Annotated in this window: 111 protein-coding genes (2 of these 111 cut by a window edge); 83 read left to right on the top strand and 28 right to left on the bottom strand. The window is 67.2% G+C overall.

Going from position 1 to position 114,082, the window contains the following annotated elements:
* Positions 1-186: the end of a solute symporter family protein gene (locus tag BLT71_RS08450; protein ID WP_091719223.1), read on the top strand. Its footprint begins 1,431 nt before the window's first position; the window shows 186 of its 1,617 coding nt (coding positions 1,432-1,617); its start codon lies beyond the left edge, outside the window; its stop codon occupies positions 184-186.
* Between the two features lie 79 nt (positions 187-265).
* Here the strand turns inward: BLT71_RS08450 and BLT71_RS08455 are convergent, their stop codons facing one another.
* On the bottom strand, positions 266-943 hold the full coding sequence (locus BLT71_RS08455) for a hypothetical protein (protein WP_091719225.1): 678 nt from the start codon (positions 941-943) through the stop codon (positions 266-268).
* Positions 944-1,082: 139 nt separating this feature from the next.
* On the bottom strand, positions 1,083-1,556 hold the full coding sequence (locus BLT71_RS08460) for an Lrp/AsnC family transcriptional regulator (RefSeq protein WP_045730983.1): 474 nt from the start codon (positions 1,554-1,556) through the stop codon (positions 1,083-1,085).
* Between the two features lie 191 nt (positions 1,557-1,747).
* Between BLT71_RS08460 and pdhA the strand changes: the two genes are divergently transcribed.
* Genes pdhA through BLT71_RS08475 form a run of 3 tightly spaced genes read left to right on the top strand, consistent with a single transcriptional unit; the run spans position 1,748 to position 5,360 of the window.
* Complete coding sequence (gene pdhA, locus BLT71_RS08465) at positions 1,748-2,935, top strand: pyruvate dehydrogenase (acetyl-transferring) E1 component subunit alpha (protein WP_091719227.1); 1,188 nt, start codon at positions 1,748-1,750, stop codon at positions 2,933-2,935.
* Positions 2,935-3,945, top strand: coding sequence for an alpha-ketoacid dehydrogenase subunit beta (locus BLT71_RS08470; RefSeq protein ID WP_091719230.1), 1,011 nt, complete (start codon positions 2,935-2,937; stop codon positions 3,943-3,945). The genes pdhA and BLT71_RS08470 overlap by 1 nt, the downstream gene beginning before the upstream one ends.
* The gene (locus tag BLT71_RS08475; protein ID WP_091719232.1) at positions 3,942-5,360 is read left to right on the top strand and encodes a dihydrolipoamide acetyltransferase family protein; all 1,419 of its coding nucleotides are present in this window, start codon (positions 3,942-3,944) and stop codon (positions 5,358-5,360) included. Before BLT71_RS08470 ends, BLT71_RS08475 begins: the two co-directional genes overlap by 4 nt.
* Before the next feature lie 21 nt (positions 5,361-5,381).
* Here the strand turns inward: BLT71_RS08475 and BLT71_RS08480 are convergent, their stop codons facing one another.
* Positions 5,382-6,044 (bottom strand): SACE_7040 family transcriptional regulator, encoded by a 663-nt coding sequence (locus tag BLT71_RS08480; RefSeq protein WP_091719234.1) that lies wholly within the window; start codon positions 6,042-6,044, stop codon positions 5,382-5,384.
* Between the two features lie 183 nt (positions 6,045-6,227).
* Between BLT71_RS08480 and BLT71_RS08485 the strand changes: the two genes are divergently transcribed.
* From BLT71_RS08485 to BLT71_RS08515, 7 genes are read left to right on the top strand one after another with little or no spacing between them, the layout of a single operon-like run.
* Positions 6,228-7,835, top strand: coding sequence for a carboxyl transferase domain-containing protein (locus BLT71_RS08485; RefSeq protein ID WP_091719236.1), 1,608 nt, complete (start codon positions 6,228-6,230; stop codon positions 7,833-7,835).
* Between the two features lie 8 nt (positions 7,836-7,843).
* On the top strand, positions 7,844-10,057 hold the full coding sequence (locus BLT71_RS08490) for an ATP-binding protein (RefSeq protein ID WP_091723912.1): 2,214 nt from the start codon (positions 7,844-7,846) through the stop codon (positions 10,055-10,057).
* A gap of 1 nt (position 10,058) precedes the next feature.
* The gene (locus tag BLT71_RS08495) at positions 10,059-11,234 is read left to right on the top strand and encodes an acyl-CoA dehydrogenase family protein (protein WP_091719238.1); all 1,176 of its coding nucleotides are present in this window, start codon (positions 10,059-10,061) and stop codon (positions 11,232-11,234) included.
* 49 nt (positions 11,235-11,283) lie between these two features.
* Entirely contained in the window at positions 11,284-12,051 is a 768-nt protein-coding gene (locus tag BLT71_RS08500) for a CoA transferase subunit A (RefSeq protein ID WP_056083438.1), read from the top strand.
* The gene (locus BLT71_RS08505; protein ID WP_091719240.1) at positions 12,048-12,866 is read left to right on the top strand and encodes a CoA transferase subunit B; all 819 of its coding nucleotides are present in this window, start codon (positions 12,048-12,050) and stop codon (positions 12,864-12,866) included. Before BLT71_RS08500 ends, BLT71_RS08505 begins: the two co-directional genes overlap by 4 nt.
* Entirely contained in the window at positions 12,863-13,369 is a 507-nt protein-coding gene (locus BLT71_RS08510; protein WP_091719241.1) for a MaoC family dehydratase, read from the top strand. The genes BLT71_RS08505 and BLT71_RS08510 overlap by 4 nt, the downstream gene beginning before the upstream one ends.
* Before the next feature lie 34 nt (positions 13,370-13,403).
* Positions 13,404-14,243 carry an HpcH/HpaI aldolase/citrate lyase family protein gene (locus tag BLT71_RS08515; protein ID WP_091719243.1) on the top strand — a complete coding sequence of 280 codons (840 nt, stop codon included), beginning with the start codon at positions 13,404-13,406 and terminating at the stop codon, positions 14,241-14,243.
* Positions 14,244-14,300: 57 nt separating this feature from the next.
* Here the strand turns inward: BLT71_RS08515 and BLT71_RS08520 are convergent, their stop codons facing one another.
* Entirely contained in the window at positions 14,301-15,764 is a 1,464-nt protein-coding gene (locus BLT71_RS08520) for a lipase maturation factor family protein (protein ID WP_091723914.1), read from the bottom strand.
* Positions 15,765-15,850: 86 nt separating this feature from the next.
* Between BLT71_RS08520 and dxr the strand changes: the two genes are divergently transcribed.
* The 8 genes from dxr to BLT71_RS08560 all read left to right on the top strand — a co-directional run bounded on the left by dxr (position 15,851) and on the right by BLT71_RS08560 (position 22,914).
* Positions 15,851-17,035, top strand: a complete 1,185-nt coding sequence (dxr, locus tag BLT71_RS08525) for a 1-deoxy-D-xylulose-5-phosphate reductoisomerase (protein ID WP_091719245.1) — start codon at positions 15,851-15,853, stop codon at positions 17,033-17,035.
* An 18-nt stretch (positions 17,036-17,053) separates the two neighbouring features.
* Positions 17,054-18,385, top strand: coding sequence for a M50 family metallopeptidase (locus BLT71_RS08530; RefSeq protein WP_091719247.1), 1,332 nt, complete (start codon positions 17,054-17,056; stop codon positions 18,383-18,385).
* A gap of 128 nt (positions 18,386-18,513) precedes the next feature.
* On the top strand, positions 18,514-19,254 hold the full coding sequence (locus tag BLT71_RS08535; RefSeq protein ID WP_091719249.1) for a MarR family transcriptional regulator: 741 nt from the start codon (positions 18,514-18,516) through the stop codon (positions 19,252-19,254).
* Entirely contained in the window at positions 19,251-19,748 is a 498-nt protein-coding gene (locus BLT71_RS08540) for a hypothetical protein (RefSeq protein ID WP_091719251.1), read from the top strand. Before BLT71_RS08535 ends, BLT71_RS08540 begins: the two co-directional genes overlap by 4 nt.
* Positions 19,749-19,773: 25 nt before the next feature.
* The gene (locus BLT71_RS08545; RefSeq protein ID WP_015936628.1) at positions 19,774-20,067 is read left to right on the top strand and encodes a YciI family protein; all 294 of its coding nucleotides are present in this window, start codon (positions 19,774-19,776) and stop codon (positions 20,065-20,067) included.
* A gap of 30 nt (positions 20,068-20,097) precedes the next feature.
* Positions 20,098-21,264 carry a flavodoxin-dependent (E)-4-hydroxy-3-methylbut-2-enyl-diphosphate synthase gene (ispG, locus tag BLT71_RS08550; protein ID WP_015936629.1) on the top strand — a complete coding sequence of 389 codons (1,167 nt, stop codon included), beginning with the start codon at positions 20,098-20,100 and terminating at the stop codon, positions 21,262-21,264.
* Complete coding sequence (locus BLT71_RS08555) at positions 21,227-22,117, top strand: GNAT family N-acetyltransferase (protein WP_091719253.1); 891 nt, start codon at positions 21,227-21,229, stop codon at positions 22,115-22,117. Before ispG ends, BLT71_RS08555 begins: the two co-directional genes overlap by 38 nt.
* A gap of 38 nt (positions 22,118-22,155) precedes the next feature.
* Entirely contained in the window at positions 22,156-22,914 is a 759-nt protein-coding gene (locus BLT71_RS08560) for a hypothetical protein (protein WP_091719255.1), read from the top strand.
* A gap of 27 nt (positions 22,915-22,941) precedes the next feature.
* Here the strand turns inward: BLT71_RS08560 and BLT71_RS08565 are convergent, their stop codons facing one another.
* The 3 genes from BLT71_RS08565 to BLT71_RS08575 all read right to left on the bottom strand — a co-directional run bounded on the left by BLT71_RS08565 (position 22,942) and on the right by BLT71_RS08575 (position 25,236).
* Positions 22,942-23,583: a TetR/AcrR family transcriptional regulator gene (locus tag BLT71_RS08565; RefSeq protein WP_231994479.1), complete on the bottom strand. Its 642-nt coding sequence runs from the start codon at positions 23,581-23,583 to the stop codon at positions 22,942-22,944.
* Between the two features lie 61 nt (positions 23,584-23,644).
* Positions 23,645-24,388 carry an ABC transporter permease gene (locus BLT71_RS08570; RefSeq protein ID WP_091723915.1) on the bottom strand — a complete coding sequence of 248 codons (744 nt, stop codon included), beginning with the start codon at positions 24,386-24,388 and terminating at the stop codon, positions 23,645-23,647.
* An 11-nt stretch (positions 24,389-24,399) separates the two neighbouring features.
* On the bottom strand, positions 24,400-25,236 hold the full coding sequence (locus BLT71_RS08575; RefSeq protein WP_091719259.1) for an ABC transporter ATP-binding protein: 837 nt from the start codon (positions 25,234-25,236) through the stop codon (positions 24,400-24,402).
* 382 nt (positions 25,237-25,618) lie between these two features.
* Here BLT71_RS08575 and BLT71_RS08580 point away from each other — a divergent pair, with 382 nt between their 5' ends.
* The 3 genes from BLT71_RS08580 to BLT71_RS08590 all read left to right on the top strand — a co-directional run bounded on the left by BLT71_RS08580 (position 25,619) and on the right by BLT71_RS08590 (position 29,703).
* Positions 25,619-27,430, top strand: coding sequence for a proline--tRNA ligase (locus BLT71_RS08580; protein WP_091719261.1), 1,812 nt, complete (start codon positions 25,619-25,621; stop codon positions 27,428-27,430).
* 8 nt (positions 27,431-27,438) lie between these two features.
* On the top strand, positions 27,439-28,233 hold the full coding sequence (locus BLT71_RS08585) for a sulfite exporter TauE/SafE family protein (RefSeq protein ID WP_091719263.1): 795 nt from the start codon (positions 27,439-27,441) through the stop codon (positions 28,231-28,233).
* Between the two features lie 78 nt (positions 28,234-28,311).
* On the top strand, positions 28,312-29,703 hold the full coding sequence (locus BLT71_RS08590) for a pyridoxal phosphate-dependent decarboxylase family protein (protein WP_091719265.1): 1,392 nt from the start codon (positions 28,312-28,314) through the stop codon (positions 29,701-29,703).
* A gap of 35 nt (positions 29,704-29,738) precedes the next feature.
* Here BLT71_RS08590 and BLT71_RS08595 read toward each other — a convergent pair whose 3' ends face one another.
* A complete protein-coding gene (locus BLT71_RS08595; protein WP_091719267.1) occupies positions 29,739-30,791 on the bottom strand; it encodes an aminoglycoside phosphotransferase family protein in 1,053 nt (350 codons plus the stop codon).
* A gap of 29 nt (positions 30,792-30,820) precedes the next feature.
* Positions 30,821-32,029: a DUF4439 domain-containing protein gene (locus tag BLT71_RS08600; RefSeq protein ID WP_231994480.1), complete on the bottom strand. Its 1,209-nt coding sequence runs from the start codon at positions 32,027-32,029 to the stop codon at positions 30,821-30,823.
* A gap of 107 nt (positions 32,030-32,136) precedes the next feature.
* Here BLT71_RS08600 and BLT71_RS08605 point away from each other — a divergent pair, with 107 nt between their 5' ends.
* The 5 genes from BLT71_RS08605 to rbfA all read left to right on the top strand — a co-directional run bounded on the left by BLT71_RS08605 (position 32,137) and on the right by rbfA (position 38,065).
* Positions 32,137-32,754, top strand: coding sequence for a ribosome maturation factor RimP (locus tag BLT71_RS08605; protein WP_091719271.1), 618 nt, complete (start codon positions 32,137-32,139; stop codon positions 32,752-32,754).
* Positions 32,754-33,734: a transcription termination factor NusA gene (gene nusA, locus BLT71_RS08610; protein ID WP_091719273.1), complete on the top strand. Its 981-nt coding sequence runs from the start codon at positions 32,754-32,756 to the stop codon at positions 33,732-33,734. The genes BLT71_RS08605 and nusA overlap by 1 nt, the downstream gene beginning before the upstream one ends.
* 174 nt (positions 33,735-33,908) lie before the next feature.
* A complete protein-coding gene (locus tag BLT71_RS08615; protein ID WP_091719275.1) occupies positions 33,909-34,271 on the top strand; it encodes a YlxR family protein in 363 nt (120 codons plus the stop codon).
* Positions 34,272-34,423: 152 nt separating this feature from the next.
* Positions 34,424-37,297 carry a translation initiation factor IF-2 gene (infB, locus tag BLT71_RS08620; RefSeq protein WP_091719277.1) on the top strand — a complete coding sequence of 958 codons (2,874 nt, stop codon included), beginning with the start codon at positions 34,424-34,426 and terminating at the stop codon, positions 37,295-37,297.
* Between the two features lie 240 nt (positions 37,298-37,537).
* The gene (rbfA, locus tag BLT71_RS08625; RefSeq protein WP_091719279.1) at positions 37,538-38,065 is read left to right on the top strand and encodes a 30S ribosome-binding factor RbfA; all 528 of its coding nucleotides are present in this window, start codon (positions 37,538-37,540) and stop codon (positions 38,063-38,065) included.
* A gap of 81 nt (positions 38,066-38,146) precedes the next feature.
* On the opposite strand, the gene BLT71_RS08630 is transcribed toward rbfA, so the two are convergent.
* A complete protein-coding gene (locus BLT71_RS08630) occupies positions 38,147-39,307 on the bottom strand; it encodes a ScyD/ScyE family protein (RefSeq protein WP_091719281.1) in 1,161 nt (386 codons plus the stop codon).
* Between the two features lie 181 nt (positions 39,308-39,488).
* Between BLT71_RS08630 and BLT71_RS08635 the strand changes: the two genes are divergently transcribed.
* Together BLT71_RS08635 and trxA are read left to right on the top strand one after the other, a co-directional pair.
* Positions 39,489-39,974 (top strand): nucleoside deaminase, encoded by a 486-nt coding sequence (locus tag BLT71_RS08635; protein WP_091719283.1) that lies wholly within the window; start codon positions 39,489-39,491, stop codon positions 39,972-39,974.
* Positions 39,975-39,990: 16 nt separating this feature from the next.
* Positions 39,991-40,413 (top strand): thioredoxin, encoded by a 423-nt coding sequence (gene trxA, locus BLT71_RS08640; protein ID WP_390896706.1) that lies wholly within the window; start codon positions 39,991-39,993, stop codon positions 40,411-40,413.
* Here trxA and BLT71_RS08645 read toward each other — a convergent pair.
* On the bottom strand, positions 40,410-41,585 hold the full coding sequence (locus BLT71_RS08645; RefSeq protein WP_172829938.1) for a pyridoxal phosphate-dependent aminotransferase: 1,176 nt from the start codon (positions 41,583-41,585) through the stop codon (positions 40,410-40,412). The genes trxA and BLT71_RS08645 overlap by 4 nt on opposite strands.
* Before the next feature lie 78 nt (positions 41,586-41,663).
* Here BLT71_RS08645 and truB point away from each other — a divergent pair, with 78 nt between their 5' ends.
* From truB to BLT71_RS08695, 10 genes are all read left to right on the top strand, one after another.
* The gene (truB, locus tag BLT71_RS08650) at positions 41,664-42,599 is read left to right on the top strand and encodes a tRNA pseudouridine(55) synthase TruB (protein WP_082497465.1); all 936 of its coding nucleotides are present in this window, start codon (positions 41,664-41,666) and stop codon (positions 42,597-42,599) included.
* Positions 42,600-42,953 carry a hypothetical protein gene (locus BLT71_RS08655; protein WP_091719289.1) on the top strand — a complete coding sequence of 118 codons (354 nt, stop codon included), beginning with the start codon at positions 42,600-42,602 and terminating at the stop codon, positions 42,951-42,953.
* A gap of 19 nt (positions 42,954-42,972) precedes the next feature.
* Positions 42,973-43,461, top strand: coding sequence for a hypothetical protein (locus tag BLT71_RS08660; protein WP_231994481.1), 489 nt, complete (start codon positions 42,973-42,975; stop codon positions 43,459-43,461).
* A gap of 77 nt (positions 43,462-43,538) precedes the next feature.
* Complete coding sequence (locus BLT71_RS08665; RefSeq protein WP_091719293.1) at positions 43,539-44,522, top strand: bifunctional riboflavin kinase/FAD synthetase; 984 nt, start codon at positions 43,539-43,541, stop codon at positions 44,520-44,522.
* Positions 44,523-44,553: 31 nt separating this feature from the next.
* On the top strand, positions 44,554-45,408 hold the full coding sequence (gene kynA, locus BLT71_RS08670) for a tryptophan 2,3-dioxygenase (protein WP_091719295.1): 855 nt from the start codon (positions 44,554-44,556) through the stop codon (positions 45,406-45,408).
* Positions 45,405-46,673 carry a kynureninase gene (locus BLT71_RS08675; RefSeq protein ID WP_091719297.1) on the top strand — a complete coding sequence of 423 codons (1,269 nt, stop codon included), beginning with the start codon at positions 45,405-45,407 and terminating at the stop codon, positions 46,671-46,673. The genes kynA and BLT71_RS08675 overlap by 4 nt, the downstream gene beginning before the upstream one ends.
* Before the next feature lie 216 nt (positions 46,674-46,889).
* The gene (rpsO, locus tag BLT71_RS08680) at positions 46,890-47,159 is read left to right on the top strand and encodes a 30S ribosomal protein S15 (RefSeq protein WP_056083357.1); all 270 of its coding nucleotides are present in this window, start codon (positions 46,890-46,892) and stop codon (positions 47,157-47,159) included.
* 247 nt (positions 47,160-47,406) lie between these two features.
* Positions 47,407-49,665: a polyribonucleotide nucleotidyltransferase gene (locus BLT71_RS08685; RefSeq protein ID WP_091719299.1), complete on the top strand. Its 2,259-nt coding sequence runs from the start codon at positions 47,407-47,409 to the stop codon at positions 49,663-49,665.
* A 113-nt stretch (positions 49,666-49,778) separates the two neighbouring features.
* A complete protein-coding gene (locus BLT71_RS08690; RefSeq protein ID WP_091719301.1) occupies positions 49,779-51,122 on the top strand; it encodes a M16 family metallopeptidase in 1,344 nt (447 codons plus the stop codon).
* A 99-nt stretch (positions 51,123-51,221) separates the two neighbouring features.
* The gene (locus tag BLT71_RS08695) at positions 51,222-51,815 is read left to right on the top strand and encodes a DUF1579 family protein (RefSeq protein WP_091719303.1); all 594 of its coding nucleotides are present in this window, start codon (positions 51,222-51,224) and stop codon (positions 51,813-51,815) included.
* Here the strand turns inward: BLT71_RS08695 and BLT71_RS08700 are convergent.
* The 4 genes from BLT71_RS08700 to moaA all read right to left on the bottom strand — a co-directional run bounded on the left by BLT71_RS08700 (position 51,787) and on the right by moaA (position 55,122).
* Entirely contained in the window at positions 51,787-53,184 is a 1,398-nt protein-coding gene (locus BLT71_RS08700) for an HNH endonuclease signature motif containing protein (RefSeq protein ID WP_231994482.1), read from the bottom strand. The two genes, BLT71_RS08695 and BLT71_RS08700, sit on opposite strands and share 29 nt — an antisense overlap.
* Positions 53,185-53,240: 56 nt before the next feature.
* Positions 53,241-53,537 (bottom strand): hypothetical protein, encoded by a 297-nt coding sequence (locus BLT71_RS20760; protein WP_231994484.1) that lies wholly within the window; start codon positions 53,535-53,537, stop codon positions 53,241-53,243.
* Positions 53,538-53,707: 170 nt separating this feature from the next.
* The gene (locus BLT71_RS08705) at positions 53,708-53,974 is read right to left on the bottom strand and encodes a MoaD/ThiS family protein (protein WP_091719305.1); all 267 of its coding nucleotides are present in this window, start codon (positions 53,972-53,974) and stop codon (positions 53,708-53,710) included.
* A 5-nt stretch (positions 53,975-53,979) separates the two neighbouring features.
* The gene (gene moaA, locus BLT71_RS08710; RefSeq protein WP_172829939.1) at positions 53,980-55,122 is read right to left on the bottom strand and encodes a GTP 3',8-cyclase MoaA; all 1,143 of its coding nucleotides are present in this window, start codon (positions 55,120-55,122) and stop codon (positions 53,980-53,982) included.
* A 118-nt stretch (positions 55,123-55,240) separates the two neighbouring features.
* On the opposite strand from moaA, the gene BLT71_RS08715 reads away from it, so the two are divergent.
* The 7 genes from BLT71_RS08715 (at position 55,241) to BLT71_RS08745 (ending at position 61,020) form a co-directional block, all read left to right on the top strand.
* On the top strand, positions 55,241-56,857 hold the full coding sequence (locus tag BLT71_RS08715; protein ID WP_091719309.1) for a molybdopterin-dependent oxidoreductase: 1,617 nt from the start codon (positions 55,241-55,243) through the stop codon (positions 56,855-56,857).
* A gap of 23 nt (positions 56,858-56,880) precedes the next feature.
* A complete protein-coding gene (locus BLT71_RS08720) occupies positions 56,881-58,128 on the top strand; it encodes a molybdopterin molybdotransferase MoeA (RefSeq protein ID WP_091719311.1) in 1,248 nt (415 codons plus the stop codon).
* On the top strand, positions 58,116-58,610 hold the full coding sequence (moaC, locus tag BLT71_RS08725; RefSeq protein WP_015936659.1) for a cyclic pyranopterin monophosphate synthase MoaC: 495 nt from the start codon (positions 58,116-58,118) through the stop codon (positions 58,608-58,610). Before BLT71_RS08720 ends, moaC begins: the two co-directional genes overlap by 13 nt.
* Complete coding sequence (locus tag BLT71_RS08730) at positions 58,607-59,191, top strand: MogA/MoaB family molybdenum cofactor biosynthesis protein (RefSeq protein WP_091719313.1); 585 nt, start codon at positions 58,607-58,609, stop codon at positions 59,189-59,191. Before moaC ends, BLT71_RS08730 begins: the two co-directional genes overlap by 4 nt.
* Positions 59,181-59,651, top strand: a complete 471-nt coding sequence (locus BLT71_RS08735) for a molybdenum cofactor biosynthesis protein MoaE (protein ID WP_091719315.1) — start codon at positions 59,181-59,183, stop codon at positions 59,649-59,651. The genes BLT71_RS08730 and BLT71_RS08735 overlap by 11 nt, the downstream gene beginning before the upstream one ends.
* 115 nt (positions 59,652-59,766) lie before the next feature.
* A complete protein-coding gene (gene dapB / locus BLT71_RS08740) occupies positions 59,767-60,537 on the top strand; it encodes a 4-hydroxy-tetrahydrodipicolinate reductase (protein ID WP_091719317.1) in 771 nt (256 codons plus the stop codon).
* A gap of 3 nt (positions 60,538-60,540) precedes the next feature.
* Positions 60,541-61,020, top strand: coding sequence for a hypothetical protein (locus tag BLT71_RS08745; protein ID WP_091719319.1), 480 nt, complete (start codon positions 60,541-60,543; stop codon positions 61,018-61,020).
* 3 nt (positions 61,021-61,023) lie between these two features.
* Here the strand turns inward: BLT71_RS08745 and BLT71_RS08750 are convergent, their stop codons facing one another.
* Positions 61,024-62,259: a heparan-alpha-glucosaminide N-acetyltransferase domain-containing protein gene (locus tag BLT71_RS08750; RefSeq protein ID WP_091719321.1), complete on the bottom strand. Its 1,236-nt coding sequence runs from the start codon at positions 62,257-62,259 to the stop codon at positions 61,024-61,026.
* A 122-nt stretch (positions 62,260-62,381) separates the two neighbouring features.
* Between BLT71_RS08750 and BLT71_RS08755 the strand changes: the two genes are divergently transcribed.
* The 7 genes from BLT71_RS08755 (at position 62,382) to BLT71_RS08785 (ending at position 70,308) form a co-directional block, all read left to right on the top strand.
* Entirely contained in the window at positions 62,382-62,759 is a 378-nt protein-coding gene (locus tag BLT71_RS08755) for a hypothetical protein (protein ID WP_231994486.1), read from the top strand.
* A 78-nt stretch (positions 62,760-62,837) separates the two neighbouring features.
* Positions 62,838-63,746, top strand: a complete 909-nt coding sequence (gene dapA / locus BLT71_RS08760; protein WP_091719322.1) for a 4-hydroxy-tetrahydrodipicolinate synthase — start codon at positions 62,838-62,840, stop codon at positions 63,744-63,746.
* A gap of 41 nt (positions 63,747-63,787) precedes the next feature.
* On the top strand, positions 63,788-65,479 hold the full coding sequence (locus tag BLT71_RS08765) for a ribonuclease J (RefSeq protein WP_091719324.1): 1,692 nt from the start codon (positions 63,788-63,790) through the stop codon (positions 65,477-65,479).
* A 154-nt stretch (positions 65,480-65,633) separates the two neighbouring features.
* Positions 65,634-68,525, top strand: a complete 2,892-nt coding sequence (locus BLT71_RS08770) for an FtsK/SpoIIIE family DNA translocase (RefSeq protein WP_091719325.1) — start codon at positions 65,634-65,636, stop codon at positions 68,523-68,525.
* 23 nt (positions 68,526-68,548) lie between these two features.
* Positions 68,549-69,193, top strand: coding sequence for a CDP-diacylglycerol--glycerol-3-phosphate 3-phosphatidyltransferase (gene pgsA / locus BLT71_RS08775; protein WP_091719327.1), 645 nt, complete (start codon positions 68,549-68,551; stop codon positions 69,191-69,193).
* Complete coding sequence (locus BLT71_RS08780) at positions 69,190-69,750, top strand: CinA family protein (RefSeq protein ID WP_091719329.1); 561 nt, start codon at positions 69,190-69,192, stop codon at positions 69,748-69,750. The genes pgsA and BLT71_RS08780 overlap by 4 nt, the downstream gene beginning before the upstream one ends.
* A gap of 105 nt (positions 69,751-69,855) precedes the next feature.
* Positions 69,856-70,308, top strand: a complete 453-nt coding sequence (locus tag BLT71_RS08785) for a helix-turn-helix domain-containing protein (protein ID WP_043793869.1) — start codon at positions 69,856-69,858, stop codon at positions 70,306-70,308.
* A gap of 89 nt (positions 70,309-70,397) precedes the next feature.
* On the opposite strand, the gene BLT71_RS08790 is transcribed toward BLT71_RS08785, so the two are convergent.
* Entirely contained in the window at positions 70,398-70,922 is a 525-nt protein-coding gene (locus BLT71_RS08790; protein WP_091719331.1) for a MarR family winged helix-turn-helix transcriptional regulator, read from the bottom strand.
* 40 nt (positions 70,923-70,962) lie between these two features.
* Here BLT71_RS08790 and BLT71_RS08795 point away from each other — a divergent pair, with 40 nt between their 5' ends.
* The 6 genes from BLT71_RS08795 (at position 70,963) to dapF (ending at position 76,654) form a co-directional block, all read left to right on the top strand.
* Positions 70,963-71,187, top strand: coding sequence for a DUF3046 domain-containing protein (locus BLT71_RS08795; RefSeq protein ID WP_091719332.1), 225 nt, complete (start codon positions 70,963-70,965; stop codon positions 71,185-71,187).
* A 197-nt stretch (positions 71,188-71,384) separates the two neighbouring features.
* Entirely contained in the window at positions 71,385-72,443 is a 1,059-nt protein-coding gene (recA, locus tag BLT71_RS08800) for a recombinase RecA (RefSeq protein ID WP_056083303.1), read from the top strand.
* A 162-nt stretch (positions 72,444-72,605) separates the two neighbouring features.
* On the top strand, positions 72,606-73,076 hold the full coding sequence (locus BLT71_RS08805; RefSeq protein WP_091723918.1) for a regulatory protein RecX: 471 nt from the start codon (positions 72,606-72,608) through the stop codon (positions 73,074-73,076).
* A gap of 105 nt (positions 73,077-73,181) precedes the next feature.
* Positions 73,182-74,735 (top strand): tRNA (N6-isopentenyl adenosine(37)-C2)-methylthiotransferase MiaB, encoded by a 1,554-nt coding sequence (gene miaB / locus BLT71_RS08810; protein WP_407681239.1) that lies wholly within the window; start codon positions 73,182-73,184, stop codon positions 74,733-74,735.
* 3 nt (positions 74,736-74,738) lie between these two features.
* Positions 74,739-75,638, top strand: coding sequence for a tRNA (adenosine(37)-N6)-dimethylallyltransferase MiaA (gene miaA / locus BLT71_RS08815; protein ID WP_091719334.1), 900 nt, complete (start codon positions 74,739-74,741; stop codon positions 75,636-75,638).
* Between the two features lie 71 nt (positions 75,639-75,709).
* Positions 75,710-76,654, top strand: a complete 945-nt coding sequence (gene dapF, locus BLT71_RS08820; protein WP_091719336.1) for a diaminopimelate epimerase — start codon at positions 75,710-75,712, stop codon at positions 76,652-76,654.
* Here dapF and BLT71_RS08825 read toward each other — a convergent pair.
* Entirely contained in the window at positions 76,626-77,249 is a 624-nt protein-coding gene (locus BLT71_RS08825) for a class I SAM-dependent methyltransferase (protein ID WP_091719338.1), read from the bottom strand. The genes dapF and BLT71_RS08825 overlap by 29 nt on opposite strands.
* A gap of 451 nt (positions 77,250-77,700) precedes the next feature.
* Between BLT71_RS08825 and hflX the strand changes: the two genes are divergently transcribed.
* Positions 77,701-79,272, top strand: a complete 1,572-nt coding sequence (gene hflX / locus BLT71_RS08830) for a GTPase HflX (RefSeq protein WP_091719340.1) — start codon at positions 77,701-77,703, stop codon at positions 79,270-79,272.
* Complete coding sequence (locus BLT71_RS08835) at positions 79,265-81,322, top strand: ATP-dependent DNA helicase (RefSeq protein ID WP_091719342.1); 2,058 nt, start codon at positions 79,265-79,267, stop codon at positions 81,320-81,322. The genes hflX and BLT71_RS08835 overlap by 8 nt, the downstream gene beginning before the upstream one ends.
* A gap of 98 nt (positions 81,323-81,420) precedes the next feature.
* Here the strand turns inward: BLT71_RS08835 and lexA are convergent, their stop codons facing one another.
* Positions 81,421-82,170 (bottom strand): transcriptional repressor LexA, encoded by a 750-nt coding sequence (lexA, locus tag BLT71_RS08840; RefSeq protein ID WP_091719344.1) that lies wholly within the window; start codon positions 82,168-82,170, stop codon positions 81,421-81,423.
* A gap of 328 nt (positions 82,171-82,498) precedes the next feature.
* On the opposite strand from lexA, the gene BLT71_RS08845 reads away from it, so the two are divergent.
* The 8 genes from BLT71_RS08845 to BLT71_RS08875 all read left to right on the top strand — a co-directional run bounded on the left by BLT71_RS08845 (position 82,499) and on the right by BLT71_RS08875 (position 88,820).
* Entirely contained in the window at positions 82,499-82,888 is a 390-nt protein-coding gene (locus BLT71_RS08845; protein ID WP_231994487.1) for a LysM peptidoglycan-binding domain-containing protein, read from the top strand.
* 135 nt (positions 82,889-83,023) lie between these two features.
* Entirely contained in the window at positions 83,024-84,142 is a 1,119-nt protein-coding gene (locus BLT71_RS08850; RefSeq protein WP_091719346.1) for a histidinol-phosphate transaminase, read from the top strand.
* Positions 84,143-84,203: 61 nt separating this feature from the next.
* On the top strand, positions 84,204-84,830 hold the full coding sequence (gene hisB / locus BLT71_RS08855) for an imidazoleglycerol-phosphate dehydratase HisB (protein WP_091723922.1): 627 nt from the start codon (positions 84,204-84,206) through the stop codon (positions 84,828-84,830).
* Positions 84,827-85,576, top strand: a complete 750-nt coding sequence (gene hisH, locus BLT71_RS08860; RefSeq protein WP_091719348.1) for an imidazole glycerol phosphate synthase subunit HisH — start codon at positions 84,827-84,829, stop codon at positions 85,574-85,576. The genes hisB and hisH overlap by 4 nt, the downstream gene beginning before the upstream one ends.
* A complete protein-coding gene (locus BLT71_RS20570; RefSeq protein ID WP_172829940.1) occupies positions 85,577-85,735 on the top strand; it encodes a hypothetical protein in 159 nt (52 codons plus the stop codon).
* Positions 85,736-85,824: 89 nt separating this feature from the next.
* Complete coding sequence (priA, locus tag BLT71_RS08865; RefSeq protein WP_091719349.1) at positions 85,825-86,571, top strand: bifunctional 1-(5-phosphoribosyl)-5-((5-phosphoribosylamino)methylideneamino)imidazole-4-carboxamide isomerase/phosphoribosylanthranilate isomerase PriA; 747 nt, start codon at positions 85,825-85,827, stop codon at positions 86,569-86,571.
* A 19-nt stretch (positions 86,572-86,590) separates the two neighbouring features.
* Complete coding sequence (locus BLT71_RS08870) at positions 86,591-87,472, top strand: SseB family protein (RefSeq protein ID WP_091719351.1); 882 nt, start codon at positions 86,591-86,593, stop codon at positions 87,470-87,472.
* 55 nt (positions 87,473-87,527) lie between these two features.
* Positions 87,528-88,820, top strand: a complete 1,293-nt coding sequence (locus BLT71_RS08875) for an MFS transporter (protein ID WP_091719353.1) — start codon at positions 87,528-87,530, stop codon at positions 88,818-88,820.
* Positions 88,821-88,979: 159 nt separating this feature from the next.
* Here the strand turns inward: BLT71_RS08875 and BLT71_RS08880 are convergent, their stop codons facing one another.
* A complete protein-coding gene (locus BLT71_RS08880; RefSeq protein ID WP_091719355.1) occupies positions 88,980-89,378 on the bottom strand; it encodes a DUF1844 domain-containing protein in 399 nt (132 codons plus the stop codon).
* Positions 89,379-89,661: 283 nt separating this feature from the next.
* On the opposite strand from BLT71_RS08880, the gene infC reads away from it, so the two are divergent.
* From infC to BLT71_RS08900, 4 genes are all read left to right on the top strand, one after another.
* Entirely contained in the window at positions 89,662-90,810 is a 1,149-nt protein-coding gene (infC, locus tag BLT71_RS08885) for a translation initiation factor IF-3 (RefSeq protein WP_231994488.1), read from the top strand.
* A gap of 117 nt (positions 90,811-90,927) precedes the next feature.
* Positions 90,928-91,122 carry a 50S ribosomal protein L35 gene (rpmI, locus tag BLT71_RS08890; protein ID WP_009358635.1) on the top strand — a complete coding sequence of 65 codons (195 nt, stop codon included), beginning with the start codon at positions 90,928-90,930 and terminating at the stop codon, positions 91,120-91,122.
* Positions 91,123-91,241: 119 nt separating this feature from the next.
* Positions 91,242-91,700: a 50S ribosomal protein L20 gene (rplT, locus tag BLT71_RS08895; RefSeq protein ID WP_091719357.1), complete on the top strand. Its 459-nt coding sequence runs from the start codon at positions 91,242-91,244 to the stop codon at positions 91,698-91,700.
* A gap of 61 nt (positions 91,701-91,761) precedes the next feature.
* Positions 91,762-92,655 (top strand): TrmH family RNA methyltransferase, encoded by an 894-nt coding sequence (locus BLT71_RS08900; RefSeq protein WP_091719359.1) that lies wholly within the window; start codon positions 91,762-91,764, stop codon positions 92,653-92,655.
* Between the two features lie 102 nt (positions 92,656-92,757).
* Here the strand turns inward: BLT71_RS08900 and BLT71_RS08905 are convergent, their stop codons facing one another.
* Positions 92,758-93,033 (bottom strand): GlsB/YeaQ/YmgE family stress response membrane protein, encoded by a 276-nt coding sequence (locus BLT71_RS08905; RefSeq protein WP_015936694.1) that lies wholly within the window; start codon positions 93,031-93,033, stop codon positions 92,758-92,760.
* 193 nt (positions 93,034-93,226) lie between these two features.
* Here BLT71_RS08905 and BLT71_RS08910 point away from each other — a divergent pair, with 193 nt between their 5' ends.
* On the top strand, positions 93,227-94,156 hold the full coding sequence (locus tag BLT71_RS08910) for a cation diffusion facilitator family transporter (protein ID WP_091719361.1): 930 nt from the start codon (positions 93,227-93,229) through the stop codon (positions 94,154-94,156).
* A 43-nt stretch (positions 94,157-94,199) separates the two neighbouring features.
* Here BLT71_RS08910 and BLT71_RS08915 read toward each other — a convergent pair whose 3' ends face one another.
* Complete coding sequence (locus BLT71_RS08915; RefSeq protein ID WP_091719363.1) at positions 94,200-95,408, bottom strand: MFS transporter; 1,209 nt, start codon at positions 95,406-95,408, stop codon at positions 94,200-94,202.
* Positions 95,409-95,574: 166 nt separating this feature from the next.
* Here BLT71_RS08915 and BLT71_RS08920 point away from each other — a divergent pair, with 166 nt between their 5' ends.
* On the top strand, positions 95,575-96,018 hold the full coding sequence (locus BLT71_RS08920) for a (deoxy)nucleoside triphosphate pyrophosphohydrolase (protein WP_091719365.1): 444 nt from the start codon (positions 95,575-95,577) through the stop codon (positions 96,016-96,018).
* A gap of 1 nt (position 96,019) precedes the next feature.
* Here BLT71_RS08920 and BLT71_RS08925 read toward each other — a convergent pair whose 3' ends face one another.
* From BLT71_RS08925 to BLT71_RS08935, 3 genes are read right to left on the bottom strand one after another with little or no spacing between them, the layout of a single operon-like run.
* Positions 96,020-97,126 (bottom strand): Rv2578c family radical SAM protein, encoded by a 1,107-nt coding sequence (locus BLT71_RS08925; protein ID WP_091719367.1) that lies wholly within the window; start codon positions 97,124-97,126, stop codon positions 96,020-96,022.
* A 49-nt stretch (positions 97,127-97,175) separates the two neighbouring features.
* Positions 97,176-97,841, bottom strand: coding sequence for an SIMPL domain-containing protein (locus BLT71_RS08930; RefSeq protein ID WP_091719369.1), 666 nt, complete (start codon positions 97,839-97,841; stop codon positions 97,176-97,178).
* Positions 97,838-98,353: a hypothetical protein gene (locus BLT71_RS08935; protein WP_407681240.1), complete on the bottom strand. Its 516-nt coding sequence runs from the start codon at positions 98,351-98,353 to the stop codon at positions 97,838-97,840. Before BLT71_RS08935 ends, BLT71_RS08930 begins: the two co-directional genes overlap by 4 nt.
* Before the next feature lie 212 nt (positions 98,354-98,565).
* Between BLT71_RS08935 and pheS the strand changes: the two genes are divergently transcribed.
* Genes pheS through BLT71_RS08950 form a run of 3 tightly spaced genes read left to right on the top strand, consistent with a single transcriptional unit; the run spans position 98,566 to position 103,008 of the window.
* Positions 98,566-99,627 (top strand): phenylalanine--tRNA ligase subunit alpha, encoded by a 1,062-nt coding sequence (gene pheS / locus BLT71_RS08940; protein WP_056083242.1) that lies wholly within the window; start codon positions 98,566-98,568, stop codon positions 99,625-99,627.
* 2 nt (positions 99,628-99,629) lie between these two features.
* Positions 99,630-102,173 (top strand): phenylalanine--tRNA ligase subunit beta, encoded by a 2,544-nt coding sequence (pheT, locus tag BLT71_RS08945; RefSeq protein WP_091719371.1) that lies wholly within the window; start codon positions 99,630-99,632, stop codon positions 102,171-102,173.
* A gap of 37 nt (positions 102,174-102,210) precedes the next feature.
* Complete coding sequence (locus BLT71_RS08950) at positions 102,211-103,008, top strand: 4'-phosphopantetheinyl transferase family protein (protein ID WP_091719373.1); 798 nt, start codon at positions 102,211-102,213, stop codon at positions 103,006-103,008.
* Here BLT71_RS08950 and BLT71_RS08955 read toward each other — a convergent pair.
* The 3 genes from BLT71_RS08955 to BLT71_RS08965 form a co-directional block, all read right to left on the bottom strand.
* Positions 102,914-104,272, bottom strand: a complete 1,359-nt coding sequence (locus BLT71_RS08955; RefSeq protein WP_172829941.1) for a M1 family metallopeptidase — start codon at positions 104,270-104,272, stop codon at positions 102,914-102,916. The two genes, BLT71_RS08950 and BLT71_RS08955, sit on opposite strands and share 95 nt — an antisense overlap.
* 15 nt (positions 104,273-104,287) lie before the next feature.
* Entirely contained in the window at positions 104,288-108,238 is a 3,951-nt protein-coding gene (locus BLT71_RS08960) for a Pls/PosA family non-ribosomal peptide synthetase (protein WP_172830050.1), read from the bottom strand.
* 211 nt (positions 108,239-108,449) lie between these two features.
* Entirely contained in the window at positions 108,450-109,415 is a 966-nt protein-coding gene (locus BLT71_RS08965; protein WP_091719375.1) for a quinone oxidoreductase family protein, read from the bottom strand.
* Between the two features lie 149 nt (positions 109,416-109,564).
* Here BLT71_RS08965 and argC point away from each other — a divergent pair, with 149 nt between their 5' ends.
* The 5 genes in view from argC to argF are tightly spaced (at most 48 nt apart) and all read left to right on the top strand, a layout consistent with a single transcriptional unit that may run on beyond the window.
* Positions 109,565-110,596 carry an N-acetyl-gamma-glutamyl-phosphate reductase gene (argC, locus tag BLT71_RS08970; RefSeq protein ID WP_091719377.1) on the top strand — a complete coding sequence of 344 codons (1,032 nt, stop codon included), beginning with the start codon at positions 109,565-109,567 and terminating at the stop codon, positions 110,594-110,596.
* Positions 110,593-111,759 (top strand): bifunctional glutamate N-acetyltransferase/amino-acid acetyltransferase ArgJ, encoded by a 1,167-nt coding sequence (gene argJ, locus BLT71_RS08975; protein WP_091719379.1) that lies wholly within the window; start codon positions 110,593-110,595, stop codon positions 111,757-111,759. The genes argC and argJ overlap by 4 nt, the downstream gene beginning before the upstream one ends.
* A gap of 48 nt (positions 111,760-111,807) precedes the next feature.
* Positions 111,808-112,767, top strand: a complete 960-nt coding sequence (gene argB, locus BLT71_RS08980) for an acetylglutamate kinase (protein ID WP_091719381.1) — start codon at positions 111,808-111,810, stop codon at positions 112,765-112,767.
* A complete protein-coding gene (locus BLT71_RS08985; protein ID WP_091719383.1) occupies positions 112,764-114,017 on the top strand; it encodes an acetylornithine transaminase in 1,254 nt (417 codons plus the stop codon). Before argB ends, BLT71_RS08985 begins: the two co-directional genes overlap by 4 nt.
* Positions 114,014-114,082, top strand: the beginning of a protein-coding gene (argF, locus tag BLT71_RS08990; protein ID WP_091719385.1) for an ornithine carbamoyltransferase. 936 nt of this gene lie beyond the right edge of the window; only the first 69 of its 1,005 coding nucleotides appear in the window; it begins with the start codon at positions 114,014-114,016; its stop codon lies beyond the right edge, outside the window. The genes BLT71_RS08985 and argF overlap by 4 nt, the downstream gene beginning before the upstream one ends.

A 114,082-nucleotide genomic window follows, 5' to 3' on the forward strand; every position in this document is an offset into this window, starting at 1 on the left:
ATCAAGGACGCGCACTTCGCCATCTTCCCGCTCAGCAACCCCGGCATTGTTTCCATCCCGCTGGCGTTCTTCCTGGGCTGGCTCGGTACGGTGCTCGACAAGAAGCGCGAGGACCCAGCCAAGCAGGCAGAAATGGAGGTCCGGTCCCTTACCGGTGTTGGTGCCGAGAAGGCAGTGGACCACTAACGCCGGACCCGGCAAGGCACTCAAAAGGCCCCCGTCAACGTGGACTGTCCACGTTGACGGGGGCCTTTGGGTTGTGGTGCTAGGCGGCGGGGCGCAGTTTGATGTTCGTCATCTTCAGCTCGTCCGTGCCCTCGAACCGGTAGGCCAGGTCAACTTTCTTGCCCTCGCAGGTGATGACTCCTCCCACGTCCGCCGACTTGACGCCGTTCTCGGTGGCAACCTTCATGCTGCTGTAGGCGGGCGTGCAGGTACCGTCCATTTTCAGGCTCTCGACGCCGGAGATGAAGGTCTCCTTGGACAGCTGCTCCTGCAGTGCCGGGTCCAGGTAGTCGTCGTACGCTTTGGAGCTGTCGCCGGCAATGACGAGCTTGGTGAAACCGTCAGCCAGGTCTTTGGCGTGGTTGGTGGCGCTGCCGGCCACGTTGACCAGGATGACGATGCCCACCACCACGAGCAGCAGCACGCCGCCGATGGCCGTCAGGATGATCCACAGCCGGGGCCGCTTCCTTGCCGGCGGCTCCCCGCCCGGGAGGCCGAACGGACCTGCGCCCCGGTACTGCCCCGGTTGCTGCTGGCCGTACGGATTGTTCGGGTTCCCGGGGTCTTGGGTGCCTGGATACGGGCTGCCCTGTTGCGGCTGGCCGTAAGGGGGATTCGGGGTGGGGCCGGGGTATCCGGCGGGGGGCTGCTGCGGCGGCTGTGGCAGCTGCCCGGAGCCGGGGTGTCCGGGCTGGTACGGTTCCTGGGGATTGCTCAAAGTGGAGCCTTTCCGGATGTGGTGCCTGGCACCGCCTGGTGCGGGCCTGTTCAGGCGCCGCACGGATAACTGCCACAAGCCTATAACCCGTGCCGCCGCCGTCGGACTTCGCCTCCGGCCGCTCCGGCCACAGAGCGAGTCAGCTTCCCTGCGGACCCCGCTCGAGCAGCGGTTGCACGCGGAAGGGGATGAGTTCGCCCATGGCCAGCGCCGTGTCCGCCCGTTCCACGCCGTCGCATGCGAGGATCTTGCCGTTGATGCGGAAAAGGTCCTCGGCATCCTGGGCCACCACGCGCAGCAGCAGGTCTGCGGATCCGGTCAGGCCGTAGCCCTCCAGGATCTCCGGGATGGCCGCCAAATCCTGTGCCAGCCGGGTGAGCTTCTGCTGCTGGACGTGCACGGAAATGAAGGCCATCAGCGGGTAGCCCAGGGCGGCAGGGTTGATCCTGCGTTCGAAGGACAGGAAGACATGCTTTTTCTCGAGCTGTGCCATCCGCGCCTGGACAGTGTTCCTGGACAGTCCCAGTTTCTGGGCAAGGGCCACCACGGTCCTCCTGGGGTCCTGGGCCAGTGCCGAAAGCAGGCGGGTGTCAGTGCCATCCAGAGCTTGCATAATGCGCAACGGTAGCACGGTGCAGGTGACCGCCACAGGGCATTCTGCTCAATAAATGCCCCGGTGGTTGTACCCCCTGAGCATTGTGAGTAGGGTCACAGTATCCGGGCGAAGGGGCCCGGAAGGCCGCGGTTGCAGGACCACAAGTCCCAGCTCCGCAGGTCACCGACGACAGAAGTTGCGGGGCTATCGTGTCTACAGACGAAACGGGCCAGGGCGGCGCACAAGCCCATGAGGGCGCCGGCGAATTCCAGGAACCGGGGTCATCCGGCGAACCGGCTCAAAAGCTGGTCCAGCTGATCACACCGTCGGGGGAGCGGGTGAGCCACCCCGAGTTCGATCTCTGGGTACAGGACATCACGGACGAGCACCTTTGCTCGCTGTTCGAGGACATGACCGTCATCCGGCGCATCGACGTCGAGGCAACGGCCCTCCAGCGCCAGGGCGAACTCGCCCTGTGGCCCCCGCTGCTGGGGCAGGAAGCAGCACAAATAGGCTCCGGCAGGTCCCTGCGCAGCGATGACTTCGTCTTCTCCAGCTACCGCGAAAACGGTGTGGCGTACTGCCGTGGCGTGGACCTCACGGACCTCCTGCGCGTGTGGCGCGGCAACGCGTCCGGCGGCTGGGATCCGTACGCCATCAATATGGCAACGCCCCAGATCATCATCGGCGCCCAGACCCTGCACGCCACCGGCTACGCCATGGGCATCCAGAATGACGGCGCAGATTCCGTGGCCGTCACCTACTTCGGCGACGGCGCAACGAGCGAGGGCGACGTGAATGAAGCCATGGTCTTCGCAGCCAGCTTCCAGGCTCCCGTGGTGTTCTTCTGCACCAACAACCACTGGGCCATCTCGGAGCCGGTCCGGCTCCAGTCGCACATCCAGCTCGCGGACCGCGCTGCCGGCTTCGGGATCCCCAGCCTGCGGGTGGACGGCAACGACGTCCTCGCCGTCATGGCGGCCACCCGCGTTGCCCTCGACCGGGCACGGCGCGGCGGCGGCCCCACCTTCATCGAAGCAGTCACTTACCGGATGGGGCCGCACACCACCGCCGATGACCCCACCCGCTACCGCGACGCCAACGAACTTGAGGACTGGGCCGCGAAGGACCCCATCAGCCGGGTGGCGGCGCTGCTGGAACGCAAGGGGCTGCTGACCGACGAACTGCAGGACCACGTCAGGAACAATGCCGACACCGTGGCCCGCGAGATGCGGAAAGGCTGCACCACCATGCCGGACCCGCAGCCCATGGACGTCTTCAAACACGTATACAGCGCACCGAACTCGTGGCTGGACCGCCAGCAGGACCACTACGCCCGTTACCTGGCCTCCTTCGGCGACCCCGCAGGTGCCGTTTCAGAAGAAGGTGCACGCTGATGACTTCCATGACCTTTGCCCGCGCCATCAATGCGGGGCTGCGCAAATCACTCGACCATGACCCGAAGGTAGTCCTCCTCGGTGAGGACATCGGCGCCCTCGGCGGCGTGTTCCGCGTTACCGACGGGCTGCAGAAAGACTTCGGCAAACACCGCGTGGTGGACACGCCGCTGGCCGAATCCGCCATCGTGGGTACCGCCGTCGGCCTTGCCTACCGCGGCTACCGCCCCGTGGTGGAAATCCAGTTCGACGGCTTCATCTACCCCGCGTTCGACCAGATCGTCAGCCAGGTGGCCAAGCTGCATTACCGCACCCGCGGCGCAGTAAAAATGCCCATCACCATCCGGGTGCCGTTCGGCGGCGGCATCGGCTCGCCGGAGCACCACTCCGAGTCGCCGGAAGCCTACTTCACGCACACCTCCGGCCTCCGGGTGGTCACCGTGTCGAACCCGCAGGATGCCTACACGGTAATCCAGCAGGCCATCGCCAGCGACGACCCCGTCCTCTACTTTGAGCCGAAGCGGCGGTATCACGACAAGGGTGAAGTGGATGAGGCTGCCGGGCTGGACGCCGCAGATCCCATGGGGCAGGCCAGGGTCCTGACCGACGGTACCGACGTCACCCTGGTGGCCTATGGCCCGCTGGTGAAGACCGCCCTGGACGCCGCCTCTGCCGCCGCCGACGAAGGCATTTCCATCCAGGTCATCGACCTGCGCTCGCTGGCACCGGTGGACTACGACACCGTAGTGGCCTCGGTCCGGAAGACCGGCCGGCTGGTCATCACGCACGAGGCCGGGCAGTCCGGCGGGCTGGGAGCCGAAGTGGCCGCCAGCATCACCGAGAGGTGCTTCTACCACCTGGAAGCCGCGCCCGTCAGGGTTACCGGGTTCGACATCCCCTACCCCTACTCGAAACTCGAGATGCACCACCTGCCGGGCCTGGACCGGATCCTCGATGGCGTGGACCGTGCCTTGGGGCGGCCGAATTCACTGAGCGGGCTGGAAGGATGAGCGTCACCATGATCAAGGAATTCCGGCTTCCCGACCTCGGGGAAGGGCTCACCGAGTCAGAGATCCTCAGCTGGAAAGTGGCCGTTGGGGACACCGTCAGCCTGAACCAGGTCATTGCCGAGGTGGAGACAGCCAAGGCGGTGGTGGAGTTGCCGTCCCCTTTCGCCGGCGTCATCAGGGAACTGCATGAGCAGCCCGGCACGGTTGTTGAGGTGGGCAAGCCCATCGTCTCCTTCGAGGTAGCGGACGACGCCGGGCCGGCACCGGCGGGGCATGCCGCACCTTCGCGTGGCGTTACGCCAGCCGGCCAGCGGGCGTCGGGGGAGGAACCGGCGGCGCCGAAACGGGAACCCAACCTCGTGGGGTATGGCGCCGTCGTCGAAAGCTCCGGCCGCCCCGCGCGCCGGCCCCGGAACCTCCCGCCGGTGGAGAGATCTGGCGACACGACGCCTGCAGGCGCGGCGCCTGTCCGCATTGAGCCGGCCGAAACAATAGTCATCGAAGCACGGGCCGGCGTGCCGTCAGGTGACCGGCCCCGCTCCACACCTCCGGTGCGCAAGCTGGCCAGGGACCATGGTGTTGACCTGGCGCTGGTTACCGGCACCGGTCCGGCAGGCCTGATCACCCGGGAGGACGTGCAGGAGTTCCTGCGGCAGGGCAGTGCCGGCCAGGCTGCCGCACCCGCCGGCCAGAAACGTGCCGGGGGCCAGGGGGAGCGGGAAACCCGGACACCCATCAAGGGTGTCCGCAAGCACACGGCAGCCGCGATGGTCTCCAGTGCCTTCACCGCTCCACACGTCACCGAGTTCCTCACCGTGGACGTCACCCCCAGCATGGAGTTGCTGGCGAAACTGCGTGGCACCCGGACGTTCGCAGGCCTCAAGCTGACTCCGCTGACGCTCGCTGCCAAAGCCGTGCTGATCGCCTTGAGCCGCAACCCTTCGCTGAACTCCCGCTGGGACGAGGCGAACCAGGAGATCGTTACCTTCAACTACGTGAACCTGGGCATCGCGGCGGCCACCCCGCGGGGACTGACGGTGCCGAATATCAAAGATGCGCACGCGCTGACCCTGGAGCAGTTGGCGGAGGCGTTGGCGTTGCTGGCGGACACCGCGCGGTCCGGGAAAACGGCGCCGGCGGACCTGTCCGGCGGGACCATGTCCATCACCAACATCGGCGTTTTCGGCATCGATGCAGGCACTCCCATCCTCAACCCCGGCGAAGCCGCCATCCTGGCGCTGGGTGCCGTGCGGTCCATGCCGTGGGAGTACCGCGGTGAGGTGGCCCTGCGCCAGGTGATGACCCTGAGCCTGTCCTTCGACCACCGCCTGGTGGACGGTGAGCAGGGCTCCCGGTTCCTGGCCGACGTCGGAGCAATCCTGGCCGAACCGGGAATGGTCCTGACGATGGTCTGACCCGGGCCGGAAACCCGGACGTCAGCGCGCTTGCGGGCTGTCCACCGTCAGGGCGGCGAGCGCCATCTCCTCGAGCAGCGGCCGGGCCGCGGCTGCCATCCGGCGGCCGTGGCTCCGGACCGAGTGCGGGGTGGAGTTGATCAGCCCGAAGGTGGCGTGCGCCCGGGTCCGGAGTTCGGCGGCGTCCGTGCCGGGGTGGAGCCTGGACAGGACATCCACCCACACCTCCACGTAGCTCCGTTGCAGTGCCCGCACGGCTGACTGGTCCTGTTCGGAGAGGTTGCTGAGGTCGCGGTCCTGCACGCGGATCACTTCGGGTTTGCCGAGGGCGAAGTCCACCTGGAACTCCACGAGGCGCCGCAGTGCCAGGCGGGGATCGGAGTTCTCTGCCACCACCTTCCGCCCGCCGTCCAGCAGCTCCCGGCTGACGGTGGCCAGCAGGTCCGCCAGGACGGCCTGCTTGCCCGGGAAGTGCCGGTAGACGGCCGGTCCGCTGACCCCCGCCGCGGCACCGAGGTCTTCGAGGGAAACACTCTTGAACCCGTTGACGGCGAACAGGGAAGCGGCCGCGGCGAGCAGTGCCTGGCGGCGGTCTTCCTTGGCTTTACTGCGCTGGGTTGCCCCGGCGGGCCGGGCGGCGGGGGCATCCGCCCCGGCGCTGTTGCCTTCATCGGTTGTGGGCACATTTCCTCCTCAAACCCGCAGAGTCTAACAAGGCAACGGCCTGTGTTGGACATCACAGTTAATAGAGACTAACCTGAATTTCAGTTACTGGGCACTAACCGAGTCTGTTGTTTAGCGGCCATGCGAACTGCATTTTGCTACCGGATCCGGCTACCGGATCTGCCGAGAGAACAGGAAGCGTCGATGGAGACCCTTGCCAGCAGGCTGGACCCCGCCAGCGGAGCTTTCGCCGCCAACAGGGATGCGCAGCTGCAACTGGTGGAGGACCTCCGGAAACGGCTGGCGGATGCTTCCCTGGGCGGCCCACAGAAGTCCCGGGAGCGCCATGTGGCCAGGGGCAAGCTCCTCCCGCGGGAGCGCATCGACCAGCTGCTGGATGACGGCAGCCCGTTCCTTGAGATAGCCCCGCTGGCCGCCAACGGGATGTACAACGATGACGCGCCGGGTGCTGGAGTGATTGCCGGCATCGGATTGGTGCACGGCCGCCAGGTGCTGGTGATCTCCAACGACGCCACCGTCAAGGGCGGCACCTACTATCCCATGACGGTCAAGAAACACCTGCGCGCCCAGGAAATCGCCCTGGAAAACCACCTGCCGTGCATCTACCTGGTGGACTCGGGCGGAGCGTTCCTGCCCAAGCAGGACGAGGTCTTTCCGGACAAGGACCACTTCGGTCGGATCTTCTACAACCAGGCACGCCTGTCCGCGGCAAAGATCCCGCAGCTGGCCGCTGTGATGGGCTCCTGCACCGCCGGCGGTGCCTACGTCCCGGCCATGAGCGATGAAACCGTGATTGTCCGGAACCAGGGCACCATCTTCCTGGGCGGGCCGCCCCTGGTGAAGGCCGCGATCGGAGAGATCGTCACCGCCGAGGACCTGGGCGGCGGCGATGTGCACTCCAGGATCTCCGGCGTGACCGACCACCTGGCCGACAATGACGAACACGCGCTGCAGATCCTTCGCGACATCGTGGCCACCCTGCCGCCCGCCGCGGCGCCCGCCTGGCAGGTGGAACCCGCGGTCGAACCCGTTGCCGATGCCAGCGAGCTCTACGGTGCCGTACCCGTTGACGTCAACGCCCCGTACGACGTCCGTGAGGTGATTGCCCGGCTGGTGGACGCCAGCAGGTTCCACGAGTTCAAGAAGGACTACGGCACCACCCTGGTCACCGGCTTCGCCAGGATCCACGGGCACCCGGTGGGGATCGTGGCCAACAACGGCGTACTCTTCAGCGAGTCCTCGCTCAAGGGCGCACACTTCATCGAGCTGTGCGACCAGCGGGGGATTCCCCTCCTCTTCCTGCAGAATATTTCCGGTTTCATGGTGGGCCGGGACGCCGAGCAGGGCGGCATCGCCAAGAACGGCGCCAAGATGGTCACAGCGGTGGCCACCGCCCGCGTACCCAAGCTGACGGTGGTGATCGGCGGATCGTTTGGCGCAGGCAACTACTCCATGTGCGGCCGCGCCTATTCCCCGCGGTTCCTCTGGATGTGGCCCGCGGCAAGGATTTCGGTGATGGGCGGGAACCAGGCCGCCAGCGTGCTGGCCACCGTCAAGCGTGACCAGTACGAGGCCGCCGGGGAAGACTGGCCGGCGCAGGACGAAGAAGAGTTCAAAGCCCCCATCCGCCGGCAGTACGAGGACCAGGGAAGCCCCTACTACTCCACTGCCCGCCTCTGGGATGACGCCGTCATTGATCCAGCCGACACCCGCACCGTCCTGGGCCTTGCCCTGGACGTCGTCTCCCGCACGCCCCTGCCGGAGACGTCCTTCGGCCTTTTCAGGATGTGAGCCGGAACATGACCACACCTTCATTGACCTCCACAGCAACCGCTTCCACCGCCGGCACCACGGCAGGCAACCAGGAGTCCGGCCGGCCGCTGTTCGGCACCGTCCTGGTGGCGAACCGGGGAGAGATTGCCTGCCGGGTGATCCGAACCCTGCGCGCTCTGGGAATCCGCTCCGTGGCCGTCTACAGCGATGCCGACGCCGGCGCCCGGCACGTGCGCGAGGCTGACACGGCCGTGCGGATCGGCCCCGCCGCCGCCACCGAAAGCTACCTGAACGTCGGCAACATCATTGCCGCCTGCCGGGAGTCCGGCGCCGAAGCCGTGCACCCGGGCTACGGGTTCCTCAGCGAAAATGCCGACTTTGCCCGCGCCCTGGATGCTGCGGGGATCGCGTTCATGGGCCCAGGGGTGGAAGCGCTCAACATCATGGGCGACAAGATCCGCTCCAAGAACCACGTGGCCGGCTACGGCGTCCCGGTGGTACCCGGCGTTGCCAGGCCCGGCATGACGGATGCGGAACTGATCGAAGCAGCCCCCGCCGTCGGCTTCCCCCTGCTGATCAAGCCGTCCGCCGGCGGTGGCGGCAAGGGCATGCACGTGGTGGAGAAACCCGAAGACCTTCCGGCCGTCCTGGCCACTGCCCGGCGCGTGGCCGCCAGCGCCTTCGGTGACGACACCCTGTTCCTGGAGCGCCTGGTCACCACCCCGCGCCACATCGAAGTGCAGGTGCTGGCGGACAACCACGGCAACGTCATCCACCTGGGCGAACGCGAGTGCTCCCTGCAGCGCCGGCACCAGAAAGTGATTGAGGAGGCACCGTCGCCGCTGCTCGAGGGACTGCCCCACGGGGCCGACGTCCGGGCCCGCATCGGCGAAGCCGCCTGCAATGCCGCGCGCAGCGTCAACTACGCCGGCGCGGGCACCGTGGAATTCCTGGTCTCCGACGACGCGCCGGACGAGTTCTTCTTCATGGAGATGAATACCCGCCTCCAGGTGGAGCACCCCGTCACGGAAATGGTCACCGGAACGGACCTCGTGGAATGGCAGGTGCGCATCGCCGCCGGCGCGGAACTCACCGTCCGGCAGGCCGACGTCGAACTTTCCGGCCACGCGGTGGAGGCGCGCGTCTACGCCGAGGTGCCGGAGAAGAACTTCCTGCCGTCCACCGGAACCGTGTACCTGCTCGACGAGATGCCAGGGGACGCCGGCGGCCGGATCCGGGTGGACTCGTCCCTGGTGGAAGGGCTCCAGCTCTCCTCCAGCTACGATCCCATGCTGTCCAAGGTCATCGCCTGGGGCGCGGACCGGGCCGCCGCCCTGGACACCCTGGACCGGGCGCTCGCCGGATACACGGCCCTGGGTGTTGAAACCAACGTCGAATACCTGCGGCTCCTGATCAATGATCCCGAGGTCCGGGCTGGCCGGCTCGACACAGGACTGATCGCCCGGAAGCTGCCGGACCTTGCTTTCCGCCACGTGGGGGAGGCCGAGCTCGTCGCCGCAGCGCTCGCCTCCGTGGCAGTCACTGCAGCGTCTGCCACGGCACCGTCTGCCACCCGGGACGGCAATTCCGCCGGAGGCCCGTGGCAGGCACGCAGCGGCTGGCGGCTGGGGGCACGGGCGCCGCGCCGGGTGAGCCTTGGAACGCCCGACGGCGGAGTGGCCACCATAGGTGTCTACGGGGACCCCGCGTCCGGCCCGGTAGGGGTAACGGTCGACGACGGCACGCGCCACACAGCCGAGCTGCGCTTTTCCGGGCCCGGCCACGCGGAGCTGACCCTCGACGGCGCGGTGCACGACTACTCCGCGGCGCCGGTCCACTTCGCGCCGGAAGCCCCGGCGCACGTCTACCTCGGCAGCGGGGGCTGGTCCTGCCGGCTGGAGGTTCTGACCCGGGAGGCGCGGCTGGAACGGGTCCGGGCAGCCATCCAGCGGGACGAAGGCGACGCCGATCCCGCCGTGCGCTCGCCGATGCCGGGCACGGTGGTGTCCGTCCCGGTCAAGGACGGCGGCGCCGTCGAGGCGGGCCAGGTCCTTGCATCCGTCGAAGCCATGAAGATGGAGCACCAGCTGGTGGCGCCGCTGGCCGGGACCGTGCACCTGGCCGCAAAACCCGGAGACCTGGTCAAGGCGGACCAGGTCCTCGCCACCATCCATCCTGCACAGCAGCCACAGGACAACAGCACGAACGGTGAGACCACCAACGGCGAAGGAGCCCAGTAACATGTCCGGTTTTGAACTCAGCGAGGAATACCAGGACCTCAGCGACACCGTCCGGGACTTCGCGGACAACGTGGTGGCCCCGGTGTCGGCCAAGCACGACGAGGAACACAGCTTCCCCTACGAAGTGGTCAAGCAGATGGCGGACATGGGCCTCTTCGGCCTGCCCTTCCCGGAAGAGTACGGCGGCATGGGGGGAGACTACTTCGCCCTCGCCCTGGCGTTGGAACAGCTGGGCCGGGTGGACCAGTCCGTGGCCATCACCCTGGAAGCAGGCGTTTCCCTCGGCGCCATGCCGGTCTACCGGTTCGGGACCGACGAACAGAAGCAGCAATGGCTGCCCCAGCTGGCCTCGGGACAGGCGCTCGCCGGCTTCGGCCTGACCGAACCCGAAGCAGGTTCGGACGCCGGCGGGACCAAGACGCACGCGCACCGGGAGACCGTCGGGGACAGGACCGAGTGGGTGATCAACGGCAACAAGGAATTCATCACCAACTCCGGGACGGACATCACCAGGCTGGTCACCGTCACCGCGGTCACCGGGCAGCATGAGCGCGGGGACGGCACTGTCCGGAAGGAGATCTCCACCCTCCTGGTGCCCACCGACACACCCGGCTTCAAGGCTGAGAAGGCGTACAACAAGGTGGGCTGGAACGCATCGGACACCCACCCGCTGACGCTGAAGGACGTCCGGGTCCCGGAAGCGAACCTGCTGGGCGAGGAAGGCCGGGGCTACGCCAACTTCCTGTCCATTCTGGATGAGGGACGCATCGCCATCGCCGCCCTCGCCACCGGAGCTGCCCAGGGCTGCGTTGACCTGTCCGTCCGGTACGCCAGGGAACGCAAGGCGTTCGGCCACGAAATCGGCAAGTACCAGGCAATCTCGTTCAAGATCGCCCGCATGGAGGCGAGGGCCCACACGGCACGCCTCGCCTACTACGACGCGGCCGCCAGGATGCTCGCCGGTAAGCCATTCAAGACCCAGGCGGCCATCGCTAAGATGGTCGCAGGTGAGGCGGCCATGGACAACGCACGGGATGCCACCCAGGTATTCGGCGGCTATGGCTTCATCAACGAGTTCACCGTGGCACGCCACTACCGCGACTCCAAGATCCTTGAAGTGGGGGAGGGCACCACGGAGGTCCAGCTGATGCTGATCGCCCGCGAACTGGGCCTGTAGCGGCCGGTTCGCCGCACCCGGGACTGTAGCCGGCCTGAAAGGATCGATGATGATTGACAAGGTTGTTGCAAGCGCCGACGAGGCTGTGGCGGACATTCCGGACGGCTCTTCGCTGGCTGTGGGCGGGTTTGGCCTCTGCGGCATACCAGTCACCCTCATCGATGCCCTTCACCGGGCCGGCACGTCCGGGCTGGAAACCGTCAGCAACAACTGCGGGGTGGACGACTGGGGGCTGGGCATCCTGCTCCGCGACGGCAGGATCCGGCGCACCATCAGCTCCTACGTGGGCGAGAACAAGGAGTTCGCCCGCCAGTACCTCGCCGGCGAACTGGAAGTGGTGCTGACCCCGCAGGGCACCCTGGCCGAGAAGCTCCGGGCCGGCGGCGCGGGCATCCCGGCCTTCTACACCAAGGCGGGCGTGGGCACCCAGGTGTCCGACGGCGGCCTGCCGCAGAAATACGACGCCGACGGCGGCATTGCGGTCGCCTCAGCACCCAAGGAGGTCCGCCCGTTCGGCGGCGTGGACTACGTGCTGGAGGAAGCCCTGACACCGGATTTCGGTCTCGTCCACGCCTGGAAAGGCGACCGGCACGGCAACCTGGTGTTCCACGCCACGGCCATGAACTTCAACCCGCTCTGCGCCATGGCCGGAAGGATCACCATCGCCGAGGTGGAGGAACTCGTGGAGCCCGGTGAACTGGACCCCGAACACATCCACACCCCCGGCATCTTCGTGCAGCGGGTCGTCCTGGCCCCTGACGCCGAAAAACGCATCGAAAAGCGGACTGTTGCCATCAGCCGGGAGGCAGGAGCATGAACGCGCAGGAGAACAGGGTCCAGAGGGAACAGAGCACCGGTACGGATCCGAACAGCCCCGACGCGCCGCGGCCCGAAGCCGTCCGCCACGAGTACCGCCGCTCGGCTTCCCAGCCGCACGCTGGAGCCGGTTCCACGGCACCGGCGGACAGCAAGGGCTGGACGCGCAATGAGCTGGCGGCCCGGGTGGCCAAGGAGCTCCGTAACGGCCAATACGTGAACCTCGGGATCGGCATGCCCACGCTGATTCCCAACTACATTCCGGACGGCGTGGAAGTGGTGCTCCACTCGGAAAACGGCATCCTGGGCGTCGGACCCTACCCGGCAGAAGACGCCATCGATCCGGACCTGATCAACGCCGGCAAGGAGACCGTCACGGTCAACAAGGGGGCTGCGTTCTTCGATTCGGCGGCGTCCTTCGGCATGATCCGCGGCGGGCATGTGGATGTCGCCGTCCTGGGTGCCATGGAGGTAGCGGCCAACGGGGACCTCGCCAACTGGATGATCCCGGGCAAGATGGTCAAGGGCATGGGCGGTGCCATGGACCTGGTGTTCGGGGCCAAACGGGTGATTGTGATGATGGAACACGTGGACCGGAACGGCAACCCCAAGATCGTCCAGCAGTGTTCGCTGCCGCTGACAGGCAAGGGCTGCGTGGACCGGATCATCACTGACCTGGCCGTCATCGACGTGGTCCGCGACGACTCCGGTTCCCGGCTGGTCCTGCAGGAGCTGGCGCCGAACGTTTCCGTGGAGGATGTCATCGCCGCCACCGGCGCGGAACTTTTCGAGGAAGACCGGGAACTGACGGTATGACGGCGGAGGATCCCCGGGTTATTGAACAGCGCGGGCTGTACTACGACGAACTCGAAGAGGGAGTGGTGTACGCCCACCGGCCCGGCCGGACCGTGACCGAAGCGGACAACGTCCTGTTCACCACCCTCACCATGAACACCCAGGCCCTCCACCTCGACGCCGCCTGGAGTGCCACCCAACCGTTCGGCCAGCGCCTGGTCAACTCAATGTTCACGCTGGCCACCCTGGTGGGCCAGTCCGTCACCCAGCTGACCCAGGGGACCATCATCGCGCAGCTGGGCCTGACCGACGTGTCCTTCCCGCACCCGCTCTACCACGGGGACACGCTCTATACGGAGACCGTTATCAGCGGCAAGCGGCCTTCGGGCTCCCGGCCGGGGCAGGGAATCGTCACCATGGAACACACCGGCCGGAACCAGGACGGTACCGTGGTGGCCCTGGCCACCCGCAGCTGCCTGATGTGGACCCGTGCCGCGCACGCCGAAGCGCAGCACGGAAAATAAGCCCGGCACGAAAAAATCATCGGAGAATGGCTGTATGACCTTTGCGATGGGCCCCGCCCTCCTCTTCTGCCCCGCCGACCGTCCCGAGCGGTACCGGAAAGCCGCCGCCCGCGCTGACGCCGTCATCCTTGACCTCGAGGACGCGGTGGCGCCGGCGGACAAGCAGCGCGCCCGCGGCGCCATCCTTGCCCAGGTGGGTTCCGCAGGGGAGGAACCCGAGCTTGATCCCAGCCGCACCATTGTCAGGATCAACCCCGCGGGCACCGAAGAGTTCGAAAAAGACCTCCACTGCCTGGCGCACACGCCCTACCGGACGGTGATGCTGGCCAAAGCCGAAAGCGCGGACCAGCTCAAGGCGCTGGCGGGCTACCAGGTGGTGGCCCTGTGTGAAACGGCACTGGGCGTCCTGAACGCTCCCGCCATTGCCGCTGCCCCCAACGTCGTGGCGCTGATGTGGGGTGCCGAGGACCTGCTCGCCACCCTGGGCGGCACCTCCAGCAGGACGGACGACGGCGGCTACCGGGCCGTCGCCCTCCACGCGCGGTCAACGGTCCTGGTGGCTGCCCGGGCCTTCGGGAAGCACGCGGTTGACGCGGTGTTCGTCAACATCCCGGACACTGACGGCCTGGCCGCCGAAGCTGCCGACGCCGTCGCGTCCGGATTCAGCTCCAAAGCCTGCATCCACCCCACGCAGGCCGCCGTGGTGCGGGAAGCCTTCGCGCCGTCCGACGCCGATGTCGCCGCTGCCGCAGAGCTGCTGGACGCTGCCGCGGAGGCCGGCTCGGGCGTCTTCCAGTATCACGGGAAAATGATCGACGGGCCCATCCTCAAGCACGCCGAATCCATCCTCCGGCGGGCCGGCCAAAAGACCTGACGGTCCGCTGCCTCCTTGCGTCCTTGCGTCCTGCGAACTGGCAGGCCAGTTGCGTTGCTAGCCCTGCCGTCCCTGCGGGCGCCGCAATGACACGGGCGGGATCGGCTCGGAAAGAAACGTTCGCATCCAACGGTTCCCGGACGCGCGGAACTCCGCCCGGGTGGCGAACCGGTAGTGGTACCGGCGGACGCGCACCCAGCGCGGCGCCCCGCCGTCGAACGGGTCATACCGGAGCAGCCGCAGGGTGGTCCGGTCCGCCTCCAGCAGCTTGCCGAGGAAGGCATGGAACCATTCCTCGTGCACGGTCCGCAGCGGCAGGAACCACATCAGCCAGTCCAGCCGCAGGTGGTACGGTGCCCACTGGCGCGGTATCCGGCGCAGGTCCCCGGGCTTGCCCTTGAACCCGTACTCACGCCAGTCGGCGGAGTCGTCCGGGTCATCGTCGAAGGTCCCGGCCACCACGATCTCGACGCGTTCCCGGGTCACCGTTCCGAAGGCACCATAGGCGTTGACCAGCTGCCAGCGGTTGAAGCTGGCGTTCATCAACTGCCGTCGCGAGAAAAGGTTGCGCAGCGGCTGATAGCTCAAGGCAAGCAGCAGGGCGGTGGCCGCCAGCGTGACGGCCAGCCACCACAGCGGCGTTTCACGGCCGGCCTCCCCGTGCCAGTCCAGCGGGATCACCGGCAGGACCGCGTGCGCCACGGGGTCACTGACGGCGGCGAACGCCAGCACAATGGCGATCCAGTTCAGCCAGGCGAAGTTCCCGGACGCCACCAGCCAGAGCTGGGTGGCAATGATGACGGCCGCTGCCGCGCTGGCAACGGGCTGGGGTGCGAACAGGAGGAACGGCACCACCAGCTGGGCGAAGTGGTTGCCCACCACTTCCATCCGGTGGAGCGGCTTGGGCAGCAGGTGCGCCTGCCGGCTGAGCGGCCCCGGCATGGGCTGGGTTTCATGGTGGTAGTAGAGGGCAGTGAGGTCCCGCCACTCGCGGCCGCCACGGATCTTGATCATCCCCGCACCGAATTCGAGCCGGAACACCAGCCACGCCACCAGGATCAGGATGGTGCGCGGCGGATCGGTCTGGTCCGAACCCAGGAAGGCCACGGTGAAGCCGGCCTCCAGCAGCAGCATCTCCCAGCCGAAGCCGTAGAAGGTCTGTCCCACGTTCACGATCGACATGTACAGCAGCCACAGGGCCAGGAAAGCGATCAGCGGCACCCACGGCGGTCCCAGCTGCGGAATGCCGGCTACCAGGAGGGCCGAGACCACCAGCCCTGTTGCACAGACGCCCCGCAGCAGGCCGTCCGAATAGCGCCAACGGAACAGCGTGGGCCGGCGCAGCCGGCTGAAGCCGGACAGGTAGTCGGGCACCGGAAGCAGCCCGCGCTCACCCAGCAGCGCCGGGAACTGGTTGAGCGAGGACAGGAACGCCACGAAGAACAGCGCGGCCACTCCCCGCTGCAGCACCTGCCGGGCGAACTCGTAGTCCGCCGCATCGAACCAGGAAAGCCAGTCCACGAAATCCACGTTACGCCCGGCCGCGGCGGGGTCAAGGCGTGCACGCCGCGGCGCACCGGACCGCATTGGTGCGGGATACTTAACCCATGCAGCCACGCAGAATCGCCATCCTCGGATCCACCGGTTCCATCGGCACCCAGGCGATTGACGTCGTCGACGGCGCCCCGCATCGTTTCGAGGTCGTGGCACTGAGCGCCGGGGGCGGCAACCTCAAGCTCCTGGCCCGGCAGGCCGTCCACACGGGTGCGGCGGCCGTCGGTATCGCCGCCGGGGACGCCCGCGAGCTTGCCGTGCTGATTGACGAAGCAGCCGCCGCAGCGGGCCGCTCCGGCTACCGCCCGGAGATCATCGCCGGACCGGATGCCTCCACGCGCATCGCAGAGATTAATGCGGATGTGGTGCTCAACGGCATCACCGGGTCCATCGGCCTTGCACCCACCCTTGCCGCGCTGAAGTCCGGAGCCACACTGGCGCTGGCCAACAAGGAATCGCTGATCGTCGGCGGCTCGCTGGTGAAGGCAGCCGCGCGCGACGGGCAGATCGTTCCCGTGGACTCCGAACACTCCGCCATCGCCCAATGCCTGCGCTCGGGCAGCGCAGCGGAAGTGGACAAGCTGGTCCTTACCGCCTCCGGCGGGCCCTTCCGCGGCCGGAGCCGGGAAGAACTGCACGGGGTCACCCCACAGGAAGCCCTCGCCCACCCCACCTGGGACATGGGGCTGATGGTCACCACCAACTCCGCCACCCTGGTCAACAAGGGGCTCGAAGTCATCGAAGCCCACCTGCTGTTCGACATTCCGCTGGACCGGATCGACGTGGTGGTCCATCCCCAGTCCGTGGTGCACTCCATGGTGCAGTTCGTGGACGGCTCCACCATTGCGCAGGCCTCCCCGCCGGACATGCGGCTGCCCATCGCGCTGGGGATGGGGTGGCCGGACCGGGTACCCAACGCGGCCACGCCGTGCGACTGGACCAAGGCCGCCACCTGGACCTTCGAGCCGCTCGACGCAGCAGCCTTTCCCGCCGTGGACCTTGCCAAGGACGCGGCGAAGCAGGGGAGCACCTTCCCCGCGGTCTTCAACGCCGCCAACGAGGAAGCCGTCACGGCCTTCCACGCGGGGCGGATCCGCTTCACGGACATCGTGGACACCGTGGATGCGGTCCTCAGCGAACACACAGGTTCCTCCCGGCTGACGGTGGAATCCGTGCTGGATGCTGAGAGCTGGGCACGGGCCCGCGCACACGAACGTTTAGCAGTCAGCAGTCTCTAGGGAAGCAGCAGCACCTCCATGACCCCCGTTCTTCTTTTCATCCTCGGCGTCGTCTTCGTAGCCATTGGTATCGCCGCGTCCATCGCGCTGCACGAAGTGGGACACCTGGTACCCGCCAAGCTCTTCAAGGTGCGCGTCACCAAGTACATGATCGGTTTCGGTCCCACCCTGTGGTCCAGGCGGAAGGGCGAAACCGAATACGGCGTGAAAGCCATCCCGCTGGGCGGCTACGTGTCCATGATCGGCATGTACCCGCCCAACAAGGAGGACGGTTCCGTCCGGCCCTCCAGCACCGGGATGTTCCAGACGCTGGCCACCGAGGCACGCTCCATGGCGCATGAGGAAGTGGGGCCCGGGGACGAAAAACGCGTCTTCTACCGCCTTCCGGTGTGGAAGAAAGTCATCGTCATGCTGGGCGGGCCAGCCATGAACATGATCCTCGGCGTCCTCCTCATGGCAATCCTCCTCATGGGCTTCGGCACGGCCACGGCAACCACCACCATCTCCGATGTCTCGAAATGCCAGGTTGCCGCCGGCGAAACCGTGGACCCGGATTCTGCTGACTGCCAGCTCACCCCGGCGGCCGCGGCCGGGCTCCAGCCCAACGACACCGTCACGTCCTTCGACGGAAAGCAAGTCACCAGCTGGGACCAGCTGACCGAATGGATCCGGGCCTCTGCAGGCCGGGAAGTGGCCATCACGGTTGAGCGCGGCGGGTCTTCGGTGTCCACCACTGTCACCCCCGTCCTCTCCGCCCGGCCCATCATCGGCGTCGACGGCCGGCAGGAAACCGACGCGTCCGGCACCCTGCGCTACCAGGACGTGGGCTTCCTCGGCATCGGGTCGCAGACCGAACTGGTGCCGCAGCCGGTGTCGTCCGTCCTGCCCATGGCGGGGGAGAACATCAAGCAGGTGGCAGGAGTGATCTTCAACCTCCCGGCCCGCGTGGTGGGCGTGGCGAAGGCCGCCTTCAGCGAGGAACCACGCGATCCCAACGGACCCATCAGCGTGGTGGGCGTGGGGCGGGTAGCCGGCGAGGTAGCTGCCATGGAAGAGATCCCGGTGCAGTCCCGTGTGGCCATCCTGGTGGGGCTGCTGGCCGGACTGAACTTCGCCCTGGCTGTCTTCAACCTGGTTCCGCTGCTGCCGCTCGATGGCGGCCATGTGGCCGGCGCGCTGTACGAGGGCGCACGGCGCCAGGTGGCGAAACTCTTCGGGAAGCCGGACCCCGGCGCCTTCGACATCGCCAAGCTGCTCCCGGTGACGTACGTGGTGGCCGCCCTGCTGATGGGCATGAGTGCGCTGCTGATCTACGCCGACATCGTCAAACCCGTGAACCTCTTCGGCTGACCGGCACCCATCAAAGAGGTCCTGTAGCTTCCAACGGCTGAATGCTGATAATCAGCTAAATGTAGCTGATATTAAATAATCAGCTGTTTATGATTGATTATTGAGTATCACCCGCATACGGTTGAGGCATGTACGTATTGACCATCGACCAGCGCGGCAGCACCTCCGACGTTGACCGCGTGCCCCACCTGATCGAGGAACTGCACAGCCTCACCGGTGCGCGCTTCGAACGCTCCGTCGGCGACGAACTCCAGGGCACAGTGGGCGACGCCCGGGACGTGGTGGACATTGCCCTGCACGCCTTGCGGAGCGGGCACTGGTACGTCGGTATTGGCATCGGTGACGTCCGCCTCGAGCCTGGCCGGAGCCCGCGCGAAGGGACCGGAAGCGGCTTCGTGGCGGCCCGCGCCGCAGTGGAAATCGCCAAGGGCGCGGCCGGCCATGTTCCGTTGTCGGTGGTGGCGGGCACCATGGACAGTGTCAAAGGCGCACCCCGGAATTCCCGGGAAGGGCCCACCGGCACAAACAACGGAGCCACTGCTGGAACGAACGCCGAACCGACTGCCGCAACCGATGCAGCGAGTGCAGCCATGAACGCCGCAGCCAATGCCCAGGCCGTCCTGCGCCTCATAGGACGCCTGGTCCAACAGCGGACGGAAGCGCAGTGGCGGGTGGTTGACCGGCTGCGGGCAGCGGGCGGAGGGGGCAGGCATGGCAGCCAGAAGCCCGTGGCCCGGGAACTGGGAATTACGGAGCAGTCGGTGAGCCGCGCCGTCCTTCGTTCCGGGTGGCAGGAAGAATGGGCTGCCAGGCCGGCAGCAGCAATGCTCCTGGATTACGCCCTTGCCCATACCAAAGGAGACCGGTGACCGCATTGTGGATCGCTGCCGCACTGCTGGCGGCAGGATTTGGCGGCTGGCCCGTCACCGCCCTCGTCTTCCGGCTGGCCCGGACGATCGACGACAAGGCGGACGCAGCAACCAAGGCACGTGACACTGCAGAGGATCCCGCGGCCGACGTCACGGTGGACGTCCCGGCCCCGGACAACACCGGCCAGGCTGTCAACGGTGAGCTGACGGCGCATACCGGCCAGCCGGCGTCGGACGTTCCCGCCGCACCCGTCCAGCGGATCCTCCGCGGCGGTGCCATCATCGGGGTCCTCGAGCGACTCGGCGTCTGCCTGGCCATCCTCGCGGGCCAGCCCGTTGCCATCGCGTACATCGTCGCCATCAAGGGACTGGGCCGGTTCGCCGAACTCAAGGAAACCCCCGTGGCCGCCGAGCGGTTCATCATCGGCACCCTGGCGTCCATGCTGTGGGCCGCCGGGATAGCGGCCGCCGTGAAGGTGATTTTCCTGGCCTAGGCCGGCGGAGCGATAGGGTAGCGCTATGACAGTTTTTGCCGTTGAGTACGTTTACGCCGCCGATTCCACCGAAGCCCGAAACGAGGCACGGCCCGCCCACCGCGAATGGACCGGCGGCCTGGCCGAGGACGGCGTGATCCTTGCCAGCGGACCCTATGGAGACGGCGCCGGCGCGCTGCTGATCTTCAAAGCTGACAACGAGGCATCCCTGAACTCGGTCCTCAAGCAGGATCCGTTCGCCGCTGCCGGGGTTATTGCCGGTATCCGCGTCACCGAATGGTCACCCGTGACCGGCATGCTCGCCGGCCTCGCAGCCTAAGCCGTTTCCCCTTCACCTCTAGGAGTCCACGTGACCTCGGTCAGCCTGGGAATGCCCGCAGCACCGCCGCCCGTCCTTGCCCCGCGCCGCAAGACGCGCCAGATCAAAGTCGGTTCGGTGGGAGTCGGCTCGGATTCCCCCATCAGCGTGCAGTCGATGACCACCACGCCCACCACCGACATCAACGCCACACTGCAGCAGATCGCGGAACTGACCGCCTCTGGCTGCGACATTGTGCGCGTTGCATGCCCGTCGGCCGATGATGCCGAAGCATTGCCCATCATTGCCCGCAAGTCCCAGATTCCGGTCATCGCGGACATCCACTTCCAGCCCAAGTACGTCTTCGCTGCCATCGAAGCCGGCTGCGCGGCCGTCCGGGTCAACCCCGGCAACATCCGCAAGTTCGATGACCAGGTGAAGGAAATTGCCGCGGCCGCCCGGGACCACGGAACTTCCATCCGCATCGGCGTCAACGCCGGCTCGCTGGAACCGGGAATCCTCAAGAAGTACGGCAAGGCTACCCCCGAGGCCCTGGTTGAATCCGCCGTCTGGGAAGCCTCCCTGTTCGAAGAGCACGGCTTCCACGACTTCAAGATCTCGGTCAAGCACAACGACCCCGTGATCATGGTGGCCGCCTACGAGATGCTCGCCGAAAAAGGCGACTGGCCCCTCCACCTCGGCGTAACCGAGGCCGGTCCGGCATTCCAGGGAACCATCAAGTCCGCCACCGCCTTCGGCGCACTGCTCTCCCGTGGCATCGGCGACACCATCCGTGTCTCCCTCTCCGCCCCGCCCGTTGAGGAAATCAAGGTTGGCAACCAGATCCTGCAGTCGCTGAACCTGCGGCCGCGGAAGCTCGAAATCGTGTCCTGCCCGTCCTGTGGACGCGCGCAGGTGGACGTCTACACGCTCGCGGAGCAGGTCACAGCCGGCCTGGAAGGCATGGAGATCCCGCTGCGCGTCGCCGTGATGGGCTGCGTGGTCAACGGGCCCGGCGAAGCACGCGAAGCCGACCTCGGCGTCGCTTCCGGCAACGGCAAGGGACAGATCTTTGTGAAGGGTGAAGTCATCAAGACTGTGCCGGAGAGCCAGATTGTTGAGACACTGATCGAAGAGGCCATGCGTATCGCGGAAGAGATGGGGGAGGCCGATGGCGAAGATGCTGTCAAAGGTGGCCCCGTGGTTAGCGTCTCGTAAGGACGAGCCGGACCCGCCGGGGATATCCGTCCGCACCCTGGACGGCGGCGACACCGCCGCGCTCAGGCACCTGGCTGAGCAGGACCGTGTGGCCAACGTGTTCATCCTCGCGCATTTACGCACTGCCGGTACCGCCGCTCCCACCAGCGGCGGTGCCGGCATCGTCGGAGTTTTCGACGACGGCACGCTGGTAGGTGCCTGCTGGGCGGGCGCCAACCTGGTCCCCATCCAGCTCGACCCGGCCTTCGCGCCGCTGGTGGCCGAAGCCGCCAACCGCTCCGGCCGGCGCTACGCGTCCGCTTTCGGGCCCGCTGATGCGGTGCTGGCCCTTCACGGGGAACTTGCTGAACTGGGCCACCGCGCCCACGAAATCCGCCCGGACCAGCCCCTGATGGTGATCGACGGGCCGGCCGACGTTCCACCCAACCCTGGATTGGGGCTGGGTGACCTGGCAGACTTCGAGCGCATCCTGCCCGCCTGCGCCGCCATGTTCGAAGAAGAAGTGGGCTACTCGCCGTTCCTGGGCGGCCGGGAGTTCTACAGCCGCCGGGTCGAAGGCCTGATCCGGCAGGGCTATTCGCTGGTCCACCTCAACGAAGCCAAGGAAGTGGTCTTCAAAGCCGAACTCGGCGCCGTCACCGCCGAGGTCACCCAGGTCCAGGGGGTCTGGATGAATCCGCAGTACCGCGGGAAGGGGCTGAGCTCCGGCTACATGTCCGCCGTCGTGGAGCAGGCGCAGAAGATCGCGCCGCTGACCAGCCTTTACGTCAACGGCTTCAACGTCAGGGCCAGATCCACCTATGAACGTGTCGGCTTCCGCCAGGTGGGCACGTTCGCTACAGTTCTCTTCTAGCGGCCCGACGCAGGGCAGCATTTGGACTTGGGGGAAAATTGAAGAATTCTGTGCTGGGTACGTTCGCGGTGTCTGCGGTTCTGGTTATCGGTGTTTCAGCCTGCGGGGGCACCTCGGCGCCCGGGGGAGACGCTGCGTCGGCGGGGAGCTCCGCGTCAGCCGGAACATCGGCGGAAACCGCCACTCCCTCGCCCACCCCCACACCGGACAAGGTGTACACCAGCGAGGAGCTGGCCGGAGTTGTCCGCGAGGTGCGGGACTCGGCAGACCGCCGGCTGACACCGGTCCCCAGTGACCAGTTGGCCAGCACGTTGCAGCAGTCCAAGGACATGATGTCCTCCATCGAGGTTGAGCCGGCCGCATGCAAGGAACTGGCGGCCTCCGGCCAGGTACCGTCCCTGGACGGAGCGGCAATTGCCATGGGCCTCAGCACGGACGCCTCCTCCGGTATGGTCACCGCCCTTTCCTTGATGTCGGGGCTGGACCAGGCCGCTCTGGCGAAGGTTTCCGACCCCTCTGAGCAGCTGGAGAAGTGCTCGAACATGGTCATGACGGTGGCGGGCGTCAAGGTGGCGGTTGCCATCACCCGCATCGACGGCGTCAGCGGGGTTGCGGAAACCACCGCGTTCCGCACCGAAACGACGCTGCCCAACGGGCAGGTCCAGTCGGTGACCACCGCCCAGGCTGTCCACCACGGCGTGGTGCTGACCGCCGTCGCATCCGGCGGAACAGACGGTGCGGGTGCCCAGGAACAGGCAGGTTCGCTCCTGGATTCTGCGGCAGCCCTCATCAAGTAGCCCGCCCGCATGACGCAGGGACCCCGGTCAGGACAGCGTCCCGGTCAGGTACCGCTGCACATTCGGGGCGACTGACCGGACCACGTCTTCGGAGGCAGCGGAGGCCAGCGGCTCCAGCCGGACCACGTACCGCACCATCATCAGGCCAACCATCTGCGTAGCCACCAGGCTCCCGCGGAGGGCAACTTCATCGGCTGTCCCCGGGATGCCGGCCATCGCCCTGCTGATGATGGTGCGTGCCACCACGTCACGCAGCATTGCCGTCTTTGCCTTTGACCCCAGAGTTCCCCGCAGGAAGGCCAGCAGGCCGGGCTGGGCAGGGCCCTCCCAGAGGCGGAGCACTGCGCGGACCAGCAACTCTCCGCGTAGCCCCGGATCGGTGTCCGCGACGCCGGCAAGCACCTGCCCGGGGTCCGCGGGGAGTTCCACGCAGAGGGCAAAGAGTTCGTCCTTGCCGCTGAAGAAGTGGTGCACCATGGCGGGGTCCACTCCCGCAGCCCGCGCAACCTGGCGGAGGCTTGTTCCCTCGAATCCGTGGTCGGCGAACATCCGGCGTGCCGTTTTCAGGATGTGCTCCCGGGATGCCGTGCTGCCGCCCCGGCGTCCCCGCCGCAGGGGAGCAGTGGAGTCCCGTGCCGGCAGAGGTTCCACCCGCTCCTGCGGAGTCACGCCGTGCTCCGGCGGCGTCCTTCCATGCCCTGCCGGCGGCTTCATGCCCTGAAGCGGCGGGTCATGCGCTGCGCCTGCGCAGGGTGAGGGCGGCCAACAGCAGGACGCCGAGGACTATGGCTGCCATGATTGCGGTGTCCTGCCACAGTTGGCCCGTTGCTTCGCTGTTGGAGGCGATTTCCTGGAGTGCATCCACCGAGAACGTCAGCGGCAGCACATTGGAGATCGCTTCCAGGACACCGTTCATCCGGTCCCTCGCAACAAAAAGGCCGCAGAGCAGGATCTGGGGCACCACCACCACCGGCATGAACTGCACGGCCTGGAATTCGGTCCTCGCGAAGGCGGAACACAGCAGGCCCAGTGCCACGCCCAGGACGGCGTTGATCACCGCTATCAGCATCACCAGGCCTGGTGGGCCTTCGATGTTGAGGCCGAAGACCCAGTAGGCCACGGCGGTGGCCACCAGGGACTGCAGCGCGGCCATGATGGAGAAGGCCAGGCCGTAGCCGAAGAGCAGGTCTGCCTTGTGGACCGGCGTGGTGAGCAGCCGTTCCAGCGTGCCGGACGTGCGTTCGCGGAGCATAGTGATGGACGTGACCAGGAACATCACCACGAAGGGAAAGATCGCGAGCATCATCAGTCCCACGCGGTCGAACGTACGGGGTGCCCCCGGAGGGAGGGACTCGTTCCCGTACAGGTAATAGACCGCCGTCAGCAGGAGGGCGGGCACCACCAGGATCATGGCGATGCTCCGGTGGTCATGGCGGAGTTGCCCCAGGACCCGGCGGGTGGTGGCCAACAGCATCCAGGCATCCATTACCGCATCCTCCTGTCGTGCCATCCGGCGGAGTGTGCGCTGCGTGCCGGGATCCCGCCGTCGTGGTCTTCCTGTTCCGTGATGATGGTGAGGAACGCCTGCTCCAGGTCGTTGCTGCGCCCGCGTTCTGCCAGTTCCGAGGGCGTCAGCTGCGCCAGGAGCTTGCCCCCGCGCAGCAGCAGCAGGCTGTGGCAGTGGCTGGCTTCCTCCATGACGTGGCTGGAGACCAGGAGCGTGGTGCCGGCCTCCGCGAGGGACCGGAAACGGTTCCACAGGTCCGCCCTCAGCACGGGATCCAGGCCCACGGTGGGCTCGTCCAGGACAAGCAGTTGGGGGCGTGCCACCAGCGCGCAGGCCAGGGAAACGCGGCTGAGCTGGCCGCCGGACAGGTCCGCGGCCTTCTGCCGGGCCTGGGGCACGAGTCCGACGGCGGCAATCGCCTCCGCTACGTCGGGTTTGCCCTTGCGGTGCATGGCGCCGAAGTACCGCACGTTGGCTTCGACCGTCAGGTCCGGATAAACACTGGGCGATTGCGTCACATACCCCACCAGGTGGCGCAACATCGGATGGCCCGCGGGGCGGCCCAGCACCTGCACGGCACCGGACGCCGCCTGGACGCCCACGATGGTGCGCATCAGGGTGGTTTTGCCGCTCCCGGACGGGCCAAGCAGACCCGTGATCCGGCCGGCCGGAATGGAGAAGTCAACATTCTGGAGCACAGTGTCCCGGCCCCGCCTTACCGTCAGTCCGGAGACGGACACTGCAGCACCCGCCACGGGGTTGGAACTGTCCGGGACAGGACCGCTCCCCGCGAATCCCGGAGTGGAAGGGGACATGGCTGCCTCCGCGTGGAGCAGGCGTCGCGGGCTGAAGGCCCGAAATTCATCACCTGGTGAATTCAAGGTAAGTCCGGCTTTCCGCCCGGTCAATAGCTCTTCACGGAAGAAATTACTTGTCAACGTGCCCACCATCACATAGGTTCGATCTAGCTGCGCTGAGTGGAGTGGGCGGTCTCACCAGTCCTCACCTGTAATAAGGCGATAACGGCGTTGAGCCACGCCCGGATGCAATGACCAGCCCTATTGGGGGGCCAGGGGCTTTGCAATCGGGCGTGGCTCTACTGTTTCCAGGCGAGTGGTGCTGTGCCGGTAGATTAGTATGCAGACGAATTTGTCCGGCCCTGCTGATCCAGCACTTTTCCAGAAACGGATACCACCCGTGGTCCTTAGAATGTCCCAGCTTTTCCTGCGCACCCTGCGTGAAGATCCCGTCGATGCAGAGGTGGCCAGCCACAAACTGCTGGTCCGCGCCGGCTACATCCGCCGCGCGGCTCCCGGGATCTACACCTGGCTGCCGCTGGGACTGAGCGTACTCCGCAAGGTGGAGCAGGTCATCCGTGAGGAAATGACCGCCATCGGTGCCCAGGAAGTCCACTTCCCGGCCCTGCTGCCGCGTGAACCCTACGAGGCAACCAACCGCTGGACCGAGTACGGTCAGGGGCTGTTCCGGCTGCAGGACCGCAAGGGCGCCGACTACCTCCTGGCCCCCACGCACGAGGAGATGTTCACACTCCTCGTGAAGGACCTGTATTCCTCCTACAAGGACCTGCCCCTGAGCCTTTACCAGATCCAGAACAAGTACCGCGACGAGGCCCGTCCCCGGGCAGGCCTCCTCCGCGGCCGCGAGTTCATCATGAAGGATTCCTACTCCTTCGACGTGGACGACGCCGGCCTGGACGCCAGCTACGCGGCCCACCGGTCCGCGTACCTCAAGATCTTCGCGCGGCTCGGCCTCGAGGTTGTCCCCGTGGCAGCCACCGCCGGCGCCATGGGCGGCTCCCGGAGCGAGGAGTTCCTGTTCCCCACGGAAATCGGCGAAGACACCTTCGTCCGGTCTGCCGCAGGCTACGCAGCCAACGTCGAAGCCGTCACCACCGTGGTGCCCGAAGACATCGACTTCACGGATGCGCCTGCCGCGCAGGTCCTGGATACCCCGGACACACCCACCATTGAGACCCTGGTCAACGCATCCAACCAGATCGCGCCCCGGGCAGAGGCCGACGGCGGCGCCTGGACTGCCGCTGACACGCTGAAGAACGTTGTCCTCGCCGTCACGCTGCCCACCGGTGAACGCCAGCTGGTGGTCATCGGCCTTCCCGGCGACCGCGGCGTGGACCTGAAGCGCGTCGAGGCCAACATCGGCGCGTTCCTGCCGATGGCCGGCGAGATCGGACTCGAGCAGGCCGGCGAAGAGGACCTCAAGAAGCAGCCCCTGATCGTCAAGGGTTACCTGGGCCCCGGCCTGTCGCTGGACGCACCGCTCCTGGGCTCCGAAGGAACCACCAAGCTGCTGTACCTGGTGGATCCGCGGGTTGTCAGCGGCACCAGCTGGATCACCGGCGCCAACGAAGCCGGCAAGCACGTCTTCGGCCTCGTTGCCGGCCGCGACTTCACCTGGGACGGCGTCATCGAGTGCACCGAGGTCCGCGCTGGCGACCCCGCACCGGACGGTTCCGGCCCCCTGGAAACGGCACGGGGCATCGAGATGGGCCACATCTTCCAGCTCGGCCGCAAGTACGCCGCAGCCCTGGACCTCAAGGTGCTGGACCAGAACGGCAAGCAGGTCACGGTCACCATGGGTTCCTATGGCGTCGGCGTCACCCGCGCGGTGGCCGCCCTGGCCGAGGCCAACCACGATGCCAAGGGCCTCACCTGGCCCCGCGCCGTGGCACCTGCCGACGTCCACGTGGTCGCGGTGGGCAAGGGCGAGGACATTTTCGCCGCCGCTGAGCAGCTGTCCGAGGGCCTCGAAGCCGCCGGCCTCGACGTCATCTACGACGACCGCTTCAAGGTGTCCCCGGGCGTGAAGTTCGGTGACGCCGAACTGTTGGGCGTGCCCACCATCCTGGCCGTCGGCCGCGGGCTGGTGGACGGCGTCGTGGAGATCAAGGACCGCCGCACCGGAGAAGCCGAGAACGTCGCGGTGGACAAGGCCGTTGACTACGTGGTCAACGCCGTCCGCAACAGCTGATCCCGGGCGTGGACTTTGGTCTTGAGCACCTCCAGCTGACCACCCTCATCCTCATCGTCCTGGCCGGCTTCGGTGCCGGCTGGGTCGATGCGGTGGTGGGCGGGGGAGGGCTGATCCAGCTGCCCGCGCTGCTGCTGGTCCCGGGCATCACCCCGGTGCAGGCGCTGGCAACCAACAAACTGGGCTCTATCTTCGGGACAACCACCAGCGCGGTCACCTACTACCGCAGGGTGGGGCCGGACCTGAAGACGGCGCTGCCCATGGCGGTGATTGCCCTCGCGGGGAGCTTCGGCGGCGCGATCCTGGCGGCCAACCTGCCCGCCAGCGTCTTCAAACCGATCATCGTCGCCGCGCTGGTCGCCGTCGCGCTTTTCACGGCCCTCAAGCCCAACGTCGGGGACATTACGGCGCTGCGGCACGACGGCCACAAGCACTACGTCGTGGCCTGCCTGATCGGTGCGGTCATCGGTTTCTATGATGGCCTGATCGGTCCGGGCACCGGGTCATTCCTGGTCATCGCGCTGGTATCGGCCATGGGCTACGCGTTCCTGGAGGCCAGTGCCAAGGCCAAGATCGTAAATATGGCAACCAATGCCGGTGCCCTCATGTTCTTCCTGCCGCACGGCTCGATCCTGTGGGGACTCGGGCTGCTGCTGGGAGTTGCCAACATGGCGGGCGGCTACCTTGGCGCACGGACTGCGGTCAAGCAGGGAAGCCGGTTCGTCAGGGTGGTTTTCCTGGTGGTGGTGGCCGCCCTGATCGTCAAACTCGGGTTTGACGTGTGGCAGGAAAACTTCGCCTGACCGGCCCTGCCCCGGCATGGTCCGGACCCCGCGGTGGCACCCCTCGTCGCCGCCCGGGTCAGCGCGTAGCATGCAGGTATGTCACACGGCGACGACGCCTACGGGCCAGCCCTGGAAGCGGCGGCAAGGCACGCCACGGCCTGGCTGGACAGCCTTCCCGGCAGGCATGTGGGCCCGGCCGTCGAGGCGCATGACCTCACGGACGTGTTTGGCGGAAGCCTCCCGGACCAGGGCCTCCCTGCGGATGGCGTGGTGGACTTCCTGGCGCGGGCTGCCGAGCCCGGCCTCATGGCCATGCCCTCCGGCCGTTTCTTTGGCTGGGTCATCGGCGGAACCCTGCCCGCGGCGCTGGCCGCGGATTGGCTGGTCAGCGCCTGGGACCAGAACGCCGGGCTGCGCTACGCCACCCCGGCCATGGCCGCCATCGAGGAAGCCGCCGGGACCTGGCTTTTGGACCTGCTGGGATTGCCGGCGGCGTCCGACGTCGGGTTCGTCACCGGGGCCACGATGGCAAACTTCACCGGCATGGCCGCCGGCCGGTGGCGGCTCCTTGCCGACGCCGGCTGGGACCTGGACCGAGACGGCCTGGCGGGCGCGCCGCGGATCCGCTGCTTCGTGGGCCGTGAGCGGCACGACACCGTGGACCTGGGACTGCGCTACTTGGGGCTGGGCCAACCGGCCGTAGTCGAGGCCGACGGCCAGGGGCGGATGGTTCCTGCCGCCCTGGACGCGGCACTGGGAGCCGGCAGCGGCCCGGCGCTCGTCTGCCTGCAGGCCGGGAACCTTCATTCCGGTGCATTCGACCCCTTCTCCGAAGCCATCAGGGTTGCCAGGAAACACGGCGCCTGGGTGCACATCGACGGTGCCTTCGGACTGTGGGCCGCGGCGTCGCCGGAACTCCGCCACCTGACGGATGGATTCGACGGCGCCGATTCGTGGGGGACCGATGCCCACAAGACCCTGAACGTCCCCTACGACTGCGGCATCGCCATAGTCCGTGACGCGCCGGCCCTGCGTGCAGCCATGGGGCTGCATGCGAGCTATCTGGTGCATGACGCCGAGGGGCCGGGTGACCCGTTCGAGAAAGTGCCGGAACTGTCCCGGCGGGCCCGGGGCGTCCCGGTGTGGGCGGCGCTCAGGAGCCTGGGCAGGGACGGCGTTGCCGCACAGGTCAACGGGCTGGCCCGTGCAGCCGCACGGATCGCTGCCGGGCTGCGCGGCATCGACGGGGTGGAAGTACTCAACGATGTGCAGTTCACCCAGGTCAGCCTGGCTTTCGGCGACGACGACACCACCCGGGCCGTGACCGCCCGTATTATCGCGGACGGCAGGGTGTGGATGTCCGGCTCCCGGTGGCAGGACCGTGACATCCTTCGCGTCTCCGTCAGTAACTGGCGGACCGGTGCCGACGACATTGAAATTGCAGTGGACGCTGTCAGGTCCGCCCTCGGGGCCGTGCGGGCGCACTAGCGGCTGGCCTGCAATCCCGTGAGGGAACCGGCCGCTCAGCGGCGCGTTCCGGACCCACTGTCCTGCCCCGGTTCAGGCAGCGAACGGGCCGGCGGCAGCCCGGGAAGCGTCCGTCCCGCCAGCGTACTGGCCACCCAGAGCGACCGGGCAAGATCGCCCTGATGGTGCGGTTCGGCCGCGTACCAGAGGGCATTCGCCACCTCCCGGGCGACCGCCCACTGCCGCGCTATCTCCGGGTCCAGTCCTGCAGCGGTACTGAAGTCCGCACAACGGCGCCGCAGCGCCGCCTCCGGACCTTCCTCCGGCAGGTCGTACAGCCGATTCCACAGCAGCGGAGCCACGGCGAACTCGGCCTCGCCGATCAGCGGCTGTGGATCGATCGCAACGTACCGTCCGGAGGGCTGGGCGTTTCCGGGCCGCCCGGGGTCAGGACGGGCCAGGATGTTCAGGAAGTGCAGGTCCGCATGGACCATGACATCACGGGCGGAGCGGCGGCCCACGGCACCGCGGGTCTGGCAGACCTCCAGGGCAGCCTCGAGCAGCCACCGCGGAAAGGGCCGGCCCAGCTGGTCCCAGTCCGCGGGAAATTCATCGCTCCACTGCTCGGCGCGGGCCGCGATGTGTCCGAAGGCGCTCCACTCCGGCCGGGCGTCGGGCACCAGGCTGAGCTGCCGGACCAGCCCGCCCCACACTGCTGCCGCCTCGTCCAGCGGCACGTCGTTGAGGGAGGCGCCCGCCTCCAGCCGTTCCAGGAGCATGGAGCACGTTTGACCATCCCGCTCCAGCAGGCCCACGGCACCGCGACCGGCCCACAGGGCCAGGGCGTGGGGCTCGCCGAGGGCTTCGTCATGGGGGTAGGCAACCTTGAGGGCGGCCGGCGTGCCGTCCTCCCTCAGCACAGGCACCACCACAGCGCCATGGCCACTCCAAGGCAGGGCGCCCGGAAGGAGGCCGGACGCCAGGTTCCACTGTTCCATCCGGCCGGCAATCAGGCCGGGCAGCGAGGCAAGCCACGCCCGCCCGGAACTGCTGCGCCGGTACCTGGCGTCGAGTTCGGACGGGATGGGCACGCTCGTTGCTGGAGTCATCGGCATCAGCCTAGTGTCTGCAGGGCGGGCTAACCGCCGGCCGGCAGCGCGGGCAACATGGCGGTATCCAGGACGATGCCCGGCACCGGGCCCGGGTCGGCGCCCCAATGGGCGGTCCGGGTAACAGCGGATTCAAGCAGCGAGAGGGCCCATGCCCGGTCCGTTCCCTCGGTCAAGGCAACCAGGTCGGCGTAAACGGGCAAAGCAGCTGCCTCGAGCGTGCCCAGACCGGTGGCCGGCGCGCTGAGGAAATCTGCGTCCAGGGCGTATCCCGCCGGTTGCGGCCGGGGCAGCTGGCATGCCAGCCGGAGGCGGTTTTCAGATTCCTCCGCGGCGGCCCGGTGCTGCCGGAGGAATTCCGACGCCGGCCCGGCATCTTCCGCGGCGAGGCGCGGTATGGCTGCCTGGTAGCCGTAGGCCGCCTTCTGCTGGGCCTGCAGGACGGCCGCCAGCGCGGCCCCGGCGGTTCCCGCCCAGGGAGTTTTTCCGGCCGCACTCTCCGCGGACAGGCTGCCGCCTGCGGGCGGGCCTCCTCCCGGCGTGGAGCCCAGGGGCGCAGTGGTGGTGTCGGGCGCCGGGAACGGACAATCCGCCGGCGATGCAGTGGGGGCGGAGCCAACCAGCGGGCCGGAACCTGCGGTCGCGTCCGCCTGGTCCGTGGCAGCCCCCGTGACTGCGCCGGGCTCGCCGGCGGCTTCGGCCAGTTGCCGGGCGGCCAGCAGCTGTGCGGTCCCTGCGCCAGCGAGCAGGCGCGCCATTCCGCCGTCGGCCTCCTGGGCATCCTTGAGCCGCCGGGAACCGCTGGCGGCCAGGGCCTTGGCCAGCTCCACTTCACTGGGAGCGGCAGCAGGCGCCGGGGACGCTGACGCCGTCGGGTCGGATGTCGCGGCCGGGGCGGGCGGCGCGGACGGACTGTCCGACGGTGAAGCCGGCGAACCCGCAGGGAGGAAGGCGCGGGCCTGGAGAGTCAGCAACGTCACAACCGCCTGCGTGGGATGCCCAGCAGCGCTGTCACCTGCCGCCGTGGCGGCAAGGTCCAGCCCTGCGGCCCGAAGTGCGAGGGCGTCTTCCAGAGCGGCGGCACGGGCCAGATCGGTGAACGTCGGCGGGGCCGGAGCGGGCTGCTCGCCCGGAATGACGGCAAATCCGAGGCTGAGGACCAGCAGGGCTGCCAGTGAAATGACGGCGTACCGGGCGTAGCGCATCCGCGGTTTTCTATCCTGGCTGTCGTCTTCCACAACAGACCATGGTGTCACGGCGGAGGGGGATCCCGGTGCACCACTGGACCGGTAAAATGGCTACGCTAGTACACACCACATCATCTATAAGGGAGGCGGCCGGCATCGTGAGCAATGCAGAAGCCCAGGCTTCATCAGACCACACCGCACCGGGGAAGGCTGATTCCGCCCCGGCCCACAACCCGGAAGCCGACCGGCTCCGGGCCCTCCTTGAACCGTCCGTCCTGGCCAACCGGCTGTACCTCGAGGACATCGCCATCAACGTTGCCGGCTCCAACCGGGTGCTCCACGTCGTGGTGGACCTGCCGCAGGAAGAAACCGGCGGCGTCAGCCTCGATGTCATCGCTGACATCTCGAAGGTGCTCTCGGATGTCCTGGATAACGATCCCGGTGCCGACACCCGCCCGTACGACCTCGAAGTTTCGTCGCCCGGCGTCGGACGTCCCCTGACGGAACCGCGCCACTGGCACCGCGCCAAGGGCCGGATTGCCAGCGTCAAGGTCATCCAGGGTGAGAACATCACCGGACGCATCCAGTCGGTGGATGACGGGGGAGTCACCCTCGTGCCCGAAATCGCCGTCAAGAAGGGCATGAAGCCCAAGCAGGGCGATCCCGTAAAACTTCCTTTCGACAGGATCCGCAACGGAAAAGTCGAGATCGAATTCAGCCACCTTTCGGAAGATGGCCTGGAACCAGAACACAATGGACCTTCCGAGGAGGCCTGATGGATATTGACATGAGCGCACTGAGACTTTTGGAGCGTGAGCGTGAAATTCCGCTGGACCTCCTGATTCCCACCATCGAGCAGGCGCTGCTGGTGGCCTATCACAAGTCGCCCGGCGCCTTCGAAAAAGCCCGCGCTGAGCTTGACCGCAAGAGCGGCCACGTCACCATCTGGGCTGTTGAGATTGACGACGACGGCGCCCCGATCGGCGAATTCGAAGACACCCCGGCGGGCTTCGGCCGCATCGCTGCCAGCACCGCCCGCCAGATCATCCTGCAGCGCCTGCGCGACGTTGAGGATGACAACGTGCTGGGCGAGTTCAAGGGCCGCGAAGGCGAGCTGGTGTCCGGCACCATCCAGCAGGGCAACAACCCGCACATGATCCAGGTGAACCTCGGTTCTCTGGAAGCGCTGCTGCCGCCGCCCGAGCAGGTGCCGGGGGAGAAGTACGTTCACGGCAACAGGCTCCGTGCCCTCGTCATCGACGTCCACCGCGGCACCAAGGGTCCCTCCGTCACGCTGTCCCGCTCCCACCCGGGCCTCGTCCGCAAGCTGTTCGAACTGGAGGTCCCGGAAATCGCGGACCACTCAGTGGAGATCGTGGCGCTGGCCCGCGAAGCAGGGCACCGGACCAAGATCGCCGTAAAGGCCAACGCATCCGGCATCAACGCCAAGGGCGCCTGCATCGGTGAGATGGGTTCCCGCGTCCGCGCCGTCATGACGGAGCTCAACGACGAAAAGATCGACATCGTGGACTTCAGCGAGAACCCGGCGACGTTCATCGCCAGCGCCCTCTCGCCGTCGCGCGTGAATTCCGTCACCATCACCGATGAAGCCACCCGCTCCGCGCGGGTGGTGGTCCCCGACTACCAGCTGTCCCTGGCGATCGGCAAGGAAGGCCAAAACGCCCGCCTCGCCGCCAAGCTGACCGGTTGGCGTATCGACATCGTTTCCGACGCCGCTGCGCCGAAGGAAAACTGAAGCACTTTCAGCGCCCCGTCCCAGGTGGTCTGCCACACCGTGGCAGGCCACGGGTTCGGGTAGAACGGCCCGAAGGGGCTAGAATAGATAGGTCCGCGCCTAACGGCCGGCAGTAGTGCGCCTTCGCGTGCCCGTTCCGCAACAGCGGCACAGGACCTGCGGGGGCCGGCAGATATGAACGTCAGGACGATCACCGTGGCAGCAACACCTACCAGCGGAAATCGGCCGGAACGTACCTGCATCGGCTGCCGGAAGAAAGGTCCGCAGACTGAGTTACTCCGGCTCGTCGCCGGGGACAGCGGTTCGTCCGCTGTCCTGGTGGATGAACGACGCCGGATGGCTGGCCGGGGTGCATGGCTGCATCCCAGCGAATCGTGCCTTGCCCTGGCGCTCAAACGGCGGGCATTCGGGCGGGCCCTGCGGGGCGCGACCGAAACCGCCGACGTCGAACGCCGGATCAAGCCAGGCCCGACCGCCGCAGGCGCCCCGGTGGCTGCAGCACCAACCGTCCAACCTGAAAGCGGGTCAGAAGTCTGATGGAAACCCGATGAGTTCCCAGCGATGAGTGCGTAACGATGACAACTTTGTTGCGCTCTGCAATGGGCCCTTCCGCACCATCCGCGGCCAGGGCCCGCAGTAAGAAGTAGACGGTTCGTACCTGGCTCGGTGCGGACCGAGACAGGAGAAATGTGGCCAAGGTCCGCGTACATGAGCTCGCCAAAGAGCTCGGTATCACTTCCAAAGATGCAGTAACAAAACTGCAGGAACTGGGCGAATTCGTTCGCTCCGCCTCTTCCACCATTGAGGCCCCCGTCGTACGGAAGCTGCGTAACGCCTTCCCCGACGCCGCCAACAAGGCTGCGGCACCTGCCGCCCCCAAGGCACCCGCCCCCGCGGCAGAATCACGCCCGGCAGCTCCGGCTCCCGGCCCCGCCGCGCCCAAGGCTCCGGCCCCCAAGGTCGAGGCACCAGCCCCCGCTGCTCCGGCAGCTCCGGCAGCTTCCGCTCCGGCGGCACCCCAGGCGTCGGCTGCGGCACCCGCGGCGCCGTCCACGGGCGCCAAGCCCGGCGCGCGTCCCGGCCCCAAGGCTGAGACCCCCGCCCCGGCACCCCGCCAGGGCGGCTCCTCACAGGGTTCCTCGGCACCCCGTCCCGGCGGCCCCCGTCCGGGCAACAACCCGTTCGCCACCTCGCAGGGCATGCCCCGCGGCCGTGGCGGCGACGGCGACCGTGCACCCCGCCCGGGCAACAACCCCTTCGCAACTTCCCAGGGCATGCCCCGTCCCGGCCGCAACGACGGAGAACGCCCCGGCGGTCCCCGTCCGGCGGCAGGCGCCGGTGGCCCCCGCCCCGGTGGTCCGCGTCCCGCTGCCGGTGCAGGTGGGCCCCGTCCCGCAGCAGGTGCCGGTGGCCCCCGCCCCGGCGCACCGCGTCCCGGTGGTCCCCGTCCCACTCCGGGCATGATGCCCAACCGCACTGAGCGTCCCGCACCCGCCGGTGCAGGACGTCCGGGCGCCGGCGGACGCGGTCCGGGACGCCCCGGCGCACCCGGCACCGGTGGTCCCGGTGGCGGCGGCGGTGCTCCCGCCGGCGGTGGCTTTGGCAAGGGCGGCCGCGGTCGCGGCGGTACCCAGGGTGCCTTCGGTAAGGGCGGCGCAGGCCGCGGCAAGCAGCGCAAGTCGAAGCGCGCAAAGCGCCAGGAACTTGAGCAGATGAGCGCACCGTCGCTGGGTGGCGTGAGCGTACCCCGCGGCGATGGCACCACTGTGATCCGCCTGCGCCGTGGCTCGTCCATCACGGACTTCGCCGACAAGATCGAGGCGAACCCCGCCGCACTGGTGACCGTGCTGTTCCACCTCGGTGAAATGGCCACTGCCACCCAGTCGCTGGACGAAGACACCTTCGCGCTGCTCGGCGAAGAACTGGGCTACAAGCTCCAGGTCGTTTCCCCCGAGGACGAAGAGCGCGAACTGCTCTCCACGTTCGATATCGACGTCGAGGCCGAGCTTGAGGCCGAAGGCGACGAAGAACTCGAACCGCGTGCCCCCGTGGTTACGGTCATGGGCCACGTTGACCACGGTAAGACGCGGCTCCTGGACGCCATCCGCAACTCGGATGTCGTGGCCGGCGAACACGGTGGCATCACCCAGCACATCGGTGCCTACCAGATCAGCCACGAACACGAAGGCGTCGAGCGCGACATCACCTTCATCGACACCCCGGGCCACGAGGCGTTCACCGCCATGCGTGCCCGTGGTGCGAAGGTCACCGACATCGCCATCCTCGTGGTGGCAGCCGATGACGGTGTCATGCCGCAGACCGTTGAAGCACTCAACCACGCCCAGGCGGCCAACGTGCCGATCGTCGTGGCAGTGAACAAGATCGACAAGGAAGGCGCCAATCCTGACAAGGTCAAGGGCCAGCTGACCGAGTACGGCCTGGTTCCCGAAGAATACGGTGGCGACACCATGTTCGTTGAGGTCTCTGCCCGCCAGAACCTCAACATCAACGAACTGATCGACGCTGTGCTGCTGACCGCAGACGCCGCACTGGACCTCCGGGCCAACCCGGACAAGGCCGCCCGCGGTATCGCGATCGAAGCCAACCTGGACAAGGGCCGCGGCGCGGTTGCCACCGTCCTGGTGCAGTCCGGAACGCTGGCAGTCGGCGACACGATCGTGGCAGGCACGGCCCACGGCCGCGTCCGCGCCATGTTCGACGAAGACGGCGAAGCACTCGACGTGGCACTGCCGTCCCGCCCCGTCCAGGTCCTCGGCCTGTCGAACGTGCCGCGCGCCGGTGACACCTTCCTGGTGACCTCCGACGAGCGGACCGCCCGCCAGATCGCCGAAAAGCGTGAAGCAGCTGACCGCAACGCCCAGCTCGCCAAGCGCCGCAAGCGCATCAGCCTCGAAGACTTCGACCAGGCAGTGGCCGACGGCAAGATCGACACCCTCAACCTCATCCTCAAGGGTGACGTGTCCGGTGCCGTGGAAGCCCTCGAAGACGCCCTGCTCAAGATCGACGTCGGCGAAGGCGTGCAGCTGCGCGTCATCCACCGCGGTGTGGGTGCCATCACGCAGAACGACGTCAACCTGGCAACAGTGGACAGCGCCGTCATCATCGGCTTCAACGTCAAGCCCGCCGAGCGGGTTGCCGACCTGGCAGACCGCGAAGGCGTCGACATGCGCTTCTACTCCGTCATCTACGCAGCAATCGATGACATCGAAGCAGCGCTCAAGGGCATGCTCAAGCCGGAATACGAAGAATTCCAGCTTGGCACCGCCGAGGTCCGCGAAGTGTTCCGCTCCTCCAAGTTCGGAAACATCGCCGGCTCGATCGTCCGCTCCGGCATCATCCGCCGCAACACCAAGGCACGGATCAGCCGCGACGGCAAGATCATCGGCGACAACCTCACCATCGAGACGCTCAAGCGCTTCAAGGACGACGCCACCGAGGTCCGCACGGACTTCGAATGTGGTATCGGTCTTGGCTCGTACAACGACATCACCGAAGGTGACATCATCGAGACCTTCGAGATGCGCGAGAAGCCGCGCGTCTAAGGTTGCTTTGATGGGACGGGGCAGCCTCCGAGTTTTGGCGGCGCCCCGCCCCTACGCTGGGCGGCAAAGGATCTTGCGATCCTTTGCCGCCCAGCTCCGGTAGGCCCGATGCCACTCCCGGGCGCCCCCAAAACTCTCCGGCATCGTCGTTGGCCGCCGTAGGTGCGTGGCACATAACTGAAACGCTCGACGCCGGCCTACTGCCGCCGTCGTACGTCCCAAATTTTTCAGGAGGTTGTAATGGCTGATCCGGCACGTGCTGCCAAGTTGGCGCAGCGGATTAAGGTTGTTGTTGCTGAGGCTCTTGGCCGCAGGGTCAAGGATCCGCGGCTTGAGGGCGTCACCGTGACCGATGCCCGCGTGACGAACGACCTGCAGCACGCCACGGTGTACTACACGGTCTTCGGTGACGAGACCGCCCAGGCCGACGCTGCCAAGGGGCTGGAGAAGGCCAAGGGCGTTCTGCGCCAGGAAGTCGGCCGCAACATCACCGTCCGGCTGACGCCGACCCTGGAGTTTGTCGCCGACCAGATCCCCGTGGTGGCTTCCAACCTGGAGGAACTGCTGCGGGAAGCCAAGAAGCGCGACGCCGAGGTGGCCGCGCTGGCTGCCACCGCCAAGCACGCAGGCGAAGCTGATCCCTACAAGAGCGATGCTCCCGAGGATGTTGACATCGACGAAGACGACTTCGACGAAGAGGAACTTGACCTCGCCGGCGACGACGACATCGATGAAGACGCCAACAAGGACGCGGACAGCACCAAGTAAGGCGTGACCGCAGCAGCAGGCCCGTACTGACAACCAGCGTCAGTCCGGGCCTGCTGCGCTTTCAGGAACCCTGATGCCTGCTTAGCGGATGCTGGCCTTGATGAGCTTCCCGGTCGCCGGCGGGGGACCGGCAGGGGGTTCAGGTCCCAGCATTGCCGGCAGCACGTCCGTGGTGGCGTACAGGGTCCGCCCCTGGATCTCAACATCGGCCGGCTGGTTGACCGTGAGGAACTCCGAACGCTCGCCCTTCCAACCGCTGAACTTCAGGATCTTCCCGCCGAACAGCGAAGCCACATAGACGTCACCGTTGTCCGCAATGGCCAAGCCGGTGGGGCTGAGGATTTCGTCCGCCCACACCTTCGCCCTGCCGTTCCACGGGTTGATCCGGAAGATCGCACCGCGGTCCCCAAGGGCCGGGCTTTCCGGACCGCCGGGCAGCGACGTCACGTACAGCCAGCCATCCTGGCCAATCTCCACATCGGTGGGAACCGGCTCGAAGGCGTACTCGTGTCCCGCGACGCAGGCCGGCACGCCGAGTCCGCCCTCCGCCTCCGGACGGGCAGCTGTTTCAGGAATGACCGCCGGCCGCGGCGGCAGGACGGCCAGGGTGGAAATCTCGCCCGACCGCAGGTTGACGGTGAGGATGGCGTTCATCCCGGCGTCAGCCACGTAGGCGGTATTGCCCTGGACAGCCAGCGCGTAGGGATGCGAATCGACCGTACCCGTATAGCGGGCAGGAGCCGGGGACTCCTTGGGCCACTGCTGCAGGCACGCGTCACTGACATCGTCGCCGAAGCCGTACTCCTGGTCGCCGTCGGGGTTGTTTTCCCGCTCGTAGTCGGCGAAGTTTGCGATGGTCCTGACATCCCCGTTCGGGCTGATGGCCTTCAGGTAGCCCTCAAGGTTCTCCGGCGTGCCCAGCCCGGCACCTGTGCTTTCCAGGAAGAACGTTGTGGCCCCGCGGGTGTCCACCCCTGCTACGTCCCACCCGGGCTTGGGACTGGTGTAGACATCTTCGACGGTGCCGTCCCGGTTGACGCGGCTCAGCTTGCCGGCAAAGTCCTGGCTCACGTAGACGGATTTCGCTGTCCCGAGGGCCAGGTGCAACGGCGTGGCAAGGCCGGTGGCAACTTCTTCCGATTTAGCGTCGTCATGGCCCTTATCCGACGCTGTCGACGGGCTGGCTGGGGCAAAAGCCACCACAGCCGCCACCAAACCAATAATGGTGATCTTTTTCTTCATTGTGGGTACTCCGGGTGCGTGCCCTTAGCGGGCCGGATAGGAAGCCTCCCAAGAGGCAAAAAATGCAGACCCCCGCGGGCAAGGATATGCCTGCAGCGCCAGGATGTCATCGGTACTTTCCCCCTAAAACCGACCCCATCTGCGTCCCCCCAACAGCCGGCCACATGGCTAGGATCTAGCTATGACCACGGCGCCTGAGCAGAACAGCCCTTCCCGCTACCTTCAGCAGGCCGTGGGCCTGGCAACGGAAAACGTGGACCGCGGCGGCGGCCCCTTCGGCGCAGTGGTGGTGACCGCGGGCGGGCAGGTCTTCGAAGGCGTCAACCGGGTCACCCGCGACAACGACCCCACCGCCCACGCCGAAGTAGTGGCCATCCGTGCCGCAGCTGCCGGAACGGCGAACTTCAACCTGCAGGGCGCGGTCCTCTACGCGAGCTGCGAGCCGTGCCCGCTGTGCCTCGCGTCCGCCCTCTGGGCCCGGATCGACCGCGTCTTCTTCGCAGCAGACCGCCACGGCGCGGCCGCGGCCGGCTTCGACGACGCCCTGTTCTACGAGTACTTCGACGGGTCCCGCACGGACCTCATGCCTGTCACCCGTGGTGACCTCCCGGCGTCGGATGCCCCCTTCAAGGCGTGGGGCGCCAACAAGGAACGGACGGAGTACTGACGTGGAAACCACACTCATGGCCTGTCCCGCATGCGGCAAGACCAACCGGATTCCGGCGCAGGCTGCCGGCAGGCCCCGCTGCGGCAGCTGCAAGGCCGGTCTGCCCTGGATCGTGGACGCGGGCGATGCCGATTTCGGCAGTGTCGCCGAAGCGTCACCGGTGCCCGTACTCGTGGACTTCTGGGCCGAATGGTGCGGCCCGTGCCGCATGGTCAGCCCTGCCCTGGACAAGCTCGCACGGGAACGGCCGGGCGCGATCAAGCTCGTGAAGGTGGACGTGGACAAGTCGCCGGCGCTGTCGCGCAGGTTCGACGTGCAGGCCATCCCCACGCTGATGGTCCTGGTGGACGGCAACGTTGCTGCGCGCCAGGCGGGGGCCGCTCCCGCCGATGCGCTGCGGTCCTGGCTGGACAAGGCCCTTTCCGGAGCGGGCCGCTAGCCGGCCGTCGTGCCGTCAGCCGCACGCGCCGGGAGCCTGGACAGACCTTCCATCAGATCCTGCTGCCTGCCGCAGAGCGCTATCCTGACCCAGCCTTCGCCGATGGAACCGAACGCTGTGCCGGGTGCCAGCGCAACACCGGAATCGGCCAGGAACCGGCGGGCCCATTGCCGGACGTCCCCGCCGCTGACGTGGGACATGTCCGCCCACAGGTAGAACGCACCCTGCGCCCGCAGGTACGGGATGTTCTTGCCGTCCAGGACTGCGGAGGCGGCGTCCCTGTTGTTCCGGTAGTGCCGGTGGGCGTGCTGCACATAGTCCTGCGGCCCGGTGAGCGCCGCAAGCGCCGCGTACTGGGAGGGCGCGGCGACGCAGGACACGATCGATTCCATGACGTTGTCCATCTGCTGCTGCAGCCCGGGCGGGCAGACCAGGGCGCCAATCCGAAGGCCCGTCAGGCCATACGTCTTGGACAGTGTCAGGGAGGTGAAGACACGCGCCTCACGCTGCGTGCCGGCGTCGTACCGTGCCGGACTGACGTGCTCCACATCGTAGGTGAACGCCTCGTAGCATTCGTCCGAAATAACCCACAGGTCGTGGCGGCGGGCGAGATCCATCAGTTCCCGGACCGAGTCCTTAATGAGGACGGCACCGAGGGGGTTGGAGGGGGAGTTCAGGACCAGCACCCTGGTCCTGGTGGTGATCAGGGCCTCGATGTCCGCCGTGCGGGGCTGGAAGCCGTGGTCCGGGTACAGCGGATAGCCCACCGGAACAGCGCTCAGGAGCCGGCTGGTCATCGCGAAGGTGGGGTATCCGGGATTGGGGATGAGGATCTCGTCGCCGGGGGACAGCAGCAGGCTCATGGCAAAGTGCAGGCCCTGCTGGGCCCCGGCGACCACATAGACCCTGTCGGCGCCGACGGCGACGCCCTGTTCTTCGCGGAACCTCGCCGCGAACGCCTCCCTGAGGGCGGGAAGCCCGGCGTTCGGCGTGTAGTTCGTCTCGTCCCGGTCCAGGCAGGCCATCCCGGCATCCAGGACATGGCGGGGGAGCGCGAACCCGGGCTCGCCGATGCTGAGCACCAGCGCGCCGGGGGTGCGCCAGGCGGCCTCGGTGATTTCCCGGATCTGGTTGACGGGCACGTCGCGGACATGGGCGGCAAGCTCAGGCATGCCAGCCATCCTAGCGCTGCCACAGGGCCGGGCCGGGCGTGCGCTGCGCCCCCAACCAGCGCCGATATACTGGTAGGCGTGCTTTCTGGACTGGTGATAGTGGACAAGCCGCAGGGATGGACCAGCCATGATGTGGTTGGCCGGATGCGGCGCATCGCGGGGACCCGGAAAGTGGGCCACGCCGGCACGCTTGATCCCATGGCCACGGGGGTGCTGGTGGTCGGCATCAATAAGGCCACCCGCCTGCTCACCTACATCGTGGGAACGTCCAAGACCTACACGGCCACCATCCGCCTGGGCCAGTCCACAGTGACGGACGACGCCGAAGGGGACGTGGTTGCCTCGGCCGGCACGTCCGCGGTGGCGGAGCAGGCCATCCACGACGGCGTCGCAGCGCTCACCGGCGGCATCCAGCAGGTACCCAGCAGCGTCAGCGCCATCAAGGTCAACGGCGAACGCGCCTACGCCCGGGTGCGCTCCGGTGAGGACGTCAAGCTCGCCGCCCGGCCCGTCACCATCCATAGGTTCGAAGTCCACGGCATCCGGCGCGACACCGGGGCCGACGTGATCGACATCGATGTCACCGTTGAGTGCTCCTCGGGAACCTATATCCGCGCCCTCGCACGTGACCTGGGCAACGGCCTGGGGGTGGGGGGACACCTCACGGCCCTCCGCCGGACCCACGTCGGCCCGTACTCCCTGGACCAGGCCCGCACGCTGGAACAGCTCGCCGAAGAGTTGGACGTGCTGGAAATGTCGCAGGCCGCCCGGGCCCTCATGCCCAACCGCGAGCTGAGCGCCGAGGAAACCACGGAAATTTCCTATGGCCGCCGGATTGCCGCCGGTGCGGCCCCGGGAAGCCCGGGCGCCGCGACCGCCGACCACCCGGCAGCCGCCTTCGCTCCCGACGGGAGCCTGGTGGCCCTGCTGGCGGACAGTGGCAACTACGCCAAGCCGGTCCTGGTGTTCGCACCCGGCAACGGCAATTCCGCCGCGGCTGGCGGGGAGGCCTGAGTGGACGCGTATTTCTGGATCATCCTGGCCGTTGGGCTTCTCTCCACCGTCATCTGCCTGGCCGCGGGCATCATGAAGAAGGCACCCAACGACGCCACCATCCTGTCCGTCGCGGCAGTGGAGGTGGCCCTGGTGGTCTACCTGGTGGGGTCCATCATCAGGGTCATCGCCGGCGAAACCATTGCCGGCGAGGCCTGGGAGTTCTGGGGCTACCTGGTGACTGCTATGCTGCTGCCCCCGGCCGCCGTCTACTGGTCCATCCTGGAACGGACCCGGTGGAGCAACTTCGTCCTTGCCGCCGTCGGCGTGACCGCCCTGGTGATGGCCGCCCGAATGAACCAGATCTGGTACTGAAGTGGAAGAAGCACGCAACGTGAATGACCAGCACCCCCAGTCCGCCGACGCAACGGCGGGAGACCACGGCAGCACGAACACGGCGCGCACCGGTACCGGCGGCAACACCCGCAATACCGGCCCGGGCCGTCTGCTGATTGCCGTGTACGCCGTCTTTGCCATCTCGGCCACGGCCCGCGCCGGGTACCAGATCCTCACCAAGTTTTCCGACGCCCCCGTGGCCTACCTGCTGTCCGCCTTCGCAGCCCTGGTGTACGCCGTGGCCACGGTGTCGCTGGCCAAGGCGGGGAGCACCTGGTTCAAGGTCTCCGTGGCGGCAGTCCTGGTCGAGTTGGTAGGCGTTCTGGTGGTGGGTTCACTCAGCATCTACGATTCCGTGGCGTTCCCGCACGAAACCGTCTGGTCCCTGTTTGGCCGCGGCTACGGTTTCATCCCGCTGATACTCCCTGTCCTCGGCCTGGTATGGCTGTACCGGCGGCGGCCTTCGCTGGGAAAAGCAGGCCGCTGAATGCGGGTAACCTTGAAGAATTCCGCGGCCGGATGGCCGCGGATCATTGATGCTGCAGGCAGTTTAAGGCGAGGGTGATGGTCTACATCTGGAACGATCCGTCCGAGGTCCCGGCGGACTTTGGCCCATCCGTTGTCACCTTTGGCAACTTTGACGGCGTTCACCGCGGGCACCAACAGGTCCTGTCCCAACTGATCCGCTCCGCCAGGCTGACGCACTCCAAGGCCGTTGCCGTCACGTTTGATCCGCACCCGGCCGTCATCCACCGCCCGGAGAGCGCCCCCCGCCTGATCATGGGCCTGGAGGATAAGCTCGAGGCCCTCGGCGAGCTGGGCCTGGACGCCATCCTGGTGGTGAAGTATTCACTCGACCTCGCCAGCCTCACGGCGGAGGAATTCGTGGAGCAGTACCTGGTGGACTGCCTGCACGCCAGCCACGTGGTCATCGGCCACGATGCCCGGTTCGGCCGCGGCAACTCCGGAGACCTGGAAACCATGAAGGCCCTGGGCGGGAAGTTCGGCTTCGAAGTGCAGGTCATCAGCGAGTTCGGCTCCGAGGGGTACCCGCTGCATGACGACGACGGCACGGACCGCCGCTGCTCGTCCACCTGGGTGCGCGAAGCACTGCAGGAAGGCGACGTTGCCACGGCAGCGGAGGTGCTCGGCAGGCCGCACCGGATGCGCGGCGAGGTTGTCCACGGCGCAGCCCGCGGCCGCGCCCTCGGTTTCCCCACGGCGAACCTCGCCAGCAACTCCACCGGCCTGATTCCGGCAGACGGCATCTACGCCGGCTGGCTGGTGGACGAGGCCGGCAAACGCTGGCCGGCAGCCATTTCCGTGGGCTCGAACCCCACGTTCGACGGCGTCAGCCGGCAGGTGGAGGCCCACGTCATCGACCGGCCCCGGGAAGCCGTAGAGGACTTCGATCTGTACGGCCAGACAGTGATCGTGGAATTCCTGGCGCGCCTGCGCGGCATGGTGGCCTACCGTGGTCCCGAAGCCCTGGTGGACCAGATGAAACTGGACGTGGTGCAGGCGCACCAACTGCTGGCACGGCACTAGGGCCACCCAGGAAGCACGCGAAAGGCTGTACGTGTCCGTCGAGAAGAACACCCGCAAGCTGGACAAGGGAATTGTCCGCGACTTCAGCTCCCGGATGAGTTACGGCTCGTACCTGCAGCTGCCCACCCTGCTGAGTGCCCAACAGCCGGTCAGCGAGCCCGAACACCACGATGAGCTGCTGTTCATCATCCAGCACCAGACCACGGAGCTGTGGCTGAAGCTGGTGCTGCATGAACTCCGCAGCGCCGCGGCGTGGCTGCGGGCCGATGATCTCGGCTCGGCGCTGAAGGGCATCGCCCGCGTCAAGCACATCCAGAAGACCCTCACCGAGCAGTGGTCCGTCCTCGCCACGCTCACGCCTACCGAGTATTCCCAGTTCCGCGGGTTCCTGGGGAACTCCTCGGGGTTCCAGTCGGCCCAGTACCGTGCGGTGGAGTTCGTGCTCGGCAACAAGAACCGCAAAATGCTCCCGGTCTTCGAGTCCGATCCCGAAGCGCACACCATGCTGGAGGAACTGCTCGCGGCTCCCAGCATCTACGACGAATTCCTGGCCTACCTCTCCCGCCAGGGCTTCGAGGTGCCCGCATCGGTCCTCGCCCGCGACGTCACCCGTGCCCACGAATTCACGCCCGAACTTGTCCCGCTGTTCAAGTACATCTACGAGCACGCGGCGGAGAACTGGGGTGCCTACGAGGCCTGCGAGGAACTCGTGGACCTCGAAGACAACTTCCAGCTCTGGCGTTTCCGCCACCTGCGCACGGTGCAGCGCACCATCGGGATGAAGACGGGCACCGGGGGCTCCAGTGGGGCGGCCTTCCTCCAGAAGGCCCTGGAGCTGACGTTCTTCCCGGAACTATTCGCCGTCAGGACGGAGATCGGACAATGAGCATCCACCAGCAAGGCGCCGGGCACACCGCGGTCCCGGCGGACGAGGTACTCCGGCAGCGCGCCGCCGAACTCGACAGGGAAGACCCGCTGGCGCATTACCGGGAACTGTTCATCGGAACGGACACGCCCCTGTCCTACCTGGACGGCAATTCCCTGGGAAGGCCGCTGAAGCGCACGGCCGGGGACATCGCGGCGTTCATCAGCGACGAATGGGGCGGCCGCCTCATCCGCGGCTGGGACGAGAAATGGCTGGCCCTGCCGCAGGCCATTGGCGACCAGCTGGGCCGTGCCGTCCTCGGAGCGGCCCCGGGCCAGACCATCATTGCCGACTCCACCACCGTGGTCCTCTACAAGCTGATCCGTGCCGCCCTGGCATCGGTGGATGACCCGGACCGGAACGAGCTCGTCCTCGACACCGGAAACTTCCCCACGGACAGGTACCTTGTCGAGGGCATCGCCCTGGAAGAGGGCCTCACCCTGCGCTGGATCGAAACGGACCCCGCGGCGGGGCCGACCGTTGAGCAGGTGCGCCAGGCCACCGGGCCGCGCACCGCCGTCGTACTCCTCAGCCAGATCGCCTACCGCTCAGGGCACCTCGCAGACCTCCCGGCGATCACCAAGGCAGTGCACGACGCCGGGGCGCTGGTGGTGTGGGATCTTTGCCATTCCGCGGGCTCGGTGGAGATCGGCCTGGACAGTGCCGGCGTGGACTTCGCCGCCGGCTGCACGTACAAATACCTCAATGGCGGTCCGGGATCGCCGGCCTTCGCCTACGTCAACGAGCGGCACCTGCCATCACTCAACCAGCCCATTTGGGGGTGGATGGGCCGCAAGGATGCCTTCGAGATGGCTGCCGGGTATGAACCTGCGCCGGGCATCCGCGGCTTCCTGAGCGGAACGCCGGCTGTCTTCGGCATGCTGGCCATGCGGGGCACCCTCGACCTCATTGAAGAAGCGTCGATGGCAGCCATCCGGGCCAAGTCGGAGAAACTTACGGCGTTCGCCGTCGACATCTTCGAGGCCCTGCTGGCGCCGCTCGGTGCCGAGCTGGCGTCGCCGCGTGATCCGGCGGAGCGCGGCAGCCACATCACTGTGGACCACGCTGACTTCACCAAGGCCACGGTCGAGGCCCTGTGGGACGGGGACGTGATCCCGGACTTCCGGGCGCCCTGCGGGCTCCGGGTGGGGCTGTCCCCGCTCAGCACCAGTTTCGCGGAAGTCCTGCACGGCATGGCCGCCATCAGGGAGAGGCTCGCCGCCTGACCCATTCCGGCGCTGACCGGGCGCCGGGCCGCCGCCGGCCCTGTTTCGACAACATTGGGCCGCGGCCGGTAAACTGGACGATGGATCCGGCTGCAGTCCGTGGCGGCTGGGTCCTGCTGCGTACGGCCGCACCCGGTTTGACCGGTTGGCCGCAGCGGCAGACCCGGCAGTGAATTACTGATCCGGGCCCTCACGGCACATTTCCAAGGAGTTATTGTGGCACTTGACGCCGCTGTAAAGCAGTCCATCATCAAGGAATACGCAACCGGCGAAGGCGACACCGGTTCGCCCGAGGTCCAGGTTGCAGTCCTGACCCAGCGGATCAAGGATCTGACTGAGCACATGAAGGAGCACAAGCACGATTACCACACCCAGCGCGGTCTGCTGGGCATGGTCGGTCGTCGCAAGCGCATGCTTGGCTACCTGAAGAAGACTGACATCAACCGCTACCGTGCGCTCATCGAGCGCCTCGGCCTGCGCCGCTAGTCGGACTTTCGGGCGGCCCTGTCCCATTCGGGATTGGGCCGCCCCGCTCCACCTAAAAAACTAAACAGGAGGATCAACCGCATCACGCATTCGCGGTCCTCGGTAGTGATCCCCGGGAACGGCAGCATCGAATGGCTGCCCCGGCCCGTGGGTCTCGATCGACGACCGGGTGCAGGGCCAGTCGACATATGCTGGCCTGGGTTGATGTGGCTGGACTTCCGTAAAACAGAAACGGAGGTGACTCTCTATGGAGGGTCCCGAAATCCAGTTCTCAGAAGCCGTCATTGACAATGGCCGCTTCGGCAAGCGTGTAATCCGCTTCGAAACCGGCCGCCTCGCCAAGCAGGCAGCCGGCGCAGCCATGGTGTACATCGACGAAGACACCGCACTGCTCTCCGCCACCACCGCAGGCAAGCACCCGCGCGAAGGCTTCGACTTCTTCCCCCTGACGGTTGACGTCGAAGAGCGCATGTACGCTGCCGGCCGCATCCCGGGCTCGTTCTTCCGCCGCGAAGGCCGCCCCTCCACCGAAGCCATCCTGGCCTGCCGCCTCATGGACCGTCCGCTGCGCCCCGCCTTCATCAAGGGCCTGCGCAACGAAGTCCAGATCGTGGTGACCGTCCTGGCCATCAACCCCGACGAGCTCTACGACGTGGTGGCCATCAACGCCTCCTCCATGTCCACGCAGCTTTCGGGCCTGCCGTTCTCCGGCCCCATCGGCGGCGTCCGCGTTGCCCTGGTCGCCGACGAGCACGGTTCACAGTGGGTTGCTTTCCCCAAGCACTCCCAGCTGGAAAACTCCGTCTTCAACATGGTTGTTGCCGGCCGTGTCGCCGGTGACGACGTCGCCATCATGATGGTGGAAGCCGAAGCAACCGACAACTCCTGGAACCTCATCAAGGAACAGGGCGCCACCGCCCCCACCGAAGAGGTTGTCTCCGAGGGCCTCGAGGCTGCCAAGCCGTTCATCAAGGCACTCTGCGACGCGCAGGCGGACCTCGCCGGCCGCGCCGCGAAGCCCACGGTCGAGTTCCCGGTCTTCCTGGACTACCAGGACGACGTGTACTCCGCTGTTGAAGCAGCTGCTGCCGACAAGCTGGCCGCTGTCTTCCAGATCGCCGACAAGCAGGAGCGCGACGTTGCTTCTGACGCCTTGAAGGACGAGACCGTTGCCTCCCTGGCCGGCCAGTTCGAAGGCCGCGAAAAGGAACTCTCCGCAGCGTTCCGCTCGGTCACCAAGCAGGTTGTGCGCCAGCGCATCCTCAAGGACCAGATCCGCATCGACGGCCGCGGCCTGACGGACATCCGCCAGCTCACCGCCGAGGTTGAGGTCCTGCCCCGCGTGCACGGTTCCGCAATCTTCGAACGCGGCGAAACCCAGATCATGGGTGTCACCACGCTGAACATGCTCAAGATGGAACAGCAGATCGACTCGCTGTCACCCGTCACGCGCAAGCGCTACATGCACAACTACAACTTCCCGCCGTACTCCACCGGAGAAACCGGCCGCGTGGGTTCGCCCAAGCGCCGCGAAATCGGCCACGGTGCCCTGGCAGAACGCGCCCTGGTGCCCGTACTGCCGTCCCGCGAGGAATTCCCCTACGCCATCCGCCAGGTGTCTGAAGCCCTCAGCTCCAACGGTTCGACGTCGATGGGTTCCGTCTGCGCCTCCACCCTGTCCATGCTGAACGCCGGTGTGCCCCTGAAGGCAGCCGTCGCCGGTATCGCCATGGGCCTGGTGTCCGACCAGGTTGACGGCCAGACGCGCTACGCCGCGCTGACCGACATCCTCGGCGCCGAAGACGCCTTCGGCGACATGGACTTCAAGGTTGCAGGTACCTCCGAGTTCGTCACGGCCATCCAGCTGGACACCAAGCTCGACGGCATCCCCGCCTCCGTCCTGGCAGCGGCACTGAAGCAGGCCCGCGAAGCCCGCCTCCACATCCTCGAGGTCCTCAACTCGGCCATCGACACCCCGGACGAGCTCTCCGAGTTCGCGCCGCGCGTCATCGCCGTGAAGATCCCCGTGGACAAGATCGGCGAGGTCATCGGCCCCAAGGGCAAGATGATCAACCAGATCCAGGAAGACACCGGCGCCGACATCTCCATCGAGGACGACGGCACCGTCTACATTGGCGCCACCAACGGTCCGTCTGCTGACGCAGCACGCTCCGCCATCAACGCCATCGCGAACCCGCAGGTTCCGGAAATCGGCGAGCGTTACCTGGGTACGGTCGTCAAGACCACCACCTTCGGTGCCTTCGTATCGCTGACCCCGGGCAAGGACGGCCTCCTGCACATCTCCGAGCTCCGCAAGCTGGCCAACGGCAAGCGCGTGGACAACGTTGATGACGTCGTTTCCGTGGGCCAGAAGGTCCAGGTGGAAATCACCAAGATCGACGACCGTGGAAAGCTTTCGCTCTCCCCGGTAGTGGCCGAGGAAGAAGGCGCGGAAGGTACCGAACGCGCCCACGCCACGGAGCCTGCTGAAGGCGTCGAGATCTAACCGTTCCCTGACAGGAACACCAGTATGAAACGGCGGGGCCGGTGGGATGATCCACCGGCCCCGCCGCTGTTACGATGACAGCCAGATCCGGCTGCACCACCTGAAAGGCCTCAATGACTGTTGTACCCCTGCCCCTTGAGCAGAACCACCTCGGCGACACCCTGGTCCACGGCTCCGACGGCGGCTCCGAAGTCCGCCGGTCAGTGCTGCCCGGCGGCGTGCGGGTTCTGACCGAAGCGATGCCCGGCCAAAGGTCGGCCACCATCGGTTTCTGGGTAGGCGTGGGGTCCCGCGACGAGGCCCACGGACAACACGGCTCCACCCACTTCCTGGAGCACCTGCTCTTCAAGGGCACCAAACGGCGCACCGCCCTGGAGATCGCCTCGGCCTTTGACGAGGTGGGCGGCGAATCAAACGCCGCGACGGCAAAGGAAAGCACCTGCTACTTCGCCCGCGTCCTGGACACGGACCTGCCCATGGCCATCGATGTCATTGCCGACATGATCACGGGCGCCGTCCTCGATCCGGACGAGATGGAGCAGGAACGGGACGTCATCCTTGAGGAAATCGCCATGGACAGCGACGACCCCACGGATGTTGCCCACGAGCACTTCGTTGCTTCCGTTCTGGGCAGCCACCCCCTGGGCCGCCCCATCGGCGGAACCCCGGACGCCATCCGCGCCGTTGCCCGCGATTCCGTCTGGGAGCACTACCGGCGCTACTACCGTCCCGACGAACTGGTCATCACAGCTGCCGGCGGGCTGGACCACGACGTCGTCTGCGGCCTCGTGGTGGATGCCCTTGAGTCTGCAGGCTGGTCGCTTGAGACGAACGCGTCGCCGGTCGATCGCCGGTCCACCGAGCGGGCCCTGATCACCGGAACCGCCGGACTCCAGGTGGTGAAGCGTGCCGTTGAGCAGGCCAACATCATCATGGGCTGCCCCACCATTGTTGCCACGGACGAGCGCCGCTACGTCATGAGTGTCCTCAACGCCGTCCTCGGCGGCGGCATGTCCTCCCGGCTGTTCCAGGAGATCCGGGAAAAGCGCGGCCTGGTGTATTCGACCTACTCCTTTGCGTCGTCCTACGCAGACGCCGGCTACTTTGGCATGTATGCCGGCTGCACGCCCTCCAAGGTGCGGCAAGTCCTTGAACTGCTGGGTATCGAGCTGGACAAACTCGCCGAGCACGGCATCTCCGAGGACGAACTGCGCAAGGCAGTGGGGCAGCTGTGCGGCGGGATCGTGCTTGCCCTGGAAGATACCGGCTCCCGGATGTCACGCCTGGGCCGGGCCGAACTGGTGTCCGGCGAATACCAGGACATCGACGAGACCCTGCGGCTTATCAAGTCCGTCACCGCCGAACAGGTGCAGGAACTGGCCGCCGAACTGGCCGCCGCGCCCCGCACCGTCACAGTGGTGGGACCGTTCGACGAAACCGAGACCTTCGGGCTCTGAGCCATGGACGTGGGCGGCGGTTGCTGACCCTCGCCGGGTGAACGCTGCCGGACTACGATGATGCCATCTGAATCCGCCATGTGGTGAAGGGTGGAAGGCATGGACGTACGCCCGCCTGGCCATGATGGCGCCCACGATCTGCCGCGCCCTGGGCTGCCGGGAGGCATTCATCCTGCACTGGCCGGCCTTCTCGGGTCCTGGCGGGGGACCACTGAATTCGCCTCGGGTCCCTGGGGGCCGGCGCGGACTGTTGATGCAGAAGTGACTTACCGCAGGGCGGCAGGGGGATTCGCCGTGGTGCAGAGCTATCGGCACGTGGAAGCCGACGGGTCCCATTTCGAGGGCCATGGGATGTTCACACTGGATCCGGACCACAGTGACGTGTTCTGGTATTACGTGGACAGCACCGGGGCATCACCGGGAACCCCGACGCGGTGCACCTGGCACGACGGTGTCCTGCGGGTGGAGCGCCGCGCCGGTGCCGGCTGGACGCGTCACAGCATCAGCCTGAGGCACGCCACACCGCCCACCGCCGGTTCCCCGGACGTGCCGGTCTCCGGCGAGGCGCTACTTCATGTCACCGAACTCCGGATAGCTTCACTGTCCGACGCCAGCGACGCATCCACTGCCGGCGCTAACGGTAAACGTCCGGCCTACGCGCTGGTCATGACCTCCACCTTCCGGCGGTCGTGACGACGGGACTGTCCGATAAGCCGTGTGTTGCGCAGAAGTCGTCCCAGGCAGGATCGTCGGGATACTGATCCGCTATGTCAAAGGCCTCCTCCGCAGGTGGTTCGTCATCGCCCGGCAAGCCGTCCATGAGGAATTCCGGGAACACGACATTGCCGGAGAGGATCTGATCCTCGAGCGACATCGGGGGTTGGTCCCGGCAGGCAGTTGGGATGGGCGGGTTGGTTGGTACCGACCGGCTTACAGACGGCAAGTCTGCCCGGGGGGTGACTGGTGGCGGCGCGTCGGATTTCCCTCCAAAGTCTCCTTCGAAGTCGCCTTCCAAGATTCCGGGTGGCCAGTGGGGTGGTTGGGGGTCGGGGTGTTGTGCTGGGTAGTGCCGGCCGGTGGGTGAGGTCCAGCCGGGTGGTTCATTCCTGGTGGCTGGTGTGGGGGTCCAGCCGCTGCTGTGTTTGAGCCGGTGATGTTTGGGGCAGAGCTGGGCCAGGTTGCTGACTCCTGTTGTGCCGTGGTGCTGCCAGGCGGTGAGGTGGTCGGTGTCGTTGTCCGTGCTGGGGTTGGTGCAGCCGGGGAATGTGCAGTGGCCGTCGCGCATCCTGATCCAGCGTTTCATCGCCTCCGACAGCCGGTAACTGGTCCGGCCGATCTCGAGAGGCGCACCGTCACGCGGGTCGACGAGGACCCGGTAGAACGAGGTGGCCCCGTCAGCAACGAGTTTGCGGGCCATCGCGGCGGGGATGGGCCCGTATCCGTCGAGGTCTGCCGGTTCGTCAGTGCTGCCCACCATTGTGAATATCGGGATGGTGACCAGCACGTCGGCTTTCGGGGCGGGGATCGTGCTGAGGTCAACGAAGTATGGGTGGGTCCCGGTGCCGGTTTCCTGGCCATCGATGGACCGGCCTGTGGCAGCGGCCCCGGTGTGGGCGCTCAAGAGGAGCGCGGCGGCGACGTCCGGCCGCAACTGGGTGAGGGTGCGGGTTTCGCCGGGGCCCTGCAGGCCGCGGGCGATTGCTGTGGTTTTGTTCCAGATGGCGCAGGCGGTGTCCCCGGGCAGGATCAGGGTGATCGAGGCCATCCCGTCGGCGCCGGGGCGGTATTCCATCCGCCGCTCCGCCACACACTTCGCATGCCGGATTGCAACGGAGGCGGGGTAGCTGCGTTCGCGCCAAGTTTTGACTTTCCGTCGGAACAGGTGCGGCACCAGGTCACCGGGCGCGGATCCCCGGGCCGGGTTCGGGGCGTCCGGGTCGAAGAAATGCGCCACCAGCGCCTCGGCACCCTCGGGGGCGAGGCAGTCGGTTTCGTCGGCGACGATCACCGCGTGCCGCCACGACATTGATCCAGCAGCCAGCGCACCCGCCACCGCCGGCATCGCACTGACCTTGCGGGACTGGCTGATGAATGCTGCCGCGGCGCCCGGGCTGAGCGTCAGGACCCGGCGACCTCCGCGGTCGTGGACATCTCAACAAACGCCCGCTCCGACCCTGTGGCGTCCGGGGGAGTCATCGCCTCCTGAAGTTCCGCGAACTCTGCAGCGTCCAGGGCTTTGCCGCCCGCGATCTGGGCTTCCAAACGCTTCCAAACCGCTAGACGGTGCAGCAGAAGCTCGGACTTCCGCTGCAGGACATCCATGCCGGCATCGCCGGAGCCAGCCACATCCGAGCCAGCCCGGTCCAGCTCCGCGTCCTTCAGGAACAGCGCGTCAAGGCTGGCGGCGGAGGCCATAAGACCCTCCATCACCGTTGTCCCTCGACCGAAGCAGCCGCCGCGATTCCCATAGACCCATGATCCAGCGAGGGTCTGACATTGAGTGCGTCGGGCCAAACCGGCACTGGTGCACAAGCCCACTACGGCACTACGGCAGAACTCCTCAGTGGCGCTGCCTCGGGGCCGGCTTACCCTCCGGCGAACGGCGGCAGGACGTCCACGACGTCATCGGCTCCCACAACAGTGGCACGGTCCCGCACCGCCACCTCGTTCAACAGGAAGCTGCTGCGCGAAAGGATGCGGGCCAGCGGCGGCGTCCCGGCCGGGGGCTCCTCCCGCGGCACGGCGAGGACGGCGTCCAGCAGGTCCGCCACGGTTGCCCCGGCAGGGAGGTCGAACTTCTCCTCCTCGAACCCGGCAGCGGCGCGTGCGGCAGCGAAGTAACGTACATGCATTCCGGTCAGCCCCCGATGGCGCTCATGCTGCGGTCCGGCTGGACGAAGTCCGGAGCGTCGAGTCCCACGTGGTCCATGCCGTGGGCTTTTGGCTTAATCCACATTGCGTCCTGCCACCGGCGCGCCAGGGCGTCGTCGTCAGCGCCGGAGCGCAGCAGGCCCAAGAGATCGTACTCTTCACGCGAGAAGAGGCAGCTCATGATCTTGCCCTCGGCGGTGATCCTCGTCCGGCGGCAATCCGAGCAGAACGGCTCGGTGACTGAGGCGATGATTCCCACCGTTCCCAGGACGGGCCCGTGCGCGGTAGGGTCACCGGCGGCATCCAACCCGGCCACCCGGCGTCGTACTTCGAACCTCTCGGCGGGCGCCCCGTCGCGTTCCCGCGGATCGGCGCTCAGGACGTACTCGGCGGACAGGATGTCGCGGATCTCGGCGGCGGTGATCATGTTCCGGCGCGTCCAGCCGTGGTCGGCGTCGAGCGGCATCTGTTCGATGAAGCGCAGCTCATAGCCCCGGTCCAAGGCCCAACCCAGCAGGGCCGGCGACTCGGCGTCGTTGATCCCGCGCATCAGGACGGCGTTCAGCTTGACCGGACCGAGTCCGGCCGCCCACGCGGCGTCCACGCCCGCCAGCACCTGGTCAAGGAACGGGCGGCGGGTGAGCTTGGTGAAGGTCTCTTCGTGCAGGGAATCGAGCGAGACATTGATCCGCGTCAGGCCCGCGGCCTTGAGCGGGGCGGCCTTCTTCGCCAGCCCCACGGCGTTGGTGGTCATCGAGATGGGGAGGTCCGGATGGTTGCTGCGCAGCGCGGAAATGATGTCCACCAGGTCGTGCCGCACCAGCGGTTCTCCGCCGGTGAGCCGCAGCTCGCGGACGCCGAGCTGCTCCACGCCGATCCGGACAATCCGGACGATCTCCTCCGCCGTCATGACGGCCTGCTTCGCCAGCCATTCCAGGCCTTCGGCGGGCATGCAGTAGGTGCAGCGGAGGTTGCATTTATCGGTCAGGGACAGCCTCATGTCGCTAGCCCGGCGCCCGTACCTGTCAGCCAGGCCCGCAGGCGCGTCAGCCGGACGCGCAGCCGGGACGGACGGCAGCGCCGGGCCCGCTTCTTCGCGGGGCTGGGGCATGCCTAGCTGGACACTCATGAATTCAGGCTACGCCACGATGGGCTCCACATCACACCCGTGACGGGTGCTGCCCGGGAGCGTCATGAATCCGCGCCGGGCAACCGCCGGAATGGGCGCGCGAACCTATGCTTGAAGGGTGAACAGCGCCCGGCAGCAGGCCACGCACGACGACGGTACCCGCCACGGCGGTTCGGCCGAACCCAGCGAGCGGGAACAGCGGGAACGGCGCCGCCTTGGCGGGCACGCTGCGGCCGCCGGCGTGGTGTCCGTGGCTGGCGGGGTGGTCCTCGGAGAGTTGCTGGCCGGCGTGTGGAGCCCGTCGGTGTCGCCGCTGACGGCGGTGGGTGGGGCCGTCATTGATGCCGTCCCGCCGGGAGCAAAGGACTGGGCGGTTTCGCTCTTCGGCACCGCGGACAAGGCGGCCCTCCTGGTCAGCATGGCCCTGGTTATCGTGGTCCTCGCGGCCCTCGCCGGAGTAGTGGAACGGCGGCGGCGTTTTGCGGGGCTGGCCGTGATTGCCGTGTTTGGACTCGCGGGAGTGGCCGCAGTTGCCGGCCGGGCCCAGGCCACGCCGGTGGCCCTGGCCCTTCCCGTGGCTTCGGCGGCCGCCGCTGCCCTGATCCTCCGGCTGCTGATGCGCAAGCTGAAGGCCTGGGAGGCGGCCCCTGCCGGCGGGCAGGCCACGGCCCGCCGCACGTTCCTCCGGAACCTCGCCGCAGGTGCCGTCCTGACAGCCGTTGGCGGAGTCCTGGCGGGAGCCTGGCGCGGGACCGTACTGAAGGTCAACGATGCCAGGGCCCGGGTGGCGATACCCCGGGCAGCGGTACCGGCACCGCCCATCCCTGCGGGAGCGGAGGCAGGCGCGGAGGGCATGCACCCGCTCGTCACCCCCGTCAACGACTTTTACCGGATCGACACGGCCCTGGTGGTGCCCGCCGTCGACCCCGATACCTGGGTCCTCAAGGTCACGGGCATGGTGCAGCGCGAGGTGGAACTGACCCTCGCCGAACTCCTTGCCAAGCCGCTGACCGAACGCCACATCACCATCGCCTGCGTGTCCAATCCGGTAGGCGGGGACCTCATCGGCAACGCGCGGTGGCTCGGCTGGCCGGTCCGCGAACTCCTGGCGATGGCCGGGCCGGCCAGTGGTGCGGACATGGTGCTGTCCCGGAGTGCTGACGGGTGGACTGCCGGCACCCCGCTGGAAGTGCTCACGGACAGCCGGGACGCCCTCCTGGCCGTGGGAATGAATGACGGCCCGCTGCCGCTCGAACACGGATTCCCCGTCCGGCTAGTGGTGCCGGGCCTGTACGGCTACGTTTCCGCCACCAAATGGGTTACCGAGCTGAAAGTCACCACCTACGCGGCGGACACCGCCTACTGGACCACCAGGGGCTGGTCCGACCATGGACCCATCAAGCTGTCCTCCCGCATCGACGTCCCCCGCAGCGGCAGGCCCGTCAATGCCGGAACGGTCACCTTTGGCGGCATCGCCTGGGCCCAGCACACCGGCATCAGCGCCGTTGAACTCAGGGTCAACCGCGGTTCCTGGCAGCCCGCAGAGCTGTCTTCCGGGATCTCCACGGACACCTGGTACCAATGGAAGCTCAGCATGGACCTCACACCCGGCCAGTACGAGGTCCAGGTCCGGGCCACAGACCTTGCCGGCACCGTCCAGGACGAGGCATCCCGGCCAGTGGTCCCGGACGGCGCCACCGGATTCCACACGGTTAGAGTGGACGTGAAATCCTGACCGCCCACACTGAAGGCGCATCCATGACCAGCCCGCACCGCCACGCCCACGCGGGCACGCCCCACCAGGCCCGCTCCGTTGCCGACCATGTCGCCGCTGTTGCCCACCTGCTGGCCCCTTTGCGGTCAGAATCCCGCACCGAAACTGTTCCTCTGTCGCAGGCCCTCGGCAGGGCACTGGTGCACGGATTCCTGGCACCCGTCAGCCTGCCGCCCTTCGCCAACTCCCAGATGGACGGGTACGCCGTCAACTCCGCGGACATGCACGACGACGGAACGGAGTTCGCCGTCGCGGCACCGGTTCCGGCGGGGATGCGTCCGCCCGCGCTGGCCCGAGGGACAGCAGCACCCATCATGACGGGCGCCATGCTCCCGGACGGTGCTGACGCCGTCGTACCTATTGAACGTGCGGTGCCGGACAGCTTTCCTGCCCCCGGCACGGACGCGCGGGTCACGCTGCCGGCGACGGCGGCGGGGACCTACGTCCGCCCGGTGGGCAGCGACGTTGCCGCCGGGGAGCGGGCCCTGGCCGGCGGAACCTGCCTTGGTCCCGCCCAGCTGGGGCTGCTTGCGGCGCTGGGCATCCCGGCTGTGGAGGTCTACCGCGCCGTCCGGGTCCTGCTCGTCACCACCGGCGACGAAGTGGTGGAACCGGGGCAGGACCTGCCCGCCGGCAAGATCTACGACGCCAATGGCACCCTCCTCGAAGCCGCCATGGCGCAGGCCGGCCTGGATGTGCGGCGGGCGGGTATCTCCACCGACGACCCCGCCGAACTGCAGAAGCTGCTCCGGAGCCAGGGCGCGGACGCCGATGTCATTGTCACCACCGGCGGCGTCAGCAAAGGCGCGTACGAGGTTGTCCGGCAGGCCATGGAAGGCCAGCCGGTGGAGTTCCTCCACGTGGCCATGCAGCCAGGCGGGCCGCAGGGAATCGGAATGTTCGATGGCGTCCCCTTCCTGGGACTCCCCGGGAACCCCGTCAGCTGCCTGGTGTCCTTCGAAATGTTCCTGCGGCCGGCCCTCGCAGCGGTCCTTGGGGCTCCGGCCCTCCGCCTGCCTGTCCGCGCCAGGCTCAGCCACCCGCTGACGTCCCCGCAGCACAAACACCAGGTCCGGCGCGGCAACCTGCAGCCCGACGGCACTGTCCGGCTGGAGGGCGGCGAGAGCTCCCACCTGGTCCGTGCGCTGGCCGGTTCCAACGCCCTGGTCCACGTCCCTGCCGGCGTAACGGAACTCGCGGCCGGGGACGAGGTGGAAGTATGGATGCTGTGAATGCAGAACAGACCCCCGCTGCCCTGACGCACCTGCGCCGGGACGGCAGCGCACAGATGGTGGACGTGTCCGCCAAGGCCGAAACCACCCGCGAAGCCACAGCAACAGCCACGGTCCGCACCACGGCGGAGGTGATGGGCCTGCTCGGTTCCGGCGGCCTTCCCAAGGGAGACGCGCTGGCAGTCGCCCGGGTGGCGGGCATCATGGCCGCCAAGAAAACGCCCGAACTGATTCCGCTGTGCCACCCCCTGCCGCTGTCCAAGGTCACTGTCGACTTCGGGCTCGAAGCGGAGTCCGTTGAGGTGGTGGCTACGGTCAAGACCCGAGGCGTGACCGGCGTGGAAATGGAAGCCCTGACGGCGGCATCCGTGGCCGCGTTGAGCGTTTACGACATGATCAAGGCGGTGGACAAGCACGCCGTCCTGACCGATATCAAGGTGCTGGCCAAGAGCGGCGGCAAGAGCGGGGACTGGACCCTATGACCCACGATGACAGCTTCGGCGGATCCGGCGCAGCACCGTCCCACGCCGCACCGTCACATGCCGCCCCGTCCCACGCCGCCGAGCCGCACCGGCACGGCGACGTCCAGGGCCGGAAAGCCGGCGTGGTGATCGCGTCCACGCGGGCAGCGGCAGGTATTTACGACGACGAAACCGGTCCGGTGATCACGGACTGGCTCACCGAACACGGCTTCGAGGTCTTCCCGGCGATGGTGGTCCCCGACGGCGAGCCGGTCGGCGCAGCGATCAGGGCCCTCCTGACCCAGCGTCCCGCCGTCGTGATCACCAGCGGCGGCACCGGGCTGAACTCGGACGACCGGACCCCCGACGTCACCCGGCCCCTGCTGGACCGCGAAATCCCCGGCATCATGGAGGCGATCCGGCGTGCCGGCGCCGCCAAAACGCCGCTGGCGGCGCTCAGCCGCGGCTACGCGGGCGCGGCCGGCAAGTCCTTCATTGTTAATCTGCCCGGCTCACCAAAGGGCGTCATGGACGGACTCACCGTCCTGGACCCGCTGATCGGGCACCTCTGCGACCAGTTGGAAGGCAACCATGGGCACTGAAGCATTCGAGGTGGTATCCGCGGTCCTCAGCGCGGAGCCAATCTCCGTAGACCAGGCCATCGCGGCCGTGGAAGGGGATACCGCAGGTGCGGTGGTCAGCTTCAGCGGCGTGGTGCGCAACCACGACGGCGGCAAGGCAGTTGACCGCCTCAGCTACAGCGCGCACCCCACGGCGCACCAGGTGATGGCCGACGTCGTCGCCCAACTGGTTGCCGAACAAAACGCCGGCGGGGGTGCGGGGGAGGACGGCGGAAAGCCGGTCCGCATCTGGGCGGCCCACCGGATCGGCATGCTGCAGATCGGCGACCCCGCACTGGTCTGCGCTGTGTCCGCAGCCCACCGGGGGCAGGCCTTCGCCGTGTGCTCCGAACTGGTGGACCGGATCAAGGAGCAGGTGCCCATCTGGAAGGAACAGTTCTTCTCCGACGGCACTGTTGAATGGGTGGGCGCCGGCGGCTGACCGCCGGCCGTTTCCGGCTGTTTCCTGCCGTTTCGGGCGGTGCCGCGGCGTCCTGCGAGGTAACGCACACCGTCCGGTTCCGGGGCGCCCCGGGCCCGACGGTAGGGTTAACGGCATGACCGAACAACACTCCGAAGCCAAGCGCGTCGCCATCTTGGGCGCCAACGGACGCATGGGCGCCGAAGCCGTCACAGCCGTTGAAGCCGCACCCGACATGGAACTCGTCGCTGCGCTGGGACGGGGCGACTCCCTGGACCAGGTCACCGCCGCCGGAGCGCAGTACCTTTTGGACCTGACAGTTCCCGAAAGCACCGAAGCCAACGTCCGCTTCGCCGTCGAAAACAACATCCACGCCGTTGTGGGGACCACCGGCTGGGATGCCGGCCGCCTGTCCGCGCTCGAAGCCCTGTTGGCAGCGCACCCGGAAACCGGCGTGCTGATCGCACCCAACTTTGCCGTGGGATCGGTATTGGCTTCGGCCTTCGCCGCCAAGGCTTCAAAGTACTTCGAGTCGGTGGAGATCATTGAGCTGCACCACCCGGACAAGGTGGACGCCCCTTCGGGAACCGCTGTCCGCACCGCCCAGCTCATTGCCGCGGAACGCGAGGCCGCCCAGGTGCCGGCAAGCCCGGACGCCACCACCAGTGAACTGGCCGGCGCCCGCGGCTGCGACGTTGAGGGCGTCCGCGTCCACAGCGTGAGGCTCCGCGGGCTGGTGGCCCACCAGGAAGTCCTCCTCGGCAGCGCCGGTGAGCAGCTGACGCTGCGCCACGACTCGTTCGACCGCGGGTCCTTCATGCCCGGCGTCCTCCTCGGCGTCCGCAATGTGGCCGCCCACCCCGGGCTTACCGTGGGGCTGGATGGCTACCTGGACCTGGGTTTCTAGGCGATGGACGGCTTCCTGGCAGGGTTCCGCAAGAACCGCACCAAGATCTGGGTTGGGCTTGTCACGCTGCTCCTGGTGTTCTACCTGGTGGTGTCCCTCCAGCGCTCCATCCTGCTCCTGACGGACAGCAACCTCACGGCGCAGGCCATCGGGGCCGCCTACCTGGTTCTGCCGATCGTTGGCGCATGGGCGCTGATCCGCGAGCTGATGTTCGGTGCCCGGACGGAGCAGATGGCCAAGGTCCTTGAAGCCGAGGGCGGCCTCCCCGTGGACGAACTGCCCCGGACACCGGCCGGGCGGATCATCCGGGAAGCGGCCGACGCAGAGTTCGAAAAGTACAAGGCCGAAGCGGAAGCCGCACCCGACGACTGGCGGTCCTGGTTCCGGCTCAGCTGCGCCTACGATGCCGCCGGCGACAGGAAGCGGGCCCGCGCGTCCATGCGCGACGCCGGCAGGCTCTTCCGCGGCAAGGTCTCTGCCTAGCTCCTACCGCGGGAGTTTCAGCTGCCCGCGGCCCAGCTGGCTGGCCGCATGGCCCACCCACTCGAGCGGACCCCGCCACTTCAGCAGTACGAAGACCATGCCCACCACCACAGCTGTGGCTGCCTGGGCGAAGTACATGCCGTCCTCGGTCCAGCCGGCGGGCAGCGGCTTGAGATAGAAGCCTGACACCACCCACACATGGACCGTGTACAGGGTGAGTGTCATGGCGCCGGCACCGCGCAGCGGAAGCAGCAGGTCCAGGTCCACCCACTCCGCCAACCGGCCCAGGAGCAGGCAGGCTCCGATGACCGCCGCTGCTACGCCGGAAGTGTGCAGCAGGTCCAGGGAGGTGCCGGAATGCGGGGCGGCGGACGCCAGCCACCACCATGACCCCTCCTGCCTGATACCGGTCAGGTTCACCTGCAGGACGCTGTCCAGCGGATATCCCGGCGCATTGAGGACCTTCTCCAGTGCGGCACGCCCGCCCCAGTCCTCCATTGCCGTCACGCCCAGCACCTTCGCGGCGACCGCAACAACTGTCCCGCCGGCCAGCAGCGCCACCGGGACCAGGGCCTTGCTGAGCACCAGCCGGCCGATGGCGAGCCCCACGAGGAGGTATGACATCCACTGGAACACCGGGTAGTAGCCGGTGAGGAACACGTCGGCGACCAGCCGGGCGGGTGTTGCCAGGTCCTCCCAGCCGGGATTGTGGCCAAGCTGCAGGGGCGGCTCCGCGGTGAGCAGCCAGGGGCGGAGCAGGTACGCCAGGACGGGGGAGCCGACGATCCATCCGGCTGCCCAGGCGCAGAGCTGCTTCAGGCCCATGCCCAGGAACGGCAGGATGCACAGGAACAGGACTGCGTAGTGGACCAGAATGACGGCCAGGTTGACTTCGAGGCCGCCCAGGCTGAGTCCGACGGCGGCGATCACCAGGGCCCGGAGCGCCACTCCGCGGCGTGCGGCTGAGAGTTCACCAGCTGCGAGTGGCCTGTTCTTACCGGTTGACAGGGCCAGCCCGACGCCGGCCAGCACGGCGAACAGGGCAGCCGCCCGCCCGGAGAAGGCCAGTCCGATCCAGGTGGGGGTAAGGCTGGCGTTCGATTCAAAGGTGGGGAGCAGATGGGTGGCCATCATGCCCAGCAGGGCAATCCCGCGCGCGGCATCGATGCCGTAGAGCCGTCCCGGTGCCTGGCCGGCTGCCGTTTTCCGGGGTGCCCTGGCCGGGTTGCGGGAAGTCATGAACCGAATCGTCTCACACGGGCGGCGCGGCCTGCTGTCACGCCGGGGAGTCCTCCCTGGCAGCCGCGCGGACGGAGCGGCAACCCTTGTGTTCGAATATATGTTCGAATACGATGGTGCGCATGCAGACGCCAACGCCGGAGATTCCCGCCTACGGGTCAGGCCGCCACGAGTCCACCGGCCGTACCGCCAGCCGCGTGCCGGCAAGCCCCGAGCCGGGAACGGGACTCCTGAAGGCCATGAGCCCTGGGGTAGTCGATTTCCTCTTCCGCCAACTCGTGGCCGGAAAGCCCGCGGAGGATGTCCAGTGGGAGCGGGAAGGCGTCAGCCTCGCCGCACAGCCCGAAGGTGCCGAGCTTGCCCGCCGCCTGGCCGAAACGGACCTGGACGCCCTGACGCCGCTGGAACTGTTCCACTACGTCCGGGCCGCGCAGCGCCTTTCGGACTGGGCCGAGGAACTCCGCCGGGCAGCCGTCGGCCGGTACTGCGGCAGCCCATGACCCCGGGAACCCCCAATTTGACGTTCATCACGCCCGCGGCATTGTCCTAACCAGCGGGGACAGGGTAACGTTTTTCCCATGGCTGACTCTTCCGCGCACATCCCTGCCCTCGGTACGCTCCTGACCGCTATGGTCACGCCGTTCACCAAGGACGGCGCCGTGGATTACGACCAGGCAGCGGCCCTGGCCAGCAAGCTCGTGGACGACGGCTGCGACGGCCTGGTAGTCACCGGCACCACCGGCGAGACGTCCACCCTGACGGACGAAGAGAACCTCGGCATGTTCCGGGCGGTCAAGGACGCCGTGGGCGGCCGCGCCGCCATCATCGCCGGCACCGGAACCAACGACACCGCGCACTCGGTCCACCTTTCCCAGCAGGCTGCAGCCCTCGGCGTCGACGGCCTCCTGCTGGTGACGCCCTACTACAACAAGCCCAGCCAGGCAGGCGTCCAGGCCCACTTCGAAACCGTCGCCTCGGCAGTGGATGTCCCCGTCATGCTCTACGACATTCCCGGCCGGTCCTCCATCGCCATCGAACCGGACACCATGATCCGGCTGGCGGAGCACCCCAACATCGTTGCCGTCAAGGACGCCAAGGCGGACATGGTTGCCGCCGCCCGCGTCATGGCCGAGACGGACCTCCTCTTCTACTCGGGCGACGACGGACTGACCCTGCCCTGGATGGCACTGGGTGCCGTAGGCCTCGTGGGCGTCACCACCCATGTGGCCACCCGCCGGTTCCGTGAGCTCATTGACGCCGTCAACGCCAACGACCTCGGCACCGCCCGGAAGATCAACTTCGAACTCCTGCCCGTGGTGCGCGCCACCATGAGCAGGGTCCAGGGCGCCGTGGCCGCCAAGCAGATTCTTAAATGGCAGGGAGTCCTGCCCAACTCGATCGTCCGTTTGCCCCTCGTGGAGCCGGACGAAGCCGAGATCGAAACCATCCGCGGGGATTTGGCGGAAGCGGGGCTGGTCTACTCCTGAGGACGACGACCGGCACCCTTCCGCCTGGAAAGTAGTGCAATATGACCCAAACTGCCCTTACCGGCCTTGTCACACCTCCGCGCCTGCCGCAGGACACGCTCCGCATCGTCCCGCTCGGCGGGCTTGGGGAGATCGGCCGGAACATGACCGTGTTCGAAATCGGCGGCAAGCTGCTGATTGTCGACTGCGGCGTCCTCTTCCCGGAGGAAACACAGCCCGGCGTTGACCTGATCCTGCCTGATTTCTCGTACATCGAGGACCGGATGGCAGACATCGTGGCCGTTGTCCTCACCCACGGCCACGAGGACCACATCGGCGCTGTCCCGTACCTGCTGCGGCTCCGCAACGACATTCCGCTGGTGGGCTCACAGCTGACCCTCGCGCTGATCGAAGCCAAGCTGCAGGAACACCGCATCCGGCCGTACACGCTCACGGTCGAAGAGGGCCAGGTGGAGAAGTTCGGCCCGTTCGAGTGCGAATTCGTTGCCGTGAACCACTCCATCCCGGATGCCCTGGCCGTGTTCCTGCGTACCGCCGGCGGAACCGTGCTGCACACGGGCGACTTCAAGATGGACCAGCTGCCCCTGGACGGACGCATCACGGACCTGCGGCACTTCGCCAAGCTCGGCGAAGAAGGCGTGGACCTGTTCATGTCCGACTCCACCAACGCTGACGTGCCCGGCTTCACCACCGCCGAAAAAGAGATTGGCCCCACGCTGGAACGCCTGTTCGGCCAGGCCAGCAAGCGCATCATCGTGGCCTCCTTCTCCTCACACGTCCACCGCGTGCAGCAGGTCCTGGACGCCGCAGCCAAGCACAACCGCAAGGTGGCGTTCGTTGGCCGCTCCATGGTCCGCAACATGGCCATCGCCGAAAAGCTGGGCTACCTCGACGTGCCGGCCGGGCTCATCGTGGACATCAAGAACATCGACAACCTTCCGGATAACCGCGTGGTCCTGATGTCCACCGGTTCCCAGGGTGAACCCATGGCAGCGCTCTCGCGCATGGCCAACGGTGACCACCGTGTGGTGGTGGGTGACGGCGATACTGTCATCCTGGCCTCGAGCCTCATCCCCGGCAACGAGAACGCCGTGTTCCGGATCATCAACGGCCTGCTCAAGCTCGGCGCCGACGTGATCCACAAGGGCAACGCCAAGGTCCACGTCTCCGGCCACGCCGCCGCCGGTGAACTGCTGTACTGCTACAACATCCTCGAGCCGCTCAACGCCATGCCCGTGCACGGCGAGACCCGCCACCTGCTGGCCAACGGCAAGATCGCCATCGAGTCCGGCGTCCCGGAGGCAAGCGTGATCCTCTCGGACAACGGAACCGTCATTGACCTGCATGATCACCGCGCGGACGTGGTGGGCCAGGTGGAAGTTGGCTTCGTCTACGTGGACGGCTCCAGCGTTGGCGAGATCACCGACGCCGACCTCAAGGACCGGCGCATCCTGGGTGACGAAGGCTTCATCTCGATCATCACCGTCATCCACCGCGCCACCGGCAAGGTGGTATCCGGACCGGAGATCCATGCCCGCGGCGTAGCCGAGGACGATTCCGTCTTTGACGACATCATCCCCAAGATCAACGCTGCGCTGGAGGAAGCGGTCCTCAACAACAAGGACCACACCAGCCACCAGCTCCAGCAGGTGGTCCGCCGGGTAGTGGGCACCTGGGTCAACCGCAAGTTGCGCCGCAAGCCCATGATCATCCCCGTGGTGCTCGAGGCCTGACCGCCGCAGCAGTTCCAACCCCAGCGCGTGGGAGGCAAAGGGCCCGGTTCCACTGGAACCGGGCCCTTTGTCCATCCGGCGCCCAGCTGGATTGCGGGGGCCGGGCGGCCCGATATCCCCGGAATCACAGCATGCTTCCGGTACCGTGGCTACTATGGCCACACGTACTACTTCCGCGCCCAAAGGTACCGGCAGGGGCGGTTCCGGCAGCAAAGCCGGCAGCTCCACAGGCCGCGGAACCGGCTCGTCAGCAGGCAAGGCCCCCCGCGGCGGCTCGTCCAGCACCGCGCGCACCCGCCAACTCCCCGCCGTCGAACACCACCAGCCCTGGCTGGCGAGGGTGGTAGGCGGCGCCTGGCTGGGGCTGGGGCACATGGTGGGCGGCGGAGTCCGGCGCATCGGCCACGACGTCAGCGACATCCCCGCCGAGGAACGCCGCGACGGCGCCGCACTGTTCAACCTCGCCCTGGGCGTCTTCATCGCCACATTTGCCTGGTGGGGCCTGACCGGGTGGCTCCCTGACGCCGTCTACGCGGTAGTGAACGGCACCTTCGGCTGGATCTCCCTGCTGCTGCCCCTCATGCTCTTTGTGTGTGCCTTCCGGCTTTTCCGGGTGCCATCGGACGGCCGCGGCAACAACCGGGTAGGCATCGGGTTCCTGGTGATGACGTTCGCCGGCTCCGGCCTGGCGCATATCCTGGGTGGCCAGCCCACTGTCGCCGACGGTTTCGACGGCCTCCGGCAGGCAGGCGGCATGCTGGGCTTCCTCGTCGCAACCCCCCTGGCAGCCATCCATCCTGCCGTGCCGACGGTCCTCTACGGCGTCCTGGCGTTCATCTCCCTGCTCATCATCACCGCCACGCCGTTCACGGCCATCCCGCGACGCCTGCGCGGAGCCTACGAACACCTCATGGGCATCGACCTGATGGAGCAGGAACAGGCTGGCGATGCCCACGACCGCAGCTACCTGGACCGGCCCGAGCCGGCCGCGCCCAAGAAGAAAAAGCGGCGCCTCTTCGGCAAGGACGAAGAAGCCGACGCCGGCCTCGAGGGTTACGTGGGCGACGAAGCCTTTGAGCACGCGGTTATTGACGACGACGAGCCACAGCCGTCGCGGCCCGCTCCCGGCGTCCGCCGGCCCACCCAGGCGGAGATCGCCGTCGAGAAGATCAAGGCGGCCCAGGGCCTGGGTGCCGGTTCGCAGGCGGCTCCGCCGGAGAACGCCACCGAGGCCATTCCGCTGGTTATCCCCGGCGCCGCCGCTCCCGGGAAACCGGCCGCCGCACCCACGGTGCCCGCCAACCCGGTGGCGCCCGCGCCGCCGCCCGTGCCTATCCCGCAGCGGACCGAGCAGCTCTCCCTCGCCGGGGACGTGACCTACACGCTCCCTGCCTCGGACTTCCTTACCCCGGGGTCCATCCCTAAGGAGCGCACCGAGGCCAACGACGCCGTCGTCGCCGCCCTGACCGACACCTTGACGCAGTTCAACGTCGATGCCACCGTGACGGGCTTCAGCCGCGGCCCCACTGTGACCCGCTACGAGATCGAACTCTCGCCGGGCACCAAGGTGGAACGCGTTACGGCGCTGTCCAAGAACATCTCCTACGCCGTGGCCTCCAGCGACGTCCGCATCCTCAGCCCCATCCCGGGCAAATCGGCCATCGGCATCGAGATCCCCAACACTGACCGTGAAACCGTCTCCCTGGGCGACGTGCTGCGCAGCCAGAACGCCCGCAGGACGGACCACCCCATGGTCATGGGCGTGGGCAAGGACGTCGAGGGCGGCTACGTGGTGGCCAACCTCGCCAAGATGCCACACCTCCTGGTGGCCGGTGCCACCGGTGCCGGTAAGTCGTCGTTCGTGAACTCGATGATCACCTCCATCCTGATGCGCTCCACTCCTGACGAGGTGCGCATGGTGATGGTTGACCCCAAGCGCGTGGAACTGACCGCCTACGAAGGCGTTCCGCACCTGATCACGCCCATCATCACCAACCCGAAGAAGGCCGCCGAGGCCCTCCAGTGGGTGGTCCGCGAGATGGACGCCCGCTACGACGACCTCGCCAATTACGGCTTCAAGCACATCGACGACTTCAACAAGGCCGTCCGTGCCGGCAAGGTCCAGCCGCCGCCCGACTCCAAGCGGGTGATCCGTCCCTACCCGTACCTGCTGGTGATTGTGGACGAGCTCGCCGACCTCATGATGGTGGCCCCGCGTGACGTCGAAGACTCGATCGTCCGCATCACCCAGCTGGCCCGTGCGGCCGGCATCCACCTGGTGCTGGCCACCCAGCGGCCCTCCGTGGACGTGGTCACCGGCCTGATCAAGGCCAACGTGCCCTCGCGCATGGCCTTTGCCACGTCCTCCGTCACGGACTCCCGCGTTGTCCTGGACCAGCCCGGCGCCGAGAAGCTGATCGGCCAGGGCGACGCGCTTTTCCTGCCAATGGGCGCCTCGAAAGCCATGCGCGTCCAGGGCGCCTGGGTCACCGAATCCGAAATCCACAAGGTGGTGGAACACGTCAAGGGACAGCTGCAGGCCGTCTACCGCGACGACGTCGCCCCCGAAGCGGAAAAGAAGCAGATCGACGACGACATCGGGGACGACCTCGAGGTGCTGCTGCAGGCCACCGAGCTGGTGGTCACCACCCAGTTCGGCTCCACGTCAATGCTGCAGCGCAAGCTGCGGGTGGGCTTCGCCAAGGCCGGCCGCCTGATGGACCTCCTCGAGTCCAGGGGCGTGGTGGGACCGTCCGAAGGCTCAAAGGCCCGTGACGTCCTGGTCAAGCCGGACGACCTCGCGCCCGTCCTGGCAGCCATGAAGGGCCAGCAATCACCCGCGGCGCCGGATGCGCAGACTGCTGCCCTGAGCGATAACGCCAACGCCAACATCGCCCAAGGAGGATACGCCGAAGACCTGGTGGCGGCCGACCTGGACCAGCGGAAGCAAAACGTCGAATATTACGACGGCTCCGATTCCGCGCCAGGCGGCTACGGGGACGACGACGAGGGGTCCGAGGACGCCTGGTCACTGACCGGTCGCTAGCCCGGGGACTGTAGCCTAGAAACGTGACTAGCACTGATGCAACCGCCGCCGGCAAGGGCCGTGCCGGGGTCTGGAACCTACCCAACGTCCTGACCATGATCCGCATCGCGCTGGTGCCCTTCTTCGTCTGGTTCCTGATCGCCGACGCCCCCGGGCTGCACAGCGAATCCGGGATCTGGCGCTGGGCCGCCGTGGTGGCCTTCGCCGTCGCGATCTACACGGACAAGCTCGACGGCGACATCGCCAGGAGCCGGAACCTCGTCACGGACTTCGGCAAGATCGCCGATCCCATTGCCGACAAGCTGCTCATCGGCTCCGCACTGGTGATGCTGTCCGTGCTGGGCGAACTGCCTTGGTGGATGACGCTGGTGATCCTGGTCCGTGAATGGGGAATTACCGGCCTGCGGTTCTTCGTCATCCGCTACGGCGTGATCCCGGCCTCCCGGGGCGGCAAGCTCAAGACCGTGGTCCAGACCGCCGCGATTTTCCTCTATCTCCTGCCGCTGGGGGCAGTGGCGCCCTGGCTGACGTGGGTGGCGTTCGCGGTGATGCTCGCCGCGGTGCTGATCACGGTCTGGACCGGCGTCGAGTATGTCGTAGAGGCTCTGCGGCTCCGGGCCAAGGGCAAGCTGCAGGCACGCGCGGACCGGGGCCAGGAACAGCCATGACCAACCTCCACCATTTGGCCGGCGAGGCGGTCCGGCAGGCGCTGGAGGCCGGACGGACGGTGGCCACTGCGGAGTCGCTGACCGCGGGGATGGTTTCAGCCGTCCTGGCCGATACCCCGGGAGCCTCGGGCATGCTTCAGGGCGGGGTGGTGGCCTACCAGAACTCGGTTAAGGAAGCCGTGTTGAACGTCGCCGGCGATCTCCTCGACAAGGTGGGATCCGTGGACGGCGGTGTGGCCAGTGCCATGGCCGCCGGCGCCAGGGCTGCCCTGGGCGCTGACATCGGCGTCAGCACTACCGGCGTCGCCGGCCCCGAGCCGCATGACGGCAAACCCGTTGGCACTGTCTTTGTAGGCATTGCCACAGCTGGGGGAGCGGCAGCCTATGAGTACCACTTCGAGGGGACCCGTCCCGAAATCCGGGGACAGGCCTGCGGAGCGGCGCTGGAACGGCTCCTCGAAGCACTTTCTCCTGATCAGGCCCGGCAGGAGCCGAGCCAGCGGCGCCCCTTGTTACCGGGAGTAAAGTTGCCGGGAACAAAAGCCGGTACCGATTAGTTATTACATTGTGTCGCTTCCGAAGAGCGGAGGCGCCTAGGATGAAATGACCACGACGGTTCGCTTGACGGCGGACCTGACTTATGAGGGAGCAAGGCGATACAGATGGTAAAGCAGCCCGTATCCGTAAACGGCGTTGTCCGCTGGAAGGATGTGGGCCTCGCCGATCAGGCTAAGAGCGAACAAAAGGAGCGCAAGATGGTTGTACTTCGTCACGAAATTGGTGATGTCCTGCGCGATGTCCGCCAGCGTCAGGGGCGCACGCTCCGTGAAGTCTCGCACAGCGCCCGGGTCTCCCTTGGTTACCTCAGCGAAGTTGAGCGCGGACAGAAGGAAGCATCGTCCGAGCTACTGTCCTCGATTTGCTCGGCCCTGGATGTTCCGTTGTCAAGCATGCTCCGCGAGGTCAGCGACCGGGTGGCAGTCGCAGAAGGCGTCGCCGTACCGGACACCGTTCCGCAGGAATTCTCCCAGCGTTACGGCCGCGACCTTGAGCGCGACCTGAATACCGAACTCAACGACGAACTGTCTACCGGCCTCCTCTCCGGCGCCCGCTAAGGGTTGCCCGCCCGGTAACGGGCCCTGGAGCACACGAAACCCCCGGCCACAGGCCGGGGGTTTCGTCGTTTCGGTCCTGAACCGGTCCCTTAGGCCCGGGGGTCTTCGGAATCGCTGTCCTGGGGAAAACCGTCGCGTTCGTAGGTGGCATTGAGCTTCGCCATATACCGCGCCAGTTCCTGGAGGTCGCCAAGCGGCCATTCGCCGAGCCGTTCCCGGAATACCTGCCGGCGGGCGTCCTGTACTTCGTGCATCTTCTCCTCGCCCTTCGGCGTCAGCCTGATGGACTGCGCCCGGCCGTCCAGGGGATCGGCCTCCTTCGAGACCAGGCCGAGGCTTTCCAGGAAGGCGATCTGGCGGCTGACCGACGGCTTGCCCACGCCGATGTTAATGGCGAGATCCGTGAGCCGGATAGTGCCCTCTTTCCGGATGACAGAAAGCAGCCCGTAGGCGGCCGGTTCCATGTCCGGGTGTACCTCACGGGACAACTGGTTGGAGATTGCCCGGGCCCGCCGCCAGAACAGGCTGATCTGGTGTTCCACGTTCTGCAGCGCGGAGTCCACGGTGTCCTCGGTCGGAGTGCTGCCCGGCAGGGCGTCGGGGGAGTTGCTCATGGCAACAATTCTAGGGTCCGGCGCATGAGAGAATCTTCCGATGCGATTGAGCGACTACTGGCGGCTGATGGATGACGAGTTCGGTGCGGGCTATTCCCGCGTCCTGAGCAGCACGCTGGTCCTGTCCGGCGTTGGCGGCAGGACCGCAGACCAGGCCCTGGCTGCCGGCGTGGAGCCCCGCAGGGTGTGGCTCGCCCTGTGCGACGTCCAGGATGTGCCCGCGGAGCGGCGGCTCGGCAGGGACGTCAAACCGCGCCGCGACTAGCAGCCATGCCCGGTTTTTCGGCTGACACGCCGGGAAGCTGTTCGAATACCTGTTCGGATATGGATATGATTTTTACAGCGGGTTATCCACATAGCCGTTGTCATCCGGCCGGAATGTCAGTGGGTCCCCTTAGCGTCAGAGATGACCAATAAACGGCCGCGAAGGCCACCATCGAGAAAGCATTAGAGGTGTCAACCATGGCGGCAGCCCCGGATCGTGCAAAAGCGCTGGAAGCAGCACTGGCCCAGATTGACAAGCAGTTCGGCAAGGGCTCTGTCATGCGCCTGGGCGACGAAGTCCGTGCCCCTATCGAAGTCATTCCCACCGGCTCCATCGCCCTGGACGTCGCCCTGGGAATTGGCGGCCTTCCCCGCGGCCGTGTCATCGAAATCTACGGTCCGGAATCGTCCGGTAAGACCACCGTCGCCCTGCACGCCGTGGCCAGCGCCCAGCGTGCCGGCGGCATCGCTGCCTTCATCGACGCTGAGCACGCCCTGGACCCGGACTACGCAGCCAAGCTGGGCGTGGACACGGACGCCCTCCTCGTATCGCAGCCGGACACCGGCGAGCAGGCCTTGGAGATCATGGACATGCTGGTCGGCTCAGGCTCACTGGACATCGTGGTCATCGACTCCGTGGCAGCCCTGGTACCCCGCGCCGAAATCGAAGGCGACATGGGAGACAGCCACGTCGGCCTGCAGGCCCGCCTGATGAGCCAGGCACTGCGTAAGATCACCGGCCGCCTGAGCCAGACCAAAACCACCGCCATCTTCATTAACCAGCTGCGTGAAAAGATCGGTGTCTTCTTCGGTTCTCCCGAAACCACCACCGGTGGTAAGGCCTTGAAGTTCTACGCGTCGGTCCGCATCGACGTCCGCCGGATCCAGACCCTCAAGGAGGGTGCCGATTCCGTGGGTAACCGGACCAAGGCGAAGATCGTCAAGAACAAGATGGCTCCGCCCTTCAAGATTGCCGAGTTCGACATCATCTACGGCCAGGGCATCTCCCGCGAAGGCGGAATCATTGACATGGGCGTGGAACACGGCATCATCAAGAAGTCCGGCTCCTGGTTCACCTATGACGGTGACCAGCTGGGCCAGGGCATGGAAAACTCCCGCCGGTTCCTGCGCGACAACCCCGAACTTGCGGCCGAGCTGGAACGGCTGATCAAGGAAAAGCTGGGCGTCGGAGTCAAGCCGGCTGACGCGGAATCCAAAGAGGATTCCCCGAAGCTGAAGGCCGTCGACGGGTTCTAGCAGTTGACTGGCTTTGAAAAACGCCGGGGCGGGTCCGCAGGGGCCCGCCGCCGGCGAACCGGCGCCTCCTCGGCCGGCCCGCAGGAAACGGAACTCTCGGCCGATCCTGGTTCACCGGGATTCGGCGACCGCGAGCCTGACCCGGTTACCGTAGCGCAGACCATCGTCTACCGGCAGCTCACAGTGTCGGCCAAGAGCCGGCTCCAGCTGGCCAAAAAGCTCGCCGAACGGAATATTCCGGAGGACGTTGCCGAAGCGGTGCTGGACAAATTCGAGGATGCCCGGCTGATCGATGACGCCGAGTTCGCCAACATGTGGGTCCGCAGCCGCTCGCAATCACGCAAGCTGGCGAAGGGTGCACTGCGCCGGGAACTGGCAGAGAAGGGCATCGACGAGGAATCCGCGGCCGCGGCACTGGAACAGCTCTCTGACCAGGATGAGGAGGAGGCCGCCCGGGCTCTCGTCGAACGCAAGCTTCGCCCCGGCACGGACCTCGAAGACCGTGCAGAGCGGGACAAGGCCACCCGGCGGCTGGCGTCGATGCTGGCCCGCAAGGGCTACCAGCCGTCCCAGGCATTCCGCATTGTCGGCGAGGTCCTCGGCTCCCGGTCCGGCCATCCCGGCGAAGACTGACGGGCCACACAACAAACCAGTTGCCCAGGCCCGGGTAGCGGGCCCCTGCATGGCCCGGGACTCCGGGAGCCAGCCCCAACCTTGCACAGCCGGTACCCTTAACAGGTGAGTTTGACCATTCCCTCCCCCTTTTCCGGCGCCCCCACCGAAGAACCGGTGTCAGGCCTGCCACGCGAAGCCACGCCCCGTACCTACCAGGTGCGGACCTTCGGCTGCCAGATGAACGTCCACGACTCCGAGCGGATGGCCGGGATGCTCGAGGACGCCGGTTACGTCCCCGCGGACGGTGACCGAGCCGACGTCGTTGTCTTCAACACGTGCGCCGTGCGTGAGAACGCGGACAACAAACTCTACGGAAACCTTGGAATCCTGGCGCCCGTCAAGGCCGCGAACCCGGGGATGCAGATCGCAGTGGGCGGCTGCCTGGCGCAGAAGGACCGCGAAACCATCCTGAAGAAGGCCCCGTGGGTGGACGCCGTTTTTGGTACCCACAACGTCGGCGCACTCCCTGCGCTGCTGGAACGGGCCCGGCACAACAACGAAGCCCAGCTGGAAATCCTGGAATCCCTGGATGTCTTCCCCTCCACACTTCCCACCAAGCGTGACTCCGTCTACGCCGGCTGGGTCTCCATCTCCGTTGGCTGCAACAACACCTGCACGTTCTGCATCGTGCCGGCGCTGCGTGGCAAGGAAAAGGACCGCAGGCCCGGGGACATCCTCGCTGAAATCCAGGCACTCGTGGACGACGGCGCCATTGAGGTCACCCTCCTGGGCCAGAACGTGAACTCATACGGCGTGGAATTCGGGGACCGCCAGGCGTTCTCCAAGCTCCTGCGGGCCTGTGGCGACATCGAGGGCCTGGAACGTGTCCGCTTCACCAGCCCGCATCCCGCAGCCTTCACGGACGACGTCATCGACGCCATGGCGGAAACTCCCAACGTCATGCCGCAGCTGCACATGCCGCTGCAGTCCGGATCCGACAGCATCCTGAAGGCCATGAAGCGGTCGTACCGGTCCACGAAGTTCCTGGGCATCCTGGACAAGGTCCGGGAGAAGATCCCGCACGCAGCCATCTCCACCGACATCATCGTCGGGTTCCCCGGCGAAACCGAAGAGGACTTCCAGGCCACGCTGGACGTCGTGGAAAAGTCCCGCTTCGCCACCGCCTTCACCTTCCAGTACTCCAAGCGTCCCGGCACTCCGGCCGCGGACCTGCCGGACCAGCTGCCCAAGGCAGTGGTCCAGGAACGCTTCGAGCGTCTGACGGCCCTGCAGGACAGGATCGCCGCGGAAGAGAACAAAAAGCAGCTGGGCCGCCGCGTGGAGGTTATGGTCACCGCGCAGTCCGGGCGGAAGGCAGAAGAAACCCACCGCCTGTCCGGACGTTCACGGGACCAGCGGCTGGTTCATTTCTCGGTTCCGGAGGGGTCGCCCGCCCCCAGGCCCGGCGACCTCGTCACCGTCACCATTACGGAGGCCGGCGCCTTCCACCTCCTTGCGGATCCCGCGCCGGGGGATTACAGCCTTCGGCGTTCTCGCGCGGGTGACGCCTGGGACAGGTCCCAGGCTGATTCCTGCGGTGTCCCCGCACCCGGCACCGGCGACGCGCGCAAGGGCGTTTCGCTCGGCATGCCCTCGCTGCCCGTGCGCACTTCCTGATCCGTGGGCACCCTGCCCGTCATCGCCGTCGTCGGTCCCACCGGGTCCGGAAAATCCGATCTTGCCGTCAACCTGGCACTTGAGCTGGACGGTGAGGTCATTAATGCCGATGCCATGCAGTTCTACCGCGGCATGGACATCGGAACCGCCAAGATCACCCCGGCCGAGCGGCGGGGCATACCGCACCATCTCCTGGACATCCTCGATGTCACGCAGGAGGCCAGCGTCTCGGACTTCCAGCAGCAGGCACGGCAGTTGATCGGGAACATCCACGCCCGCGGGAAACGGGCCATCCTGGTGGGCGGCTCCGGCCTTTACGTCCGCGCCGCCCTCGACGTCCTCGAATTTCCCGGGACCGACCCGGAGCTGCGCCGCACCCTGGAAGCAGACCTGGCCGCGCACGGCACAGCAGCCCTGCGGGCCCGCCTCCAGGACGTGGACCCGGCCTCGGCCGAACGTTTGAACGATGACCGGCGCATCATCCGCGCACTGGAAGTCCATCAGCTCACCGGCCGGCCCTTCAGTTCCTTCATGCCCCGGCGGGAGTACTTCCAGCCTGCCGTCCAGATCGGCTTGTCTGTTGACCGCGCGGCACTGCATGAACGGCTGGCCGCCCGGGTGCACGCCATGGTGGACACCGGCTTGCTGGCTGAAGTCCGCCTACTTGATGGACTGGGCTTGCGGACCGGGAAGACCGCGTGCCGTGCCTTGGGCTACTCGCAGTTCCTGCAGGTCCTCGACGGCGCCGCCACGGTGGCCGAGGCTGTTGAAAGCACCATCGTCGCCACCAGGCAGTTCGCACGCCGCCAGCTGACCTGGTTCCGCGCCGACCCGAGGATCACGTGGATCGACTGGCAGGACCCGGAATTGCTGGCTCGGGCGGCAGGCCTTTGTGGCCGGTAGCCTCAACCCAACCAGTAGCCCTGACGCGTCCGGTTTCCAGGGCCGCTGGGCCTGCCGGTAGGCTTGACGGCATGGATGCAACCCTGACAGAGACTCCCGGAACCGCCTTTCAAACGCTGGCAGGGCTGCGCTTCTCCAAGGGGCACGGAACCGGTAACGACTTCGTCCTGGTGGCCGATCCGGAGGGTGCACACACCATCGACGCCGGCCACGTGGCCGCCCTGTGCAACCGGCACCTTGGCATCGGCGGAGATGGCCTGATCCGGGCCGTGCCGTCACGCTTCCTTCCCGAGGGCCGCGAGATCCTCGCCGCCAACCCCGACGCCGAGTGGTTCATGGACTACCGCAACGGCGACGGGTCGCTGTCCGAAATGTGCGGCAACGGCGTCCGGGTCTTTGTCCACTTCCTCCGTGCTGAAGGGCTGATCGATCTCCCGGTGGGCGGCGCCCTTGCCATTGGCACCCGCGGCGGCCTGAAGACAGTGGTGCGCACCGCCGACGGCTATGCAGTGGACATGGGACCGTGGGAGTTCATTTTCCCTGGTGAGGCCACGGCCAAAGCCATGGACTCGCTGGTGACCGCCGAAGGCCTTGAGGTCCCGCGCCCGGCCCTCTCAGTCAGCATGGGCAACCCGCATACCGTGGTTGCCCTCGCCGAACTGGCCGAGCTTGAATCAACCCGCCTCTACACCGCCCCTGCTGTGGAACCGGTCCCGGCCAACGGAACCAACGTGGAATTCGTGGTTCCGTCCGAGCCGCTGGTCCTCGATGGCATCGGCTCCGTCACCATGCGGGTCCACGAACGCGGCGTGGGGGAGACGCAGTCCTGCGGCACGGGAGCCTGCGCCGCAGCCGTCGCGATCCGCCACTGGGCCGGGGCCGGAGCCCCCGACGCCTGGCGCGTGAACGTTCCGGGCGGAGTGGTGGGCGTTAAGTTCTTCGCAGGCCCCGGCGGCCACGAGCATGTTGAGCTCAGCGGCCCGGCCGTCATTGTGGCGTCTGGGACGCTTTCCTGACTTTCAGTACGCGGAACGATTTCGACGTTGACTCCCGCGTCACCGTGAAGGACGCGTCGAGTTCTGCCGCCAGCCAGCGCTGCAGCGAATCCGAGCCCAGGTTCTTCTGGACCACGAGGTAGGCAGTTCCTCCCGGCGCCAGCCGCGGCAGCCAAAGTTTCAGCAGGGAGTGCAGCTCATCCTTGCCGATCCGGATTGGCGGGTTCGACCAGATGGTGTCGAACCGCACCCCGGGATCCACGTCCTCCGGCGTGCTCGCTGCAACATTCGACAGGCCCAGCGCGGCGGCGTTCCCATTGGTCAGGGCAATGCAGCGTTCGTTCACGTCCACGGCGTAGACCTGCGCGTGGGGTGCCTTCAGCGCCATCGTCAGGGCGATGGGGCCCCAGCCGCAGCCGATATCCAGGAGGTTGCCGGTGGCTGCAGGTGCGGGAACCTCCGCCAGCAGCACGGCGGTTCCCTTATCGATTCCGTCCGGGCTGAAGATGCCGTTCGAGGTCTGCAGCGTCCGCGTTTCTCCGGCGAGTTCCACCGTCAGCGGTTTCCGTGTGAAGGGGCCGGCGGGCGATGCGCTGAAATAGTGTGCGGACTCCATAACTGGCCAGAGTAGTTCCCCCCGCAGCGTAATGGGAAACCGCGCCGCGGCGCCTCTGTTAGTCTTGACAGCATGTTCTTGATCTTCGAGTAGCCGGCATGGGCACTTGCCCGTCCCGCTCCCTTGTCCGCGGTGTCCACTCCCGCCAGCGATTCTGCCCACAGCGACGCAGGTTTTCCGCCTTCCGCTTGTGCACCGGACCAAACTCCAACGTTTGCTCCGCACGCCGGACAACACTCGAAGCTTGATCCGCTCTTGCTTCCTGCCGTGATGCCGGTCCCAAACCGTTCCGCCGGCTTTCCTACGCGGCGCCCACGCTGCCGCGGCATTGTTGCCCGGCTGCCAGTACAGGAGACTCTGCATGACCGCAGCCCCTCAGCCCAGCGCGAATACTTCACCAGATTCCACCGAACGGCACTATTCTGGAAATGCCGAAACTTCAAAGGAGACCATGACCAGCCAGCCCAACACCGGATCCGATCCAGCGTCCCAGGATATGAGTCCTGCGGAGATCCAAGCTGTTATCGACAGGATCCTCGCCAAGGACGTACCGGCCAGCTCCAGGACGTCCGGCGGTGCCGGCGACGCGAAGGCGGTCCTCGGCAAGGCCCAGGCCATCTCCCACCTGGACGACGAGCACTCTGAATACGACGGCGACCAGCAGGACCTCGAAGAGCGGCGCGCCCTGCGCCGCACGGCAGGCCTTTCCACCGAGCTCGAAGACGTTACCGAGGTCGAATACCGCCAGCTGCGGCTGGAGCGCGTGGTCCTTGCCGGACTGTGGTCCGAAGGCACCCTGGCCGACGCCGAGAACTCCCTGCGGGAACTCGCAGCCCTGGCCGAGACCGCCGGTTCGGAAGTGCTGGACGGCCTCGTGCAGCGCCGTGCCAAGCCGGACCCCGGCACGTTCCTGGGCTCGGGCAAGGCGCAGGAGCTCAAGGACATTGTCATGTCCACGGGAGCGGACACGGTGGTGGTCGATGCCGAGCTGGCACCGTCCCAGCGGCGCGGGCTGGAAGACATCGTCAAGGTCAAGGTCATCGACCGCACCGGGCTCATCCTGGACATCTTCGCGCAGCATGCGAAGAGCCGCGAAGGCAAGGCCCAGGTTGAGCTGGCGCAGCTCGAGTACCTGCTTCCGCGCCTGCGCGGCTGGGGCGACTCGATGTCCCGCCAGGCCGGCGGCCAGGTGGGCGGTGCCGCCGCCGGCATGGGTTCGCGCGGTCCCGGTGAGACGAAGATCGAACTGGACCGCCGCCGGATCCGTACCCGGATGGCCAAGCTGCGGCGCGAAATCGCGGCGATGAAGCCTGCCCGGGAAACCAAGCGCGCCAACCGTCGTCGTAATGAAGTGCCGTCCGTAGCAATTGCGGGCTACACGAACGCTGGAAAGTCGTCCCTTCTCAACAGGTTGACCGATGCCGGGGTGCTGGTAGAGAACGCCCTGTTCGCCACGCTGGACCCCACCATCCGCAAAGCCGAGACATCTGACGGCCTGGGTTACACGCTGGCCGACACCGTGGGCTTCGTCCGGTCCCTCCCCACCCAGCTGGTGGAGGCCTTCCGGTCCACCTTGGAGGAAGTGGCCGATTCCGACCTCATCCTGCATGTGGTGGATGCGTCCCACCCGGATCCTGAAGGCCAGATCGCCGCTGTGAGGAAGGTCTTCGGCGAGGTTGACGCCCGCAAGATCCCGGAGATCATCGTCCTGAACAAGGCCGACGCCGCAGATCCCTTCGTGGTGGAACGGCTGAAGCAGCGTGAACCGCGCCATGTGGTGGTTTCGGCGCGCACCGGCGAGGGAATCGCGGAACTGCTGAAGACCATCAGCGAATCGATTCCGCGTCCCGGCGTCCAGCTGGAGCTCCTTATCCCGTACAACCGCGGCGACCTGATCAGCAAGCTGCACGACTCCGACGCGGAGATCATCAGCATGGACCATGTCGAGGCCGGAACCCGGGCGGTGGTGAAGGTCCGCGAGGGCCTGGCCGCCGAACTGGAATCCTTTGCCGTCAATGCCTGAGGCTGTGGCAACTGAATCCAAGGAAACGGCCGGCGGGCAGCTCGTCATCGAGCTGCTCGACCGGGCCGTTTCCGCCATGGGCGGCCAAAGCCGCTCCGGGCAGCATGAAATGGCGCGGCAAGTGGCGCAGGCCATCGAAACGGGAAACCACCTGCTGGTGCAGGCCGGGACCGGTACCGGAAAGTCACTGGCATACCTGATCCCGCTGATCGCCCATGCTCTTGAAAGCAACAAGCCCGCCCTGGTGTCCACGGCCACCCTTGCCCTGCAGACGCAGATTGTGGGCAGGGACCTGCCGCGGCTCCTCAAAGCCATCACCCCGGCCCTCGACCGTCCGGTCAAGGTGGCGCTGGTCAAGGGCCGGTCCAATTACGTGTGCCGGCACAAGCTGGAAGGCGGGTTTCCCTCCGAGGAACCCTCCGAGGGGCAGCTCTTCTCCCTCGGTGAGGACACCAGCGTGCCGCACTTCGCCGCAGCCGCCGGCGGGCCGCAGTCCCAGCTCGGAAAGGAAGTGGTCCGGCTCCGGGAATGGGCGGAAAAGACGTCCACAGGAGACCGGGACGAACTCCTGCCCGGCGTGACGGACCGCGCCTGGAAGCAGGTGTCCGTGACGTCCATGGAGTGCCTGGGCTCCCAGAAATGCCCCCTGGCCGAGGAATGCTTCAGCGAGCTGGCCCGCCAGGACGCTGCCGATGCCGACGTCGTGGTGACCAACCATGCCATGCTCGCGGTCAGTGCGTTCGAGGGACTCGCGGTGCTGCCCGAGTACGACGTTGTGGTGGTGGATGAGGCCCACGAGCTGCAGGACCGGGTTACCGGTGCAGTGTCCGGCCAGCTCTCCGTCGCCATGGTCCACGCCGCTGCCTCAGGCGCCCGCAAACACACGGCGATCACCGTGGACGCGCTCAACGCCGCCGCAGCGAACCTGGAGCTGGCCCTTGCCGGCGTCCCAAGCGGGCTGCTCCCCAACGGACTGAACGACGAACAGCTCGACTGCGTGGACCAGCTGCGCGAGGCCTGCAGGGCGGCGCTGTCCGACTCCAAGGGGGACAGCAGCAACACGGCCGACGGCGGCAGGCAGCTTGCGCGTTCACGCCTGATGCTCATCCTCGAACTGTCCGAACGGCTATTGGCGGCAAAGGAGAACCGCGAGGTCGTGTGGATCTCGCGCGCCGGAACCTTCGATCCCGGCCAGGGCTATACCCAACCTGACGACAGTGCTCCTGCGCTGGTCAATATCGCGCCGTTGTCCGTGGCCGGGAGGCTGCGTGAGGGGCTCTTCGCCGGGCATACAGTGGTCCTGACGTCCGCAACCCTGGCCATCGGTTCTGCCTTCGAGCCCGCCGCCGGGGGATTGGGCCTCGTGGGCGAAGGGGCGCCGGCCTGGACCGGGATCGACGTCGGCTCGCCGTTCGACTATCCCAAGCAGGGGATCCTGTACGTGGCCGGGCACCTGCCCAAGCCGGGCCGTGGTGCGTCACCCGAATCGCTTGCAGAGCTGGAGGCACTCATCCGCGCCTCGAACGGCGGGGCGCTGTGCCTGTTCTCCTCACGGCGGGCAGCCGAAGAGGCGGCCGAAGCACTCCGGCCCAAGCTGGGCATGACGGTCCTGTGCCAGGGCGACTCCACCATGACGGCCCTCGTCAAGCAGTTCGCAGACGAACCGGATACGTGCCTGTTCGGCACCATGTCGCTCTGGCAGGGCGTTGACGTCCCAGGGGTTTCCTGCCGCCTGGTGGTCATCGACCGGATCCCCTTCCCCCGCCCGGACGACCCCCTCATGACCGCCCGCTCCCGGGCCGTGGCGCAGGCAGGCGGCAACGGCTTCATGTCCGTCTCGGCCACCCATGCCGCCATCCGGCTGGCCCAGGGCGCCGGCAGGCTGATCCGCTCCACCGGCGACAAGGGCGTAGTGGCGGTCCTCGATTCCCGCCTGGCCACGGAACGCTACGCCGGGTTCCTGCGCGGCGCCCTGCCGCCCTTCTGGGCCACGACGGACCGCACGACGGCGATCGCGGCCTTGGAGAGGCTGGCCGGGGAAACGCCGTAGGCACCATTTGAAAACCCCAATAAGGAAGGCGCCGTTCCCCGGAACGGCGCCTCCCTTATTGGCTGGACTGCTGTGGCCTGTTGTTGACGGCGGCCACGCTACAGCGAGCGGAGGACCGAAACCACCTTGCCCATGATGGTGGCATGGTCGCCAAGGATCGGTTCGTACTGCGTGTTCTGGGGCAGCAGCCACGTGTGGCCGTCCCGCTGGCGGAACGTCTTGACCGTGGCTTCGTCGTCCAGGAGCGCGGCAACAATGTCGCCGTTCGCGGCATCCGCCTGGCGCCGGACCACCACCCAGTCGCCGTCGCAGATAGCGGCGTCCACCATGGAATCACCGGCCACCTTCAGCATAAACAGTTCGCCCTGGCCCACCAGCTGGCGGGGGAGCGGCATAACGTCTTCCACCACCTGGTCCGCGAGGATGGGGCCGCCGGCGGCGATGCGGCCGACGAGGGGCACCATGGCCGTGTCCAGCGCGGTGGGCAACTCCGTGACGGACGCTGTGATGCCCGTGGAGGCCGCAGCCGCGGGTTCCGCTGCCTGCCTGGCCGCCCTGCCGGTGGTCCCGCCGTCGAGGGTCAGCGGCATCAGGACTTCCATGGCCCGGGGCCGCTTCGGATCACGCCGCAGGTAGCCCAGCTTTTCCAGCTGCGAGAGCTGGTGGGTGACGCTCGAGAGGCTGGCCAGCCCCACGGTGTCCCCAATCTCGCGCATGGACGGCGGGTAGCCGTTGACGTTGACCGAACGCTGGATGGTCTCGAGGATTTTCTTCTGCCGCGGCGTCAAGCCCTTGGCTGTCCTTTTCGGCTGCGAGGTCGCCCTGCCCCCGGTGGCTGCTGCTGCCATGTTCGCCGTTGCCTTTCGGTTGCCACCGGGCTTTCAACTGCACCGGACTAAGTGTTCCCGCCGTCAATGTCAGACCCTGCTGATCAACTTCAGGAGTGGATGTTCCTGCCTCCAAACGTAGGTCAGCCACATGGCTTTTTCAAACATTTGTTCTAGCGAGTCTCGACATTGTTCGTCCATAGGTGCTAAAACTGAATCAAGCAGTATTCGAATATGTGTTCTAACAAGGCGAGCAGCCGTTCGAACACGGAGCCGGTCAGGCAGCACCATGGGGCGGCACCAGCAGGCAACACCAACAGACGCAGTACGGTCCAGGAGGGCTAAGGTCATGTCAGCTACATCCGCTTTCAGGTCACACGGTTTCGACGTTCACGGCAACGGTGCACGGGCCCAGCAGGCGCCGCTGCCACCACTGCGCCTCACGCGGCGGGGCAAGATTGTCCTGATCGGGATTCCCCTGGTGCTGCTGGCAGCGCTCCTGCTGTCACTGGCCGGCTTCTTCAACTCACCGGCCAAGGCCTCCGACTCCGCAGCGGACCTGACCGTGACCCCCACCGTCACGGTCACCGTGCAGCCGGGTGAGTCGCTGTGGGGGATCGCTTCCGACCTCGCGCCCGAGCGGGACGCCAGGGACGTCGTGGCAGATATCGTGCAGCTCAACAACCTGTCCGCCGGGAAGATTCTCCCGGGACAGCAGCTGTACATCCCCACACGCTAGGAATGGTTCGCGGCACGTCTCCCTGGCTGTATCGAAGTCCCGGAACAGCAGGTGTGCTGCCCAGAGCCGACGTTGCATGGGTAGGCGCGGACCGTCACATTTTCGGGCGACCGCACCTCCCACTAAACTGTTCAGGTGAATGACCAGCTTGAACGCCTGAACCGGCTTCCTCTCCGCAGCAACCTCCGGGGCATCACGCCCTACGGTGCCCCGCAGCTGGATGTGCCCATCCTCCTCAACGTCAACGAGAACACCCATGGTGTCCCGGCCGACGTCACAGCCGCCATCACGGCGGCGGTCGCGGAGGCTGCCATCGGCCTGAACCGCTACCCGGACCGGGAGTTCACCGAGCTCCGCAAGGCCCTTGCCGAGTATCTGGGACACGGCCTCGACGAGGCCAACGTATGGGCCGCCAACGGCTCCAACGAAGTGCTCCAGCAGATCCTTCAGGCATTCGGCGGTCCGGGGCGCACGGCCCTCGGCTTCCCGCCCACGTACTCCATGTACCCCCTGCTTGCCAGCGGCACGGACACCGGCTACATCAAGGGCGAGCGTGAGGACGGGTACGGCCTCAGCGCCGAATCGGCCGCCCGCCAGGTCCGGGAACTGAAGCCCAACATCGTTTTCCTGTGCTCACCGAACAACCCCACCGGCACCGGCCTCGGGCTGGACGTGGTGGAAGCGGTTTACAAAGCCGGCGCCGAAAGCCAGGCCATCGTGATCGTGGATGAGGCCTACCACGAGTTTGCCCACGACGGCACGCTCAGCGCCCTGACGCTGCTGCCCGGGCGGGAGCGGCTGATCGTTTCCCGCACCATGAGCAAGGCATTCGCGCTGGCCGGCGCCCGGCTCGGATACATGGCAGCCGCCCCGGAAGTAACCGACGCGCTGCGCCTGGTCCGGCTCCCGTACCACCTGTCGGCCATCACCCAGGCAACCGCCCTGGCGGCCCTGCAGCACCGCGAAGCCCTCATGGCTGACGTCGAGGACATCAAGAAGCAGCGCGACCGCATCGTGTCCGAGCTGACCCGCATGGGCCTCAAGCCGGCGGCATCCGACTCCAACTACGTGTTCTTCGGCGGACTGGAGAATCCGCACCAGGTCTGGCAGGAACTGCTGGACGCGGGTGTGCTGATCCGCGACGTCGGTATCCCGGGGCACCTGCGGGTTACTGCCGGCACTGAGACGGAAACCACAGCCTTCCTCACCTCCCTGGAAAGCATCCTTGCCGGCCAGCCGGCCCTTCCCGCCTAGACTTGAAGAACCGGCGCTGGACGCCCTGACCACCCCTTACTGCCACAAAGGACACCTGACCATGACTTCCACCGGACCGAACGCGGACGCAGCCCGGACCGCACGCATGGAGCGTGCCACCAGCGAGTCGTCCGTGCTCGTGGAAATCAACCTGGACGGTACGGGCGTCTCGGACATCGACACTTCCGTGCCGTTCTACGACCACATGCTCACGGCACTGTGCAAGCACTCGCTGATCGACATGACGGTCAAAGCCACGGGAGACACCCACATCGACGTCCACCACACCGTGGAGGACGTTGCCATCACCTTCGGCGAGGTGCTGCGGACCGCCCTGGGCAACAAGGCCGGCATCCGCCGGTTCGGCGAAGCCACCGTCCCGCTGGACGAGGCCCTGGCCAACGCCGTGGTGGACGTCTCCGGGCGCCCTTACCTGGTGCACGCCGGCGAGCCCGCCGGCCAGGAATACCACCTGATCGGCGGCCACTTCACTGGCTCCCTCACCCGCCACGTCTTTGAGGCCATCACCCTGCACGCAGGCATCTGCCTGCACATGAACGTCATCGCCGGACGGGACCCCCACCACATTGTGGAAGCCCAGTTCAAGGCGTTCGCCCGTGCCCTGCGTGCAGCCGTCGAACCCGATCCCCGGGTTGAGGGCATTCCGTCCACCAAGGGTGCCCTGTGAGCGGCCAGATCCTGAAGGACGGTGCCATCATCGACCCGTCCGCATCACGCAAGCCCGCTTCCCCGGAGGGCAAGCCCACCGTGACGGTGCTGGATTACGGTTCCGGCAACGTCCGGTCGGCCGTGCGCGCCCTCGAGCGGGCCGGTGCAGAGGTCATCCTCAGCGCCAAGCCCGAGGATGTCCTGAACGCGGACGGCCTGGTGGTTCCCGGCGTCGGCGCCTTCGAGACGGTCATGCGCGAGCTCAAAGCCGTGGATGGCATCAGGCTCATCGGCCGCCGGGTGGCCGGCGGCCGCCCCGTCCTGGGGATCTGCGTGGGCCTCCAGGTACTTTTCGAGGCCGGCGTCGAGCATGGCACCGAGGCTGAGGGCATCGGCGAATGGCCCGGGAAAGTCGAGATGCTGCCGGCCGACGTCGTTCCGCACATGGGCTGGAACACCGTCAAGGTGCCGGAGGGTTCAAAGCTCTTCGCCGGAGTGGAAGGCGAGCGGTTCTACTTCGTCCATTCCTACGGCGTGCAGGAATGGAACTTCGACGTCATTCAGCCGCTGATGGCCCCTCCGCTGGTGACGTGGTCCGAACACGGCGCACCCTTTATCGCTGCCGTCGAAAACGGGCCGCTGTGCGCCACGCAGTTCCACCCTGAGAAGTCAGGCGATGCCGGCGCGCGGCTGCTGCGCAACTGGGTGGACGCGCTGCGCCGGCCCACGGAAACCGGCAGCGGCGACGCTAGTGGCGGCGCCTGAATGTGGTCCATCGTCCTGATGGGACTGGCCGGCCTGCTGGTGGGCGGTGCCCTGTCCTTCCGGCAGCAGCACAAGCCCCTGTGGACCCAGGTTTCGTTCTACGTCCTGGCAGGCATGTCCCTGCTCGCCGCCTACCTGCTGACCCTCCCGGCCGGTTGACAGGCATCCTGGCCAACGAGTCCGGCCACTGACGCGCGCCGGCACTGTGCCGGCAGCCCGACACCCCACCCACAACATCAAGGATGAAGATGACCACCGCAAACGATCTGCCGGTACTTGAACTGCTGCCCGCCGTCGACGTCGTCAACGGCCAGGCCGTGCGGCTGGTCCAGGGTGAGGCCGGCAGTGAAACCAGCTACGGAACCCCGCTGGAGGCTGCGCTGAACTGGCAGCAGCAGGGCGCCGAATGGGTGCACCTCGTGGACCTGGACGCCGCCTTCGGCCGCGGCTCCAACGCCGAACTGCTCCGCGAGGTGGTGGGGCAGCTGGACATCAAGGTGGAGCTCTCCGGCGGACTCCGGGACGATGAAACCCTCGAAGCCGCACTTGGCCTCGGCGTCGCACGGGTTAACCTCGGCACCGCCGCGCTGGAGAACCCGGAGTGGACGCGCCGCGCCATCGAGCGCTTCGGTGACAGGATCGCCGTCGGACTCGACGTCCGCGGAACCACCCTGGCCGGCCGGGGCTGGACCAAGGAAGGCGGGGACCTCTGGGACGTCCTGGCCCGCCTCGAGGATGCAGGCTGCTCGCGCTACGTGGTCACCGACGTGACCAAGGACGGCACCCTGCAGGGGCCCAACGTTGAACTGCTGCGCCAGATGGTGGAGAAGACCGGCAAACCCGTCATCGCGTCCGGCGGCATCTCCAGCCTCGATGACCTCAAGGTCCTGCGCTCCCTGGTCCCGCTGGGCGTCGAAGGTGCCATCGTGGGCAAGGCCCTCTATGCCGGCGCCTTCACCCTGCCCGAAGCCCTCGACGTGGCCGGCCGCCGCTAGGCTGCCGGAACCCGACGCGATGGCCAGCAAAGATTCAGGCGCCCCCGCTCCCCGCCACCTTCCCGGCCATATCGCCGCGGCGCTGGCAGGAGCCGGCGGCGCGACCGACTCCGCGGGCCAGCCCTGGGCGGGCCGCAGCCTCGCCGGCGACGACGCGAAGATCCACAATTTCGAGGACGACGACGGTACGGCCAACGCAGGCTACCGCGCCGCCGTCGCGGGCTTGCGTGGGGGAACCGGCGACGAAGCTGCCGTCGTGGCGTCCCTGGCGACGGCGCGGGTCTTCATCCCCATCGTGGCCCAGCTGGCGGAAGAAGCGGAGTCTGACCACGGCCTGCATGCCGACAAGCAGGCAGACATGGCGCTGGTAACGCTCAAAGCCGCCGACGGCAGGACCGCGCTGCCGGCCTTCACGTCAACGGAGGCCCTGAGCGCCTGGCACCCCGATGCCCGCCCGGTGGCTGTCTACGCGGCACGCGCTGCGCTGTCCGCCGTGGCGGAGGGTGCCGAACTTGTGGTCCTGGACCCGGGCGCAGATGTCACTTTCGTGGTTCGCCGGCCGGCCGTGTGGGCGCTGGCCCAGCAGCAGCCCTGGCTGCCCTCCTACGCCGACGAGGAACTGGCGGCCGAGATGGGTGCTGCCGCCGCTGCGTTCCCAACTGTCCGCCGGATCGAGCTCCTGCCGGGCAGGGGAGTGGCTGCCCGGGCAGCCGACGGGACCGTGTTGCCGGGTGGCGGCGCGGGGCCGGAACTGCAAGTGGTGCTCTACCTTGAGGACGGGTTGGACGCCTCAGGCGTGCAGCGCCTGGTGGCTGCGCTGCAGGCCGAGTGGTCCCGGAATGTATTGTTTGGGGAGCGGGTCGATTCGCTCGAGGTCAAGCTGCGGCGCGCCACAGGCTAGTTGTCAGGAGCGGGGCTGCCCCGGGTTCCTGAGGCATACGTAAGGAACCTTTTTCGTGAACTTCGCGCTGTACCGGGAGCTGCTGGCCGTCCGGCCTATCCGGAGGCTTTTGCTGGTGGGCATGGTTGCCCGCATTCCACATTCTGCGGCGGGCGTGCTGCTGACCCTGCACATCGTCCTCACCCTGGGCCAGGGATACGCCGCTGCCGGTGCCGCAGCCGCCGTGATGACGATCGGTATAGCTGTCGGGGCACCGTGGCGCGGGCGCCGGGTGGACACCGTCGGCCTCCGGCGTGCACTGGTCCCGTCCGTCATCTCCGAAGCGGTCATCTGGTCCATCGTTCCGCACGTGTCCTACCAGTGGCTCCTGCCGCTGGTGTTCGTCGGCGGCCTGTTGACCCTGCCCATCTTCAGCGTGGTGCGCCAGTCCCTGGGTGTCCTGGCCGACGGCAAGCAGAGGCGCACCGCTTTTGCCCTGGATGCCATCAGCACCGAGATGGTGTTCATGATCGGGCCCGCGGCCGGCGCCGTGGTGGCAACGAGCGGGCACACGACGGCGGGTCTCACGGTCGTGGGCCTGTCCACGTCCCTGGCCGGGCTGTTCCTGATCTGGTTCAACCCGCCCACCCGCAGCCCGGAACAAACCGCTGAATGCGTTGAGGACGAGCAGCACGCAGCAGAAATCGCCGTGGTCTCGGCTGCACCCGCCCACCTGCAGGAAGCCGCCGCGGACCTGCTGCCAGCCGGGGCGGAGCGTGCTCCCGGTGTCAGGGGCAGGGTGGCGCACAGCTTCGCCTGGTTTACACCTGCGGTGGGGGCGGTCTTTGCCGTCGCCGCGGGTGCCGGCATGGTTCTCAGCGGCAGTGACGTGGGCATCGTGGCGGCCCTGGAGATCGGCGGGCATCAAGGCGAGATCGGAATCGTGTTCCTGTTCTGGTGTGCGGCATCCGTGGTGGGCGGCCTGGTCTACGGCGCCATGCACCGGCCTGTCCCGCCCATCCTGCTGCTGCTGGGCATGGCCGCGTTCACCATTCCCATGGGTTTCGCGTCCGGAACCTGGACACTCGCCCTGCTGTCCATCCTGCCCGGGCTCCTGTGCGCGCCGGTGCTGTCCGCTGCCTCGGAGAAGGTGGCCGATCTTGTGTCCGAAGAGCGCCGGGGCGAAGCGATGGGTTGGTACGGGTCTGCGCTGACCGCAGGGGTGGCCTTTGGTTCACCCTTGGCGGGCGTCTTCATTGACAGCACAGGCCCCTCCGGCGGCTTCGTGTCCGTAGGGGTGGCCGGTGTCATCCTGTGCCTTGCGGGACTGCTCCTGCAGCAGCGCCGGCGCCGCCAGGTCAAGGCCTGACCGGACAACCCGTCTGGAGCTTTGGGGCCGGCGGGCGCAGGCCCACTCGAAGGCCCGCCCACCTGCCCAACGTCCTGCGGCGCGGGTTCTTAAAGCACGACGGCGGGACGACCCCCTAAGGTCGCCCCGCCGTCGCGCGCTGTGTGGGGGAGTTCTGGGCTAGTTGACTGCGCCCGTGAACTTTTCGCCCGGACCCTTGCCCGGAGCGTCCGGGATCAGCGACTCTTCACGGAACGCCAGCTGCAGGGAGCGGAGGCCGTCGCGCAAGGGACCTGCGTGCTGCGATCCGATTTCCGGAGCGGCGGCCGTCACCAGCCCGGCAAGGGCGGTGATGAGTTTGCGGGCCTCGTCCAGGTCCTTCAGGTCGGCGGCGTTCTCTTCTGCGGCCAGGCCGAGCTTGACGGCGGCGGCGGACATCAGGTGGACGGCAGCGGTGGTGATGACCTCGATGGCCGGAACTTCGGAGATGTCCCGGACCTGCTGGGACACGTCGGCGGAGTTGCCGGCGCTGCCCTGGGCAGGCTCGAAAACGTATGAATTACTGTCTGGGGTGCTCATACTGGTAAGCTTGACACAGACCGACTGGATGTCGTTATTTCAGAGATTGCCCTCACAGGCCAGGTTCCCAGCAGTGCTGTTCGGCGCTGACGGGAATTTTCTCTGTAGAATGGCATGCAGTTTGCAAGCGGAGTTCTCTCCCACCCGCGTCAGCCGTTGTTCCGAGGTTCCGCCAGGACCCTGTGGAACGCAAGGTTGCCGGGTACACGGTTGGGCATTGGTCCGGCAGTTCGCCGAATCAGTGCATGCAGGCCCGTCCCGGGCCCGGCAGCACCAACCTGACATGAGGCCTTCGATTGCTCCGGCAATTGGGGGCCTTCTCTATTTGCCGGGATACAACGACAAAAACAGGAGCTTTAACATTAGCGAGCCAAGAATCAATGAGCGTATCCGCGTCCCCGAGGTGCGGCTGGTCGGCCCTGCAGGTGAACAGGTAGGAATCGTCCGTATTGAGGATGCCCTCCGTCTGGCTGCCGAGTCTGACCTTGATCTCGTTGAAGTTGCACCTCAGGCGAAGCCTCCGGTGTGCAAGCTGATGGACTTCGGCAAGTACAAGTACGAAGCCGCCGTCAAGGCACGTGAAGCCCGGAAGAACCAGACGAACACCGTTCTGAAGGAAATCCGCTTCCGCCTGAAGATCGACACCCACGACTACGAGACCAAGCGCGGGCACGCACTGCGCTTCCTCGGCGCCGGGGACAAGGTCAAGGCCATGATCCAGTTCCGCGGCCGTGAGCAGCAGCGTCCGGAGATGGGCATCCGCCTGCTCCAGCGCTTCGCCGATGACGTCGCTGAAGTCGGCGTGGTTGAGTCCAGCCCCCGCATCGACGGCCGCAACATGGTCATGGTGGTTGGTCCGCTGAAGAACAAGGCAGAAGCGAAGGCGGAGGCCCGCCGGGCCACCCAGCGCGCCGATGCCAAGGCCGAGAATGAAGCCAAGGCTGCGGGACGGGTGGACACGTCCGGCAAGGACGATGCTCCCATGACCCAGTCGCTGGCGGATCTGCTGCCCGAGGGCTTCACTATTTCCACCGAGGCGGAAGCGCCGGCCGAAGCTGAGCAGGCAACTGCGGAAGCACCCGAAGAGGCCGTTGCCGAGGCTCCGGCCAAGGCTGCCGAAGAAGCTCCCAAGCAGGAGGCCCCGAAGCAGGAAGCTCCCAAGCGGGAGGCTCCGAAGGCTGCGGCCCCGGCGCCCAAGCAGGAGGCTCCCAAGCGGGAAGCCCCCAAGGCTGCGGCCCCGGCGCCCAAGCAGGAGGCTCCCGCGCAGGAAGCCCCCAAGGCTGCGGCCCCGGCGCCCAAGCCGGTGGCGGCTCCGAAGCCTGCAGCTGTTCCGGCTCCGCCGAAGCCCGTGGCCAGGCCTGCTGCACCGAAGCCGGCCGCACGTCCTGCCCCGAAGGCAGCACCTAAGCCGTCGGGTAAGAAGACCACTTAGTCCACAGCTGCCGACGGCCCCGGCCATCGGCAGACAGCAACCAGCAGGCCGCCCCCCGGGCGGCTGCGCGATAGAGCTGCAGGCATAGCCTGCGGATACGTAAGGAGATCGGTTTCCATGCCGAAGATGAAGACCCACAGCGGTGCTAAGAAGCGCTTCAAGCTGACCGGCAGTGGCAAGCTGCGCCGCCAGCAGGCCAACCGCCGCCACTACCTCGAGCACAAGTCCTCCAGGCTGACCCGCCGCCTCGCCGGCGACAAGATCGTCTTCAAGGGCGACGCCAAGGTCATCCGGAAGATGCTCGGCATCTAATTTCCAAGTTTCCTGGCTGACTGCCGTCCGGTAGCCGGTCAATTGCCAAAAAGCCTTCTCAGGCCACCGGAACATCCGGTGACAGATGCTTGGGATCAGATTTTCGAAGGAGTACGCACGTGGCACGTGTGAAGAGGGCGGTCAACGCCCACAAGAAGCGCCGGGTTATCCTTGAACGCGCAAAGGGCTACCGTGGACAGCGTTCACGCCTGTACCGCAAGGCCAAAGAGCAGCTGCTGCACTCGTTTGTGTACAGCTACGGCGACCGCAAGAAGAAGAAGGGCGACTTCCGCCGCCTGTGGATCCAGCGCATCAACGCGGCTTCCCGCGCCAACGGCCTGACCTACAACCGCCTGATCCAGGGCCTGAAGGCCGCTGAGGTCGAGGTTGACCGCCGCATGCTGGCTGAACTGGCCGTCTCCGACGCCAACGCCTTCGCTGCGCTGGTCAAGGTTGCCAAGGACTCCCTGCCTGCTGACACCTCCGCTCCCGCTGTCCAGGCTGCCGCTGCCCCCAAGGCTGCGAAGAAGCCGGCCACGCGCAAGAAGGCTGTCGCCGCCGAGGCTGCTGCCGAGTAAGCAACCCGCTGCCCCCCAGGGCGGTTCAGGAGCCGGTGGCACCAGCCACTAGAGTTCTTGTATGAACAAAACCGGGCGCCCGCAAGATTCCCCACTGTCCAATCCCCGAGCCGATCGGGTGCGTGACGTGGCGAAACTTGCAGGGCGCCCGGCCCGTTTAAAGCGCGGTCACTTCCTGGCCGAAGGCCCGCAGTCGGTGCGCGAAGCCCTGAGGCTCCACCAGGAGCGGCTTGCAGCGGGTTCCCCGGGCGTGGTCACCGATGTGTATGCCAGCGAGACATGCCTGGACCGCTTTCCGGAGTTCGAGGAACTTGCTGAGGGAACAAACGCCTGGCTGGCCACGGATGAAGTCCTGGCAGCCATGGCAGACACTGTCAATCCGCAGGGCATCATCGCCGTCTGCAGGTTCGTTGATGTGTCGCTGGAGTCGGTGCTCGACGCCGGTCCCCGCCTGATTGCCGTCTTGTGCCAGGTGCGTGACCCCGGAAACGCCGGGACGGTGCTCCGCGCCGCTGATTCCGCGGGTGCTGACGCAGTGGTGCTGACCGGGTCCAGCGTTGACATCTACAACCCCAAGGCGGTCCGCTCCACGGCGGGTTCGCTGTTCCACTTGCCCGTGGTCCTGGGCGCTGAAGTTGCCGACCTCGTGGAGGCGTGCAAGGCGCGCGGGATAGGCATCCTGGCTGCTGACGGGTACGGGTCGTTGAACCTGGATGCCCTCCAGGACGAAAACGCCAGGCGCCGGCTGACGGGCTCCGGCCCCGATTCGGTGTACGACCTCGGAGGGCCTACTGCCTGGCTGTTCGGCAACGAAGCGCAGGGGCTTTCCGCGGCCGAGCTTGAATTGGCTGACCACCGGGTGGCCGTGCCCGTCTACGGAGCCGCCGAAAGCCTGAACCTGGGAACGGCTGCCACCGTCTGCCTGTATGCGAGTGCCAGGTCCCAGCGCAACTGACGCCTGTTGCCTCGGAACAAAGTCATGGTGCCTCGGAACAAAAGTAAAGGCCCCGGAAGATCCGGGGCCCTGGATAGCGGCAGATTCCGCTAACGGTGCCTTCTAGGGCGCGCGGGTTGCCTTGCCGCGGCCCGTGATTGCTCCGTAGATGCCGGCGACCACCAAGCCGCCAACAATAGCGAGAATCCAGGTTCCGAGGTCGAAGAAGCCAAGATCGCCCCGGTTGAACAGGAGGCTGCCAATCCAGCCACCTACGATGGCGCCCACCACACCCAGAACCAGGCTGGTGACCCAACCGCCGCCGACCCGGCCGGGCATGACGGCTTTAACAATGGCCCCAACGATCAGGCCGAGAATAATCCAAGCAAGAAAACCCATGTTTCCTCCTCATATATTCACGGGAACGTGATGGTCCCGATGAGGCTCAAGCTAACATAACGGGCCCGCAAAGTCAGCAGGTCCGGCTCTTGTGCCTGCCGCATGCGGGGGCGCACCTCGGGTACGGTATGCATGGCCGGAAAACGAAGCCGGACCTGTGATGCGACTATCCCGAACCCTGGAGGGCGCCACCGTGGCTGCACATGGCGGAAACAAAGCGATCATTGCGGCGCTGGCCGCCAACCTGTCCATCGCGGCATTGAAGTTCGTTGCCTACTTCCTCACCAGGTCGTCGTCGATGCTCGCCGAGGCAATCCACTCGGTGGCCGATTCCGGAAACCAGCTCCTGCTGCTGGTGGGCGGCAAGAAGTCGCAGCGGGCGGCCAGCCCCCAGCACCCTTTCGGGTACGGACGTGAGCGGTACATCTATGCCTTCATCGTCTCCATCGTGCTGTTCAGTGTCGGTGGCCTCTTTGCGCTGTTCGAAGCCTGGGAAAAGTTCCGCGATCCGCACGCGATCGAAGGGGGTTTCTGGTGGGTTCCGCTGGCTGTCCTGGTGGGGGCCATCCTGGCCGAGGGCTTCTCCTTCCGGACGGCGATCCGTGAATCGAACCACTCCCGCGGCTCCCAGTCCTGGGTGAAGTTCGTCCGCAGCGCCAAGGAGCCGGAGCTCCCGGTGATCCTGCTCGAGGATTTCGGCGCCCTGCTGGGCCTGGCGTTCGCCCTGATCGGCGTAGGCATGACGCTCCTGACCGGCAACGGCCTGTGGGATGCCGCGGGAACGGCCATGATCGGCCTGCTGCTGGTTGCCATCGCTGTGGTGCTGGCGCTGGAAACGAAGTCGCTGCTCGTGGGGGAGTCCGCCACACGGCAGGACGTCGAAAAGATCACGGCCGCCATTGAGTCCGACGGCGGCCGGCTGATCCACCTCAAGACGCTGCACCTGGGGCCGGAAGAACTCCTGGTGGCGGCCAAGATCGCCGTCAGCAGGTCCTCCACGGGGGAGCAGATTGCCACGGAGATCGACGCCACGGAGGCACGGATCCGCGCGGCTGTCCCCATAGCGCGCGTGATCTACCTGGAGCCTGACCTGCAGCGTACTTCCGCGCTGGAAGACCGTTAGGTCAGCGAACCCCACCCTTTGCCGCGCACGCCGGAACAGGGACTCAAGCCTTCAGCAGCTGCCGGCGTTCCAACACGCCACTGAGGACGGCGACGCCGAAGCCCAGGACCGCCAGGACGGCACCTACCAGCGCGGGAGCCACGTAGCCCCACCCGAGGGCGATGACGAGGCCGCCGAGGAAAGCGCCCAGGGCATTGGCGACATTCAGCGCCGCGTGGTTCAGTGAGGATGCCAGCGACGGGGCATCGGGGGAGGCATCCAGCAGCCGGGTCTGCAGTGCCGGGATCAGCATGGACCCGGAGGCGCCCACCACGAACACCATGACCAGTGCCGACCACGGCCAGTGCACCGCCACGGCATAGACCACCAGGGCAACCGCAATGGCGGGCAGAACCCTGTACAGGGTTCCCATGACCGACTTGTCGGCGAGCCTTCCGCCCACGATGTTGCCGGCCACCATGCCCAGGCCGTACAGGGCCACCACCAGGGGAATCAGCGATGACGGGATCCCGGCCACCGTGGTCATGGTGTGGGCGATGTAGGTGTAGGTGGCAAAGAAGCCGCCAAAGCCCACCACGCCGATGAGGATGGCCAGCCACACCTGCAGCCGCTTCAAAGCGCCGAGCTCACGCCTGATGCTCGCATCGGGGTGGGCAGCCTGGAAGGGCACAAAGCGCCAGACCATCGCCAGGGTCAGCAGTCCGATAAAACCGACCAGGACGAACAGCAGCCGCCAGCCATAGGTCTGCCCGAGCCAGGTGGCGAAGGGTACGCCCACCACGTTGGAGATGCTCAGTCCGGCCATCACCATCGAAATCGCCCAGCCGCGGCGGGTGGGCGGAACGAGGGACGCAGCGATGACCGCCGCAACACCGAAGAACGCGCCGTGCGGAAGGCCGGCGGCGAAGCGCGACACCAGCATGGTGCCGTAGTCGGGAGCCACGAACGACGTCAGGTTTGCCACCGTGAAGAAAAGCAACAGGCCCAGGGCGAGCTGTTTGCGCGGCAGCCGCGCACCAACAGCAGCCAGCAGCGGCGCGCCCACCACCACGCCCAGGGCGTAGGCGGAAATCAGATGGCCGGCCTCCGGCGTGCTGATGCCCAGCCCCTGTTCCACCTCTTTCAGCAGGCCCATCATGGTGAACTCGGTAACACCGATGCCGACGCCGCCCATGGCCAGCGAGATAATCGCGAGCGCCAGGTTGCGGGAGGTCAGGGGGCCTGCCGTGGACGTTTGGGTGGCGCTGCTCATAAGCCTGCTTTCCGAAGTGGATTGCTGATGGAAGAAACAATGCCACGACGGTGGGGCTGCACGGCCCGGATGACCACGGGCCCGGACTTGGTCAACTGCCTCCGGGGGACGGATATTCCCCGGGAAGCCCGGCCGGTGTTCCCATTGTCCCCCATAGACTGGACCGGTGACTGAACTGATACAGGTGGTGGGCGGTGCAGTGGTGGACCGGCTGGACCAGCCGTCCATGCTGCTGGTGGCGCGGCGCAATGCCCCGGAAAAGTTGGCGGGCCTGTGGGAGTTCCCCGGTGGCAAGGTGGAGCCCGGAGAGGAACCCGAGAGCGCTCTCCGGCGGGAGCTGCTGGAGGAGCTCGGCGTCGTTGTCCGCCTCGGGACGGAGCTTCCTGCTGACGGGCCCGGCGGCTGGCCGCTGAACGACCGTGCCGCCATGCGCGTCTGGACTGCAGAGATTACCTCCGGGGAGCCCCGTCCGCTGGAGGACCATGACCAGTTGCGCTGGCTGCCCCTGGACGGCCCGGATGCCGTCCTGGCGCTGCCGTGGATACCGGCGGATTTCCCGATTGTCCGCGCATTGCTCGCATCCCTGGCCGTTCCGGCCGAAGGACGCTGAACTAGAAGAGGGCCTGCTGAGCGCCCGCAGCACCACCGTGCGGGGCGGAATTGCCTTCACCGTGCCCCTGCCGTGCTTCGGGGATGATGCCTGCGGGGTACCCGGCTTCCTCCTCGCGGGGATCAAGGTCCCGGTGGCTGAACCCGGACGAGAAGGCGAAGCCGTGCCGCGCCTTGAAGTAGCGCACCTTGCCCGCCAGCCAGGTTCTGTACTCCTTGGACGCGTAGGAGCCTGACCCGTAGAGGCGGCGGTAGCGGCCAGCCAGCCCGGGATGGTTTGCGGCAATCCACTTCATGAACCATTCCCGGGTGCCGGGTTTGAGGTACAGGGCGCCCGCGCTGACGCCGGTGGCGCCGGCTGCGGCCAGCGACGCGAAAAGTGCGTCAAGGGCTTCGTCGCTGTCCGAGAGCCACGGCAGGATGGGCATCGCCATGACGCCGCACGGAAGACCCGCCTCCCGGAGCCTGGACACGAGCTTGAGCCGGGCCCGCGGACCCGGCGTGCCCGGTTCTATGGCCTCGGAAAGGGCCTCGTCCGTCATCGCCAGTGAAATGCCAAGGCCCACAGGGACCTGTGCTGCCGCGCTCTTCAGCAAAGGTATGTCCCGCGCCAGCAGCGTACCCTTGGTCAGGATGGAGAGGGGAGTGCCGGAGTCAGCCAGCGCAGCAATGATGCCGGGCATCAGCCGGTACCTTCCCTCCGCACGCTGGTAGGGGTCGGTGTTGGTTCCCAGCGCCACCTGCGGCCGCGTCCAGGAGGGCTTGGCCAACTCTTTGCGCAGGACTTCGGCCGCGTTGACCTTGACCACCACCTGGCTGTCGAAGTCCAGGCCGGCGTCAAAATCGAGGTAGGTGTGGCTCTTGCGCGCAAAGCAGTAAACGCAGGCGTGGCTGCAGCCGCGGTAGGGATTCACGGTCCACTCAAACGGCATCTTCGAACCGGCCGGCACCCTGTTCAGCACAGATTTAGCGGTGACTTCGTGAAAGGTGATGCCCGCAAACTCCGGTGTGGTGACGGAACGGACCAGGCCGGCAAGCGGAAGTAGTGCGGGGGTGGCAGCAGAGCCGTCCCCGGGTGGCTGCAGCAGTGCCTGCGCGTCCCATCTCATGCATTCATTCGAAAACATGTTCGAATGAATGTCAAGGTGGCCCGGCCCGCTACTGCCCGGCTATGAGCTCCCACACCACAGTGACGGCTGCGTCCACACGGCTTTCCCCCGGCTCCACGGACACGCTTTCCGCCGCGGCCAGGCGCTGGATCCCGGCCACGGGGACGGTGCCCTGCCCCGTCGGCAGCTCGGACACGGACAGGACACTGCCCAGCGTGGCGGAGGCAAGGGCGGCGTACTGTGCGGCAGCGGCCCTGGCGTCCTCCCACGCGGCTGCGCGGGCACGCTCTTTCACCGCGGACGGATCCGAAATTGAGAAGGTCAGGCCGTTGAGCCGGACGTCATTGCCACCGGCAGCAGTGGCATCGGAAATCATCCGCGAAGCCGCCGATACATCCCGCAGCTGCACAGCAAGGGTGCTGGCAGCGACATACCCTGCGACCCGCTGGCCTTCGCCCTCCCGCCACACCAGGTCTGCCCTGACGTTCAGCCCGGCCGTCCGCAGGTCCGCAGGGGCAACGCCTTGCCCGCGGAGTGCTGCTGTGACGGCAGCCAGGGCGCTCCCCGCCGCAGAGTAGGCAGCCTCGACGGAATCGCGGCGGCATTCCACGCCGATGGAAACAACCGCCACATCCGGAGCGGCATCCGCCCAGCCGGACCCTGTGACGGTCACGCTGCCATCACGCAGGGGTGAGGGGGTGTCGGCCGGCGTCATGACCAGGCCCGCTGTCCGTGTAACGGATAGCCGCCCGCTTGCAGGCCCGCCCGCCGCTCAAAGAAGTTGCCCGTCCCCGGATTACCTGTCCGCAGCACCGACCACCCCGCGGCCAGCAGGTATAGGGGGATGAAGGGAAGGCCCAGGCACCAGGCGTATTGGGAGCAGTGCTTCTCCTCGTGCCCCAGCAGCTCCGGCCGGTCCTGCAAGGCCTCCGTGGAACAGCGGCACAGCACCACGTTGCCCAGGGTGAATGCTCCGGCTACCGGTAACCGCCACCCATAACCGGCGGCCAGGAGCAGGCCGCGCGGACCACGCTGCAGGCGGGTACGGGCAGCGCCGGCAACAGCCAGGCCCAGCAGCGTGCTGCCGTTGGCCAGGTTGGCCGCCTGCCTGGCCCGCTGGCCGGCTGTCAGGGAGTGCCGGCGCAGGTGGTGGGCGCGCAGGAGCCGACGCCGTAAGTGTTGCAGGCGCAGGTGCTGCACGCGTCCGGGGCGCTGCCGCAATGTCATGAGGCCATGGTAACCGGAGCGTTCTACTAGACTGGAGGGCAGTGGCTGCCGGTTTTCCGGCTGGCCCTGCCCTGGTCATTGAGTGCACGGGATTACTGAACGGAATCCACGGGCATTCATCCATGACCTGCCAGTGACGGACGCGCCGCCGGGAAACCGTGCAGGCTGCCCTGTTCGCCGGCAGCCAACGAACTCGTAGCTAAGAACAGTAGATGACTGAAACTTTGCCGGGCGATGCCATCCCGAACCCCACGGATGAAGCCGCCATCAACGCCGCTGTAGACCAGGCCGTCACCGCCATCGCCGGTGCTGCCACCCTTGACGAGCTGAAGGCGGTGAGGCTGGCGCACACGGGGGAGAAGTCACCCCTCAGCCTGGCCAACCGTGAAATCGGCAGGCTCCCCAAGGACCAGAAGGCGCTCGCCGGGAAGCTGATGGGCGCGTCCCGCGGCCGGGTCAACAAGGCGCTCGCCGACCGTACCGCGGTGCTGGAAGCCGAGAACGACGCACGGATCCTCCTCGAAGAGACTGTGGACGTCACTGCGGCACCCCGCCGTCGTCGTGCCGGTGCCCGGCACCCGCTGTCCACCCTGCAGGACCGCGTCTCGGACATTTTCGTGGGCATGGGCTGGGAAATCGCCGAAGGCCCGGAGGTGGAATCGGAGTGGTTCAACTTCGACGCCCTCAACTTCAAGCCGGACCACCCGGCACGGGAAATGCAGGACACGTTCTTCGTGGAGCCGCCCGAGGCACACCTCCTCATGCGCACGCACACGTCCCCGGTCCAGGTCCGCTCCATGCTGGAACGCGATCTGCCCATCTACGTCCTGTGCCCGGGCAAGGTGTTCCGCACCGATGAACTCGACGCCACGCACACCCCGGTGTTCCACCAGTTCGAGGGCCTGGCCATCGACAAGGGCCTGTCCATGGCAGACCTGCTCGGCACCCTGGAGCACTTCACCCGGCAGATGTTCGGCGACGAAGCGAAGGTCAGGCTGCGGCCCAACTACTTCCCGTTCACCGAGCCGTCCGCGGAACTGGACATCTTCCACCCGGGCGCCAAGGGCGGTCCGCGCTGGATCGAGTGGGGCGGCTGCGGCATGGTCAACCCCAACGTCCTCCGCGCTGCCGGCATCGACCCCGATGTCTATTCAGGTTTTGCCTTCGGCATGGGCATCGAGCGTGCCCTCATGTTCCGCAACGAGGTCAGCGACATGCGCGACATGATCGAAGGCGATGTACGTTTCAGCGAGCACTTCGGGATGGAGATCTAACAGTGCGTATCCCCCTTTCCTGGCTGCGTGAATTCGCAGAGGTACCGGCCGGAGCCACGGCCGAAGACGTCATGGAAGAACTGGTCAAGGTCGGCTTCGAGGAAGAGGACGTCCACCGTCCCACCGATACCCTGCAGGGGCCGGTCGTGGTGGGCCAGGTCCTGAGCATCGTCAAGGAACCGCAGACCAACGGCAAGACCATCAACTGGTGCCAGGTCCGCGTGGTTCCCGAGGGCGCGGAGCAGACCCTGACCGGAGAGGGCATCGACCCTTCCGGAGTCCAGGGCATCATCTGCGGCGCCCACAACTTCGTGGAAGGCGACAAGGTAGTGGTCACGCTCCCGGGCGCCGTCCTGCCGGGTGACTTCCGCATCTCTGCCCGCAAGACGTATGGACACCTTTCCGCCGGCATGATCGCCTCCGTCCGTGAGCTGGGCATCGGCGATGACCACGACGGCATCCTGGTTCTCTCCCGCATCGGCCTTGATCCGGAAATCGGCACGGACGCGATGGAACTGCTGGGCCTCTACGACCAGGCAGCCGAAATCAACGTCACGCCGGACCGCGGCTACGCCTTCTCCATCCGCGGCGCGGCGCGCGAGTACGCGCATGCCACAGGAACCACCTTCACGGACCCCGCCAGCAAGGTGCAGGCGCCTGACGTGCTGTCCGGCGGCTACGGCGTCAAGCTCAACGACGACGCCCCCATCTACGGCAAGCCCGGCTGCGACCGCTTCGTGGCGCGCACCGTCCGCGGCGTGGACCCCAGCCGGCCCACCCCGCCATGGATGGCGTCACGCCTGCGCCTGGCCGGCATCCGCTCCATCTCCCTGCCGGTGGATATTTCCAACTACGTCATGCTCGAACTGGGCCAGCCCACGCACTGCTACGACCTGGACAAGCTGTCCGGGGACATCGTGGTGCGCCGCGCAACCGCGGGCGAGAAGATCACCACCCTCGATGACAAGGAACGCACCCTCGATCCTGAGGACCTGCTCATCACCGACGACTCCGGTGCCATCGGCATCGCCGGCGTCATGGGCGGCGCGGCAACCGAGGTGGGCGATACGACGTCGAACATCCTGGTTGAGGCGGCCCACTTCGATGAGGTGTCCATCAGCCGTTCCCGCCGCCGGCACAAGCTGCCGTCCGAAGCGTCCAAGCGCTTCGAGCGCGGCGTCGACTGGCACGTGGCCGGCATCGCCGCCCAGCGCGTCGTGGACCTCCTGGTGGAACTGGCCGGCGGCACAGCCGACGACGCCGGAACCGACGTCGGGACCGCACCGGAAACCGTCACCATTGATCTTCCCGCAGCGTTCGCGGCCGCCCGGATCGGCATCGACTTCACGGAAGAGCAGATCGTGACCGCCCTGGAGGACCTCGGCGCCGCGGTGGAAAAGCACGGCGACGGCTGGACGGTCACAGCGCCGAGCTGGCGGCACGACCTCGAGACCAAGGAAGACCTGTCCGAGGAAATCGCGCGGCTGGTGGGCTACGACAAGATTCCCGCCACGCTGCCGGTCGCTCCTCCGGGGCGTGGCCTGACGCGCCTGCAGCAGCAGCGCCGCCGGCTCATCCAGGCACTGGCCGACGCCGGTCTCACCGAAGTCCTGTCGTACCCGTTTGTCTCCAAGGCCGCCAACGATACGTTCGGCGTGGCGGAACAGGGTGCCGCCCGGCCCGCGCTTAAGCTGGCCAACCCCATCAGCGAAGAGCAGGGCTTCCTGCGCACCTCCGTCCTGCCGGGCCTGATCGAGGTGGCCAAGCGGAACCACTCCCGTGGCTTCCGCGACCTCGCCATCTTCGAGTCCGGGCTTGTGTTCCTGCCCGGCAGCACCATGGGCACCGCCTCCATTCCGCCGCTCGGCGCAAAGCCCGCCGACGAGGTGCTGGATGCACTGTACGACGGCGTCCCGGACCAGCCGTTCCACGTCGCCGCCGTCCTGACGGGGCATGATTCCCCGGCTGCCGCTGGGCACGAACCCCGGCTGTGGGACTGGGCGGACGCCCTGGACATCGCCCGCCTCGCCGGGGACGTCCTTGGGGTGGACCTCGTGGTCAGCCAGGGGAGCCACCAGGCGTTCCACCCGGGCCGCGCCGCACGCTTGTCGCTGCGGACGGGCGAGACCGTGGGTTACGGCGGTGAGCTGCACCCCAAGCTGCTGGCAGCCTCTGACATGCCCGCCCGCTCGGTGGCGCTGGAGATCAACGCCGACGCCCTGTTCGACGCGGCCCCGGACGTAATCGTGGCCCGCCACATTTCCACGTTCCCGGTGGCCACCCAGGACGTAGCGCTGGTGGTTCCCGCTGATGTGCCCGCGGACGACGTCCTCGCCGTACTCCGGGAAGGCGCCGGCGAACTGCTGGAGGACGTCGCCCTGTTCGACGTGTATGCCGGCAAGGGCATCGAAGACGGCAAGAAGTCACTGGCGTTCGGCCTGCGGTTCCGCGCCGCGGACCGCACCCTGACGGCTGACGAAGCGTCCGCCGCACGCGAGGGCGCCGTGGCACTGGCCGCCGAGCGCTTCGGGGCAGTCCAGCGCTAGTCGCTTGGCCGGCTGGCGATACAAAGGGCGGGACGGCATGACTCCACAGCTTGTGGTTCGCGCCGTCCCGCCCTTTTCGCTTGCCGGTGACGCCGCCGGGCTGATGCAGGACTCGGAAGGGCTCCTGGACGGCGCCGAGCTGCACCGCGCCCGCGCCATGGAGCCCGCGGCGGGCCACCGGTTCCTGGCCTCCCGCCTGGCCCAGCGCCGGTTCGCCGCTGACCTGCTGGGCGTGGCCGAAACCAGCCTGGACGCCTGCTACAGCTGCCCGCAGTGCGGCGCCGGCGCGGACCTCAGCCACGGCAGGCCCGGCTACTCCTACCGGGGCACCCGGCTGCCGCTGGCCCTGAGTCTCTCCCGGGCCGCCGGCTGGACCCTGTTGGCGGCCGTCCCGGACGCAGGGCCGGACGTGCGTCTCGGCGTGGACATTGAGGACCCGGCCCATACCGGCTTCAGTGGATTTGCCGTGCTGGCGCTGACCACCGCCGAACACCGGGACATTCGGAGCGTGCAGCCGGAAGGGCGGCTGGCCGCCCAGGCGAAACTGTGGGCCCGGAAGGAAGCATGGCTGAAGATGACCGGCGAGGGGCTCCGTACAGCGCCCTCGTCCCTGGACGTGCGCGGACTGCCGGGCCTGAGGGACCTTACCCCCGCGGAAACCGGGCTGCCCGCGCAGCTGGCGGCCGCCGTCGCGCTTTCCGTTACGCCCGGACGCATCCAGGCAGCACCGGAACGGGGCATCAGCCTGCCGGAAGCGGCGGCAGAAGCTCCTCATACAGCCACGGGTGCAGCAACGCTTCGGTGTCGATGGCGGTGGCACGGTCCACGGCCATGATGAAGTCATGGGTGCTGACCGAGCCGTGCCGGTGGGTGGCGGTCCACTCCTGCAGCAGCGCAAAGAACGCCAGGTCACCCACTGCCATGCGGACGGCGTGCACCGCCAGGGCGCCCCTCTTGTAAACCCGGTCATCGAACATGTGCTGCGGCCCCGGGTCGCCCACCAGGAGGTCCTGCGCATCGGCCTTCAGTCCCCGCCACGCGGCGCCCGCCCGGGCAGCGACTGGCATCACGCCGGCTTCCTCGGACCAGATCCATTCGGCATAGCAGGCGAAGCCCTCGTGCAGCCAGATGTCCTGCCAGCCGGCGGCGGTCAGGGAGTTTCCGAACCACTGGTGCGAGAGCTCGTGGGCGATCAGCCGCTGCGACTCCCAGTCCGCGGCCAGGTGGTTGGGGCCCAGGATGGACAGCCCCTGGGCTTCAAGCGGGATCTCGAGCTCGTCCTCCGTGACCACCACTGTGTGGCCGGCGAACGGATAGGGCCCAAAGCAGCTGCTGAACGTCCGCATCATGGCCGGCTGCAGCGCCAGCCCGGCGCGTGCCTGGTCGGCGAGGGCGGGGGAGACTGCGACGTGCTGCGGCACCTGCGGTGCTGAACGCCCGGCATCCAGTTCCAGCAGGGCGTAGCGGCCGATCTGCACGGTGGCAAGGTACGCGGGCATCGACTCAGCCTGCTCGTACACCCAGGTTTCCCGGCTGGACCGGATGGTGCGGGCCTGCAGCACCCCGTTGCAGACGGCACGGTAGTTCGCGTCCGTGGTCACCGTGAACCTGTAGCTGGCCTTGTCGCGGGGATGGTCGTTGCACGGAAACCAGGATGGCGCGCCGTTGGGCTGCCCGGCCACCAGCACGCCGTCGGTCAGTTCTTCCCAGCCCACTTCGCCCCACAGGCCGCGCCGGGGCGAGGGGCTGCCCCCGTACCGGACATCGAGGGTGAAGGGCACGTCCGCCTGGAGGGGAGCCGGGGTTGAGACCACCAGCTGCTCGGCGCGCTGGCTGAACCGCACTGCCCTGCCATTGAGCTGGACCTTGGAGGCGCGGAGCCCCACCAGGTCAAGGACAATGGCCGACGTCGGCACGCAGGCGACGCCGTGCAGCACCGCCCTGCCGTTCAGGCGGTTGCTGGCCACGCGGTAGTCCAGGTCCAGTTCGTAGCGTTCCACCCGGTAGGCGTTGGTGCCGGCGCCGGGCATATAGGGATCGGGGGCAGCACCGCTGGACGCGGCCACGCTGCCGCGGGCGGCTGATGCTGGAGAACTCATGGCGACCTTCGGTTGCTAGGCAGACGGTGTTGGAGGGCCGTTCCACGGACTGACAGGGTTGCCCATCCAATACGTGGCGGCCGGGACGGACTCGCCGCGCATCACCAGGGACGCAGGGCCCACCGTTCCGCCGGCACCCACGCTGGCCTGGGGCAGGATAACCCCGTGCGGGCCCATGGTGGCCCCGTCTTCGAGGGTAACAGCGTCAATGCTCATCACCCTGTCGTGGAACAGGTGCGTCTGCACCACGCAGCCCCGGTTGACGGTGGCGTTACGGCCGAGGGTCACCAGGTCCGCTTCGGGCAGCCAGTAGCTTTCACACCAGGTGCCCGTCCCGATCTTGGCCCCGAGGGCACGAAGCCACCAGACCAGCGCCGGGGTGCCGGACGCGGCCCGGGCGAACCACGGTGCACTGACAAGCTCGATGAAGCTGTCCACCACTTCGTTGCGCCAGATGAACGAGCTCCAAAGGGGGTGCTCGCCGGCCCGGATCCGTCCCACCAGGATCCACTTGGCAGCGACGGCGGAGAACGCCGCCACGAAACCGGCCAGCAGCATGACCACGCCGCTGAGCAGGGCTGCCACCCCGTAGTTGAAGGTGGCGGCCAACCAGTCGAAGACCAGCATGGCGGCGCCGGCAATAGCCACCGTGAGCATAACGGGCAGGAACCTGCAGAGCTCCCACAGCGTCCTGGCCACCTTAAGCTTCAGCGGGGGCTGGAAGGTGCGGGTGTCGTCGGAGGCGATGGCTGTGCGGCGGAGGCGGACCGGCGGACTGCCCAGCCAGGACGTGCCGGACTTGGCCTTGGCCGGCGTTGCGGAGAGGACAGCGACCAGCGAGTTCTTGGGAACGTTCCGGCCCGCTGCTGTCATGCCGGAGTTGCCCAGGAAGGACCGTTTGCCGATCTTGGCCGGGGCCACGCGAAGCCACCCGCCGTCCAGCTCGTAGGAGGCCACCATGGTGTCGTCCGCCAGGAAGGCACCTTCCCCCACGGTGGTCATCTTGGGGATCAGCAGCACCGTGGAGGCTTCCACGTTCTTGCCGATTTTTGCTCCCAGGAGGCGCAGCCACACAGGCGTGAAGAGGCTGGCGTAGATGGGGAACAGCAGGTCCCGGGCAAGGTCGAGGACGCGTTCGGTGGCCCAGATCTGCCAGCCCACCCGGCTGCGTACCCGGTGGTAGCCCTCGGTGATGCCGACGCTGAGGAGCCGGGTTGCGGCCAGGATGAGGAGGGTGTTGGCGGCGAACCAGGTGAGCGCGGCGGGCGCGAGGGCCAGCAGGAGCCGGGGCAGTGCGCCGCTCAGGGAGGTGCCGCCCTGGATGAACAGGTAGGCCACCCAGGCGGCCGCCGCTGCGGACACGAAGGGGATCAGGGTCAGTACTGCCGAGGCCAGCGCGAATCCGCCGAACCAGGCCTTGGCAGCCACGGGGCCCAGGACGGGTGCTTCAGGAGCGGAATGCCTGGCTTTGCCCTGCCGGCGGGCAGGTGACCCGGCCACCAGCTGCCCGGCCTTGACCTTCCCGGAGACCGCCGAGCCCGCGTCAACCTGCGCTCCTGCGCCGATGGACGTTCCGGGCATCAGCGTGCTGCGGGCGCCTACCGAGGCGCCGGCGCCGATGCGGACGGCGCCAATGTGGACATGGTCACCGTCGATCCACCACCCGGACAGATCCACCTCCGGCTCCACATTGGCGCCACGGCCCAGCGTCAGCAGCCCGGTCACCGGCGGCAGCGAGTGCAGCTGGACGTCCCGGCCAATCTTCGCGCCGAGGGCCCGGGCGTAGTAGGGCACCCACGGTGCGCTGGCCAGGCTGATGGCGCCTGCCAGGTCCTGGATCTGCTCTGCCAGCCAGAGCCGGAGGTGCACCCGGCCGGAGCGTGGATATGTGCCGGGCCGCACGCCGCGCAGGAGGATCCGTGCGGCGGCCACCGCCAGCAGCATCCGACCCGCCGGGCTGACGAACACCAGCCACGAAGCTGCCACCCACCACCATGAAACGGTGGGAGCTGCGGCGAACCCGGCAGCGCCCGCCAGCAGGTTGTTGGCTGCCATCAGGTAGGTCAGCCAGCGCATGCCCACCAGGATGTGCAGGGGAACTCCCATCAGCGTCTGGAACACCTGGGATTTGAGTGCGGTGGGCTGCACGGTGCGGATCGGTGCCGGGCCGAAGGACCCATCGGGCTGTGATTGCCGTGCCAGCTCCACCAGCGCTCCCACCCGGGGTGTGGCGTAGATGTCGGCAACGGTGATGGTGGGGTAGCGGGCCCGGAGGGCGGACACCAGTTGCGCCGCGGACAGGGATCCGCCGCCGTACGCGAAGAAGTCCGCGTCGAGCGATGTCACCGGACTGCCCAGGATGCTGCTCCATTGCTCCACGATCCAGGTGGCGTCCTCGGGGAGGTTTAGGGGAGCAGCATCCGCCTCTGCCGCACCTGCACCGGCGAGCGGCCAGGGCAGCGCGTGCCTGTCCACCTTGCCGCTGGTCTTGGTGGGCAGCGAATCCACCACCGTCAGGAGGGGCACCAGCGCAGCCGGCAGGCTTCCTGCCAGGTGCCTGCGTGCCTCAGCCAGGTCCAGGCCTTCCCCGGCAACAGGTGCCAGGTAGCCCACCAGGATCTGGTTGCCGGCCGCCGTCGTCTGCACCGCGGCGGCCGCGCCGGCAACGCCGGGCAGCGACTGCATGGCGGAGTCGATTTCGCCCAGTTCAATCCGGCGGCCGCCCAGTTTGACCTGCTCGTCGGCGCGGCCCTGGAATATGAGGCCTGCCTGCTCGAAGCGGACAAGGTCGCCGGAGCGGTAGGCGCGGTCCCAGCCCAGGATGGCCATGGGAGCGTACTTTTCGGCGTCTTTGGCAGGGTCAAGGTACCGGGCCAGCCCGACGCCGCCGATGATCAGCTCACCCGTCCCGCCTTCGGCCACAGGAATGCCGTGGTCGTCCACGACAGCGAGGTCCCAGCCATCCAGGGGCAGGCCAATCCGTACCGGGCCGGAACCGTTGAGGGGGGCCGCGCAGGCCACCACTGTCGCTTCGGTGGGACCGTAGGTATTCCAGACCTCGCGGCCTTCCACGGCCAGTCGCTCCGCCAGTTCGGGCGGGCAGGCCTCACCGCCGAAGATGAGCAGGCGGACGTTTTCCAGGGATTCGGCCGGCCAGAGTGCCGCGAGGGTGGGCACGGTGGACACGGCGGTGATGCCGTGGTTGATCAGCCAGGGGCCAAGGTCCATGCCCGTACGGACCAAGGCACGCGGTGCGGGGACAAGGCAGGCACCGTGCCGCCAGGCGAGCCACATTTCTTCGCACGAAGCGTCGAAGGCCACGGAGAGCCCGGCCAACACCCGGTCCTGGGGTCCCAAGGGATCGCCGTGCAGGAAAATCCTCGCCTCCGCGTCCACGAACGCGGCGGCCGAGCGGTGCTGGACCGCCACGCCCTTGGGTGTCCCTGTGGAGCCGGACGTGAAGATGATCCAGGCATCGTCATCCGGCACAGGTGGGCGGGCGCCCGCAAAGGGCCCTGTGCGGCGGCCTCCCGCCGTGCCGGGCCTGATCACCTGCCCGCCTTCCATGACGGCGGCGACCTTGGCCTCGTCAAAAACCAGCCGGGCCCGTTCGTCGGGATCGTCCGCGTCAACGGGGACGTAGGCCGCGCCCACCAGCAGGACGGCCAGGATCGCCACATACAACTCGTTGGTGCCTGAAGGAATCCGCACGCCGATCCGGTCGCCGGCACCGAGGCCAGCCTGGTGGAGGCGGCGGCCGGCAGACCGTACTTCGTCCATGAGCTGGGCGTAACTGAGGGACACACGGCCGTCGTCGAGCGCCGAGGCGTCGGGGAAACGGGCGGCGGAGTCCTGGAGGATATCAATCAGCGTCCGGACGGGCGGGGCGGCCGGAGACCCTTGGAACTGCGGTGCGTGCGCGCCCGCAGGTTGCGCCGAACCCGGAGTTGAAGCCCCTGCAGGCAGCGGTCCGGGTGAGTCATCGGCCTGCAAACCGCCGGATGCATGGGGAGCGGCCGGCGTGGCGCCGGAATGGATATCCCCAAGGGGGACCTGCTGCTGAGTCACCCGGGCATTTTGCCCCGGCAAGGTGAACAACAGGTGTCCGGCGCGCCGGGTTCGGCCAGCCTGGGAGGACTGGCAGTTCACCGCACGTTCAGCCGGGGTGGCCCGGGCCTCAGGGAACCAGCACCACCTTGCCAGTGGTGCGGCGGCCTTCGAGGTCCCGGTGCGCCTGCTCTGCCTGGGACAGCGGATAGCGCCCGCCGACGCGGACCTTGAGGGCGCCATCAGCCGCGGCTGCGAAAATTTCGCCCGAGCGCCACCGCCGCTCGGCGGCATCCTGGAGGTAGTGCCCCATGGTGGGCCGGGTCAGGAACAGCGAGCCGCCGGCATTGAGGCGCTGCGGATCCACCGGCGGCACAGGGCCGGACGCGGCGCCGAAGAGCACCAGGGTTCCGCGGATCCGAAGGGCCTCCAGTGAGCCGTCGAACGTATCCTTGCCAACGCCGTCGTACACCACGTCCGCGCCGGTGCCGCCGGTAATCTCCCGGACCCGCGCCGCAAAGCCCTCGTACCGCAGCACGTGGTCAGCGCCTGCCTCACGGGCCAGCTCTTCCTTTTCGTCGGTGGACACGGTGGTGATGACCTGGGCGCCGCGGGCCTTCAGCAGCTGGATGAGGAGCAGCCCCACACCGCCGGCCCCGGCGTGCAGCAGGACGGTGTGGCCCGGTTCCACCTTGAAGGTGGAGTTCATCAGGTAATGCGCCGTCATGCCCTGCAGGGGGAGGGCTGCTGCGGTGAAGTCATCCAGACCGGCCGGTACCGGGAGTGCGGCGTCCTCGTCCACCAGCGCATAGTCCGCGTAACAGTTAATGCCCTCCGCCGTGGCCACGCGGTCACCGGCGGTGAACGCGGTCACCCCGTCGCCCACCGCCTCCACTGTGCCGGCAGCTTCGGAGCCGGGGATGAAGGGGTACTGGACCTTGTAGACACCGCCGCGCTTGTAGGTATCAATGAAGTTGACCCCGGCCGCTCCGACCTTGACCAGCAACTGTCCGGGGCCGGGGACCGGCCGGTCAACCTCCGTGTACTCCAGTACTTCCGGTCCGCCTGCCTGGCGTGCGACGATTGCGTGCGTCATTGCTTCCCCTTCCCGGGCCGGCGTCTCCGGCCTCCGGCTGCTCCAACCATCCTAGGGATTCCCTTTGTTCCCAGGCCTTCGAATACTCCCTGCCTGCCGCATGCATAAGTATCGGCGTCTATGCATAACTATTGCTGTATAGTCGGATCATGACTATTTCTGTTGCAGTGTCGGGCGCCAGCGGCTACGCGGGCGGGGAAGTGCTCCGCATCCTTGCCGGACACCCGGACGTCACGATCGGTGCCATCACCGCCCACAGCAACGCCGGGTCGCGGCTCGGGGAGCTGCAGCCGCACCTGCACGGGCTGGCCAGCCGCATCCTTGAGGACACCACGGTGGAGAACCTCTCCGGCCACGACGTCGTCTTCCTTGCCCTGCCGCACGGCGCATCCGCCGAGATCGCCGCGCAGCTGCCGGAAGGCACCGTGGTGATCGACGCCGGCGCAGACCACCGCCTCGAAGACCCCGCAGCCTGGGAGAAGTTCTACGGCTCGGCCCACGCCGGCACTTGGCCCTACGGCCTTCCCGAACTTCCCGGCCAGCGCGAGGCCCTCAAAGGCGCCACCCGCATCGCCGTGCCGGGCTGCTACCCCACGTCCGCGCTGCTCGCCCTGACACCGGGGTTCGCCGCAAACCTCCTGGAGCCCGACGACGTCGTCATCGTTTCCGCGTCCGGCACCTCCGGCGCGGGCAAGGCCGCCAAGGTTAATCTGATCGGCGCCGAAGTCATGGGCTCCATGAGCCCCTACGGCGTTGGCGGCGCCCACCGGCACACACCGGAGATCGAGCAGGGCCTGTCCAACGCAGCAGGGGAGCAGGTCACCGTTTCCTTCACGCCCACCCTGGCCCCGATGAGCCGCGGCATCCTCACCACCGCCACCGCGAAGGTGAAGGCAGGCACTACCGCAGAGCAGCTGCGGCAGGCCTGGGCTGACGCCTACGACGACGAGCCGTTCGTCCATCTCCTGCCCGAAGGCCAGTGGCCCGGCACGAAGTCCGTCCAGGGCTCCAACCACGCAGCCATGCAGGTGGCCTTCGACCCCCACACCGGCCGGGTCATCGTCACCTGCGTGATCGACAACCTCACCAAGGGCACTGCCGGCGGCGCCGTGCAGTCCATGAACATCGCACTCGGCCTGCCGGAAACCGCCGGCCTCAACCTGCAGGGAGTAGCCCCGTGACCATCACCGCACCCCAGGGATTCCGCGCCGCCGGCGTCACCGCCGGGCTGAAGGCCTCCGGAAACCCGGACCTCGCCCTGGTGGTCAACGACGGACCGTCCAAGGCCGCAGCCGCAGTCTTCACCAGCAACCGGGTGGCAGCGGCCCCCGTCCACTGGTCCCGCCAGGTCGTATCCGACGGCCGCGTGGACGCCGTCATCCTGAACTCCGGTGGCGCCAACGCCTGCACCGGACCCACCGGGTTCCAGAACACCCACAGCACCGCCGAGAAAGTGGCCGACGTGCTGGGCATCTCGGCCACCGACGTCTTCGTCTGCTCCACCGGCCTGATTGGCGAGCAGCTTCCCATGGACAAGATCCTTCCCGGTGTCGAGGCCGCGGCTGCTGCCCTCAGCGCCGACGGCGGCCCGGACGCCGGCACGGCCATCATGACCACGGACAGCGTCCCCAAGTCCGCGCTGTTCATCGGCACCGACGCGGACGGCCAGGAATTCACCATCGGCGGGATCGCCAAGGGGGCCGGCATGCTGGCTCCGGGGCTGGCCACGATGCTGGTGGTCCTCACCACGGATGCCGCCGTTGAACCCGAAATGCTCGACGTCGTCCTCCGCGACGCCACCCGCGTCACCTTTGACCGCGCCGACTCCGACGGCTGCATGTCCACGAACGACACCGTGGTCCTGCTCGCCTCGGGCGCCTCCGGTGCGGTGCCGGCAGCGGAGGCGTTTGGTGCCGGCCTGACGCAGGTCTGCGCCGAGCTCGCCCGCAAGCTGATCGGCGACGCCGAAGGCGCCAGCCACGACATCGCCATCCGGACGTTCAACGCCGCCAGCGAAGCGGACGCTGAAACAGTCAGCCGTTCCGTGGCCCGGTCCAACCTGTTCAAGGCTGCCATTTTCGGCAAGGATCCGAACTGGGGCCGCGTGCTGTCCGCCGTTGGCACCACAGACGCCGTCTTCGAAGCAGACAAGCTCAACGTGGCCATGAACGGCATCCAGATCTGCCGCAACGGCAGCATCGGTGACGACCGGGGCCTCGTGGACCTGGAACCGCGTGAAGTCCTGGTGGAAATCGATCTGCAGGCCGGCGATGCCGAGGCAACCATCTGGACCAACGACCTCACCCACGACTACGTGCACGAAAACAGCGCCTACTCAAGCTAGGCGCTGAACGTTGCCAGCACGTTTGCCTACTTTTGCGGAAGAGACAGCATGAACACCCAGACGCGTGAGAACACCAGCATGTCCGACGCCCAGGACAAGGCTGCAACCCTTATCGAGGCCCTGCCCTGGATCCAGCGGTTCGCCGGAACCACCATGGTGATCAAGTACGGCGGCAACGCCATGGTCAACGATGAACTCCGCCGGGCCTTCGCCGAGGACATCGTGTTCCTGCACCATGTCGGCATCCACCCCGTGGTGGTCCATGGCGGCGGCCCGCAGATCAACGCCATGCTGGGCCGGCTGGGCATCGAATCCGAATTCAAGGGCGGCCTCCGCGTCACCACACCGGAAGCCATGGACGTGGTCCGCATGGTCCTCACCGGCCAGGTGGGCAGGGAACTCGTGGGTCTCATCAACTCCCATGGCCCCTACGCGGTGGGCATGTCCGGCGAAGACGGCGGGCTGCTGCGCGCCGTCCGCACCGGGACCGTGGTGGACGGCGAGGACGTGGACCTCGGGCTGGTAGGCGAGGTGGTCGGCGTCGACCCCGCAGGCATCGTGGACATCCTCGACGCCGGACGCATCCCGGTCATCTCCACCGTTGCCCCGGAAATCGTCGACGGCGGTGACGGCGTTCCCGGCGCCGCGCGCTTCCAGCCCACCGGCCAGGTCCTGAACGTCAACGCGGACACCGCAGCCGCGGCGGTGGCGTCCGCCCTGGGCGCCTCGAAGCTGGTGATCCTGACCGACGTCGAAGGCCTCTACGCCAACTGGCCGGACAAGTCCTCGCTGATCTCCTCGCTCACAGCGACCGAACTGCGGGGCATGCTGCCCAGCCTCGAATCGGGCATGATTCCCAAGATGGCCGCCTGCCTCAAGGCCATCGACGAGGGCGTGGAGCGGGCACACATCGTGGACGGTCGGTTGCCCCACTCAATGCTTCTGGAAACTTTCACCACCGCGGGCATCGGCACCCAGGTAGTCCCGGACGAGGAGACAAACGCATGAACACCGTTGAGAAGCCCTCAGTAACTGAGCTGGTCGAAACCCAGGGCCATGCCGGCTCGGAATGGCTGTCCCGCTACTCCACGTCGCTGATGGGCGTGTTCGGCGCCCCGCAACGCGTCCTGGTCCGTGGTTCCGGCTGCCTTGTATGGGACGCCGACGGCAAGGAATACCTGGACCTGCTCGGCGGTATCGCCGTCAACGCCCTCGGCCACGCCCACCCGTTCGTCACCTCCGTGATTTCCAGCCAGCTGGCTACCCTGGGCCACGTGTCCAACTTCTTCACCAGCCCCACCCAGATTGCGCTGGCCGAAAAGCTGCTGGAACTGGCCGCAGCACCGGCCGGGTCCAAGGTGTTCTTCAGCAACTCCGGCACCGAAGCCAACGAGGCAGCCTTCAAGCTGGCCCGCCGCAACACCGGCAGCGGCGACACCAAACGCACCAAGATCATCGCCCTCGAAGGGGCCTTCCATGGCCGGACCATGGGCGCCCTCGCCCTCACGGCCAAGGAGGCCTACCGGGCGCCTTTCGAGCCGCTGCCCGGCGGCGTGGTGCACATCCCCTTTGGGGACATCGCCGCGCTCGAAGCCGCCGTGGATGGGACCGTCGCCGCCGTGTTCCTGGAACCCATCCAGGGTGAGGCCGGCGTGCGGCCACTGCCGCCCGGCTACCTGAAGGCCGCGCGTGAAGCCACCACCAAGGCCGGGGCGCTGCTGATCCTCGACGAGGTCCAGACCGGCATCGGCCGCACGGGCAAGTGGTTCGCCAGCTCGGACTCCGGCATCGTCCCCGATGCCATCACCCTGGCCAAGGGACTGGGCGGCGGATTCCCCATCGGCGCCCTGCTCACGTTCGGTGAGCAGACGTCGTCGCTGTTGTCCGCCGGCCAGCATGGCACCACCTTCGGCGGCAATCCGGTGGCGACGGCGGCGGCCCTCGCCACGCTGCACGCCCTGGAAAGCCAGCACGTGCTGGCGAACGTTGCCGCGGTGGGGGAGCACCTGCGCTCCGCGCTGGCAGCCTTTCCCGGCGTCACGGAGGTCCGGGGCGAAGGCCTCCTGATCGGCTTCGACCTCGACGCCGACGTCGCGCCCGCCGTCGTGCAGGCAGGACTTGACGCCGGATTCATCGTCAACAGCCCCGGTCCGCGCACCATCCGCCTGGCGCCGCCGCTGATCCTCACCATGGCCCAGGCCGACACCTTCCTCGCCGCCTTCCCGGCAATCCTCCAAGCAGCTAAGGACGCCCAGTGACCGTTGCAACCACCCGGCACTTCCTCAAGGACACCGACCTCAGCCCCGCCGAACAGGCGGAAGTG

Origin of the sequence: Pseudarthrobacter equi (assembly GCF_900105535.1) — a bacterium.
Classification (GTDB): Bacteria; Actinomycetota; Actinomycetes; order Actinomycetales; family Micrococcaceae; genus Arthrobacter; species Arthrobacter equi.

Coding starts and splice junctions, on each gene's coding strand:
- BLT71_RS08985 (WP_091719383.1), top strand. CDS start 112,764: ATGAACACCGTTGAGAAGCCCTCAGTAACTGAGCTGGTCGAAACCCAG.
- BLT71_RS08730 (WP_091719313.1), top strand. CDS start 58,607: ATGACCCACGATGACAGCTTCGGCGGATCCGGCGCAGCACCGTCCCAC.
- recA (WP_056083303.1), top strand. CDS start 71,385: ATGGCGGCAGCCCCGGATCGTGCAAAAGCGCTGGAAGCAGCACTGGCC.
- BLT71_RS08755 (WP_231994486.1), top strand. CDS start 62,382: ATGCAGACGCCAACGCCGGAGATTCCCGCCTACGGGTCAGGCCGCCAC.
- BLT71_RS08505 (WP_091719240.1), top strand. CDS start 12,048: ATGAACGCGCAGGAGAACAGGGTCCAGAGGGAACAGAGCACCGGTACG.
- BLT71_RS08845 (WP_231994487.1), top strand. CDS start 82,499: ATGTCAGCTACATCCGCTTTCAGGTCACACGGTTTCGACGTTCACGGC.
- BLT71_RS08690 (WP_091719301.1), top strand. CDS start 49,779: ATGACTGTTGTACCCCTGCCCCTTGAGCAGAACCACCTCGGCGACACC.
- dapA (WP_091719322.1), top strand. CDS start 62,838: ATGGCTGACTCTTCCGCGCACATCCCTGCCCTCGGTACGCTCCTGACC.
- BLT71_RS08530 (WP_091719247.1), top strand. CDS start 17,054: ATGACCCCCGTTCTTCTTTTCATCCTCGGCGTCGTCTTCGTAGCCATT.
- BLT71_RS08535 (WP_091719249.1), top strand. CDS start 18,514: ATGTACGTATTGACCATCGACCAGCGCGGCAGCACCTCCGACGTTGAC.
- BLT71_RS08750 (WP_091719321.1), bottom strand. CDS start 62,259: ATGACTTCCCGCAACCCGGCCAGGGCACCCCGGAAAACGGCAGCCGGC.
- BLT71_RS08475 (WP_091719232.1), top strand. CDS start 3,942: ATGAGCGTCACCATGATCAAGGAATTCCGGCTTCCCGACCTCGGGGAA.
- BLT71_RS08905 (WP_015936694.1), bottom strand. CDS start 93,033: ATGGGTTTTCTTGCTTGGATTATTCTCGGCCTGATCGTTGGGGCCATT.
- BLT71_RS08965 (WP_091719375.1), bottom strand. CDS start 109,415: ATGACGCACGCAATCGTCGCACGCCAGGCAGGCGGACCGGAAGTACTG.
- BLT71_RS08700 (WP_231994482.1), bottom strand. CDS start 53,184: ATGCCGGCGGTGGCGGGTGCGCTGGCTGCTGGATCAATGTCGTGGCGG.
- BLT71_RS08880 (WP_091719355.1), bottom strand. CDS start 89,378: ATGAGCACCCCAGACAGTAATTCATACGTTTTCGAGCCTGCCCAGGGC.
- BLT71_RS08490 (WP_091723912.1), top strand. CDS start 7,844: ATGACCACACCTTCATTGACCTCCACAGCAACCGCTTCCACCGCCGGC.
- BLT71_RS08950 (WP_091719373.1), top strand. CDS start 102,211: ATGACTCCACAGCTTGTGGTTCGCGCCGTCCCGCCCTTTTCGCTTGCC.
- hisB (WP_091723922.1), top strand. CDS start 84,204: ATGACTTCCACCGGACCGAACGCGGACGCAGCCCGGACCGCACGCATG.
- nusA (WP_091719273.1), top strand. CDS start 32,754: ATGGATATTGACATGAGCGCACTGAGACTTTTGGAGCGTGAGCGTGAA.
- moaC (WP_015936659.1), top strand. CDS start 58,116: ATGGATGCTGTGAATGCAGAACAGACCCCCGCTGCCCTGACGCACCTG.
- BLT71_RS08795 (WP_091719332.1), top strand. CDS start 70,963: ATGCGATTGAGCGACTACTGGCGGCTGATGGATGACGAGTTCGGTGCG.
- BLT71_RS08925 (WP_091719367.1), bottom strand. CDS start 97,126: ATGAGATGGGACGCGCAGGCACTGCTGCAGCCACCCGGGGACGGCTCT.
- BLT71_RS08695 (WP_091719303.1), top strand. CDS start 51,222: ATGGACGTACGCCCGCCTGGCCATGATGGCGCCCACGATCTGCCGCGC.
- BLT71_RS08930 (WP_091719369.1), bottom strand. CDS start 97,841: ATGACGCCGGCCGACACCCCCTCACCCCTGCGTGATGGCAGCGTGACC.
- BLT71_RS08720 (WP_091719311.1), top strand. CDS start 56,881: ATGACCAGCCCGCACCGCCACGCCCACGCGGGCACGCCCCACCAGGCC.
- hflX (WP_091719340.1), top strand. CDS start 77,701: ATGACCAGCCAGCCCAACACCGGATCCGATCCAGCGTCCCAGGATATG.
- BLT71_RS08570 (WP_091723915.1), bottom strand. CDS start 24,388: ATGCTGTTGGCCACCACCCGCCGGGTCCTGGGGCAACTCCGCCATGAC.
- BLT71_RS08510 (WP_091719241.1), top strand. CDS start 12,863: ATGACGGCGGAGGATCCCCGGGTTATTGAACAGCGCGGGCTGTACTAC.
- BLT71_RS08765 (WP_091719324.1), top strand. CDS start 63,788: ATGACCCAAACTGCCCTTACCGGCCTTGTCACACCTCCGCGCCTGCCG.
- BLT71_RS08495 (WP_091719238.1), top strand. CDS start 10,059: ATGTCCGGTTTTGAACTCAGCGAGGAATACCAGGACCTCAGCGACACC.
- BLT71_RS08955 (WP_172829941.1), bottom strand. CDS start 104,272: ATGAGTTCTCCAGCATCAGCCGCCCGCGGCAGCGTGGCCGCGTCCAGC.
- BLT71_RS08870 (WP_091719351.1), top strand. CDS start 86,591: ATGGCCAGCAAAGATTCAGGCGCCCCCGCTCCCCGCCACCTTCCCGGC.
- BLT71_RS08460 (WP_045730983.1), bottom strand. CDS start 1,556: ATGCAAGCTCTGGATGGCACTGACACCCGCCTGCTTTCGGCACTGGCC.
- BLT71_RS08900 (WP_091719359.1), top strand. CDS start 91,762: ATGAACAAAACCGGGCGCCCGCAAGATTCCCCACTGTCCAATCCCCGA.
- BLT71_RS08470 (WP_091719230.1), top strand. CDS start 2,935: ATGACTTCCATGACCTTTGCCCGCGCCATCAATGCGGGGCTGCGCAAA.
- moaA (WP_172829939.1), bottom strand. CDS start 55,122: ATGAGTGTCCAGCTAGGCATGCCCCAGCCCCGCGAAGAAGCGGGCCCG.
- BLT71_RS08770 (WP_091719325.1), top strand. CDS start 65,634: ATGGCCACACGTACTACTTCCGCGCCCAAAGGTACCGGCAGGGGCGGT.
- BLT71_RS08615 (WP_091719275.1), top strand. CDS start 33,909: ATGAACGTCAGGACGATCACCGTGGCAGCAACACCTACCAGCGGAAAT.
- pheS (WP_056083242.1), top strand. CDS start 98,566: ATGACTGAAACTTTGCCGGGCGATGCCATCCCGAACCCCACGGATGAA.
- BLT71_RS08485 (WP_091719236.1), top strand. CDS start 6,228: ATGGAGACCCTTGCCAGCAGGCTGGACCCCGCCAGCGGAGCTTTCGCC.
- BLT71_RS08835 (WP_091719342.1), top strand. CDS start 79,265: ATGCCTGAGGCTGTGGCAACTGAATCCAAGGAAACGGCCGGCGGGCAG.
- BLT71_RS08665 (WP_091719293.1), top strand. CDS start 43,539: ATGGTCTACATCTGGAACGATCCGTCCGAGGTCCCGGCGGACTTTGGC.
- BLT71_RS08825 (WP_091719338.1), bottom strand. CDS start 77,249: ATGGAGTCCGCACACTATTTCAGCGCATCGCCCGCCGGCCCCTTCACA.
- priA (WP_091719349.1), top strand. CDS start 85,825: ATGACCACCGCAAACGATCTGCCGGTACTTGAACTGCTGCCCGCCGTC.
- BLT71_RS08590 (WP_091719265.1), top strand. CDS start 28,312: ATGTCACACGGCGACGACGCCTACGGGCCAGCCCTGGAAGCGGCGGCA.
- dxr (WP_091719245.1), top strand. CDS start 15,851: ATGCAGCCACGCAGAATCGCCATCCTCGGATCCACCGGTTCCATCGGC.
- dapF (WP_091719336.1), top strand. CDS start 75,710: ATGGATGCAACCCTGACAGAGACTCCCGGAACCGCCTTTCAAACGCTG.
- argB (WP_091719381.1), top strand. CDS start 111,808: ATGAACACCCAGACGCGTGAGAACACCAGCATGTCCGACGCCCAGGAC.
- BLT71_RS08915 (WP_091719363.1), bottom strand. CDS start 95,408: ATGAGCAGCGCCACCCAAACGTCCACGGCAGGCCCCCTGACCTCCCGC.
- BLT71_RS08685 (WP_091719299.1), top strand. CDS start 47,407: ATGGAGGGTCCCGAAATCCAGTTCTCAGAAGCCGTCATTGACAATGGC.
- BLT71_RS08675 (WP_091719297.1), top strand. CDS start 45,405: ATGAGCATCCACCAGCAAGGCGCCGGGCACACCGCGGTCCCGGCGGAC.
- infC (WP_231994488.1), top strand. CDS start 89,662: ATGAGGCCTTCGATTGCTCCGGCAATTGGGGGCCTTCTCTATTTGCCG.
- BLT71_RS20570 (WP_172829940.1), top strand. CDS start 85,577: ATGTGGTCCATCGTCCTGATGGGACTGGCCGGCCTGCTGGTGGGCGGT.
- lexA (WP_091719344.1), bottom strand. CDS start 82,170: ATGGCAGCAGCAGCCACCGGGGGCAGGGCGACCTCGCAGCCGAAAAGG.
- BLT71_RS08790 (WP_091719331.1), bottom strand. CDS start 70,922: ATGAGCAACTCCCCCGACGCCCTGCCGGGCAGCACTCCGACCGAGGAC.
- argC (WP_091719377.1), top strand. CDS start 109,565: ATGACTATTTCTGTTGCAGTGTCGGGCGCCAGCGGCTACGCGGGCGGG.
- BLT71_RS08645 (WP_172829938.1), bottom strand. CDS start 41,585: ATGCCTGAGCTTGCCGCCCATGTCCGCGACGTGCCCGTCAACCAGATC.
- trxA (WP_390896706.1), top strand. CDS start 39,991: ATGGCCTGTCCCGCATGCGGCAAGACCAACCGGATTCCGGCGCAGGCT.
- BLT71_RS08515 (WP_091719243.1), top strand. CDS start 13,404: ATGACCTTTGCGATGGGCCCCGCCCTCCTCTTCTGCCCCGCCGACCGT.
- BLT71_RS20760 (WP_231994484.1), bottom strand. CDS start 53,537: ATGGCCTCCGCCGCCAGCCTTGACGCGCTGTTCCTGAAGGACGCGGAG.
- BLT71_RS08780 (WP_091719329.1), top strand. CDS start 69,190: ATGACCAACCTCCACCATTTGGCCGGCGAGGCGGTCCGGCAGGCGCTG.
- rpmI (WP_009358635.1), top strand. CDS start 90,928: ATGCCGAAGATGAAGACCCACAGCGGTGCTAAGAAGCGCTTCAAGCTG.
- BLT71_RS08595 (WP_091719267.1), bottom strand. CDS start 30,791: ATGACTCCAGCAACGAGCGTGCCCATCCCGTCCGAACTCGACGCCAGG.
- BLT71_RS08575 (WP_091719259.1), bottom strand. CDS start 25,236: ATGTCCCCTTCCACTCCGGGATTCGCGGGGAGCGGTCCTGTCCCGGAC.
- dapB (WP_091719317.1), top strand. CDS start 59,767: ATGACCGAACAACACTCCGAAGCCAAGCGCGTCGCCATCTTGGGCGCC.
- BLT71_RS08545 (WP_015936628.1), top strand. CDS start 19,774: ATGACAGTTTTTGCCGTTGAGTACGTTTACGCCGCCGATTCCACCGAA.
- BLT71_RS08630 (WP_091719281.1), bottom strand. CDS start 39,307: ATGAAGAAAAAGATCACCATTATTGGTTTGGTGGCGGCTGTGGTGGCT.
- BLT71_RS08745 (WP_091719319.1), top strand. CDS start 60,541: ATGGACGGCTTCCTGGCAGGGTTCCGCAAGAACCGCACCAAGATCTGG.
- rbfA (WP_091719279.1), top strand. CDS start 37,538: ATGGCTGATCCGGCACGTGCTGCCAAGTTGGCGCAGCGGATTAAGGTT.
- BLT71_RS08935 (WP_407681240.1), bottom strand. CDS start 98,353: ATGACATTGCGGCAGCGCCCCGGACGCGTGCAGCACCTGCGCCTGCAA.
- BLT71_RS08785 (WP_043793869.1), top strand. CDS start 69,856: ATGGTAAAGCAGCCCGTATCCGTAAACGGCGTTGTCCGCTGGAAGGAT.
- BLT71_RS08635 (WP_091719283.1), top strand. CDS start 39,489: ATGACCACGGCGCCTGAGCAGAACAGCCCTTCCCGCTACCTTCAGCAG.
- BLT71_RS08735 (WP_091719315.1), top strand. CDS start 59,181: ATGGGCACTGAAGCATTCGAGGTGGTATCCGCGGTCCTCAGCGCGGAG.
- BLT71_RS08705 (WP_091719305.1), bottom strand. CDS start 53,974: ATGCATGTACGTTACTTCGCTGCCGCACGCGCCGCTGCCGGGTTCGAG.
- BLT71_RS08500 (WP_056083438.1), top strand. CDS start 11,284: ATGATTGACAAGGTTGTTGCAAGCGCCGACGAGGCTGTGGCGGACATT.
- BLT71_RS08555 (WP_091719253.1), top strand. CDS start 21,227: ATGCTGTCAAAGGTGGCCCCGTGGTTAGCGTCTCGTAAGGACGAGCCG.